Source organism: Microbulbifer sp. THAF38 (assembly GCF_009363535.1).
Classification (GTDB): Bacteria; Pseudomonadota; Gammaproteobacteria; order Pseudomonadales; family Cellvibrionaceae; genus Microbulbifer.
In genome coordinates, this window is the sequence record NZ_CP045369.1 from 632,501 (window position 1) to 747,843 (window position 115,343).

The 115,343-nt window shown below is 51.0% G+C and carries 109 protein-coding genes and 2 rRNA genes (2 of these 111 running past the window's edge); 50 read left to right on the forward strand and 61 right to left on the reverse strand.

Annotated elements, in window-relative coordinates:
* From FIU95_RS02775 to FIU95_RS21065, 3 genes are all read left to right on the forward strand, one after another.
* Positions 1-1,948 (forward strand): 23S ribosomal RNA (locus FIU95_RS02775) (it extends 934 nt beyond the left edge of the window).
* A gap of 204 nt (positions 1,949-2,152) precedes the next feature.
* Positions 2,153-2,268: ribosomal RNA gene (gene rrf, locus FIU95_RS02780) — 5S ribosomal RNA — on the forward strand.
* A 23-nt stretch (positions 2,269-2,291) separates the two neighbouring features.
* Positions 2,292-2,468 carry a hypothetical protein gene (locus FIU95_RS21065; protein WP_172975303.1) on the forward strand — a complete coding sequence of 59 codons (177 nt, stop codon included), beginning with the start codon at positions 2,292-2,294 and terminating at the stop codon, positions 2,466-2,468.
* Positions 2,469-3,085: 617 nt separating this feature from the next.
* On the opposite strand, the gene FIU95_RS02785 is transcribed toward FIU95_RS21065, so the two are convergent.
* The 18 genes from FIU95_RS02785 to FIU95_RS02875 form a co-directional block, all read right to left on the reverse strand.
* Complete coding sequence (locus FIU95_RS02785; protein ID WP_152451272.1) at positions 3,086-4,498, reverse strand: M20/M25/M40 family metallo-hydrolase; 1,413 nt, start codon at positions 4,496-4,498, stop codon at positions 3,086-3,088.
* A 29-nt stretch (positions 4,499-4,527) separates the two neighbouring features.
* The gene (locus tag FIU95_RS02790; RefSeq protein WP_152451274.1) at positions 4,528-4,878 is read right to left on the reverse strand and encodes a hypothetical protein; all 351 of its coding nucleotides are present in this window, start codon (positions 4,876-4,878) and stop codon (positions 4,528-4,530) included.
* Positions 4,879-4,882: 4 nt separating this feature from the next.
* A complete protein-coding gene (locus FIU95_RS02795) occupies positions 4,883-5,650 on the reverse strand; it encodes a TSUP family transporter (RefSeq protein WP_152451276.1) in 768 nt (255 codons plus the stop codon).
* Positions 5,637-6,266, reverse strand: coding sequence for a 1-acyl-sn-glycerol-3-phosphate acyltransferase (locus FIU95_RS02800; RefSeq protein ID WP_152451278.1), 630 nt, complete (start codon positions 6,264-6,266; stop codon positions 5,637-5,639). Before FIU95_RS02800 ends, FIU95_RS02795 begins: the two co-directional genes overlap by 14 nt.
* A gap of 70 nt (positions 6,267-6,336) precedes the next feature.
* Entirely contained in the window at positions 6,337-7,917 is a 1,581-nt protein-coding gene (locus tag FIU95_RS02805; RefSeq protein ID WP_152451280.1) for a peptide chain release factor 3, read from the reverse strand.
* A 302-nt stretch (positions 7,918-8,219) separates the two neighbouring features.
* Entirely contained in the window at positions 8,220-8,417 is a 198-nt protein-coding gene (locus FIU95_RS02810) for an AlpA family transcriptional regulator (RefSeq protein ID WP_152451282.1), read from the reverse strand.
* Positions 8,418-8,456: 39 nt separating this feature from the next.
* The gene (locus FIU95_RS02815) at positions 8,457-9,371 is read right to left on the reverse strand and encodes a hypothetical protein (protein ID WP_152451284.1); all 915 of its coding nucleotides are present in this window, start codon (positions 9,369-9,371) and stop codon (positions 8,457-8,459) included.
* Complete coding sequence (locus FIU95_RS02820) at positions 9,368-9,814, reverse strand: hypothetical protein (protein ID WP_152451286.1); 447 nt, start codon at positions 9,812-9,814, stop codon at positions 9,368-9,370. Before FIU95_RS02820 ends, FIU95_RS02815 begins: the two co-directional genes overlap by 4 nt.
* A 67-nt stretch (positions 9,815-9,881) precedes the next feature.
* The gene (locus tag FIU95_RS02825; protein ID WP_152451288.1) at positions 9,882-10,151 is read right to left on the reverse strand and encodes a hypothetical protein; all 270 of its coding nucleotides are present in this window, start codon (positions 10,149-10,151) and stop codon (positions 9,882-9,884) included.
* A 66-nt stretch (positions 10,152-10,217) separates the two neighbouring features.
* The gene (locus tag FIU95_RS02830) at positions 10,218-11,045 is read right to left on the reverse strand and encodes a DUF2303 family protein (protein WP_216646295.1); all 828 of its coding nucleotides are present in this window, start codon (positions 11,043-11,045) and stop codon (positions 10,218-10,220) included.
* Positions 11,046-11,105: 60 nt separating this feature from the next.
* Positions 11,106-11,459 carry a hypothetical protein gene (locus tag FIU95_RS02835; protein ID WP_152451290.1) on the reverse strand — a complete coding sequence of 118 codons (354 nt, stop codon included), beginning with the start codon at positions 11,457-11,459 and terminating at the stop codon, positions 11,106-11,108.
* Between the two features lie 90 nt (positions 11,460-11,549).
* Positions 11,550-11,837, reverse strand: coding sequence for a phage antirepressor KilAC domain-containing protein (locus tag FIU95_RS02840; protein WP_152451292.1), 288 nt, complete (start codon positions 11,835-11,837; stop codon positions 11,550-11,552).
* Positions 11,834-11,992, reverse strand: coding sequence for a hypothetical protein (locus FIU95_RS02845; protein ID WP_152451294.1), 159 nt, complete (start codon positions 11,990-11,992; stop codon positions 11,834-11,836). The genes FIU95_RS02840 and FIU95_RS02845 overlap by 4 nt, the downstream gene beginning before the upstream one ends.
* Entirely contained in the window at positions 11,992-12,300 is a 309-nt protein-coding gene (locus FIU95_RS02850; RefSeq protein WP_152451296.1) for a DUF6378 domain-containing protein, read from the reverse strand. Before FIU95_RS02850 ends, FIU95_RS02845 begins: the two co-directional genes overlap by 1 nt.
* Positions 12,297-12,599, reverse strand: a complete 303-nt coding sequence (locus FIU95_RS02855; RefSeq protein WP_152451298.1) for a hypothetical protein — start codon at positions 12,597-12,599, stop codon at positions 12,297-12,299. Before FIU95_RS02855 ends, FIU95_RS02850 begins: the two co-directional genes overlap by 4 nt.
* Positions 12,596-12,781 carry a hypothetical protein gene (locus FIU95_RS02860; RefSeq protein ID WP_152451300.1) on the reverse strand — a complete coding sequence of 62 codons (186 nt, stop codon included), beginning with the start codon at positions 12,779-12,781 and terminating at the stop codon, positions 12,596-12,598. The genes FIU95_RS02855 and FIU95_RS02860 overlap by 4 nt, the downstream gene beginning before the upstream one ends.
* Positions 12,778-13,119 (reverse strand): response regulator transcription factor, encoded by a 342-nt coding sequence (locus tag FIU95_RS02865; RefSeq protein ID WP_152451302.1) that lies wholly within the window; start codon positions 13,117-13,119, stop codon positions 12,778-12,780. Before FIU95_RS02865 ends, FIU95_RS02860 begins: the two co-directional genes overlap by 4 nt.
* Positions 13,120-13,909: 790 nt before the next feature.
* Positions 13,910-14,773 (reverse strand): S24 family peptidase, encoded by an 864-nt coding sequence (locus tag FIU95_RS02875; RefSeq protein ID WP_172975304.1) that lies wholly within the window; start codon positions 14,771-14,773, stop codon positions 13,910-13,912.
* A gap of 107 nt (positions 14,774-14,880) precedes the next feature.
* Between FIU95_RS02875 and FIU95_RS02880 the strand changes: the two genes are divergently transcribed.
* The 27 genes from FIU95_RS02880 to FIU95_RS03005 all read left to right on the forward strand — a co-directional run bounded on the left by FIU95_RS02880 (position 14,881) and on the right by FIU95_RS03005 (position 37,933).
* Positions 14,881-15,150, forward strand: a complete 270-nt coding sequence (locus tag FIU95_RS02880; RefSeq protein ID WP_152451306.1) for a YdaS family helix-turn-helix protein — start codon at positions 14,881-14,883, stop codon at positions 15,148-15,150.
* A 272-nt stretch (positions 15,151-15,422) separates the two neighbouring features.
* Positions 15,423-16,463 carry a PriCT-2 domain-containing protein gene (locus FIU95_RS02885; protein WP_216646296.1) on the forward strand — a complete coding sequence of 347 codons (1,041 nt, stop codon included), beginning with the start codon at positions 15,423-15,425 and terminating at the stop codon, positions 16,461-16,463.
* Entirely contained in the window at positions 16,460-18,208 is a 1,749-nt protein-coding gene (locus tag FIU95_RS02890; protein ID WP_152451308.1) for a primase-helicase family protein, read from the forward strand. The genes FIU95_RS02885 and FIU95_RS02890 overlap by 4 nt, the downstream gene beginning before the upstream one ends.
* A 340-nt stretch (positions 18,209-18,548) precedes the next feature.
* Positions 18,549-19,007 carry a hypothetical protein gene (locus FIU95_RS02895; RefSeq protein WP_152451310.1) on the forward strand — a complete coding sequence of 153 codons (459 nt, stop codon included), beginning with the start codon at positions 18,549-18,551 and terminating at the stop codon, positions 19,005-19,007.
* Between the two features lie 207 nt (positions 19,008-19,214).
* Positions 19,215-19,610 (forward strand): DUF5675 family protein, encoded by a 396-nt coding sequence (locus tag FIU95_RS02900; protein ID WP_152451312.1) that lies wholly within the window; start codon positions 19,215-19,217, stop codon positions 19,608-19,610.
* A complete protein-coding gene (locus tag FIU95_RS02905; protein ID WP_152451313.1) occupies positions 19,610-19,966 on the forward strand; it encodes a hypothetical protein in 357 nt (118 codons plus the stop codon). Before FIU95_RS02900 ends, FIU95_RS02905 begins: the two co-directional genes overlap by 1 nt.
* Positions 19,963-20,181, forward strand: coding sequence for a holin (locus FIU95_RS02910; RefSeq protein WP_253868816.1), 219 nt, complete (start codon positions 19,963-19,965; stop codon positions 20,179-20,181). The genes FIU95_RS02905 and FIU95_RS02910 overlap by 4 nt, the downstream gene beginning before the upstream one ends.
* 8 nt (positions 20,182-20,189) lie before the next feature.
* Positions 20,190-20,567, forward strand: coding sequence for an HNH endonuclease (locus FIU95_RS21655; RefSeq protein ID WP_371416959.1), 378 nt, complete (start codon positions 20,190-20,192; stop codon positions 20,565-20,567).
* Positions 20,568-20,658: 91 nt separating this feature from the next.
* On the forward strand, positions 20,659-21,102 hold the full coding sequence (locus FIU95_RS02920) for a phage terminase small subunit P27 family (RefSeq protein WP_152451317.1): 444 nt from the start codon (positions 20,659-20,661) through the stop codon (positions 21,100-21,102).
* A gap of 3 nt (positions 21,103-21,105) precedes the next feature.
* Positions 21,106-22,857: a terminase large subunit gene (locus tag FIU95_RS02925; RefSeq protein ID WP_152451319.1), complete on the forward strand. Its 1,752-nt coding sequence runs from the start codon at positions 21,106-21,108 to the stop codon at positions 22,855-22,857.
* A complete protein-coding gene (locus FIU95_RS02930) occupies positions 22,857-24,095 on the forward strand; it encodes a phage portal protein (protein WP_152451321.1) in 1,239 nt (412 codons plus the stop codon). The genes FIU95_RS02925 and FIU95_RS02930 overlap by 1 nt, the downstream gene beginning before the upstream one ends.
* Complete coding sequence (locus tag FIU95_RS02935; protein ID WP_152451323.1) at positions 24,076-24,744, forward strand: HK97 family phage prohead protease; 669 nt, start codon at positions 24,076-24,078, stop codon at positions 24,742-24,744. The genes FIU95_RS02930 and FIU95_RS02935 overlap by 20 nt, the downstream gene beginning before the upstream one ends.
* Positions 24,745-24,749: 5 nt before the next feature.
* Positions 24,750-25,883 carry a phage major capsid protein gene (locus FIU95_RS02940; protein ID WP_152451325.1) on the forward strand — a complete coding sequence of 378 codons (1,134 nt, stop codon included), beginning with the start codon at positions 24,750-24,752 and terminating at the stop codon, positions 25,881-25,883.
* Between the two features lie 73 nt (positions 25,884-25,956).
* Positions 25,957-26,208, forward strand: a complete 252-nt coding sequence (locus FIU95_RS02945; RefSeq protein ID WP_152451327.1) for a hypothetical protein — start codon at positions 25,957-25,959, stop codon at positions 26,206-26,208.
* Entirely contained in the window at positions 26,205-26,507 is a 303-nt protein-coding gene (locus FIU95_RS02950; protein WP_172975305.1) for a head-tail connector protein, read from the forward strand. Before FIU95_RS02945 ends, FIU95_RS02950 begins: the two co-directional genes overlap by 4 nt.
* Positions 26,492-26,836 carry a phage head closure protein gene (locus tag FIU95_RS02955; RefSeq protein ID WP_152451331.1) on the forward strand — a complete coding sequence of 115 codons (345 nt, stop codon included), beginning with the start codon at positions 26,492-26,494 and terminating at the stop codon, positions 26,834-26,836. The genes FIU95_RS02950 and FIU95_RS02955 overlap by 16 nt, the downstream gene beginning before the upstream one ends.
* A complete protein-coding gene (locus FIU95_RS02960) occupies positions 26,833-27,267 on the forward strand; it encodes an HK97-gp10 family putative phage morphogenesis protein (protein WP_152451333.1) in 435 nt (144 codons plus the stop codon). Before FIU95_RS02955 ends, FIU95_RS02960 begins: the two co-directional genes overlap by 4 nt.
* The gene (locus FIU95_RS02965) at positions 27,260-27,619 is read left to right on the forward strand and encodes a DUF3168 domain-containing protein (RefSeq protein WP_152451335.1); all 360 of its coding nucleotides are present in this window, start codon (positions 27,260-27,262) and stop codon (positions 27,617-27,619) included. Before FIU95_RS02960 ends, FIU95_RS02965 begins: the two co-directional genes overlap by 8 nt.
* A 13-nt stretch (positions 27,620-27,632) precedes the next feature.
* Positions 27,633-28,043 carry a phage tail tube protein gene (locus tag FIU95_RS02970; RefSeq protein WP_152451337.1) on the forward strand — a complete coding sequence of 137 codons (411 nt, stop codon included), beginning with the start codon at positions 27,633-27,635 and terminating at the stop codon, positions 28,041-28,043.
* Between the two features lie 2 nt (positions 28,044-28,045).
* On the forward strand, positions 28,046-28,456 hold the full coding sequence (locus FIU95_RS02975) for a phage minor tail protein domain-containing protein (protein WP_152451339.1): 411 nt from the start codon (positions 28,046-28,048) through the stop codon (positions 28,454-28,456).
* Entirely contained in the window at positions 28,456-28,722 is a 267-nt protein-coding gene (locus FIU95_RS02980; protein ID WP_152451341.1) for a phage tail assembly protein T, read from the forward strand. Before FIU95_RS02975 ends, FIU95_RS02980 begins: the two co-directional genes overlap by 1 nt.
* Positions 28,723-28,731: 9 nt before the next feature.
* Positions 28,732-30,942: a phage tail length tape measure family protein gene (locus tag FIU95_RS02985; RefSeq protein WP_152451343.1), complete on the forward strand. Its 2,211-nt coding sequence runs from the start codon at positions 28,732-28,734 to the stop codon at positions 30,940-30,942.
* A gap of 3 nt (positions 30,943-30,945) precedes the next feature.
* Positions 30,946-31,341: a hypothetical protein gene (locus FIU95_RS02990; RefSeq protein WP_152451345.1), complete on the forward strand. Its 396-nt coding sequence runs from the start codon at positions 30,946-30,948 to the stop codon at positions 31,339-31,341.
* 2 nt (positions 31,342-31,343) lie between these two features.
* Positions 31,344-36,668: a hypothetical protein gene (locus tag FIU95_RS21285; protein ID WP_216646297.1), complete on the forward strand. Its 5,325-nt coding sequence runs from the start codon at positions 31,344-31,346 to the stop codon at positions 36,666-36,668.
* Between the two features lie 11 nt (positions 36,669-36,679).
* Positions 36,680-37,063, forward strand: a complete 384-nt coding sequence (locus tag FIU95_RS03000; protein ID WP_152451347.1) for a hypothetical protein — start codon at positions 36,680-36,682, stop codon at positions 37,061-37,063.
* Between the two features lie 267 nt (positions 37,064-37,330).
* On the forward strand, positions 37,331-37,495 hold the full coding sequence (locus FIU95_RS21070; RefSeq protein ID WP_172975306.1) for a hypothetical protein: 165 nt from the start codon (positions 37,331-37,333) through the stop codon (positions 37,493-37,495).
* A gap of 12 nt (positions 37,496-37,507) precedes the next feature.
* On the forward strand, positions 37,508-37,933 hold the full coding sequence (locus tag FIU95_RS03005; protein WP_152451349.1) for a type II toxin-antitoxin system death-on-curing family toxin: 426 nt from the start codon (positions 37,508-37,510) through the stop codon (positions 37,931-37,933).
* Between the two features lie 170 nt (positions 37,934-38,103).
* Here FIU95_RS03005 and FIU95_RS03010 read toward each other — a convergent pair whose 3' ends face one another.
* Entirely contained in the window at positions 38,104-38,418 is a 315-nt protein-coding gene (locus tag FIU95_RS03010; RefSeq protein ID WP_152451351.1) for a hypothetical protein, read from the reverse strand.
* Positions 38,419-38,599: 181 nt separating this feature from the next.
* On the opposite strand from FIU95_RS03010, the gene FIU95_RS03015 reads away from it, so the two are divergent.
* Positions 38,600-38,824, forward strand: a complete 225-nt coding sequence (locus FIU95_RS03015) for a DUF433 domain-containing protein (RefSeq protein ID WP_152451353.1) — start codon at positions 38,600-38,602, stop codon at positions 38,822-38,824.
* Between the two features lie 5 nt (positions 38,825-38,829).
* Here the strand turns inward: FIU95_RS03015 and FIU95_RS03020 are convergent, their stop codons facing one another.
* On the reverse strand, positions 38,830-39,189 hold the full coding sequence (locus tag FIU95_RS03020; protein ID WP_152451355.1) for a helix-turn-helix domain-containing protein: 360 nt from the start codon (positions 39,187-39,189) through the stop codon (positions 38,830-38,832).
* Between the two features lie 245 nt (positions 39,190-39,434).
* Here FIU95_RS03020 and FIU95_RS03025 point away from each other — a divergent pair, with 245 nt between their 5' ends.
* From FIU95_RS03025 to FIU95_RS03035, 3 genes are all read left to right on the forward strand, one after another.
* Positions 39,435-39,644, forward strand: coding sequence for a hypothetical protein (locus tag FIU95_RS03025; RefSeq protein WP_152451357.1), 210 nt, complete (start codon positions 39,435-39,437; stop codon positions 39,642-39,644).
* Positions 39,645-39,761: 117 nt separating this feature from the next.
* The gene (locus FIU95_RS03030; protein WP_152451359.1) at positions 39,762-40,151 is read left to right on the forward strand and encodes a LexA family transcriptional regulator; all 390 of its coding nucleotides are present in this window, start codon (positions 39,762-39,764) and stop codon (positions 40,149-40,151) included.
* Positions 40,152-41,405, forward strand: coding sequence for a Y-family DNA polymerase (locus FIU95_RS03035; RefSeq protein WP_152451361.1), 1,254 nt, complete (start codon positions 40,152-40,154; stop codon positions 41,403-41,405).
* Positions 41,406-41,439: 34 nt separating this feature from the next.
* Here FIU95_RS03035 and FIU95_RS03040 read toward each other — a convergent pair whose 3' ends face one another.
* The 3 genes from FIU95_RS03040 to FIU95_RS03050 form a co-directional block, all read right to left on the reverse strand.
* On the reverse strand, positions 41,440-41,814 hold the full coding sequence (locus FIU95_RS03040) for a hypothetical protein (protein WP_152451363.1): 375 nt from the start codon (positions 41,812-41,814) through the stop codon (positions 41,440-41,442).
* Positions 41,811-42,242: a hypothetical protein gene (locus FIU95_RS03045; RefSeq protein WP_152451365.1), complete on the reverse strand. Its 432-nt coding sequence runs from the start codon at positions 42,240-42,242 to the stop codon at positions 41,811-41,813. Before FIU95_RS03045 ends, FIU95_RS03040 begins: the two co-directional genes overlap by 4 nt.
* 149 nt (positions 42,243-42,391) lie before the next feature.
* The gene (locus FIU95_RS03050) at positions 42,392-43,606 is read right to left on the reverse strand and encodes a site-specific integrase (protein ID WP_152451367.1); all 1,215 of its coding nucleotides are present in this window, start codon (positions 43,604-43,606) and stop codon (positions 42,392-42,394) included.
* A 548-nt stretch (positions 43,607-44,154) separates the two neighbouring features.
* Here FIU95_RS03050 and FIU95_RS03055 point away from each other — a divergent pair.
* Complete coding sequence (locus FIU95_RS03055) at positions 44,155-45,918, forward strand: aminopeptidase P family protein (RefSeq protein WP_152451369.1); 1,764 nt, start codon at positions 44,155-44,157, stop codon at positions 45,916-45,918.
* Positions 45,919-46,108: 190 nt separating this feature from the next.
* Here the strand turns inward: FIU95_RS03055 and FIU95_RS03060 are convergent, their stop codons facing one another.
* From FIU95_RS03060 to FIU95_RS03115, 12 genes are all read right to left on the reverse strand, one after another.
* Positions 46,109-46,780 (reverse strand): response regulator, encoded by a 672-nt coding sequence (locus tag FIU95_RS03060; RefSeq protein WP_152451371.1) that lies wholly within the window; start codon positions 46,778-46,780, stop codon positions 46,109-46,111.
* A 5-nt stretch (positions 46,781-46,785) separates the two neighbouring features.
* The gene (locus FIU95_RS03065; protein WP_152451373.1) at positions 46,786-48,207 is read right to left on the reverse strand and encodes an ATP-binding protein; all 1,422 of its coding nucleotides are present in this window, start codon (positions 48,205-48,207) and stop codon (positions 46,786-46,788) included.
* A gap of 284 nt (positions 48,208-48,491) precedes the next feature.
* Complete coding sequence (locus FIU95_RS03070) at positions 48,492-49,052, reverse strand: hypothetical protein (protein WP_152451375.1); 561 nt, start codon at positions 49,050-49,052, stop codon at positions 48,492-48,494.
* Positions 49,053-49,081: 29 nt separating this feature from the next.
* Positions 49,082-50,587 (reverse strand): YHYH protein, encoded by a 1,506-nt coding sequence (locus tag FIU95_RS03075; RefSeq protein ID WP_152451377.1) that lies wholly within the window; start codon positions 50,585-50,587, stop codon positions 49,082-49,084.
* Between the two features lie 29 nt (positions 50,588-50,616).
* On the reverse strand, positions 50,617-51,975 hold the full coding sequence (locus tag FIU95_RS03080; protein ID WP_152451379.1) for a YHYH protein: 1,359 nt from the start codon (positions 51,973-51,975) through the stop codon (positions 50,617-50,619).
* Positions 51,976-52,396: 421 nt separating this feature from the next.
* A complete protein-coding gene (locus tag FIU95_RS03085) occupies positions 52,397-53,686 on the reverse strand; it encodes a YHYH protein (protein WP_253868823.1) in 1,290 nt (429 codons plus the stop codon).
* Positions 53,687-53,975: 289 nt separating this feature from the next.
* Entirely contained in the window at positions 53,976-55,358 is a 1,383-nt protein-coding gene (locus tag FIU95_RS03090; RefSeq protein ID WP_152451383.1) for an MATE family efflux transporter, read from the reverse strand.
* Positions 55,359-55,516: 158 nt separating this feature from the next.
* Complete coding sequence (rimI, locus tag FIU95_RS03095; RefSeq protein ID WP_152451385.1) at positions 55,517-55,990, reverse strand: ribosomal protein S18-alanine N-acetyltransferase; 474 nt, start codon at positions 55,988-55,990, stop codon at positions 55,517-55,519.
* Positions 55,987-56,760: a hypothetical protein gene (locus FIU95_RS03100; protein WP_152451387.1), complete on the reverse strand. Its 774-nt coding sequence runs from the start codon at positions 56,758-56,760 to the stop codon at positions 55,987-55,989. The genes rimI and FIU95_RS03100 overlap by 4 nt, the downstream gene beginning before the upstream one ends.
* The gene (locus FIU95_RS03105) at positions 56,761-58,296 is read right to left on the reverse strand and encodes a 2-isopropylmalate synthase (protein ID WP_152451389.1); all 1,536 of its coding nucleotides are present in this window, start codon (positions 58,294-58,296) and stop codon (positions 56,761-56,763) included.
* A gap of 401 nt (positions 58,297-58,697) precedes the next feature.
* Entirely contained in the window at positions 58,698-59,207 is a 510-nt protein-coding gene (locus FIU95_RS03110) for a MarR family winged helix-turn-helix transcriptional regulator (protein WP_253868824.1), read from the reverse strand.
* Between the two features lie 2 nt (positions 59,208-59,209).
* The gene (locus tag FIU95_RS03115; RefSeq protein ID WP_152451391.1) at positions 59,210-59,689 is read right to left on the reverse strand and encodes a glutathione peroxidase; all 480 of its coding nucleotides are present in this window, start codon (positions 59,687-59,689) and stop codon (positions 59,210-59,212) included.
* 180 nt (positions 59,690-59,869) lie between these two features.
* On the opposite strand from FIU95_RS03115, the gene FIU95_RS03120 reads away from it, so the two are divergent.
* On the forward strand, positions 59,870-61,801 hold the full coding sequence (locus FIU95_RS03120) for a cytochrome c/FTR1 family iron permease (protein WP_152451393.1): 1,932 nt from the start codon (positions 59,870-59,872) through the stop codon (positions 61,799-61,801).
* A gap of 161 nt (positions 61,802-61,962) precedes the next feature.
* Here the strand turns inward: FIU95_RS03120 and FIU95_RS03125 are convergent, their stop codons facing one another.
* From FIU95_RS03125 to FIU95_RS03150, 6 genes are all read right to left on the reverse strand, one after another.
* Positions 61,963-63,849: an MFS transporter gene (locus FIU95_RS03125; RefSeq protein ID WP_152451395.1), complete on the reverse strand. Its 1,887-nt coding sequence runs from the start codon at positions 63,847-63,849 to the stop codon at positions 61,963-61,965.
* Between the two features lie 267 nt (positions 63,850-64,116).
* A complete protein-coding gene (locus FIU95_RS03130; RefSeq protein ID WP_152451397.1) occupies positions 64,117-65,949 on the reverse strand; it encodes an MFS transporter in 1,833 nt (610 codons plus the stop codon).
* Between the two features lie 175 nt (positions 65,950-66,124).
* On the reverse strand, positions 66,125-67,978 hold the full coding sequence (locus tag FIU95_RS03135) for an MFS transporter (protein ID WP_172975307.1): 1,854 nt from the start codon (positions 67,976-67,978) through the stop codon (positions 66,125-66,127).
* Positions 67,979-68,287: 309 nt separating this feature from the next.
* Positions 68,288-70,174, reverse strand: a complete 1,887-nt coding sequence (locus tag FIU95_RS03140) for an MFS transporter (protein WP_152451401.1) — start codon at positions 70,172-70,174, stop codon at positions 68,288-68,290.
* Between the two features lie 215 nt (positions 70,175-70,389).
* Positions 70,390-72,459: a M13 family metallopeptidase gene (locus FIU95_RS03145; RefSeq protein ID WP_152451403.1), complete on the reverse strand. Its 2,070-nt coding sequence runs from the start codon at positions 72,457-72,459 to the stop codon at positions 70,390-70,392.
* Between the two features lie 231 nt (positions 72,460-72,690).
* On the reverse strand, positions 72,691-73,959 hold the full coding sequence (locus FIU95_RS03150) for a TonB family protein (RefSeq protein ID WP_152451405.1): 1,269 nt from the start codon (positions 73,957-73,959) through the stop codon (positions 72,691-72,693).
* Positions 73,960-74,301: 342 nt separating this feature from the next.
* Between FIU95_RS03150 and FIU95_RS03155 the strand changes: the two genes are divergently transcribed.
* From FIU95_RS03155 to FIU95_RS03170, 4 genes are all read left to right on the forward strand, one after another.
* Complete coding sequence (locus FIU95_RS03155) at positions 74,302-75,000, forward strand: cyclic nucleotide-binding domain-containing protein (protein ID WP_152451407.1); 699 nt, start codon at positions 74,302-74,304, stop codon at positions 74,998-75,000.
* A 284-nt stretch (positions 75,001-75,284) separates the two neighbouring features.
* Positions 75,285-76,481, forward strand: coding sequence for an efflux RND transporter periplasmic adaptor subunit (locus tag FIU95_RS03160; RefSeq protein WP_152451409.1), 1,197 nt, complete (start codon positions 75,285-75,287; stop codon positions 76,479-76,481).
* 2 nt (positions 76,482-76,483) lie between these two features.
* Positions 76,484-79,636: an efflux RND transporter permease subunit gene (locus tag FIU95_RS03165; RefSeq protein WP_152451410.1), complete on the forward strand. Its 3,153-nt coding sequence runs from the start codon at positions 76,484-76,486 to the stop codon at positions 79,634-79,636.
* A gap of 150 nt (positions 79,637-79,786) precedes the next feature.
* Positions 79,787-80,725, forward strand: coding sequence for a phosphoribulokinase (locus FIU95_RS03170; RefSeq protein WP_216646298.1), 939 nt, complete (start codon positions 79,787-79,789; stop codon positions 80,723-80,725).
* Between the two features lie 70 nt (positions 80,726-80,795).
* Here FIU95_RS03170 and FIU95_RS03175 read toward each other — a convergent pair whose 3' ends face one another.
* Positions 80,796-81,689, reverse strand: coding sequence for a hypothetical protein (locus FIU95_RS03175; RefSeq protein WP_152451412.1), 894 nt, complete (start codon positions 81,687-81,689; stop codon positions 80,796-80,798).
* A gap of 1,685 nt (positions 81,690-83,374) precedes the next feature.
* Positions 83,375-83,779, reverse strand: coding sequence for a hypothetical protein (locus FIU95_RS03180; RefSeq protein ID WP_152451414.1), 405 nt, complete (start codon positions 83,777-83,779; stop codon positions 83,375-83,377).
* Between the two features lie 159 nt (positions 83,780-83,938).
* Between FIU95_RS03180 and FIU95_RS03185 the strand changes: the two genes are divergently transcribed.
* Both FIU95_RS03185 and FIU95_RS03190 read left to right on the forward strand, forming a co-directional pair.
* Positions 83,939-84,391, forward strand: a complete 453-nt coding sequence (locus FIU95_RS03185; RefSeq protein ID WP_152451416.1) for a methylglyoxal synthase — start codon at positions 83,939-83,941, stop codon at positions 84,389-84,391.
* A 185-nt stretch (positions 84,392-84,576) separates the two neighbouring features.
* A complete protein-coding gene (locus tag FIU95_RS03190) occupies positions 84,577-84,999 on the forward strand; it encodes a biopolymer transporter ExbD (RefSeq protein ID WP_152451418.1) in 423 nt (140 codons plus the stop codon).
* A gap of 132 nt (positions 85,000-85,131) precedes the next feature.
* Here FIU95_RS03190 and FIU95_RS03195 read toward each other — a convergent pair whose 3' ends face one another.
* Positions 85,132-85,914, reverse strand: a complete 783-nt coding sequence (locus FIU95_RS03195) for a tryptophan 2,3-dioxygenase (protein ID WP_152451420.1) — start codon at positions 85,912-85,914, stop codon at positions 85,132-85,134.
* A gap of 128 nt (positions 85,915-86,042) precedes the next feature.
* On the opposite strand from FIU95_RS03195, the gene FIU95_RS03200 reads away from it, so the two are divergent.
* The 3 genes from FIU95_RS03200 (at position 86,043) to FIU95_RS03210 (ending at position 89,454) form a co-directional block, all read left to right on the forward strand.
* Positions 86,043-87,290: a Zn-dependent hydrolase gene (locus FIU95_RS03200; RefSeq protein ID WP_152451422.1), complete on the forward strand. Its 1,248-nt coding sequence runs from the start codon at positions 86,043-86,045 to the stop codon at positions 87,288-87,290.
* 85 nt (positions 87,291-87,375) lie between these two features.
* Positions 87,376-88,296, forward strand: a complete 921-nt coding sequence (locus FIU95_RS03205) for a dimethylarginine dimethylaminohydrolase family protein (protein ID WP_152451424.1) — start codon at positions 87,376-87,378, stop codon at positions 88,294-88,296.
* Between the two features lie 378 nt (positions 88,297-88,674).
* On the forward strand, positions 88,675-89,454 hold the full coding sequence (locus FIU95_RS03210) for an enoyl-CoA hydratase (RefSeq protein WP_152451426.1): 780 nt from the start codon (positions 88,675-88,677) through the stop codon (positions 89,452-89,454).
* A gap of 36 nt (positions 89,455-89,490) precedes the next feature.
* On the opposite strand, the gene glpQ is transcribed toward FIU95_RS03210, so the two are convergent.
* From glpQ to FIU95_RS03285, 15 genes are all read right to left on the reverse strand, one after another.
* Positions 89,491-90,588 carry a glycerophosphodiester phosphodiesterase gene (gene glpQ / locus FIU95_RS03215; RefSeq protein ID WP_172975308.1) on the reverse strand — a complete coding sequence of 366 codons (1,098 nt, stop codon included), beginning with the start codon at positions 90,586-90,588 and terminating at the stop codon, positions 89,491-89,493.
* Between the two features lie 193 nt (positions 90,589-90,781).
* On the reverse strand, positions 90,782-92,413 hold the full coding sequence (locus FIU95_RS03220; RefSeq protein ID WP_152451430.1) for a long-chain fatty acid--CoA ligase: 1,632 nt from the start codon (positions 92,411-92,413) through the stop codon (positions 90,782-90,784).
* A 355-nt stretch (positions 92,414-92,768) separates the two neighbouring features.
* Positions 92,769-94,229, reverse strand: coding sequence for a M48 family metalloprotease (locus tag FIU95_RS03225; RefSeq protein WP_152451432.1), 1,461 nt, complete (start codon positions 94,227-94,229; stop codon positions 92,769-92,771).
* A gap of 28 nt (positions 94,230-94,257) precedes the next feature.
* Positions 94,258-94,920 (reverse strand): hypothetical protein, encoded by a 663-nt coding sequence (locus FIU95_RS03230; RefSeq protein WP_152451434.1) that lies wholly within the window; start codon positions 94,918-94,920, stop codon positions 94,258-94,260.
* A gap of 11 nt (positions 94,921-94,931) precedes the next feature.
* A complete protein-coding gene (locus FIU95_RS03235; protein ID WP_152451436.1) occupies positions 94,932-95,600 on the reverse strand; it encodes a hypothetical protein in 669 nt (222 codons plus the stop codon).
* 23 nt (positions 95,601-95,623) lie between these two features.
* Positions 95,624-96,628 (reverse strand): VWA domain-containing protein, encoded by a 1,005-nt coding sequence (locus FIU95_RS03240; protein WP_152451438.1) that lies wholly within the window; start codon positions 96,626-96,628, stop codon positions 95,624-95,626.
* On the reverse strand, positions 96,625-97,707 hold the full coding sequence (locus FIU95_RS03245; RefSeq protein WP_152451440.1) for a vWA domain-containing protein: 1,083 nt from the start codon (positions 97,705-97,707) through the stop codon (positions 96,625-96,627). The genes FIU95_RS03240 and FIU95_RS03245 overlap by 4 nt, the downstream gene beginning before the upstream one ends.
* A complete protein-coding gene (locus FIU95_RS03250) occupies positions 97,697-99,001 on the reverse strand; it encodes a hypothetical protein (RefSeq protein ID WP_152451442.1) in 1,305 nt (434 codons plus the stop codon). Before FIU95_RS03250 ends, FIU95_RS03245 begins: the two co-directional genes overlap by 11 nt.
* Before the next feature lie 47 nt (positions 99,002-99,048).
* The gene (locus tag FIU95_RS03255) at positions 99,049-99,843 is read right to left on the reverse strand and encodes a MotA/TolQ/ExbB proton channel family protein (RefSeq protein ID WP_152451444.1); all 795 of its coding nucleotides are present in this window, start codon (positions 99,841-99,843) and stop codon (positions 99,049-99,051) included.
* 25 nt (positions 99,844-99,868) lie between these two features.
* A complete protein-coding gene (locus FIU95_RS03260) occupies positions 99,869-100,081 on the reverse strand; it encodes a hypothetical protein (RefSeq protein ID WP_152451446.1) in 213 nt (70 codons plus the stop codon).
* A 13-nt stretch (positions 100,082-100,094) separates the two neighbouring features.
* Positions 100,095-102,185 carry an SUMF1/EgtB/PvdO family nonheme iron enzyme gene (locus FIU95_RS03265; RefSeq protein ID WP_152451448.1) on the reverse strand — a complete coding sequence of 697 codons (2,091 nt, stop codon included), beginning with the start codon at positions 102,183-102,185 and terminating at the stop codon, positions 100,095-100,097.
* 274 nt (positions 102,186-102,459) lie between these two features.
* Positions 102,460-104,013, reverse strand: coding sequence for a lipopolysaccharide assembly protein LapB (locus FIU95_RS03270; protein ID WP_152451450.1), 1,554 nt, complete (start codon positions 104,011-104,013; stop codon positions 102,460-102,462).
* A 95-nt stretch (positions 104,014-104,108) separates the two neighbouring features.
* Entirely contained in the window at positions 104,109-105,332 is a 1,224-nt protein-coding gene (locus tag FIU95_RS03275; RefSeq protein WP_253868827.1) for a hypothetical protein, read from the reverse strand.
* A gap of 17 nt (positions 105,333-105,349) precedes the next feature.
* Entirely contained in the window at positions 105,350-106,516 is a 1,167-nt protein-coding gene (locus tag FIU95_RS03280; protein WP_152451452.1) for a hypothetical protein, read from the reverse strand.
* 165 nt (positions 106,517-106,681) lie between these two features.
* On the reverse strand, positions 106,682-107,977 hold the full coding sequence (locus FIU95_RS03285) for a tetratricopeptide repeat protein (protein WP_253868830.1): 1,296 nt from the start codon (positions 107,975-107,977) through the stop codon (positions 106,682-106,684).
* A 589-nt stretch (positions 107,978-108,566) separates the two neighbouring features.
* On the opposite strand from FIU95_RS03285, the gene FIU95_RS03290 reads away from it, so the two are divergent.
* The 3 genes from FIU95_RS03290 to FIU95_RS03300 all read left to right on the forward strand — a co-directional run bounded on the left by FIU95_RS03290 (position 108,567) and on the right by FIU95_RS03300 (position 111,732).
* On the forward strand, positions 108,567-109,634 hold the full coding sequence (locus FIU95_RS03290) for a branched-chain amino acid aminotransferase (protein ID WP_152451456.1): 1,068 nt from the start codon (positions 108,567-108,569) through the stop codon (positions 109,632-109,634).
* A gap of 385 nt (positions 109,635-110,019) precedes the next feature.
* Positions 110,020-110,616, forward strand: a complete 597-nt coding sequence (locus FIU95_RS03295) for a Yip1 family protein (protein WP_152451458.1) — start codon at positions 110,020-110,022, stop codon at positions 110,614-110,616.
* A 180-nt stretch (positions 110,617-110,796) separates the two neighbouring features.
* Entirely contained in the window at positions 110,797-111,732 is a 936-nt protein-coding gene (locus FIU95_RS03300) for an alpha/beta hydrolase (protein ID WP_152451461.1), read from the forward strand.
* Positions 111,733-111,747: 15 nt separating this feature from the next.
* On the opposite strand, the gene FIU95_RS03305 is transcribed toward FIU95_RS03300, so the two are convergent.
* Entirely contained in the window at positions 111,748-112,236 is a 489-nt protein-coding gene (locus FIU95_RS03305; RefSeq protein WP_152451463.1) for a hypothetical protein, read from the reverse strand.
* Positions 112,237-112,497: 261 nt separating this feature from the next.
* On the opposite strand from FIU95_RS03305, the gene FIU95_RS03310 reads away from it, so the two are divergent.
* The gene (locus FIU95_RS03310) at positions 112,498-113,799 is read left to right on the forward strand and encodes a parallel beta-helix domain-containing protein (RefSeq protein WP_152451464.1); all 1,302 of its coding nucleotides are present in this window, start codon (positions 112,498-112,500) and stop codon (positions 113,797-113,799) included.
* Positions 113,792-114,946 carry an SO2930 family diheme c-type cytochrome gene (locus FIU95_RS03315; RefSeq protein WP_152451466.1) on the forward strand — a complete coding sequence of 385 codons (1,155 nt, stop codon included), beginning with the start codon at positions 113,792-113,794 and terminating at the stop codon, positions 114,944-114,946. Before FIU95_RS03310 ends, FIU95_RS03315 begins: the two co-directional genes overlap by 8 nt.
* Positions 114,947-115,037: 91 nt before the next feature.
* Here FIU95_RS03315 and FIU95_RS03320 read toward each other — a convergent pair whose 3' ends face one another.
* Positions 115,038-115,343: the 3' portion of a TetR/AcrR family transcriptional regulator gene (locus tag FIU95_RS03320; protein ID WP_152451468.1), read on the reverse strand. Its footprint extends 405 nt past the window's final position; only the last 306 of its 711 coding nucleotides appear in the window; the start codon falls outside the window, past its right edge; it ends in the stop codon at positions 115,038-115,040.

Here is a 115,343-nt window from a genome sequence, read left to right on the forward strand (position 1 = left end):
GGGTGCTAACGTCCGTCGTGGAAAGGGAAACAACCCAGACCGCCAGCTAAGGTCCCAAATACCAGTTAAGTGGGAAACGATGTGGGAAGGCCCAGACAGCTAGGAGGTTGGCTTAGAAGCAGCCATCCTTTAAAGAAAGCGTAATAGCTCACTAGTCGAGTCGGCCTGCGCGGAAGATATACCGGGGCTAAAACTGGTAACCGAAGCTGCGGATGCTCTTAGGAGCATGGTAGAGGAGCGTTGTGTAAGCCGTTGAAGGTGGATCGGGAGGTCTGCTGGAGGTATCACAAGTGCGAATGCTGACATGAGTAACGACAAGGGAGGTGAAAAACCTCCCCGCCGGAAGACCAAGGGTTCCTGTCCAACGCTAATCGGGACAGGGTTAGTCGACCCCTAAGGCGAGGGCGAAAGCCGTAGTCGATGGGAAACAGGTTAATATTCCTGTACTCGCTATTACTGCGACGGAGTGACGGAGAAGGCTAGGCCAGCATGGCGATTGGTTGTCCATGTTTAAGGTTGTAGGCTGGGGACTTAGGCAAATCCGGGTCCCTAAGGCTGAGAACTGATGACGAAGCCCACTTAGTGGGTGAAGTGGTTGATGCCCTGCTTCCAGGAAAAACTTCTAAGCTTCAGGTAATAGTGAATCGTACTCTAAACCGACACAGGTGGTCAGGTAGAGAATACCAAGGCGCTTGAGAGAACTCTGGTGAAGGAACTAGGCAAAATGGTACCGTAACTTCGGGAGAAGGTACGCCGGTTTTGGTGATGGGACTTGCTCCCTAAGCTGAGGCCGGTCGAAGTGACCAGGTGGCTGCGACTGTTTATTAAAAACATAGCACTGTGCAAACTCGTAAGAGGACGTATACGGTGTGACGCCTGCCCGGTGCCGGAAGGTTAATTGATGGGGTTAGCTTCGGCGAAGCTCTTGATCGAAGCCCCGGTAAACGGCGGCCGTAACTATAACGGTCCTAAGGTAGCGAAATTCCTTGTCGGGTAAGTTCCGACCTGCACGAATGGCGTAACGATGGCCACGCTGTCTCCACCAGAGACTCAGTGAAATTGAAATCGCTGTTAAGATGCAGTGTACCCGCGGCTAGACGGAAAGACCCCGTGAACCTTTACTACAGCTTTGCACTGAACTTTGAGCCTACTTGTGTAGGATAGGTGGGAGGCTTTGAAGCAGTAACGCTAGTTACTGTGGAGCCGTCCTTGAAATACCACCCTGGTATGTTTGAGGTTCTAACTCTGGTCCGTTATCCGGATCGAGGACAGTGTATGGTGGGTAGTTTGACTGGGGCGGTCTCCTCCCAAAGAGTAACGGAGGAGTACGAAGGTGCACTCAGCATGGTCGGAAATCATGCAATGAGCATAATGGTATAAGTGCGCTTGACTGCGAGTCAGACATGACGAGCAGGTACGAAAGTAGGTCATAGTGATCCGGTGGTTCTGTATGGAAGGGCCATCGCTCAACGGATAAAAGGTACTCCGGGGATAACAGGCTGATACCGCCCAAGAGTTCACATCGACGGCGGTGTTTGGCACCTCGATGTCGGCTCATCACATCCTGGGGCTGAAGCCGGTCCCAAGGGTATGGCTGTTCGCCATTTAAAGTGGTACGCGAGCTGGGTTTAGAACGTCGTGAGACAGTTCGGTCCCTATCTGCCGTGGGCGTTGGAGATTTGAGAAGAGTTGCTCCTAGTACGAGAGGACCGGAGTGAACGAACCTCTGGTGTTCCGGTTGTCACGCCAGTGGCATTGCCGGGTAGCTATGTTCGGACGGGATAACCGCTGAAAGCATCTAAGCGGGAAGCCTCCTTCAAGATAAGATCTCCCTGACTCCTTGAGAGTCCTAAAGGGCCGTGGAAGACTACCACGTTGATAGGCTGGGTGTGGAAGCGCTGTGAGGCGTTGAGCTAACCAGTACTAATTGCCCGTGCGGCTTGACCATACAACAGAGATGGTTACTAACGACTAGCTAAGCTAGCGGATTGTGAGCAAGAGACATACAATCGCTTGCGGTGTATTACTACAGATTTTTTCACCGACCTTATTTGGGTTGACTGTTAACTGAGAAAAACTCAGTGGCAAACGGACAGTCAAACGGCAGCGCAGGGCAAACGCCCATAAGACCAAGCCAACCCAAGCCAGTTTGCCTGACGACAATAGAGTTGTGGAACCACCTGATCCCTTGCCGAACTCAGAAGTGAAACGCAACATCGCCGATGGTAGTGTGGGGTCTCCCCATGTGAGAGTAGGTCATCGTCAGGCTTCTAATCCGAAAGGGCCACCCAATGGGTGGCCCTTTTTTTATGTGCGAAAAAAATTTAATGAAAATAATAAAAACAGAAAATAAAAAAGAGCTGGAAGAAAAATGTGCTCTGGAGAAAAATAAAAACTCCGTTCAAACCCCAGTCAAATTTTTACTCGCAACACTTCTACTGAAAAATCCTACTCGATTAAAATCCTAATAAACTAGAAAACTTCCTCAAACCACTGGAAGATTTCTAACTCTTTAAATAAAGTACTTTCTTGATGAATTTCGCAAACATAATAAAAATAAGCAATGCAGAAAAACACGCTGCTTTATTTAATCCGCAGCTCGCCTATCCCCAAAAAATCCTTCGAAATTAAAAATTAATTTCCAGTACAGAAAGTCATTGCGCTGAAAAATTGACACAACAATACCAATAAAAAATTCGGTGATTTTTTGCACGTTTTGGTGAGCCTGAGCAACCACGGGCCCTGGCGCGGATATACCGCAGTTATGCACAAGTCTATCCAGACTTTCTGTTAGTAAAGCCAGCCTGTGGAAAGTGGATAAATGGCTGGTGCTTTTTTACCCGTTGAAAAGGTCCCCACGGAAACAGGGGCCTGAGCGTGGATATCCCGGAGTTATACACAGCTCTGTCCATGGAATCTGTTAGTAACAGCCTGTTAATAGAATTGTCATTATTGGGAAATAGAGATGGGCTGTTAGTTTGTGAATAACTTAGAAGTGGTACAAACATGGCAAAACAGTAAAGGGAATTAAGATATAAAAAAGCCCCACGTAGTGGGGCATTTTCTTCTGCTTCGCGGAGCTAGTTTATTTTTCCGCCTTTACTGGCACTCGCCCGAAGTTGCCTTCCATTTCGGTAGCCAGAAAGGACATCACTACCCAGGCTGCAACATTTTGGCGCAGGTTTTCAGGCTTTACCTTATCCAGAGTATCGTTAGGGGTATGGTGATAATCGAAGTAATCGGTGCCATCCTGGTATAGGCCGAAAGCGGGAACCCCTTCAGCTACAAATACACTGCTGTCTGGTCCGCCATAGGACTGGTTATTGCCGCGTTCAATACCAAGGGGCGCCAATAGTTGCATCATTTGATCGGCAATATCGAACTTGTTCTCCGGCAAACGCGTATCAAAACGCCAGATCTTACCAGCGCCAAAATCAGACTCAGAGATGGCAATAATGTTATCCAGCTCGTGGCGGTGTGCATCTAGGTACTGCTTGGCACCGACCAGGCCTATTTCTTCTGCGCCAAAGAGGACTACGCGCAGCGTGCGGCGCGGACGCACTGGGAGTTCTGCAATCAGACGAGCGGTTTCCATTACAATGGCGACACCGGCGCCATCATCCAGCGCGCCTGTGCCTTCGTCCCAAGAGTCCAAGTGTGCGCCAATAATCATGACCTCTTCAGGGTTCTCGCGACCGGTGATCTCACCGATTACATTAAATGAGGGGCCATTACTGTGACGCTGGTTGTCTATATCGAGCTTCACTTCCACGGGTTTGCCACGACTCAACATGGCCTCTAAGAGATTCGCATCTGGGGCGGACAGCGCCAGTGCGGGTACCGGGTTTTCGATATTGTCGATGGACATCATGCCGGTGTGAGCAAAGCGGTCAGAGTCAGTGCCCACGGAACGTAATAGTAGCGCTGCGGCGCCTTTCTCTGCAGCTGCGCGCATACCTTTACTGCGACCTTGCACAGCGGGGCCGTAGCCCTCTCCCGTACGCGCTTTTGCCATACGCTTATTGATAAAGGCAATTTTTCCCTTCACCTGTTTGGGTGAAGCCTCCAGCAAACTCTCTACATCGGGAAATTCGACGATCTCTGCAGTGAGGCCACCTTCGGGAGTTGCTACGCTGTAGCCCAAGGAAGAAACCACCAGCGGTTGTGGATAGGGGGAGACTACCTGGGCGTGCGCATGTCCTCGTGTCCAGCGGGGGACTTCGATTTGCTCTGTATAGACTCTGTCGAATCCCAGGGATTTCATTTTTTCCTGGGCCCAGGCCACTGCGCGCTCATCACCTTCGGTACCCGCGCGACGGGGTCCCACTTCCACAGTCAATGACTCAACGATGCTATAGGCATTGGAGGAAGCCAGGGCGCGATCGCGCAGCACTTCGGCCACAGACAGGTCTTCCTGAGCCAGTGGCTTTGCTTGGGCGATACCGATCGCTGCGGTTGCAATAAGACCCCCAGTGAGGGACAGCAATGGTTTAAACATACGTTTATCCTTGATTAACACTCGTTGACTCAAGATTTTGATTCTTTGTTAGGTGTATTGATCAGCAGCTTACTGCGAATCTGGCGCAGCTGTTCCAGCCCCTTCTCGGTGAACAAATAGGGCGGGCTATCGCTGGACTCGTGCTCTTCTATTTCCAGGCACATGAGGCGCATCTTTTCCAGTTCTGGATCGTGGCGCATTGGAATTGCTACCAAAGCACGCCACTCACTTTCACTGGCTTGGCCGGTAATGGCATCCTCGAGGCCCTTGATAAAACTAGCTCTGTCCATGCGAAAGCGCGGGGTGCGCAGGTGCATCAAAGTCCAGATGACAATCACAAAGGCACAGAAGGACAGCAGCAAGGTAAGGAATAGGGTCACTTTTCTACGGCTCCAGTAGCAATTTTATCGCGATGGCCAGGGTAACGAAAATAATCACAGGCTTAATTAATCTGGCCCCATGAGCGATAACCAGGTTTGATCCGAGCCTTGCACCGATAATCTGGGCGGCAGCCATTGTGATGCCCAGTATCAGGGAAAAGTGGCCGCCCAGCATAAATATCGCTAGTGACGTGATGTTGGTGGCTAATACTAGCGGTTTGGTCGATGCAGTGGCTTTACGCATGTTGAAACCGAGTAGCCCGGCGAATGCCAGGGCATAGAATGCCCCCATACCGGGACCAAAAAAACCCCCATAAAAACCAATTCCACCACCGATTAGTAGGTTAAAGGGCCCTGAGCCCATTCTCGGCTGGGAGTCGATATCGGAAATTCGCGGTGAAAAAGAGAAATAGAGGGCGATGGCAATAATTAGTATCGGTAGGAGTGTTTCCAGTGTTTCAACTCCGAGTTTGGTGACTGCCCAGGTACCTAGGCAAGAGCCGATCACTGCAGCCACCAAGCCGGGCCACAGAGGCCTGAGTTGTAAGTGCCCTTTTTGGAAGTAGTTAAAACTGGATGAGAGAGTACCGAAGACGGCCTGGAATTTATTGGTGCCTAGGGCATCCAGCGGCGGGAGGCCAGCCCATAAAAGTGCGGGCAGGGTAATCAGGCCGCCGCCACCGGAGATGGCGTTGATAAAGCCCGCGGCGAAAGCCACCGCGGTGAGTATCAGAAGTGTGGTGAATGTTAAATCGTTACTAAGTTCTATCACGGGAGGATTCACTGCCCTCCGAGGTATCGGTTTCCATATTGTGGTGGAAACCCTGGTATTTACTGAAGCGGTGCTGGATTTCTCTCATATCTTCGTCCAGATTCCCGGTGGGCCAATAGAGCGAATCCAAACAAAAACGTTTGCGAGAAAAGTCCCAGGCGATTAGTAAAATAGGTACTTCTGCGGCGTAGGCGATTCGCAGGAAGCCGCTCTTCCACTTGGTGACTTTCTTTCGAGTGCCTTCCGGGGTGATGCCCACCCACATTTTTTCATTTTTCCGATACTGTGTGGCAACCTGCTTGGCGATCCCCCCGGCGGAACCACGGTTGGTGGGCACGCCACCGAGCCACATAAAGAGCCCTTTAAATGGAAAGAAAAAGGCTTCTCTTTTCATCAGCCAGGAAATTTTCACGCGATAAGCCATGATAAAAGGCATGGCCACGATAAAATCCCAATTGGACGTGTGCGGAGCCAGAGCCACCATTACCTTTTTTTCAGCTGGAAAAGTGCCCTCCAGTTTCCAGCCCATCAAGCGTATTATGATCTTGCCAATAGCGGCGGTGATGCTATTGCCGAGACGGGGGATTTCTACAGGTAAATCAATTTGCTGACTCATTATCGGTATCTCAATCTACAGCTCATGCGTTCCGGGAGGAAATACTTCCTCCACGAATAATGCCGGTAAATTAGTGTTCGCGAGTTGCATAGAAGCGAATATCTGGATAACGCTCTTCAGCCAACTGCAAGTTGACCCGGGTGGGCGCCAGGTAGGTTAGGTGTCCGCTGCCATCTATAGCGAGGTTGGTGCTCGCTTTGCGTTTAAAGTTTTCCAATTCTTTGACGCTTTCGCTTTCCACCCAGCGGGCGGTATTCACATTGACATTTTCGTAAATGGCTTCCACCTTATATTCGTCCTTGAGGCGGTAGGCGACCACTTCAAACTGCAGAACACCCACGGCACCAACAATAATGTCGTTGTTGTCCAGTGGGAAAAATACTTGAGTGGAGCCCTCCTCAGAAAGCTGCTGCAAGCCTTTTTGCAGTTGCTTTAATTTCAGTGGGTCTTTTAGGCGAATACGGCGGAATAACTCGGGGGCAAAATTGGGGATGCCGGTAAATTTTAGGGGCTCGCCTTCGGTAAATGTGTCGCCGATCTGGATAGTGCCATGGTTGTGCAGGCCGATAATATCGCCGGCAATAGCCTCTTCCACATGGGTCCGGTCGCCAGCCATAAATGTCACCGCGTCGGCAATTTTTACATCTTTACCGATGCGCACATGCTTCATTTTCATACCGCGGGTATAAGTGCCGGAACAAACGCGCATGAAGGCGATACGGTCGCGGTGCTTGGGGTCCATGTTGGCCTGGATCTTAAACACAAATCCGGAGAATTTTTCTTCGTTCGGTTCTACCTGGCGCTCCTGGGTAGCGCGAGACTGCGGACCTGGCGCCCACTCGACAAATCCATCGAGCATTTCACGCACACCGAAATTTCCGAGGGCGGTGCCGAAAAACACTGGAGTGAGTTCACCAGCCAGATAAGCTTCCAGGTTGAACTCGTGGGTAGCGCCGCGCACCAGTTCAATTTCCTCGCGGATGTCCTCAGCGTATTCACCGAGTAGCTCATCGGCTTCGGCAGAGTCGAGCCCTTTGATCTGAATATCTTCGGGAATGGTGTGACCCTGGCCTGGGGTGAATACATGGATGGTATCGGTGTAGAGGTTATAAACCCCTTTAAAGCTTTTGCCAGAACTGAGAGGCCAGTTGATCGGTGCGGCCTGGATATTCAGGACTTCCTCAATTTCATCCATCACTTCGATGGGGTCGCGAATATCCCGATCCAGTTTGTTGATGAACGAGAGAATCGGTGTGGTGCGCAGTCGGCACACATTCATCAGTTTGATGGTGCGGTCTTCGACACCTTTAGCACCGTCGATCACCATCAATGCCGAGTCCACTGCGGTAAGTACCCGGTAGGTGTCTTCGGAGAAGTCCTCGTGTCCAGGTGTGTCGAGTAGGTTAACAGTGCGCTCTTTGTAGGGAAACTGCATGACCGAAGAAGTAACCGAGATACCTCTCTCCTGCTCCATGGTCATCCAGTCGGAGCGCGCGTGGGGACCTTTTTTACCCTTTACCGAACCCGCCAGCTGAATGGCATTTCCGAATAAAAGTAGCTTTTCGGTCACGGTTGTTTTACCGGCGTCCGGGTGGGAAATGATAGCGAAAGTTCTACGTCGTTGATATTGTTGAGAAAAATCTTTATTCACTTAGATTTAACCTTATCTGTGTACGCCCCTGTGTACACATATTGAAATATACCCCAAGGCCGAATCTGAAAGGCCGCATTATAACAAATTGGCCTTTGGTTTTGCTCTCGGGGGCTGACTGATGGATGGTATCCGGTCAGCTTGGTTGATGCTAATAGAGTCGTTTACAGCGATTGCGCAGAAGCTTAGCTGTGTACACAGGGCGATTGAGGCGGGAGTGTTGAGAAAGGCGAAACGCTGTCGTAAGAGGGGGGATTTAGCGAGGCGGAGAGGTGCCCGCCGTCGCTAGGAGGAAAGAGCTGCTAGGCGGCTTTTGGAAGTGAAACTTGAGCCTCCCATTGCTCCACATCATCAATCGCCCAAAGGTTATGGCTGCCAGAGGCTTTGATGCGTGGCTTTGGGAGTGGGTTGGTTTCACGCTCTACCCATCTAAAAATTGTGCGGCTTGAGCAGCGATAGCGTTCGCTTAAGTCTTTGGTTGACCAATATCCTTTAATCATAAGATTTTCCTTTTCTGTTGTTTCTTAATATCTCTGTGTTTAGCGCTGCACCAGGGCAAACCCCTGGCCGTTGCGTGTGAGTGCGCCTGCCTGTTGCAGGGCGTCGAAAACGGGTTTAACGGTTCTGTATCCGCCGGTGATGCTGTTGCTGATGTTGCGCAACACTGGGCGGTTGCCGAATTCACCGGCGCAGATACGTTGGGCCAGTAGCTGTTGTTCTTTGCTCAGGTTGCTGGTGTGTTCTGGCTGTTGTTCAGCTGTTTCGGGCTGTTGAAACGGTTGTGAAACGCGTTTACCAACCGTTGCAGCGGCGTTAAACGCGAGTAACGCGACCAGTCCCACTATGTCGGTGATGATCGCCAGGGCCAGAAAGCCGATATGCTGAAGCCGCGCGGGGTCTGCGTTTAGGGTGTTGGCGAGGCTGTTGAAGGCGCTGTGTGTGTTGGCGGTTTGGCCGATGGTGGATAACTTCTCGATCAGCTGGGTGCGCTCAGTCTCCAATGTGGATAACTGCGCTGCGGTATTAAGGGCGCGCTGGCGGTAGCCGTTGTTGGCATCGATGTTTATCAAGCCGTTTAGGGTGTTTATCTGTTGTTGCAGGCTGTTGAGCTGCTGTTGCAACGCTCGGTATTCCTGGCTGTTGCGGGCGCTGCGTTGTTGCTGCTCTTCGCTGTGGGTGGCGAGGAATCCAACGGTGGCGACAATGCTGATCACTACCAGTAGGGGCCAGAGGCAGAGCAGGGCATAGCCGTTCTTTTGCCCTTGGCTGCACAACCACAGGCCCAGCGGGGCGAAGCTGAATTTGCACAGCTCCAGGGCCACCGCAGTGGCACCGGCCACCAGCTGCCCGCCTAGGTCTGCAGGCATGGATACCCACAGTTGCACGGTAAAGGCCAAGCTGGTGCCGCAAAAGATTAGAGCGGCGATGCCGGTGAGGGATTGCCAGAGCTTCACGCTGCTCTCCCTTTCTCCTGCTTGCGATTAGGCAGAATCTCCGCCTCCCAGCCGTGGTCTTTGTAGTGGTTGGGGTTGGCTTGGTTTTGGATATTGTCCAGCTCTGGGCGCACCAGTTCGGCCAAGTCGTTTAGGCGGACTCCGCGTGATTCGAACTCGGTGGAGTCGGTATAGAATTCGCCCTTTGGGGTTTTGCACTCAACAAAAACCGTTACCAGCCAGTGGTGTTGCCAATTGAGGATTTCGTGCTGCAGCTTGGCGCGGGCTATATCGCCAACGGCGCCACCTTGGCGTCGATGGCTGATGTCGAGAATGGGGTCGCCATAGGTATCCAGGCCGGTGCTGCTGCGGGCGGTGAGGACCAAACCGGGCAGCCAGCGGTTTACCAGGCGGGCGTGTTGTGCCTGCTTGCTCATGGGTTTGCGGGGTTTACGCTTGGCCATTCTCTATTCCTCAATATCCTCTACCCACTTAGCCCGCACTGGGCGGGCTTAGGTCAGTATTTAATTTTCAGCAGGCCTGATGCTGGGCGGTTTCGAATAACCCTGCAGGGCAAGTCTTATCTTTCCGTTCTTTCAACTTTCCATCCACGACGCTGTAAATCTTTGCGGTGTCTGTTTTCTTGTCGAATATCTGAACCCAGCTGGTGAAAATATCGTTTTTGGCAACTTGTGTTGCCACTTCAAAGGCTTCTTTTTCTGTGTGGTATGACTGCTTAAAATCTATTACGCCACCCATCTCAAGGTTGTAGGCGCCGTAAAATAGGGCGTATGGTTTCATTGGATCTTGGTCCTGTATTAGGGCCCAGTACCTGCGGCCCGGTTGGATATTGTGGGCAGCCCTAAACTACGCGGCGAAATCGCCGATATAAGTTTTCATTTGGGACTGAACCAGCACTGAGCTGAGAGATTGTTGTAGTTCTCGGCCCATGGCTTCCTGTATGGCCTCTAGGCGTTTGATGCGGGCGGTAAGGCGTGGAGCGTCGCCACCAGTGAGGATGGAGAGACGCAGGTCAAAGCTGCGTGATTCAAGGCCGTTGTAAGGGACGCACTCGAATTTGAATCCTGCCGGTAAACCCTCATCACTGCGGGCTTCGATATTTTCCAAGGCGCTGCGGCTAGATTTAAAGTCTTCAACGGAGTGATCCTCTTTGCGTGAGGATTCGATAGTGAGGCGACGCACTGCGGCAATCGCTTTGCTGGTGTTGATCGCCTCACCATCGGCGGTATAGCAAAGAATGTTGTCGGCGTAATCCTCCATAAACTCCGCCATATTTTTTTGCGAGCTTCTATCGCCATTAAGTTGTAACAATGCCTTGAATTCAGCGGTTTTAATTAGGCGCAATTTTGCAGAAAAGTCGGCGTGGCCGGGTTCTTGGGTGGTTCCCAAGTTGAAAATGGTTTGCGCGGTCATGCTTTCGGGGTCAACAAAACACTTGGCACTCTCATTACCAAAGTCCATGCAATATTGCTCGAAATCTTCGAGCGATGTAGTTTCCATTTTCCCGCGATAGCGTGTGCGGCCCTGCTGATATTTTTCCAGATTTAGAATCTGGAAATCTTTTGGAGCTGCCATTGCTGGAGTGGAAAGCTTGGCCTGATCGATTACCTTTGCCAATTCGGCGGTGGTCTGTGATTCCTTGATTTCCTTTACTGCACTTTGATCCATGGTCATTGGTAAATCCTTGTTTCTTTTTTAGGTTTAAATTGGGGTTTAAGAAAAGGGTTTTAAGGCTTAGCCGTTGCTTTTAAGTTTGGCAACGTTGCCGTTACTCTCTTGTTCAAACAGTGGTGGCTGCTTTTCGGGGTAGAAACTCAGGGCGCCTTTGGTGCCGACGTACATTGGGGTAGAAGTGGCGTCGTCTTGGATAATGGAGCCGCGCATGGTCGGCTTTTTGAATTTCAAGGTGTGCTCAATCTGAACCTGATCACTGTTTTGTATTTTGGATAATTTTAGATTGATACTTACCTCACCCTTTTTTTCGTGATCGGTTACGGCGCCGGCAACATCGCTGAGGATGTGGGCTAGTTTTTCTATAAATACTCCGCCGTCCAAATCGGCAAATACCTGGGTTACGTTTGTGCTCATGGGATGCTCCAAGTTTTTTTTAAAATTGGGCCCCGTACCGGCAGCCCTAACGGTTACAGCTGACTGATGCGCCTGGGCGCGGTTAAATTTTTAGCTGGCTTTAGGTGCCGTATTTTGTTCAACGATGTCACGTATCCAGGCCATGCCTTTAGTGGTAACTAGTGCGGTGATGTGCTGCACTTTTACCGGTCCTACGAGATATGCGCCTTCCTTTTGCTTTAAGAGTTTTTGCTCTAGGGCCCACTTTGTGGGTGAATTGCGCATGGGTTCACGGCTATACAAAAAGCCATTGTCACGGAGAAGTTTCAGCAGGTTATTCCTGCCCATTCCCAGCATTCGGGCGGCCTGGGTGACGGTATAGGGTTTTGTCTGGTTCACGCTGCCTCCTGATTTTCTTGTTGTGGGGCTTGACCCTGGATGGTTTCGGAGAGAGTGGCGATTTGTTCGCGCATACTCTCAATTTGAATTTCTTGCAGCTTTACCTTGTTCAGTAGTTCTACGTACAGATCTAAGATTCGGCTGAACTCATTCATTAAATTGCCCTGGCTTTTGCGGCGGCTTCGCCGGCTAGGCCGAAATAGGCTGCGCCGTCTTCATAATCGTCTGCCACAAATAGGCCGCTGCTTGCGCGGGCCTGTTTGAGCAGCACCATAAACATCCAGCCTTCTTCCTCGGTTAGGTGGTGTTCGTAAAGCGCGTTAAAAGCATTTACGGTTTTGGTCATAGAACGCTCGCCGTTTTCACTATCGCGTTGTTCGGCGCGGTCGCGCATGTGATGTACGCCTTTTTCCAGAAAAGCGTGGGCTCTGTAATCCGGTGGGGAAAATTCTTTGTCGTTCACGCTGCTTCCTTCCTCTGTATTTCCAGGTGATTCCATTCGCGGTAGAGGGCATTCAGTTTTTTATCGCCGTCTGCAATAACGTTTTGCGGTTCTCTGCCGTGGTAGCGCAGATTCATCACGTTGAGGGCGTGTTGGTAGTTGTCGCCGTCGAGTAATGAGAGTTCCGCGACAGGGAGCGAGAAATCGTTGCTATTCCAGGCGGATAGCAAAACCAATGCGGCAACTTTGCTGGCACCGGAATTTCCGTTGGCAACCTTGAGTAAGGTTTCGACACTGTGAGTCGAGTTTGGAGTATTCATGCGGCATCACCTCCAAATGGGGGCCAGTTATTGTTTTGTGTTGGCCGTGCAAAAGTGGGTTTTGGCTGCACTAAGCGAATGTTCGCTTTGTGGTCGGTGTTGGCGATATCGATGCGGCGTTTCAGCTGGTCGATATGGTTTTTACTCATGGCCGTTGGATGTACAAACACGGTGGCGGTCATACGATTCCCTCCCGGTTGTTGCGGATGCGAATGGTTCGAACTGTGGGGCGGCGCTGGAAGCGGGTGCGCAATTGGTCTTGTGCATCGGCACCGATGCCGCTGAGTACGCAGGCAAGCAGGACGAATTGAATCAATCCGTGTTTTACCGCTTTGGCCACTGCGTCTGTGCTGTTGCGGGCATGGAGTTTGTAAAAGCACTCGGCCAGCAGGTTGCTTACATTCGTTACTGAGCACTGCATGGCCTGGGCTGTCTCTCGATTGGAGAGTCCACGAGCACGATGGGTTAGCGCTTCGGCCTGGCGTGGGGCCAGTGGTCTGAGGTGCTTGGCGGTGTCCATTTGAGTGCCCTGTCCTTGATATATGCGGAGATAATAAGTTTAGTTATTTTAACAAGTCAATAACTATAGTTATATTTTTTTGGGGGGAGTTGTGAGCAGGTTAGGTTTTGGTATGCTCGGGACGGTCAGAAAGAGGATTTAGAAGACTGGTGCGTTATGGATGATGTCGCGGTGTTTCTTGTTTCCAAGTGGCAAATCATTGCCTTGATATGGTGTGTATGCCTGCTGATGTGTACGCATATCGGGATGCAGAGGGGTTTCCCGGTACTCGGATTTCTTAACGGGTTAGTGCTCGGGCCCCTAGGGTTGCTTAATGTTTTAACCACTAGTGATCAGTCGGTTAAAGTGTGTCCACACTGTGCTGAAAATATTAAGAAAACAGCTTCAGTCTGTCGTTTCTGCAATAGGTCAGTAGGGTCTAAGTGAATAGCCTTCTTGGAGGTGTGCCCATTGTTTTGCTTGGGTTTCCTGTCAATGAGCTGGACTATCAAAAGCCATGGTGCTCATCGCAAGATGGCGTTATCGAGTTTGTATTGCCAGATCGAACCAGAGTTGACTGCTTAACGGCTACTCATGCAGTTGAATTTGATTTTGCCCCTAAATGGGCAGAGTCTATTGGCCAGGCACTTTACTATGCTGGCCAGACTAGGCGCCGGGCTGGAGTAGTGTTAATTCTGCGGGATTCCGGGGATGTACGTTACTTGAGGCGGCTACGTTCTGCCGTTGCTTCGGCAGGGTTGGCTTTAGATATTTGGACTTTGGGTCCAGCAAAGGACCCAGTAAATTCTAATTAGCCAGGGCTAAAAGAGCCTAAAATCACGCCACAAATGGACACATCCTTACCTGTAATCTCCATAGCCGGATAGCTAGGATTGATTGGCCTAAGAAAAATCCTGCCCATATCCTCGGCATAGGTTTTGAATGTCACTTCGCCGTCCAACTTGGCGATTACGCGGCAACCATTTGTTACGGCCACATCGGGGTCAACGTAGATAATAGTGCCCTCTGGGTAAGACTTCTGACCTGGATAAGGGTTGGTCATACTGTCGCCTTTTACACGTAGAGCGTAGGTGCGGTCTGAGTGGTTAACAGGGCAGGGCATCCAATCTTCTGCATCACCCGGCTCGAATAGATCGACCGATTCGCAAAACTCTCCTGCTTGAACCCAGCTTATTAGCGGTACCCTGCCCTGTATTCGGGGGCCAGAGGTCACATTGCTGTCGAAGGTGAACTTTTCCTCTGTGGCATCGTAATCCAGTGATCCCACCGGTATCTCTAGCCCTTTCTCAATTGCCCTAGCAAGCCTGCTGCTGATCGTTCGTTTCTCTACGAAGATCGAGTGTAATCGGCTTTCTAGCCCTGGCAGCTTTTCTTGTAAACCTTCCAGGCCATGCTTTTCTAGCATTGGCTCTAAATTTTTGCGGCGTATTTCTTCCATGGAGGGAGCGCGCATAACCCCTTTGCCGGTAGCTAACCAGATAGGGTTGACGCCGAGATAAAGAGCAATCTCAGTCGTGTAGCGGGTGCCATAAGCCTTACCTCGTTCAAGGTTGGAGTATGCGGGTTGTGAAATGCCCACGGCATCAACGACCTGCTTTTGTGTTTTGCCTGCAGCTTTTCGGGCCTCTATGAGCCTATCTTTCAGGTCTGTCACTTGCGATTTCCAAATGGTAGTTGGGGCAAATGTTATAAGTTGACTCATATAATTAATAATAACTTTGATTATTGACAGCTTGATAACTGTTCTTATATTCTGCTGGCATGAACAGATCAGACAAGGTCGAAGAGGCCGTCAAAAAGCTGATTAAGCACTTTGGAGGGCAGCAAGCTACTGCTGTAGCTCTGGGAGTCAGTCAGCCCGCCATCAGTTACTTGCTGAATGGAAAACAAGCTGCATCAGCTGTATTAGCTCTGCGCGCGGAGCAAGCCGCAGGTGGTCTAGTTCGGGCTGTGGATCTTTGCCCGAAACTGGCTGAGCTTTTTGAAGATGCTGACCAGCAAGGAATTCCAGAATTTCGGGAGGCAAGTTAAGCCCGTGCGGGTTTGTCGGTGAAGCCAAAATAACGATCATTTTCAAATCCCCATTTTATTGTCCTGTCATTCTGCGGTGAGAGAAGGTTGGGATTAATTCATTGCGGTATATGGGGTTTTGTACAGGATTCTATCAAATACCCACAGGATGGGCCGGTGCGGGACCTGAGCCGGCTCGCTTAGAAGACGGCGGGAAAGACCGCTGACAGCCGGGAAAGACCGGCTTTCATGTCTCTGCGCCTTGGGCGCTTCTGTTTTAGGGGGAATTCTCAATGTACGAACAGTGCACTATGGATGATGTGCGCCGTGCGCTCACGTTTGTTCTCGATTATGCCGTGCGTGATACCTGGGTTGAAATAGGTATGGCGATTAAGGCGGAGTTTGGCGATTCGGCCTTTGATATCTGGGATGAATGGAGCCAGCAGGCTGATAATTATTGTCCGCGCTCAGCAAAAAGCACCTGGAAAAGTTTTAAACGGTCTGCCGGTGGTGTTGGTATCGGCTCTTTATTCGCTAAGGCGAAAGAGGGTGGTTACAAGTTTGAAAGCCGGGAATTAACACCAGGGGAAAAGGCGGCCTGGGCTAAGGAGAAAGCAGCGAGGGAAAAGCAGCGGGCCGAGGAAGTCCGCAGGGAGGAAGCTGAGATTGCAGCCTGGCATGAAGTTGTAAGACAGCAGGCACAGGGAATCTGGTCGGAACTAAAACCGACAGGACGTAGTAAATACTTGGGGAGTAAAAAAATCGGTTCTCACGGTGTTCGATTTTTCCGCTCCGCGTTGTTGCTGATTGAACGGAAAGGTCACTTAGAGCGGGTTGAAGGGCAGGAAAAAATATCTAGGTTCTTTGCTCTGCCAAAAGAGGGGCGCCCGAAGTTCCATTATTTCAAAAGTGGCTATTTTGCGATTCCGATGACTGACATTGATGGTGTGATCTGGAATTTACAAATTATCACACCAACCGGTAAGAAATTATTTCTACGCAACGGGAGGAAATCGGGGCTGTATGCTTTGCTGGGGCAGATGGACTCTCGCAAGCCGTTAATATTGGTTGAGGGCTTTTCTACTGGTGCTAGCGCCCATGAAGCCACAAACTGCCCGGTTTTGATCTGCTTCGACTGTGGCAATTTGATGCCGGTAGCCCTGCTAGTCCGCCAACGCTTTCCTGATCAACACTTAGTTTTTGCTGCAGATAATGATTTGCATCTGGAGGTGAATGACGGTGTAGAAAAGGCTAATGCTGCAGCGAGAGCTGTCGGTGGTTCCTCTGTTTGGATTCCCTCTCTGCGGGAAGAAATGGAGGAAGTCGCCGCGTGAGTAAGAGCAAAGTAGAGGGATTTGATTTCAATGATATCCATTGCCGTTACGGTTTAGGGGAAGTGCGGCGGCAGTGGGAAGCTTTTATGGAGAATGTGGTTGTCTTCCCCCGCTCCCCATCGATTGAGGCGCCCGCTTCAATTGTTAATGATTCCTCGGGGCCTGTTGATGCTCCGCCTATTGACGATGTTCCTCCTGAATATTCTGAACCAAATGAGCTTATTGATTCTCCCGTACCCTCTATAACGGCAGAGGCGCGCGAAATTACGCTGGAGGATGCGAAAAAGCGCTTCGCTTTGATTTCTGGCACGACCAAAGTGTGGGATGAGCATCAACACAGGGAATTTAAATCTTCAGCTTTTAAGGCTGAGGTGGGGCCAGAAGTGTTTAAGGCGTTTATGGCTGCCGCGGATAAACGCAAGGTGCTTGAGAGTGATGTGCATAAGTTCCTTTCTGCGCGCCAGGCCGCCAGCAAGGGGGCCGGGGGAGTGGGCGATCTGTTGAAGCGCTTCACCTTGTTGGAGGGTACAGAAGAGGCATGGGATAGTTTGCATTGGGAAAGGATGCCATTAAAGGTGATTAAGCATATTTCGCCTGATGCTTATGATATTTGGTATCGGCACCCAGATCGGAAGATGGTGCCGCATAGGAATGTGGTATTTGATCCTACTCGCAGGGCAGACCCGAAGACGCACATCAATACATTCCAGAAACTGCCTCTGAACCCTGAAAAGAATTGGGAAAAGTGTGCAAACATACGCGCATTATTGAATCATCTTTGCAATGAAGATGAGGCTGTTTGGCGTTGGATGGTTAGCTGGCTTGCATATCCGTTGCAATACGTTGGATCTAAGATGGATACGGCTTTGCTGGTGCACTCTGATGTTCATGGTTCTGGTAAGTCACTGTTCTTTGACGGCGTGATGCGGAAAATCTATGGGGATTACAGCGCTACGTTAGGTCAGCATCAGATAGAAAGTGCCTACACAGACTGGAAGTCTTCGCTTCTGTGGGGCGTGTTCGAGGAGATCTTTTCGCGAGATAAGAAGTATTCCCAAACCGGCAATATCAAGCAGATGATCACCGGTGCCACTACCCGTATTGAGAAAAAATTTGTCTCTGGTTGGGAAGAGGCAAATTACATGAATAGCGTTTTCCTCTCGAATGAGGTCTTACCGTTTCCTGTAGAGCCTATGGATCGCCGTTTCTTGGTGGTGTGGCCTTTAAAGACCTTGCCATTGGATCTGCAGAAAGGTGTAGGCAAAGAGTTAGAAAACGGTGGTGCCGCCGCCTTCTATCAGTTCTTACTGGAGTGGAACCTGAGCGGTTTTGATACTCGCACCAAGCCGCCTATGACTAATGCCAAGGAAAGGTTGATTAGCTTTGGTTTGCCAAGCTGGGAAGTATTTTTTAGGGCTTGGAAGGCGGGAGAGACAGCGGCCCCTTTTCATACTTGCCTGACTGCGGATCTATATTCCGTGTATAGGAAATGGTGCCGTGCGGGTGGGTTTCATCAAATGGATATGAATCGTTTTTCTGAGGCTATGGCTGCAAGAGTGCAGAAGAGAAACAGGGTAGAGTATGATAATCCTGGCGGATTCAATACCAAGCCTAAGAAAGGAGTACAAGGAACCTTTTTCCTGTTACATTCCGTGCCTGCAGGTAAAACTCAAAAGGAGTGGTTGTCTGATTGTGTTAAAGCTTTCCGTGATGAAGTTGGTGCACTTCACGAGGAGGCCGCATGATTCCCGTATACCCCCGTTGGGCTCCCGTACATGATGTTTATACAGTATACGGCTCTGTAGCCCGCGTCATTTCTAGCTTCCTAGCACTTCCCGTATACCTGTATCCCTCTTACGTGCGCGCACGCACGCATGCAATTACTGCGGCAGTATTTATTTTTAATTCGGTATTTATTTTTTCTCTGCGCGTGAGGGGTTTCTGTATTACGGGTATACGGGAGGCGTGAAAACCCTAGTAATTATGCGGCCTGTAGAGCCGTATACCTATTTTGTTTACTGTACGGGATATATACGGATATATACGGGAAGTTAATTTCAGGTATTTTTCCAGAGGAGGGGTGTGATGATTGATCGAGTTGAGAAACGTTTGCTTGATTGGGCAGTTCAGGTGATAGGTGGCATGGCGAGGCAGTATAAGTCGCCGATGGCTGCGATTTTGGAAAGTGGCGTGAAGTCTTCACCTTCTGGCCATTGGACCAATGAGATTCGGGTGAGCCCGGTCACACACCAAGCCCAGAGAATTACAGCCAATATGCGTGCGGGTAGCGGCCAGGGGCAGCGCGGTAAGGGTCCGGTGGTTTTGATTGATGAGGAGCCTATGGAGGTTGAGGGTGCTGTACGCAAGTTGCCAGAGGTTCTTAGGCAGGTAGTGAAAGTGCAGTATTTACGGGAGGGCCTATCTGCTAAGGGTAAAGCAAAGGCAGCGGGTGTTTCAGTTCCTACCTATTATCGCCATCTTGATGCCGCTCATGTTTTATTGGATGTGGAGCTGTTTGGTTCTCAAGGTCCAAGAGTGGCGTAAATATTTTTAAGTTAGGGGTTTACATCCGTGATAATAAATTATTAAATCTAGGCAACCTGCCATAGGTGGGTAAGAAGAAACCCGGCTCCCCCAGCCGGGTTTTTTCGTTTCTGAGGTTTTATTTTCATCTCAATTCATCCTGTACTTGGCGGCGCTCTTGTGGGCGCCGTTTTTTTTTGAATTCTTTAGCTCTGCGAGCGGAACTCCATGAATTGTAATCTGCAACGATTCGCCTATGGGCCTGATGCCACATTGGGGCGGCTGAGAGTGCGCGACAGTGTGTTTTATACGGTAGAGCGCCCGTGGTTGGGGAATCGTCCGTTCGAGAGCTGTATTCCTGAAGGGGTTTATTCCTGTAACCCCTATAACTCACCAAGGTTCTCCAATGTGTGGGAGCTACAGGAAGTCCCTGGTCGTTCAAAAATTTTGATCCATACGGCAAATTATTCTGCGGATGTGCAGGGCTGTATTGGTATTGGTTCTAACCTGGCTCCCGGTGGTTGGTGGGTGACGCAATCCCGCAGGGCAATGCAGCAGCTGCGAGAGCTGTTGCCCCCCGAGTTTGATCTGACAATTACGCACTATGTGCCGGAGTATCCGTGATGGGTATTTGGTCTGGAGTTAAGGGTTTATTTGCTGGCCCAGAGTCTGCGGGCAAAGTGCTGGATGCCACTGTAAATACCGTGGATGCGGTGTGGTTTACCAATGAGGAAAAATCCCGTTGGTATCTCAAATACCTGGAAGCCACGCAACCGCAGAACCGGGCACGACGATTAATTGCCTTTCTGGTCACCTTGGTTTGGTCGCTGCTGGTTTTATTTATTGCAGCGGCCATGGCTTTCAAAGCGCCTTTTGTAGCAGACCTTAAGGGCCTGCTAGTTGATGTGGTTGTGCAGCCTTACAGCATCATCATCGGCTTCTATTTCGTGAAGTCATGGGTGAGTGAGGTTAAGCGGTGAACACTGTAGCTCAAGAGGCAGCGAGGGAAGCCATGGTTCAAAAGATCGCCAGTGCAACCACTACGGTTGCTGCAGGAACAGCGGTAGTCGGTGGATATGCCGCACAAGAGTTATTGGCGGTGGGTGGTTTCTTGATTGCTTTGAGTGGGTTCATTGTGAATTGGTATTACAACCACAAGCGCTTGAAATTGCAGGAAAGACAGCAGGATAAGTAGTAATGCCGATGAAAGCTAAACGGCCATGCCGTAAGTGCAAGCGGGCTCACAGCAATTCAAATGGCTACTGTGATTCCCATCAGGATCTAGTGACCAATTGGGGGGAGTATCAGCGGCGCTTGGGTAGGCAGGCGAATCGCAGGTACAAGAGCAAGGAGTATTTGCGCAACCGTGAGCTGTGCAAGGTGCAGGCTAACGGCTTGTGTGAAAGCTGCACAGCCATGGGTTTAATCACTGAGGGTAATTGCTGTGACCACATTATCCCGAAGTCTCAAGGTGGCACGGATGAATTGCCGAATCTGCAGTGGCTATGCACCCGTTGCCATGCTCGAAAGACAGCGCAGGAAGGTGGCGGCGCTAGGGGGTGGGGTGGGTCCAATCTCTAAAAGGGAAAAGCCCGACACCGCCGCCCTAGACATGTGTTTATTACCGGTAAATTTTTAGGGGGGGGGTATTAAATCCCTGGGGAGTAGCTAAGTGCAAAATGACAATGTGGTTCCATTGAGGCCACCAGAAGAAAAGAAGGATCAAAAGCCTCCAGAGGGTGGAACCCTTTTTCAGGGGATTGCCTGCGAAGCACCACCTTGTCCGGCTTGGTTGAGCAAGGAAGCTAAAAAGCATTACCGCTTCCTTTGTGCGGAGCTTAAGAAGGCCGGACTGATTGCGAAGATCGACCAAGGTGCCTTGGCGATTCTCTGCACCTCTTATGCTCGAATGAAAGAGGCCGAAGAAAAGCTGCAAGAGCGTGGCACCGAATATCAGAAAACCCCTAGCGGTTACATGCAGTTGGCCCCGGAAGCTGTGCAGTGGGAAAGGCATTCAAGCAAATATGAAAAGTTGGCCAAGCAGTTTGGGGTCACAGTTCGTGCGCGACAGAATTTCAAAGTTGATAACCCGGATCAGGGAGAATTGGAGATATAACCTATGCCAGTTTCAAAGCTGGCTGACCCCTCACGAGAATGGCTAGATAGGGCGTACCGATATGCCGAGCAGGTGCGCTCTGGAGATATACCAGCGTGCCGATATGTGCGATTAGCGGTCGATCGCTGGTATCGCGACCTAGAAACGGCTGGCGAGCGCGGGCTGATCTTCGATGAGAATGCAGCCGCAAAAGTTTTTCGATTCACCTACCAGTATTGCAAGCACTATCAAGGCGAGTGGGCTGGAACTCCGATTGTCCTGAGTGATTGGCAATGCTTTATCAATGCCAATGTTTTCGGCTGGCTTAGGAAAGCAGACGGCAGGCGTCGCTTCCGCATGGTCTATGAAGAGATCGCCCGTAAGAATGGCAAGACAACCAAGTTAGCCAGTGTCGGCGGCTATATGGCTGCGGGTGATTCTGAGCCCGGCGCTAAGGTGTATTGCGCTGCAACTAAACGGGATCAAGCAAAAGAGGTTTTCGACTCTATTGGCATGATGGCTGCGCAGGATCGGGTGTTGAGAAAAGCAATGACCACCTTGAGAAATATCATTCGATGCAATACGCGGAACTCACCTAACTCACAGGTGGAACTGCTGGCAGCTGATTACAACAGCATGGATGGCTTCAACGTTCATGCGGGCATTATTGATGAGGTCCACGCTCACCGTGATTCAGGCGTGTGGGATGTACTCGAATCCGGCAGGGGTGCGCGCCGTCAACCTCTTATGTGGGGGATTACCACTGCCGGGAAAAACAAAAATAGTTTCTGCTACGAACTGCGCGGCTATGCCATCAAGGTGCTGGAAGGCACCGTCGAAGATGATGCTTTTTTTGGGATTATTTATACCCTCGACGATGAAGACGACTGGAAAGATCCTTCAGTATGGATAAAAGCAAACCCTAACCTGGGCATCTCAGTATCCCTGGAGGATATGCAGGACCAGTGCCGAAAAGCACAGGAAATGCCCACAGCAAAAATTGAGTTCCAAACTAAGCGCTTAAATATCTGGGTTTATGGTGAATCGACCTGGATGAATATGGAGCGCTGGAACAAGTGCCGAGATGAATCGCTAGACGACGTAGCCTGCTGGACTGAAGGCGAAGAATCCGAGTTTGATGGCATGGCCTGCCATGGCGGATTGGATCTAGCCTCGGTGGAAGACTTAACCGCGCTCACACTTGATTTCAGAGATTCAAATGGAAAGCACACTTTTATATCGCGGGCATATTTGCCGGAAGCGGCTTTCCAAAGTCGAATTGATAAAGGCGGACAGCTTCAGCAGGTCTATCAACGTTTAAAAGACCATGGCTGTCTTGTGATTACACCCGGTGATGCTTGTGATTACAGCTATATCAAGCGAGATATATTGGCCGCGTGTCAGCGCTTTGATGTAAAAGAAATTGCTTTTGACCGCTTTAACAGCTCTCAGCTGGTCAGCGATCTTATTGAAGAAGGCGTTCCCATGGTTCAAGTGGGCCAGGGGACTGGCTCTATTTCCGCCCCAATGAAAGAGCTTTTGCGCCTAGTGCTGACTGACTCAGTTCGTCATAACAATCCGGCGCTGTCCTTCGCAATGTCCAATGTTGTGGCTGTAACCAATGCAGCCGGGGATATCAAATTCGATAAGTCCAAGGTGTCAGAAAAAATAGATCCAGCTGTCGCCGCAATTATGGCGTTAAGTCGGCAAATGGTGCAGGAGCCAGAAACCGACCTGGACGATTTCCTCAACGATCCAATCAATGCGAGCCAGTAATGAGTATATGGAGACGGTTCAGTTTTTGGGGCCGTTCGGCCACAACTCAGCAGGAGGGGCAGCAATCATCTGCTCCAGATACACGGAATGTCGAAAGTGTAAAAACGGTTACAGAAGACACTGCGCTACAAATATCAGCGGTCTGGGCGTGTGTCAGGCTTTTGACGGAAACCCTTGCCAGCATACCGCTGCATATTTATAGGGTGGATGGGGATGGGCGCGAGGAAGACAGCCAGCATAACTTGGCCCGGCTGTTAAAACGCAAGCCCAATGCCAGGATGACCAAGGTTGTCTGGTTTGAAACCATGCAGCTCAACTTGGTTTTACATGGTAATAGCTACGCAGTAATTGATCGGGACTCTAAAGGGCAAGCTATCAGTCTTTGGCCATTGCCAGCTCAACAGGTTGATGTGGAAACACTATCTGATGGCACAGTGGTCTATCACTATTACGAGGGTAATGATGTCGCCGTCTTCGCAGAAGAGAATATTTTGCATGTTCGGTTGTTTGGCAATGGCACTATTGGCCTTTCACCACTTGAATATGCTCGAAACTCAATTGGGCTTGCCACAGGATCAGAAGAATTTAGCAGCAAATTTTTCTGCAACGGCGGCAAGCCGGGTGGTGTCCTGAGTATTGATCAAGTCCTTAAACCTGAACAACGGGAAATGGTGAGGAAGAACTTCAGCGCTCTAACTCAGGGCTCTGAAAACGCCCACCGTCTAATGGTCCTTGAGGCCGGCATGAAGTATCAGCAGGTCCAGCTAAATCCCGAAGATATGCAAATGTTGGAAACACGTCGTTTTCAAATGCGTGATATCGCCCGCTTCTTTGGTGTTCCTTCAATATTGATCAATGACCAAGAAGGGACAACTACTTGGGGAACGGGTGTTGAACAAATAATGCTGGGTTTTTACCAGCTAACGCTGCGGCCTTATTTGTCTCGTTGGGAAGAAGCACTTCGGGAAAGTCTTTTCCCCACCGCTGATCGGCGAAAGTATCAAGTCGAGTTTGCCTTTGAGGGGCTTCTCAGAGCCGATAGCAAAGGCCGTGCGGAATACTCATCACAGATGGTCAATAACGGCCTGATGACTCGAAATGAAGCCAGGAAAAAAGAGAATCTGCGGCCTCTGCCTGGTGGTGACATGCTCACAGCGCAAACAGCCCTATCCCCTTTAGAACAACTTGGCCAGCAATCAAATAACTCTGGAGATTCAGATGGAACGCAAAGCGCTTAGTTTTGATGAGTGTGAAATCAAATTTGCTAACGGCAAGCCAAGTCAGTTCACCGGATACGCCAGTAAATTTGGCAATGTCGATAGCGATGGGGATGTGGTAGTTGCAGGTGCTTTCGATCAGGTGATTAAGAATTCTGCAAAGCCAAAGATGTTCTTCAATCACAATCATTACGCTGTACCGATCGGTAAATATTCGCACCTAGAAACTGACGAAGTCGGTTTGATTGCGCACGGGGAATTTACCAGTGGCATCAGCATGGCAAAGGATGTTCAGGCCGCTATGCAGGACGGCACTGTCGATGGCCTTAGCTGGGGTGGCCTAGTTCACCGCGATGACACCGAATGGCGTGATGACGGCACACGCCTGATTAAGGTCGTCAGCACATTGCCAGAAATTTCAGTGGTCAGTTTCCCCTCAAATGATGAGGCGCGGGTGGATCTGGGGACTTTTAAAAGCGCACTTCATCAGTGCGAAACAATCCGAGATTTTGAGCGCTTTCTGCGGGATGCAGGGAGCTTTTCAAAGAGCTTGGCAGAAGCAACTGCCAAAAGAGCCAAGGTTTTGTTTGCGGGGGAGCCGCAGGGCGAGGCCGGGGTTGATGAAATCAATCAGATGTTAAACCGCATGACAGCAAAACTGGAAGGTTAAAAATTATGACTGAAGCTATTAAGAAATCACTTCAAGACTTTGATAAAAAGCTAGACGAATTTATCAAGTCCTCAAATGAAGAAGCGCAGAGTAACGCAAAGCTAGGCCGAGAAAATAAGTCAAAGCTGGAAAGCTTGAATAGCGAGGCTGAAGACCTGCGCGAAAAAGTCGCTGAGATAGAGCAGAAAATGACCTCCCGATCTAATGATACTCCAGAGCATCAAACGATGGGGCAGGAGCTAACCAAGTCGGCAGACTATGAAGGTTTCGTTGGTGGCAAGGCTAGCAAAATGACCTACGAGGCAAAAAATACTTTGTTAGGAAGCGGTGATACGGTCGCGCCAGATCGTCACTCAGCCATCATTTCTGGTGCTAGTCGGACCTTGCGTGTAACTAACACTATGCCAAATCTGCCGACCTCTAGTAATTCCGTAGAGTACACGAGAGAGAAGGTTGTAACTTTGAATGCTAAAGAGGTTGCCGAAGGTGGCGCTTTGCCGGAAACCTCTATCACCTATGAGTTGGTGAGTACACCGGTGCGCTCAGTGGGCCACTGGATCAAGCTGTCTAAAGAAGTCATTGAGGATGCCCCAGCGCTGGCTGCACATGTGGATAGTCGCTTGATTTATGGGGCGCAATTGCGCTTGGATTCTCAGGTGCTGAATGGAGATGGTACAGGCAATAACTTAAGTGGTTTAGCGCTGTCTGGTCATCATGTGGCCTTTACGCCAGCGGCTAGTGACAAAGCTATTGAAAGTGTTCGTCGTGCTATGGGAGTGGTTGAAGCCTCTGAATATATGCCATCAGCTGTTTTTATGAATAGTTCTGATGTTGTCGCCCTAGACCTGGAAAAAGGTGGTGACGAGCACTTCCTGGCTGGTAACCCTCGTCTGGTGGTATCGGCTTCTGTCTGGGGTCTCCCAGTGGTTAAAACCAACGCTGTAGCAGCGGGCAAGTTCTTTGTAGGTGCTTTTGATTTAGCAACGGCAATCAATATGCGTAAAGGTGTAGCTGTTGAAATGTCAGAGTCTGATGATGACAACTTTACCAACAATCTTGTTACTGTTAAGGCGACTCTACGCGCAGCTTTATCTAATTATCGTCCAGCAGCTGTTGCATATGGATCACTGACGCAATAAGCCAGTGAAGATAAACAGTTAGGGAACGGGGCTTAGTGCCCCGTTTTTTATTGTGGAGGAGAGTGAGTCAAGCGTGGAAAAAATCACTTTAAAAATTACGAAAAGCTTTAGCTCCCCTGTTTTTGGTGAGGTGAATGCTGGTGAGGAACGTGAATTCAGCGAACCCTTTGCCAGTCAGCTGATAGAAATGAATTTAGCTGAACAAATTAAGTTAGCTGATGATGTGATTGACTTTGAGCCGTTAGCAGAAAAGGTCGATCTATCTGACCAATCACAACCTCTTGAATCCGAAGCAGGAGCCAACAATCCGGAGAGTTCCCAGTGATCTTCGATCTCGCCTTGGTAAAAAAGCAACTGATTGTTGATCACAGCGAAGAGGATGAATACATCCAGTCGCTGTGCATAGCTGCAGAGCAAGCATTCAACAACTATTGCAGCCGCACTCTATTCGCGACTGATGCTGATTTATCCGGGGCCCCAGAGAACGCTGTACTGCTCACTGAGTCCATCCAGCTTGGGGCCATGGTTTTAGTCGGGTCCTGGTACGAAAACCGCGAGGGGGGCCGGAAACTGCCGATGCCGACTCGATTACTTTGGGACCCTTACCGATGGCTAAACGTTTGAGAGTTCGCTTGCGGGACAAGGTGACGTTTGAGGGTTCAGTAGAGACTGAAAACGAATACGGCGAGCCGGAAGTCACTTGGAGCGAATACCTTACTTGTTCTGCTGAAGTCATGCCTTTGTCTGCTTCTGAGCGTGTTGTATCCAATCAAGAGCTTAGCGAAGCTCACTACACCATCCGCATTCGTTCTAATTCACTGACTCGTTCCATTGATGGCCAGATGCGAGTGATATTCGACGGTCATGTGCTGGATGTCTCGCCCCCTCAGAAAATGGAAGGCAGGAATCAATACATTGAGTTCAGGGCCGTACACAGGAGTAGTCAACAGTGAGTAAATTCTCAGTCGATGGGTTCGCGGATCTCAACAAAGCACTATTGAGCCTGGGTCCGAAAACAGGCAGTAAGGTTCTGCGCAGAGCCGGGCGCCGAGCCATGGCCCCGGTTGTAGATTCCATGAGGCGGGGAGCCAGAAAGGACTCTGGAGACCTGCAGGACAGTATTGGAATGGCTTTCTCCGCTGCTAAAGGGAAGAGCGCAGGCCGTATTGCCCGCATCAGTGTAGGACCGCTCAAGAAAACCAGCGGGAGGGGTAAGGATAAGCGATCACTGAACAACCTAAATCAGAAAGCACTCGCCCAGGAGTATGGTAACGCGAAGCAAAGCGCTCAGCCGTTTATCCGTCCTGCGTTGGAGAACAATCAGCAGAAGGTGGTTAACGCCTTGATCGATGAATTTGCCAAGGAGCTAGCAAAAAGTGACTGAATCGCATGTTGTGAAATGGCTGCAGTCGCTCAACGCTGAGACTGTTCGACCCCTGTTGCTGCCTCAAGATGCCAGCTTGCCTAGTCTTGTCTATACAACTGTGGCAGACCGCAGTGATCTTGGGATAGATGGCACGAACGAATCAAATTATTTCCAGATTCAAATCGATATCTGGGCAGAAACCTACAAGCAGGCCAAGACCTTGGAGAACCAAATTAAAAGTCTCCATGGGTTTGCTGGCGACTTCTACGGCCTGGAAGTTGGTATGGCCGGAATCTCTAAAAACCTGGAAGAGTATGACGACGATACGAAGCGGTATCGCGTCAGTCTCGACCTCAGTCTTTATTTCTAATTAGGAGGCCACGATGGCTCAAGGCTATAAAACAAAGTTTTACCGCAGTGATAACGGCAGCACTTATACGCAGGTTGCCGGTTTGCTGGATATTGATCCGGGTGAAGAGTCCCGTGGTTCTTCGGATGTCACGCCGATCGATGGAACCAGTGGTTACATGGAGTTTGAACCAGTAGGTCTAAGAGATGCCGGTGAGGTGTCTTTAACCCTGAAGTGGGCCCCCTCTGATGCCGGCCAAACCGCGTTGCGTGCCGACTTCGACGCTGACGAAACTTTCCATTACAAAATCGAATACCCGGAAGGTACTACGGTTGAGATGGAAGGCTTTATTACCGGTTGGGGTCAGGCGGTACCGAAAGACAATCAAATTACCCGGACCGTGAAGTTTAAGATTTCCGGCAAACCAACAGTGACAGAGGCGTAATTTTGAATTTATCTATTCCAATTCAGTTAAAAAGTGAGCCTGTTACCTTCGGTGGTCAAGATTTTCAGCTGTATGAATTAAGCGCCTATCACCGCTGTGAGTATTTAGAAAAAACCTCTGCGGAGATTCCTATCTCCAAAGACGATGAGCCGGAAAAGATCGAGTTTAAGACTTACGGCGACGTGTGGGCGTTTCGCGGTGGAGATGTGAAAACCCGGCTTTTATTGGTGGCTTATTCTCTTTGGACAAACCCTGATTGTGAGAATTCACTAGAAGATATTTACGACAATTTAATCCGGTGTGTTTCGAAAGAAAAAGTCGATTCTTTATATGTGCCCGCGGCGAAATTGTCGGGACTTTATACGGAACCAAAAGAGTCTGAAGAAGAGGAGGAATCAGAAAAAAAAGATTAGTGCCGGGTTTCACCTTTGCTCGGCAACTGGCGTTTGAATTTAATCGCCCTGATTACTTTCAAATGCTCCTTTCAATGAGTTCAACCGAACTCGACCACTGGTACAGCCATTACCAAGATCGACCGCTTCATAAAGACGTTATCGAGTGGCAGCAGGCCCACATAGCGGCCGGCACTCACGGCGGCAAACCCAGTAACTACCTACACCAAAAACGCAAACAGAAAACCGTGGAACAACAGATCTCTATCTGGAAATCGTTGTCCTGAGGAGATCCCATGGCCAAAAGAGCCACCATCGCCACGCTAACGGCAAACTTGGAAATGAACTCGGCCAGCTTCCGCAAGGAGATGGACCAGGCCAGAGCCAGAACCAAAAAGTTCAAGGGCGAGATGAAGCAAGGGACTGCCGCCAATGATGCTTTTGGTCGTTCGATGCGTGGTGCCGCTCAAGGGGTGGCTACTATCGATGGCCCTTTGGGTGGGGTTTCTGGTCGAGTCGGTGCGCTTAATGGCCTGTTGACCAGCGGTGCCAGCAGCTGGGCATTGTTTGGTGCAGGGGTTGCTGGTGTGACTGCGGTGATGTATCAGAGCATTCGCGCCGGTGAGGAAATGGAGCGCCAGCAGCTCAAGATTGAAGCTCTGCTTAAAGCCACAGGAGGTGCCAGTGGTCGTACTGCAGAACAACTGGATGAACAGGCTAGATCAGTTGCCCGCGCCACCCTGGCGAGCGTCAGTGGGATTCGTGAAGCTCAAGGGGTTTTGGTCACCTTTAAGACTGTTCAGGGTCCAGTATTCGATGACGCTATCCGGCTCAGTCAGGATTTGGCCGCCGTCATGGGTGGTGATGCCAAGAGTGCAGCCCTACAACTTGGTAAGGCCCTGGAAGATCCAGCAACCGGTCTCACTGCACTCAAGCGCTCTGGCGTCTCATTTACCGAGCAAGAAAAAGAACAGATCAAAACCATGCAGGAGTCTGGGAGAGTAGCAGAAGCCCAGCGAATGATTCTGTTGAAGCTACAGCAGCAGGTAGGAGGTGCTGGTGCGGCTGAAGCTGGAGGCCTTACGGGTGCTACAGACTCTCTCGGGCAAGCGTGGGAGGAGTTCCTGGAGGGCCTTAGCAAAACCACAGGTTCAACCAGTATCGCCACTGCAGGCATTCAGAAGCTCACAGGAGTAGTCGAGAACCTACGTCGAGGTATCGCGCCAACTGATGAAGAGTTGCAGCGTACACAGTTTGCTGAGCTTCACAGTCAGCTTGTATCGCACCAACACTTGTTGGCCAAGGCGGAAAGGGAAGGCGTCCAGGTACAGGTCGATATTCACAGGTACAAGGTCGAGAAGATACGCGCCCAACTCGACGAGCTGCAGAATGCCCAAATCGCCTCACAGAAGAAGCGACAGGAAGAAGAGAGGATAGCCGAAGAAGCTGCAGAGGCTGCAAGGAAACAAGCGGAGCAAGACCGCTTGGCACAACAGCGTGCGATGGCAGAGGAAGCCGGTGATGCTCAGCTAATCCAGCTGGATCAATTCCTGGCCGACCATCAAGGAAAGATAAGGCTCGACCACGAACAGAAACTGCAGCAGATAGCCGAGCTTCAGGTTTCAGAGGAAGAGCTCAGGAGACGCGGCTTTGAATCTATTGAGGCGTTGCGCGCCGAGTATTCCCAAAGAGAAAACGATCACTTCCAAGAGTCACTGGCCGAACAACAGGCAAAGGATGAAGCCGAGGAAGGAAAGCAAATCGGTGAAGATGGCTTAACCGAGAAAGAGCGCAATCAAATTGCCGCACGCATTGAGACTCTTCAGCTGTCCTGGTTAACCGAATACGAGCAGCTGCAAATGCAGCAAGATGAGGAGATGGCCCTCCTGGATCAAGGGTATGCCAGCAAGCTTTACTCTCATGATGACTATGAACGCAAGCTCACATTGCTTGAAGAGAAGCACGCTAAACAGAGAGAGAAGTTAGAAAAGGCCAGCAGTAAAAACCGTTGGAAGGCGTTCGGCGATGGTATGGATATGATGATAGGCATCTCCAATACCGGCAGTAAAAAGCTTTTCAAGATTCAGAAAGCGCTCAGCTTGGCCAAGGCGGCCGCAACTCTCCCCAGCGCAATCATCGAATCCTATAACAATTCCGGCGGGTATCCATGGGGTATCCCTGCAGCGGTCGCAATGGCTGCAGCTGGTGCCGCTCAGATTGCTCAGATCAACAGCACCTCTTTCGACGGAGGGGGAAGTGCTTCGAGTGTGAGTACGGGGGGTGCGGTAGCAAGTTCCCCATCAGAGAGCTTTGCCGCCTCTAATGATGACGGCTTTGTCGAAGGCGACTCACAGCAACCTGGGACCCTTGTAAACCTCACTATCCAAGGCGATTTGATCGGAGATAACGCACAAACCATCGCCGATAAATTAACCACCATGTTTGCAGAGCAGGATTTAGTGGCAATCCCCGAGGATAGTCGCCAAGCACAAATACTCAGGGGGTAGAAAATGCTAATTCAATACACGCCTACCCGGTTATTGGTGGGTGATGGCAGTGATTATCAGATTGAATCAAAACTAAAACGTTATGACTGTAACGACCGACCGGAGGGCAAAGAACACAAGTCACTTAGCGGTAAAACGGAATACACAATCTACCGCCTCGAAGAGGAATACTCTTGTCAGACTGTACCGCTAAGCCTCACTCATACCGAGTTGGCCCGTTGGCGAGAATTCAAAAGAAGCTGTGCTTTCGGTGAGTTTTTCACCTTCGATGCTTACGGAACTGCAGATACACCTGATTTCCCCCAAGCCGTCCAACTTAAATATAAATCCTTCAAAGAGAAGCGCGAGAAGGACGGCCGTTTCATATTCTCGTTCACAGTAGTCCAGGTAATCGCCTAACCATGCGCAATAACTCAGAAACTTTTGACCTGCACAACCAGGCAGCACAGCGGGAGCTGCGCCTGGTGATTGAGATTGGTTTTGATCTGCCACTGTATATCACCAGTCATAACGATATTCCCAATCTCCCCGCGAATGCCGTGCTTGGTGCGCTGAAAAAATGCAGTGCCACCAGCCAAAAACTAACACCTGAACAGGGGTTGGCGCAGATCGGCGCTATCTCCTTTGAGGTCGTGGACCTCGGTGGACAGCTGTCCTATGTGCTCCGTGATGAACTGGAGCAGGGCAACGGTATCAGGGGCCGTACGGTGCGCCTGTACCAAGGCTTTTCCGGGCTCGACTGGGAGGATTTCCGCTTGGAGCAAACCCAGATTGCCGAGGAATCACTTTCCTATGCTGAGGGTGTTTACCGGGTGCGCTGCCGGGATATTCAGCGGGAAATGCGCAGGGATATCTTCGTACCGAATAGAACGCGCCTGGCGGCCAATTTCGACAAATCGGATACCACCCTGCAGGTATTCGATACTAGTGCTTTTGAGCCTAACCCACACACCTCTGCCTATGGTGATGCGCCCAACCAGTCTGTCTATTACCTGAAAATAAAGTATCAGGACGGCTTTGAGATTGTGCGCTCCACCGGGAAAACAGGGAACAGCTTTACCGGCTGTACTCGTGGATTGTTCGGCACCTTTGCCCGTGACCATACCTTGCCAGATGACAGCGACGATGAGAGCGGCGTAGAGGTTGAAGAATTTATTTACCTGGAGGGACCAGGTCCTCAGCTGGCTTATGCATCGCTAACCGGGAAAATCTTGGGCACCAATAATGTACTGCCCTCCAATTGGCATCTAGGTATCGATCCTGCCTTTGTGGTGCTGGATGAGTTCGAGAATGTTGGGGCAGATTGGTACAAGCCCAGCGATCACAGCAAAGGCAAGATCCTGCGCTTCGACGGCTTGGAAAAGACCGATGGTAAGAAGTTTATCGAGACCGAAATCAATCTATTGCTCGGCGCCTTTATGCCGGTCAATGCCGCCGGCCAGCTAGGATTTCGCCGTATGGCTGGGGTGCTGGCTGAATCCGGCACTGTAGCGACTATCGGGCCCGATGATGTTAGAACCCTGGGCGAACTGGATTACAAATTAGCTGGGGTGAAGAATGCCTTCTCCGTGCAATGGAGTTGGTTTGAGCAGCCGGGATTCGATGGGAAATTCCTGCGCTCCAATAATTTAATTGATGCGGATTCTATTAACGTTCATGGCGAAGCAAAGCAGCACAATTTAAAGTTTCGTGGCCTGCACAACTCACGCCATACCTATACCACCATTAAAAATACCTTTGATGCCCTGCGCGATCGTTTCGCCGGACCTCCCCTTACTCTGCGCCTGGGATTATTGCCCAGCAAGAACGATCTGGAAGTGGGCGATATCGTGCGAGTTAGCCTGCCGCAATTGCGCGACCACAGTATTCGTGGAGATAGGCCACTGCAGTGGAATTTCAGCACCGGGAAAGAGGGGTGGTATGGCGTTAATGAGGGTTCCAAAATAGAGACCAGCGCCGCCGGAGGTGTGCTCTCCGTTACTTGCAAGGCTTTTGACCCGTATTTTGTTCGTAACATTCCTGCCGATGAACAGTTTGCAGGAGTAGATATTCCCTATGTAAAAATTCGCCTACGTAGAACTAGTGTAGAGCCCATTCCTGCCGGGTCTAATTTTTTCTGGCGCGATGCAGCCACTAGCACCTATCGCGCTGTGAATATTGGAGATGAAGTTGATCGGTTGAACGCACTGCCGGTGAATACTTGGTATGAGATTACCCTGGATCTATCTGGTAACCCCGACTGGACCGGCAATACGATCGAATATATTCGTTGGGATATTGGTAGCAATTGGGTAGCCGACTGGGCTTTTGACGTGGACTATATTCGCCTGCTGCCAGCCTTGGGCCTGGATGAATACAGCCTCGACCGCGCCATGGAAGTTCAGAGAATTAGTGTTGATCAGGTTAGCGGTGCGGTATCAGTAGACCTATTCGGCAGTTATCAGCCTGCGGGCATGATTGCCGATCAGGGCGACAGCACCAGCGCAGAACTGCCCGATGCTTGGTACGACAGCGAAGGCACTGCGATGACCGCTGCAGGCCTTAGTATCGATGCCAGCGGCTTCTTAACTGCTGATGGCACCCTTTCCGGCAATAGTGATACTCGCGCGATTTATTATTACCCGGGAGATCTCACTATCCCTGCAGGGCGCACCATATCAGTAGATGGCAATGTTGAATTGCGCGTGCGTGGCGTGCTGCAAATTGATGGTCATTTAAAGGGCATTCCTAACCATAACGGCCCTGGGTTCCTGGGCTCCTGTTATGGCGGCCCAGGGCAGTTAAAAAATGCCCAGGAGATTGTCAGCCGAGGAACAGCCCGCAGTGCCTGGGGCCAAAACGTTAAAGGCCGCAATGAAGTTATGCCGCCTCTCAATATCGAGAATAAAGGCGGAGACCTACAGGGTATCCCTGATGATCTATCCGGTTCTGGTGGGGCGCGCGGTGGCAACTCTTCCATTTATGCCTATAGCGCTGGTTATATCCCTGCCGGCACGGGTGGGGACGGAGGTAGCGGTTCGGCAGGTATTGTTGTAATTGCCCGAGGGATTGCCTTTGGCGTTAGTGGGAAAATAGTTAATTCTGGGGAGGATGGCAGCCCCGGAACTTTGGGCGACATGGGAATAAAAGTACCTGGAGGCAGTGGTGGCGGAGGCGCGCCTGGCGGTATTGTTTTGTTGGTAGACGGTACTCAAAACCCGATTCCGGTGCTGAGTAACAATAAAATAATTGCCTGTTATGGCGTGAGTCCCAGCAGTCCAGGTCATGCAGGGCATGGAAGCGTGTGTCTTGGTGTCAACACCGTTCGCCTGATGTATGTCCCTAAATCCCGCCTTCCCTATAGCGACTATGAAGATCCAGGTGTTGATCCAGACTTACAGGAGGCTTTGGATGCAGCAGCAGAGGCAAAGTCCGACGCCGTAGAAGCATTGGAGGACCTAGCCAATATCTCTGCCGATGGCGTGTTGCACACCAATGAAAAGCTGCAACTGATTCGCGAATATAACCAGTTGGTAAATGATCAAGCCGAACTAGATACGCTGGCCAGTAATTTTGGCACCGCGCTTGATGCGGAGCGTGCGGATTTTACTAATGCATTAACCGCGCTTACGAGTTACCTGCAGGGGTTGATACCGGCATGGAATAGTCGCCAGGAAAATACCCCAATCAGCCGCACCATCTTCGACAGCAATTGGAAGTATGCCTACGATCAAAAAATGGCACTCTTGAAAGCTATTGTCGATGCAAACCGCGAGCGGGCCTTTTACGCTACTCGCAATGTTATTGGGTACGATGAGACCACCGGACAGTTCACCGATAACGGCATAATGATGGGTTCAATGCAGAGTGTTCGCCGGGCTCAGCTGCGAGCGCAACAAGCTTCGGCTTCGGTATTTATTGAAGCGTTTATTGATTCCACGACAAAAGAAGATTGGCCAATTGTTGGGGGTAACAGTGACGACAATATCTACTATGTAAAAACTGAAGATTCTGGGGCGCGTGCTGGTGGTAACGTTTTGCGTATTGGTGGTGATGGTACGGGGACTCTAGCTTCCAATGGAGAAGCATTTATTGAGTATATCGAGCGCTTTCCCTTTGACCCGAACAAACTCTACCGTCTTAAGGCTCGCGCCATTGTTTTAGATGAAGGCGATAGAAATAGAAGCCTATTTATAGGTATTGCCGGTTTTCGTGCTGATGGCGCTCGCTGTAATCGAGATGGGGAGGATTCTGTCGGTTCTCAGCACTATATTGCCTGCGCCGGCGTCGAGGCAGCTGGCGACGGGTGGCAAGAATACACGGGCTATTTTAAAGGTAATGCGAGTAATACAGCAGAAGTAGAAACTCTGCTAGGGCGTAATTCAATCGCCCAACCTGCTCAGCTACACAAAGACGTGCGGTATTTTTCCCCGACTGCAGTGGTCAATTACAGCGATAAAGTTGGTCGCACTCAATTCGACTATATCCGCATCGATGAAGTTGAGCCCACCGGCAATGGCCTTTATCTGAAGATCAATAGCGGGACAAACTTGGAGGATAACGAAACCCCTGGGGAGGCCATGCTTTGCGGGTTTGATGCAAATGGAAACCCAAATTCAGAATTGCCCGGCTGGTTTCAATGGAATGGGAAGATGCTGGTTGTTCCCAATATTCACCTAAACCCTGGGTATACAGGCCTACTTTACATTGTTGTGCGTGCGAGTACTGGCTATTGGAGCAGCATCTACGGGGCTATGTGTGTCAGCATTGAGCGCGGTGAGTATAAATATCACTATTATAGCGGCAGCTCCAAGCACGTTAGCTTTACTCCTAGCGATGATCATGTGGTCATAGGAGAGTTGCACCTTAGTGATTCTGAAAATATTGAGAGTGGTGGAATTTATCAGAATCCGAGACCACTGATTGGATTTGCTCAGTACATGAGCGGCCTGAATGAATCCGGCAAGATAGTTGACCAGCGCAGCCTACAGCAAAATGTAGGCTCTATTGCGAGCTTGCCGACTAGCAGTTCCGTGCTATTAGCATCAGATGACGGATCTACGGCGAAAATTTCAATCTCTGCCCATTCTGTTCAGTACGCAGGTTTCACTGTTGGTTATAACAGCGGCTCTATAGCGGGGCTGAATTTTTCTACCACTTATTACATTTATGTCGACGATCCAAACTATCTCGGCGGAGCGGTCACTTACTACGCAACCACATTAGTGTGGAAATTGGCCGCTGGTCTTGGGCGGCGCGCCGTAGGGACAATCACAACCCCTGACAATGGTGGTGGGTCAACTGTACCGATTGACCCATGGTGCGTGGCTGAGGGGTCGTGGCTGCGTGAAGGCTTACTGGTTGATGACTGCGAGCCTGGGGACCTGGTGGACTGTTGGGAAACCGGAGATGCCGACACTCACCAAGCGAAAGTTGTTCGTGTAGAAGAGGAACCGAGCGTTCTTTGCGTACTGCTCACCATGGAAAGTGGGGCGCAGGTTATTTGCAGTAGAGAAACCCCGGTCACCGACAGAGCCGGTCGCGTGTATTGGGCTCAGGACTGCCAGGGTGTTGAGTTGGGAGTTTTGCACGAGGAACAGCCCATGACCTGGGAGGTTGTCGAGCGGGTGGAGTGTGCAGGGTTGCGTACTGTTCACAAGCTGTCTGTCGGCGGCAAGAGTTACGCTGCGGGGTTGGACCCACAGCATCGAGTGATTACCCATAACGGGGTTTACAAATCTGATTGATAGGAGAGGCAATGCCCAGTTTTTCACCCATAACCGTACCCAATTTAGAGGCCTGGCAGTTCGCCTACACGATTGACGATGGCCACAGTGCTGGAACGATTGTGCGCGCAACGGTTACACAGACCAGAGAACCCACTAGCAGCGACGCTCAGGCGGCCGCAGTGCTCAAGTGTACGATTGCCGTCATCGACGATCAGGGAACCGTACAGACCGATGCTGCTGGTGACGAAATGACTAGCGTGTATGTAACAACGAAGACCTTACAGACCGATGGAGGACAGCCAATCAATGTGGCAGACCATGCTGCGGATCTTGTAGCGGATTGTGTGGTGGAGGTGGCGAATCGCCTGGCAGTCCATAGTTCGATTGCGGCTATGGCTATACCGAGTGGATGAGGATTTTATGGGCTGTCAACCACCCCGCTTCGCTGCTGTAGAAGCTAGCGGCGATTTGACTGGGGTGGTTACGTGGATGTTGGGCGCGATGTATGAGGTTTATTGGGATAATCAGACGGCCTAAATTATTGTCTCCTACCTATGGCGGCTTGACGCTGAGAGTGGGGTAGTTACCTTTCTCTCGCGGTCAGTGATAGACTCTTTTCAGACCGCGCAGATATGCGCAAACCGTGCTTAACTGCGCGGATAGAGAAAGGGAGGGATATCATGTCTATTCAAAAGATTCAGAACCCTGCGGCCAAAGTCGAGACCCATACCCGGATCATTGATGGGCGCCAAGTCAAGGTTGTCGATAGGAATCAGGTTAAAGCGATCAGCCAGCGCCTGATCACTAAGCACGCCCGTGCAATGGAGATCCTAAAGGACCGTTAAAGAGGCTTTCCAATGGTCAATGTGGACGACCTATCGCACCTGGATGCCTCGGATATTGAGGCAATACACGACTCTATTTTAGAGCAGTACCCTGGCCTTCCTGGCAACAAGCCCGGCATGTCCGCGGAAGCGGTTGTCGGGCGTATCTTTGCGAATATTTACTACAGGCAGTTTAGTGGTATAGAACAGGTTGCAGCCATCTATGCCGAGGCGATTGCCCGTGGCCATGTTTTTAACGATGGCAACAAAAGGACGGCTCTGGTATCCACCTTCACGTTTCTTGAGGGGAACGGTTTCACGATAGTGGCTCCAGATGATGTACTAGCAGACTGGATTGTGGATCTTGCTGAGGGCAAAAGAAACAACAGCGAATTTGCGATGTGGCTAAAGGGTAAGCTCCGGAGGTTGCGTACTACTCCTGAAGTGGAGCTGCTTTAAGGTCGAGCATTGTTTTAGAGTCGTCCGCTGAGTAACACTAAAAAAACTGCCAGTTAATACTGGTGGGTTTTTTTATTGTCAGTTTGGTGGGCTGAATCTCAGTGGTTGCCAGATTTGCAGTTTTGGGTGTCACCCATTCACGTTTGAAACGCGAGTGGGTGGGGCTTTTATTACATAAAAGTGGGGCCTGAGCTTGGTGGTTCCTGTTCCTGTTCCTGTTCCTGTTCCTGTTCTTGCTTTTGCTTTTGCTTCTGTATCTGTTCCAGCTCCAGTTCCTGCTTTTGCTTCATCTCTTGTTTATGATCAGCTACCAGGTTTTCAAAAGCAGCCTGTGCAGAAGCTTCGGTTACATAGGCTGTAGCGGCCCCTTCAGGAGTGCGAACCACGTAGGTTGTGGCAATTGTCTTACCATCTTTGTCTACTTCGTCCACCTTTACTATGGAGTGGCCGTGCTCACTTTTTCTGAGAATAGTTTCTCTAAACATTCCAACTTATCCTTTTTTGTGTTTTTTAAAATGCCGGCGCTTAAATACTGGCATCGTTCTGTAAGCCAAGAACATGAAATAGTTCTCTTTTATTGAGTTTTTGCTTAAGAATAAGGGCGAAAGCAAACAAAAAGCAGTCAGAAATCACGCGGCGCCGTGCACCTACTGGGGAGGCGGGACAATGCTAGATAACAGCCAGATTTGGATCGAATGTGATCCCGAAGTGATGCTTGGTAAGCCTTGTGTTAAGGGGACTAGGATTACCGTTGAGAGCATTCTACAGATGTTGAGTGCGGGCATGACTGTCCCTGAAATTGTTAACGACTTCCCGGCTCTAGATGATGAAAAAGTAAGAGCAGCAATCGGGTATGCCGATAACCATTTGGGCAAGGGGTTTGCCAGCTAACCCTGCTAATCCCCCTCAGTAGGATCTTTCCCTTTCTTCTGCGCCAGGTAGGTGCTTTCTATAGACCTTTGGATATGTAGCTGCCACTCCTTGGGCAGTTGTGCATAGAGGCGTGCTGTTAGTGGCGGAAAGGGTATCTGTGCAAAATGGTGCAGGTTCTCGGCCCCGTACACTTCCGGCAGGGTGATTGACACCGCCTCACACCAGGCTGGTAGCAGTTCCGCTGGCACCTTCTGGCGGCCTGATTCCATTTTAGAAACCTGTGAAGGTGCTAGCCCCAGCCTCTTACCTAGCTGCGCCCCCGTCATCCTCTCTCTTATCCTTGCTTCGCGCAGGCGCCTGCCTAGTGTGCCTGGCTCTAACATCCAGCCGTTGCCGTACCCTCATGTAATAACAATATTTCGATTATCGAAATTCAGCCGCATTTTGCATTGCTAGATTGGAAATAATCCAGAATATTCATTTATAAACTGTGATTTTGTTAGTAGTGTTTCGGCGTCTGTCGCCAAAAGCCCGAATAAATCACTGAAGGGATTCACGGCGACAAGCCGCCGTCGCTCGGAGGCTCCTGCGGCGGTGAGGGTTTTGAAGTTCCTACAGGAGGTAGACCATGCCAATGACTGCTCACATTCAACAACTTCACCACGTCAATAACCTATGTGCCGGCCTGGAATGGGTGGCGAGTTGCCCCAATCAGAACGCGCGTACTGCCTTGCTGCAGCTGATTGGTGAGGAGGTGGGGGAAACCCTGCAGGGCGTTATTTTTGCTGTTGAGGCTAAGGCCGCAGGTAAAAGCCTGCCGATAGAAGAGGCGGCCTAGCCGGCTAGTGAGGCCGCTGCTGAGAGTGGTACCGGCCTCATAGTCATCCATTCCCCTTGCCGATTACAGCTCTCTGGCAATAAACTGTATGAATATACAGTATTTAGGGTTTCCAGAATGAAGCTTTCCCCACTCTATGGCCACGGCATTGCCTGTGGCTTTCCCTCTCCCGCCGATGACCACAAGGAGGCGGCCCTCAGCCTGGATGAGCATCTGATCTCCAAGCCGGCGGCGACTTTTATGGCGCGGGCGAATGGGGATTCCATGATGGGGTTGGGCATCTTCGACAAGGATCTATTGATTGTCGATCGCTCGCTAAAGCCCACCCATGGCGATGTGGTGGTGGTGGCCCTGGATGGACAGCTCACCTGCAAAGTGCTGGATCAGCAGCAGGGGCGGCTGCTCTCTGCCAATGATGACTATGCCCCAATCCCCATTTGGGAAGGGCAGGAATTAATTGTGGAGGGGGTGGTAAAGGCTTCGGTGCGTTACCACCGGCCGCGCTGAATGCTGGTACTGGTGGATTGCAATAGCTGCTATGCCAGCTGTGAGCAGATATTCCGGCCGGATCTGCGCGGACGCCCGGTGGTGGTGCTCTCCAATAACGATGGCTTTGTGGTGGCGCGCTCCAAGGAAGCGAAGCTACTGGGTATCGGCGACTTGGAGCCCTTTTTCAAGGTTCAGCACCTGCTGCGCGCGCACCGGGTGGCGATCTTCTCCAGCAACTACCCACTGTATGGCGATATTTCTCACCGGGTAATGACTACTCTGCGCGAGTTCGGCCCCAATGTGGAGGTCTACAGCATCGATGAGATGTTTTTGGACCTGCACGGGCTGCAGGAGGATTGGCAGGACTACGGCCGCAAGATCCGCAATACCCTCTGGCGCAATATCCGTATGCCTGTCGGTGTGGGTATCGCCCCCAGTAAAACCCTGGCCAAGCTCGCCAACCGCGCGGCCAAGAAAATCCCCAAGTGTGATGGTGTCTGTGCGTTGGATACGCCCGAGAAATGGCAATGGATGCAGCGTCGCACCGCCGTCAATGATGTGTGGGGCATAGGTCGTCGCCTTACCAAGCGCCTGGCGGATTTCGGCATAGAGACCGCCTATGACCTGGCGCAGGCCAACCCGAAAATCTTGCGCCGTCGCATCAATGTGAATATTGAGCGAACAATCGAAGAGCTAAACGGAATCCCTTGTCTGGGTTTGGAGGAGGAACCCCCGGCGAAGAAGCAGATCTATTGCACCCGCTCCTTTGGTGAAAAGCTCACCGAGCTAGCGCCCATACTGCAAGCCGCCACCCTCTACGCCAGCAGGGCAGCCGAGAAACTGCGCGCACAGAAATCGCTGGTTAAGTCGATCCATCTTTTCCTGCACACCTCACCCCATGAGCCCAACTACTACAGCCGCAGCGCCGTAGTGCAGACCCCATACCCCACCGACGACACGCGGGTGATCGTGCGGCTGGTAAGAGAAGCCATTGCGGACTTGTACCGCCCCGGCTGCCGTTTTATGAAAGCAGGCGTCGGGCTTATCGAGATAATTCCTCGCGCACTGGGGCAGGGGGATCTGTTCACTCCAGGGCAATCACTCAGGGCAGGGCAGACCATGCAGGCGATGGACCGGATCAATAAAAAGTTTGGCCGTGGGACTTTGTTCCTGGGGGCTGAGGGTATCCAGAAAAAATGGAAGATGCGGCAGGCGTTTACATCGCCTGCCTATACCACTCGGTGGGGGGATTTGCCGAAGGTGGTGACTTGAATTTGAGATATGAGGTGCCCTAAACAGCAGCTAATTAAGGTTTTTCTCCTGGTTCGCTGGGCTCGACAAAGTCCCAAGAATCTACTTCCATTAGGACCGGGGTTCTCGATTTTCCGCCCCACATAGCCTCAGGTTTATGCCAATAGAAAAAGAGAGCGTTAGATCCACTTTTTTGAACTTTCTCTTTATAGTTTCCAGCCTTGGTATAAAGAACGACCCAATCATTTTTTTCAATCACTTGGTCTGGAAACCAATAGGAGCTTCTGACATCATTGTTGACTCCGTCATCAGAATAGCCTGCATCCAAAATTACAAACTGACCGATATCAATCCTGCTAAGTGCCCTCATTACGATACGTTCACTAGCTTTGTTGCCTCTATCACGTATTCCTTTTAATTCAAGCTTCATCCTTTTACCGCCTTAGCCGTTATCCCGCCAATGATCAGCACAACTCCACCAACAAGAAATATGCCTGCTGTCATATGACTTTCCGCCAATGCTTTAGGTGCATAGCCCATTGCAAGTGAGCCCATGGCCAGAGCTGCTGAAGATAAAATTTCTAGGGCGGTATGCCCTTTTAATTTTTCCTCAAGGAGAGAGGCTTTTTTGTCTGCTTCGTGATACTTACTTTGAATGCCTTTAAGAAAGTTATTCTCTTCCTCAAGCCTATCTATCTCGTCAAGTATTAGTCGTTGAGCTCCAGTAGTAGATAGTTCTTCTTCCGTTAGCTCACGACGCACCTTTTTGAAGGATTGGCGCTCTTTAGGGACCACAGAGCTCTCAGGCTTGCCTCTAATTTCGGGCTCCTCTAGTACATCCTGCTCTTCTTCTATCATTCTCTATTGATGCCTGTTTAATGTTGTTTGAGCATACAGCCCTTAATGCCTAAAGCGGAAGCGCTGACTTGGAGTGTTTGATATATAAACTGTCTTTGCTTGCGTGAGTATTTTATATAATTTTCTGATCATAGAACTTTTTTTAGTTATTAGAGAGAAAGGGCAGTGAACTCGGTAAGCCTTTCCCACCATTTTGTATAGGCTTCCCTCTGCTCTTTCAGGTAGTCATAGTGGTCATAGACTTGCCACTGACCTGGCAATTTATGCCCCAGCATAATTTCGGCGATATGGGGCTCTGTCAGTTCGGAAAAGTTTGTCCTGGCTGTCTTGCGCAAGTCGTGCACCGACCAGTGTTTCATCTCGTAGTCTCTGTGCCGGCGTAGCCACTGCATCAGGTTGTAGGGCAGTGCCAGCGGCGCCCCCTGGCCCATGGGCTTATCGCTGCCGCTATTGTTGAACAGGTGCTTGCTTTCACCGCTCAGCAGAAAGGCCTCTTTCAGTAGGGGTTCAATCTCGGGGGTGATGGGGCGCAGCAGGGGTTTCTTGGTCGACTTGCCCATCTTGTGGTTGGCGGGTGGCACTGTCCAAATGCGCTTCTCGAAATCGAAGTGCTGTTTCTCACTTACACGCAACTCGCCATTGCGGCAGCCATAGAACAGGCACAACTTGAGGAAGATCTTATTCTTTGGCGCCATGCGCGAGTGCTCCAGGGCCTGCCACATCATGCTGATTTCGTCCGGGCTCAGGGAGCGGGTGCCTGTGCCTTTCTTAATGCGCAGATCTTCCGTTGCGTTGATATTGGCAATCGGGTTGCTAGTGATCAGCCTGCGACGCACACCCCACTTCAGCATTTGCTTGGCATTGGTCAGGATGCGGTCGGCAATACCGGGGGTGGCCTGTGCCCGCTTCTCCAGCAGGGCCAGCCACTCGTGCAGGGTGACTTCTTCGGCGGGTAGGTGGCCAACGGCCGGGAACACATACAACTGAAAAGAGCGCAGGATTTCATGGTGGCCCTTTTTGTTCTCCTTGCAGTAGGAGTGATACCACTGTAGGAAAAGCTCCTCTAAAGAATCCGCATTTAGGATCGCCTGCTTTTCTAGCTGCTTTACCACCCTGGGGTCATAGCCCTGTTCCAGCTTTCCTTTTAGTCGCTGGCCTTCACTTCGGGCGTTCTTCAGGGTTGTTAAAGGGTAGGAGCCGAGATCCACACGGGCCGCCTTGCCGTCGTAGCGGTAGCGGAGCTGGAAAGTGATTTTCCCCTGGGGCGTAACGCGCACACTGAGACCATCCCGATCAGCCTTTTCAAAGCGCTTCTCTATCTTCTTTCCTGAATTAGCCTTCAGCCAGGCATCCGACAACGCCATAACAACCTCCATGTGTACATATTTTTTAAGGCTAACAAAAAGGCGATTTGTGTACACGTCTATGTACACATTTTTTGCGGCTGGGGTTGGTTTTGAGTGACTTAGGCTGTCGCGGGTCTAAGGCAGAAAAATAAGGTTTTTTGCGGGATTTACTAATTTTTTGTCGTAGGTTGTCAGGCTGTGACAGTGGGGGATTTATAGGGGTGGGAAATAATTGCGAAGGTGCGGCGGCCGGCAAAGCCCGCCAGGGAAGAACTCTGGCCCATATTTTAAGGTTCGATCACTCGATATTCGGAAGAAAAACAGGTCTGCATTATACACGCCGGCACTGCTACAAGGGTGGGGTATACTGCGAAATTGGTCTCTAAAACTGGGCATATAAACCATTTCGGTGGTGTCAATGGGCGGAGCTGCCAGCGCGGCTGGCACTCCAGAACATCTTTTTGAATCAATTCGACTTTTCAGTCGAGTCAAGGTCATCACAAAGAGCAGCAGCTGGTTATTCGGCTGCATAGGTGGCTTGGGTGCTGGAAAACCATGGGGGAAGTATGAGTCAGGAACAATTACAGCTATTGCGGGAAGAGTTGCGGCGACAGGGCGTGGAGGCTTTTCTGGTTCCCCGGGCCGATGAGTATCAAAACGAGTATGTGCCTGCGGCAGATGAGCGTCTGGCCTGGATCACGGGCTTTACCGGATCAGCGGGTATGGCGGTGATTGGACTGGATAAAGCAGCCCTATTTGTGGATGGTCGCTATACCCTGCAAGGGCAGCAGCAATTGGGGGATTTGCCGATCGCTCTGGAGGACCTGAATAATCAGGTCATCGCCAAGTGGGTGGGTGATCAGTTGAGCGCGGGGCAGTCGCTGGGTTTTGACCCTCGTCTACACACCGAGCCGGGGTTGGTACTGTTGAGAGAATATCTGGCTGAACGGGATATCGCCCTGAAGCCCCTGGAGCAGAACCCAATTGATACGATTTGGCGGGATCGGCCGGCCTCTCCCAGCGGTCAAGCCTGCCCTCACCCCTATGTGTTTACCGGGGAGCACTCCAATGACAAGCGCCAGCGCATCGCGACGCTTTTGGCGGAAAAACGTGTAGACGCCTTGTGGCTACCAAACCCCGAGAGCTGCGCCTGGCTGTTTAATATCCGAGGTGACGATATTCCCCACTTGCCTGTGGCGCTTTCCAGCGGGGTGCTTTTTAGGGACGGCAGCGCAATTTTGTATCTGGCCGAGCAGGCGGTCGGCGAAGGGCTTTTGGAGCATCTAGAGCGGGAAGTGATGGTGGTGACTGAGAAGGGCCAACTGTTTGAAGGTTTGCGCCGCCGTCATGTAAATAGAATCTGGGTAGACCCTGCGATCAGTAATTGCTGGACCCTGCAGCAGCTGCGCGCCCTGGATTTACAGTTGCTGTTGGAGCGAGACCCGGTGACACAGGCCAAGGCGTGCAAAAATGCCGTGGAGTTGGCAGGTTCCAGGGCGGCGCACGAGCGCGATGGTGCAGCACTGTGTGAGTTCCTGGCTGAGTTGCCCACTGCGGTGGAAAACGGGTTGGATGAACTTGCGGCGGTGAAGTTGCTGTATAGCAAGCGCGAGGAGCGAGAAGGCTTCCGCGGCAACAGCTTTGAGACAATTTCCGGTTACGGCCCCAATGGCGCCATAGTGCACTACCGGGTGAGCCCGGAGTCGAGCTTAAAAATGTCGGCAGAGGGGATTTACCTGTGTGATTCCGGTGCTCAATATCCCGATGGCACCACCGATGTCACCCGCACGGTGGCCTTGGGCGAAATTCCCGCGCTTGCACGAGAGCACTTTACTCGAGTGCTGAAGGGACATATTGCTATCGCCACTCTACGCTTTCCTCAGGGGACCTGTGGAGAACAGATTGATGCGATTGCGCGCAGATCCCTTTGGGATGTGGGTTTGGACTATGCCCATGGGACAGGCCACGGTGTCGGCAGTTTTCTCAGTGTGCATGAGGGGCCGCAGCGCATCGGTAAAGCGATCACCAATACCCCGCTGCAACCGGGCATGATCCTCTCCAATGAGCCTGGTTTTTATCTCACCGGTCAATACGGTATCCGTATTGAAAATCTGGTGTTTGTAAAAGAGAGTGCGGATTATCCTGGGTTTTTACAGTTTGAGGAGTTAACCCTGGTGCCGATTGACCGGGAGCTGATCGATATAGCACTCCTTTCCTCCCAGGAGCGGGATTGGTTGAATCGCTATCACCAACGTGTTCGGGAGGTCGTTACACCGCTGGTAAGTGAAAAAACCGCTTCCTGGTTACAGGCGGCCACCGAGGCTTTGTAGTGCTATCGCTGGGAGCCTGGCTCCCAGCTTTTTTCAAAGTAAAGTGAGACGGTAATACTACTGGGTCAGAAGGAAAGAATACATTGCGCTCAAGACGCGCTGTGAATACATCCCTGTAAGCTCGTAATCGGCATCCATGCCTCATACGGTCCCGAGCGCAGTGTATTCTTTCCTTCCCCCTTTTTAGTAATTACTGCACTTCAAATTTATACCCGGCTCCATAGACAGAGTGAATTAATTCCTTATCCGGTAGCAAGGCCGCAATTTTCTTACGCACTTTTTTAATGTGGCTGTCGATGGTTCGATCGCTGATTACCCGGTAGTCCGAATAAATACGGTCCATAATTTGGTCGCGTGAAAAAATACGGCCGGGCTCACTATAGAGAAGCTCGAAAAGGTGAAACTCCAGTGCAGTTAAGCCTACATCCTGCCCTCCGATCAGCAGCTGGCCGGTGCTACATCTCAGTTGGATTTCCCCGTATCTCTGCTGCTCGGAACTGTGAGTGCGACGCAAAACGGCTTTGACTCGGGCCACAATTTCCCTGGGGCTATAGGGTTTGCACACATAATCGTCCGCCCCAACTTCTAAACCGCGCAAGCGGTCCACCTCTTCAATTCTGGCGGTCAGCATAATGATCGGCACGTTGCTGTAGCGGCGGATTGCCGTGCAAATCTCCAGGCCGCTTTTCCCTGGTAACATCAGGTCCAGCAAAATCAGGTCTGGGGGTTGGGCGTCAACATGGGGGATGACTTCATTGCCATTGGTGAGTATGTCAGCCTGGTAACCGGCAGCTTCAAGATAATCCAGCAGCAGGTTGGCCAGTTCTGTTTCATCTTCGACAATTAAAATCCTTGCAGCCATTATTCCTACCATTTAATCCTCTCGGTGAGAGGGAGAAAAATACTAATTTCCAGACCTCCCAGGCGGGATGGGCCGGCGGAAATACTACCCTCGTGGGCTTTAACAATATTCTGGCAAATCGACAGCCCCAGACCCGCACCTCCGGTTTCCCGACTGCGTGAGGCGTCGGTGCGGTAGAGGCGGTCAAAAAGGTGGGGGATGTCCGCACTGGTGACCCCGGGGGAGGAGTCGGCAAAGGTGATAATAGCTGTTTGCGCTTCCGCGCGGGCACTGATTTTTAACTGACCGCCACTATCGGTATAGCGCAAGCTATTGGTGAGGAGGTTGCCAAACAGCTGTTGCAGACGCGCCTCATCGGCGTAAATGAATTTATTTTCAGCCAGCTCACATTGTAATTGTAGGTCGATATTTTTCTGGGCAAACGCACTTTGAAAATCCTCTACCACCCTGGTCAGCAGTGGTCCAAGGGGGAGGTCGGATTTGCAATAGTTCAAGGCGCCGGCATCAGAGAGAGACAGTTCATAGAGATCATTGATCAAACGGCTGAGCTGGCGAATCTTATCGTGCAAAATATTGAGGTTTTCCGGTGTGGCTGTGCGTACACCATCCTGCAACGCTTCAATTTGCCCTTTGAGTACTGCCAGTGGTGTTCGTAACTCATGGGAAATATCGGCCATCCAGCGATTGCGCGCGTGTTCATTGGCTTCCAGAGTTGCTGCCAAACGGTTGAAGTCTGCACTCAGCTGGCCCAGTTCATCACGTCTCTCGATATCGATTCGGGTTTTGTAGTCTCCCGAAGTGAGACGGTGGGTTGCTTCGGCCAAGCGGCGGATAGGGCGTACCAACTGCCAGGCCAGGGGCAGGGCGATGGCCAGGGCAAGAACAAAAGTGGCGATGGAAATCAGCGCAAAAGTGCGGGACAGCTCCCGAATAAAGCCCTGTTCGTAATTATTGGAAAGGGCGGGAGGGGGGTTGATCGTGAGATAGCCGACGGTTTTACCTTCCACTTGAATGGGCTGAAAAAGTAATTCCTTCGCTGGGGCTGGACGCCCAATGACCAGCTGTTTTTCACTATCGAACAGACTTAGGCGGGGGCCCAGTTGGTTACCCATGGGGGGGCGATGCCTTGGACCTGCCCCCGGTGGTGGGGGTGGAGGGCGGCGCCCCAGTTGTTTAAAAATGGTTTGTCGGTGCAGGTCCACCCATTCCGAGCCATTGGCTTCCAGTGATTGCCAGCTGCCCTTGCGACTATAAAAGCGCTCCAGTGCCTGCACCAGCCCCTCTACATCACGCAGCTCCTGTGCACGCATATAAGCCTGGAAGCCGTGGCTGAAACTCCACTGGAAGAATACAAACATACCGCCGACCGTAATTGCTGTAGTCAGTAAAAAGGCCAGGCTGAGTTTGTTGCGAATATTTAATGACATCTTTTATGTAGTCCTTCCTGCGGACAGTCAGTACAGCGGACTCTCCCGTTCCGCCACTTCGGGCATTGCCCATGCGGGTGATTACCCAAGCGTACACCTACAGTAAATAGGTGGGCAATCTAAGTTCCTGCCTACTACCAGCGCAGAAGCAAAAGGTAAGCGGCTTTCGAAATTCATAGTCAATATATCTTTGCGTCTGCTTCCAACAGTTATTCTGAGAAGCGGCTGTGCCGAATTATCTCCGCGCAAGTTTGGTGAAAAACAGCGGGGTAATCACCAGCTGCTCACCGGCCATTATGGGCTACACCGAGCGAGGCGTTCCCCTTTTCACCGCCCTCTCCTGAGGCAATAGGTGAAGTGGAAAAGCGGTGCAGAACAAAGTTGTCCTTATCGCGTTGGATAAACAGGGTTGCCAAAACCCGCTTGCCGCCGCGACTCCAGGTGCTGTGGTCGTGGGCATTAAGAGTCACGGTGATTTGGTTGAAGCCGGGTTTCAGTAGTTTTTCCGGCAAATGTACGTCGGCGGCGTAAAGCCGCTGTATTTTTTCACCGTTGATATAGAGATGTGCGTGCCCCTCCAGGAAGTGTTGGGGCTTATCGCTGGCATAGCGGGGCGACTCCAGTTCAAAGCGGTCATAGGCAATATGTAAATTAAAACCGGACATGCGATCCCTGCTGATATCCAGTTCAATTCTCGGTGCGGCCATATGCACGGGGATTTCTATCACAGGGTGTTGATCGCCGTTGTGACCCGCATGAGGGTTGGGCTGGGCCGACAGTGTGGGACTGCTCGCCGCTATCAACCAGGCCAGGGACCCGGCAGTAAAATACCTGTGCATTTTCATAAGCTGCTCTCTCCTGGGTTACGCATCAATTATCGGCCAACGGTGGTTGAGCACCGGTTGACGATGGTCTGGTCATCCAGCCTTCCATAGAAGCGGGGACCAAAGGTAAATGGGAAGGCCGGAATTAGTTTTCCACTGTTGTCTTCGCTCACGGTCAAGTGATAGTGGTAGCCGCGCTCACTGTCGCTATGCCCGTTGTACTGGTCCAGGTAAGCGCCGCCACGGGCGGTCAGGTTGGCATCCCAATAGTAATCCTCGTAAAAGAAGCCGGCGCTGGTGGTAAATTCATTACCGGATAGGGAAGAGTAGCTTCCGTCGGTGGAGGGGCCGCTGCTGTTGGTGCTGACTACTCCAAGGTCGATATTGTACTCATCGACCAGCAGGCAGGTACGTGCACCGGCCTCGCCACAGCCACTGGCGGAATTGGGATTGTCATAGTCACGAATGGCCCAGCTGCTTTGCGCCAGCACGCCAGCGTCTTCCCATGGGCCATAAATGGCGTAACCGTCGGCGGTGTATCCGTAAACCGGCGAGTGGCCGCTGCCATCATCGCCCACCAGTTCCGCCAGGCAGCTGCTGTAGAAATGGTGGTGGTAATCGCCATTGGCTGCGTGACCACCACAGATATCCACATCATAGACTTCGGCGAAGGGTGCCAAGGTATGCCAGGTGTTGTTGACGGACTGGCCATCGCTCCACTGATAAATAGAAGTGCCGTTAACCCAGTAGCCCTGTACACCGAGCCCGGTTTCACAGTCTTCCGTAGCGGCTTCCGGGGAGTTGGGGATATAGCCCTCATGGGCAACATTTTCCGGACATACCGGGCCCGGCGGCCAGAACCCATAACCAGCATCGGCGCCACAGGATGAGTTACTGCGGTAGCCAATATTCTCACCAAAGCTGATGACATCGCCCACCTGTACCATGGGGCTGCCGCTGAGAAAGTCGCTGTAGGCTTTCGGGCGATTGAGCAGACTGTCGAGAATTTCCTGGGTGATTTCAATTTTATAGTTGGGGATACCGGTGGCGGTGATACGGGAATATTCCCTACCATTCAGGCTAACGGACTCTACGCTCTGCACATTCACCAACACTTGCTCGTTGCTGTTACTTTCGTAAATAAAGGGAGCGCGCTCGCCGCTGGAATTTAAAATCCAGGCCGATTCGCTATCGGCTGAGTCCTGGGTATTTCCCTCTGAGTTCTCGTTGTCCGTAGGGGTATCGCTCGAATCTTCCGGCTCCTCGCCAGTTTCAGTATTGTTTTCATTAGAACTGTTTGTTGTTTCTTCCAGTGTTTCCGTTGAGTCATCACCACTCTCAGTGGAGGAATTATTACTGGTATCTGTATCACTGGTTTCTGTGTTATCGCTATCAGCATTGTTCTGGGGCCCTCTGGAGACAGGGCCGCGAACAGGTATTTCCCTTACCGAGCGTTGGTCGTTATTGCGGCCCGAATTTGGGCTGGGTTGGGCAGCAACCTCAGCCGCAACGGTCCAGGCCAGGAATCCGGCAAGAAAATACCCGATTATTTTCATAGGAAATTCACCTCAAATGATGCTCGGTGTCAGCGCCCAATGGTCGAAGAACACCGGTTTACAATGGTTTGGTCATCCAGTTTTCCGTAAAAGCGTGGTCCAAAAGTGAAAGGGAAAGCGGGCACCAATTGGGCGTCATCGCTGAGGGTGACCGTCAAGTGATAGTGGTAGCCGCGCTCTTCATCGGTGTGGCCGTTGTATTGGTCCAGGTAGGCACCGCCTTGGGCGGTCAGCTCGGAGTCCCAGTAATAGTCCTCGTAAAAGAAGCCGGCGCTAGTGTCGAACTCGTTACCGGATAGGGAGGTGTAACTGCCGCTGGTGGATGGACCGGCATTGTTAGTGCTCGTAGTGCCCTTACTGGTGTCGTATTCATCGACCAACAGGCACGAACGCTCACCGGCGGTGCCACAGCCGGTTTCGGAGCTGGGATCGTCGTAGTCGCGCACCGCCCAACTGCTTATTGCCAATTGGCCGTCGCCTTCCCAGGGCCCGTGAATCGCGAAGCCGTCGGCGGTATAACCATAAATTGGCGAGTGGGCATCACCCACATCCCCCACCAGGTTTGCCAAACAGTCGCTGTAGAAATGGTGGTGGTAGTCGCCGTTGGCGGCGTGGCCACCACAGACATCCACATCGTAGACCTCGGCCAGGGGAGCGAGCGTATGCCAGGTATTGTTGACAGACTGGCCATCGCTCCACTGATAAATTGAGGTGCCATTTACCCAGTAGCCCTGCACGCCGAGGCTGGTTTCGCAGTCCTCTGTCGCGGCTTCCGGGGATTTGGGGATATAGCCCTGGTGTGAGACATTCTCCGGGCAGACAGGGCCCGGGGGCCAGAAGCCATAGCCGGCTTCTGCACCACAAGAGGCGTTGCTTCGATAGCCGATATCCTGGCCAAAACTAATAAAGTCTCCCTCTTGAATATTGGGGCTGCCATTGAGGAAATCGCTATTAATTTTGGGGCGGGTCAACAGGGCGTTGAGGATATTTTCGGTGATCAGAATTTCGTAATCGGGGATTCCACTTGCGGATACACGGGTGTATTCCTTGCCGCCTACCGTTACGGATTCGACACTCTGCACATTGACCAGGACCTGCTCATTGCTGTTGTTCTCGTAGATAAAGGGAGCGCGTTCGCCAGTGGTATTGACGATCCAGACGCCGGTATCCTCTGAGCTGCCGCTGTCCTCGCCAGTTTCCTCGTTCTCGTCGTTATCCCCGCTATCAGTGTCAGTCGAAGTGTCGCTGCTCTCGCTACCGGTTTCTGTGTCGGAAGAGGAACTCCCTCCACCACCGCAGCCCTGCAGAACGCCGGTGAGTAGTGTGAGAGCGAGGGCATAAGATAAAAGCGAGCGTCCGTCTGGATGGAGTGTTTCTATTATTTTCATGGGAAACCCTGGCATCAAAGGAGAAGTCACCTGAAAGTACTGAAGAAAAGAGGACAAAATATGGACAATTAAGGAGCTTGCAGAGCTGGTTTACCCGATAAAAAACGTTATTCACAATTGCCTTTAAACGGGCCTTTGCGTGAAAACGGCTATGCCTGAAAAACCGTTTCTCCCCAATGGGCCTTGGGAAGTCATTCATTTTCACTATGCCAATCTTTCAGTGCGTTGAAAAAAATTTGGTGCGGCTCTCTGGCACAGGTTTGGCACTGTTAAATTTTGCAAAGTTTGCCGCTGGGACGAGCCGTGAGAGGGAATTACAGCTGTGGGGGTGAGCTTGCCAACCGCACCGCAGGGAAATCCCACAGCACGGTTCAACCGCATCAGTGCTTAAAGATAAATGCAAATCTTTAAAGGCTCAGGCTTACCTTGGTGGCGGCCCTGGCGGTACACCGCCGCCGACTTCATCGGAGCAGACACTGACAATGGTCTGGCTATCCAGTTTGCCGTAGAAGCGCGGTCCGAAGGTGTAGGGGAAGGCTGGAGTAAGCTGCCCGTCCTCGCCCTGGGTCACGGTGAGGTGATAGTGGTAACCGCGTTCACTATCGCTGTGGCCGTTGTATTGATCCAGGTAGGCACCGCCCAGGGCGGTCAGGTCACTATCCCAGTAATAATCCTCATAGAAAAAACCGGACTCGGTAATAAAGATATTTCCCGATAAAGAGGTGAAAGTATCACTGGTGCTGGGGCCACTGTTATCCAGTGCTTCAGTACCCTTGGTAAGATCGTACTCGTCGACTAATAGGCAGCTGCGTTCCCCGGCAATGCCACAACCACTGGGTGCGCCAGGGTCGTCGTAATTGCGAATGGCCCAGCTGCTTATAGCCAGTTCTCCATCAGCTTCCCAGGGGCCATGGATGGGGTAGCCATCGGCAGTGAAGCCGTAAATGGGGGAATGGCCATCGCCTGAATCCTCAACTAAATCCGCCAAGCAGTCGCTGTAGAAGTGGTGGTGATAATCGCCACGGGCCGCATGGCCGCCACAGATATCCACGTCGTACACTTCTGCCACAGGCGCCAAGGTGTGCCAGGTACCATCCAAAACCTGGCCATCGCTCCACTGGTAGATGGAAGTGCCGTTGACCCAGTAGCCTTGTGCGCCAAGCCCGCTTTCACAACTTTCATCGGACTCCTCCGGTGCCAGGGGAAAATAGCCTTGATGAGAGACATTCTCCGGGCACATGGGGCCGGGGGGCCAGTAGCCGTATCCAGCACCCGTGGCACAACTCTGAGAGTTGCTGCGGTAACCGATGTCCTGGCCAAAGCTGACAATATCGCCGATTTGTACAATGGGGCTGCCGCTGACAAAGTCCGTGGCAGACTTGGGCCGGTTGATCAGCCAATCGTATAGGTTGTCGGTGATTTCTGTTTCGTAATCCGGGATGCCGGTCGCGCTCACCAGGGTGTAATCCTTGCCATCCACCGTGACCGATTCAGCAGTCTGAACGTTCACCAAAACCTGTTCGTTGCTGTTGCTTTCGTAGATATAGGGAGCGCGGGCACCGGTGGTGTTCAGAATCCAGGGGCCGCTGTCACCACCATTTCCGCCATCATCGCCGCCGCCATCTCCGGAATCGTCTCCCGGGGGAGGATCTGGATCGTCCTGGTCACAACCCACCAGGCTTGTTGAGACTAGGATCGAGAGAAGGGCCAACAGGATTGCATCGCGCTACAGTTGCCGCCGAAATAATAGGCTTTCCTCTTCTTGCATAAGTCACCATCCTTGATTGGGAATTAGTAAGCTTCACCAGACGCTGGGCCCAGCTCCGGCTGAAACTAACGTGCAAAGAGGGAAGCAATATGCAAGTTGGTGGTTGCGGCGGATGTTTCCTTATATCGCGCCGTAGCGTGAGATAGCGCACTGCAAAATGAGGGAATGGCAGTCCTGTTCCATATAGAGGGACACAGTAGGACTGCCGATCGAGATTCTTGAGAAGTTGAATTTAACTGGCGGACAGGGACTCTGTCGGGCTGACTTCCGCACCGCGTTGGCGTGTATCGTGACGCAGCCACCACCAGGATAAGGCACCGAGTAGCAGGTTGGATGCGGCGGTTGCGGCAAACAGCCCGGCCATACCCCAGAAATAATTGCCGATCCAGGCCAACGGCAGGTAGACACCGAGTACCCGCAGGAACGAGATCATGGTCGCGGGCAGCGGCCGACCCAAGCCGTTGAAGGCGGCATTGGCCGACATCACAAAACCGTAGCCGGCATAGCTAAATGGCACCAGGCTTAAATAGGCTACAGCCACGGCGATAACTTCCGGGGAGTCACTGAACAGGCGCACCACAGGTTCGCCGATAAAATACAGCAGTACCGCCAGGCCAGCCCCCAGCACCAGGCAAAAGCGTGCCAGCACACTGACGGTCTCCCGCAACCGGTCTATGTTGCCGGCCCCGGCGTTTTGCCCCATGAAGGGCCCCACCACGGCAGACAGTGCATAAAAAACAATCAGAGCTACAGGCTCGATCCTCAGGGCTACACCGAGTCCGGCCACGGCCTCGTCGCCGTGTACGGCTACCAGTGCCACCACCACGCCACCAGCCATGGGAATAATCACATTGGTGAGAACTGCGGGCAGCCCCACGGCGAGGACTTTGCGCCAGGATTCGATCAGAGTGCCGAGGTGCCACTGGGGCGCGGCCACCAGGTTTTCCCTGCGAATTAGGTAATAGAAGGCGATAAAGAAACTGAGGGCGCGCACGACCACCGTAGCGATGGCCGCTCCCTGTAATTCCAGCCGGGGAAAACCCAGTAACCCGAAGATCAGAATGGGGTCGAGAATCAGGTTGAACAGGGCTACGCCCACCATGATTCGCCCGGTCAGTGCGCTGTTGCCGATAGCGCGCAGAGCCGAGAGGGCAATGGTGGGTACGATCACGAAAATAGTGCCGAGATACCAGGGCACCATATAGTCCTCAATCAGCGGCATCAGCTCTTCGCTGGCGCCGAGCAGTGAAAAAAGGGGGCGAATAGTCAGCAGGCCGACGACGGTAATGACTAGAGAGATGAGCAACGCCAGTACCGAGGCGTCTGTTACCAGCCGGCGTACATTGCTGACTTCCCTTGCGCCATAGGCGCGGGCCACTGCAGAGGAGGTGCCGGCGCCGAGGCCAATGGAGAAACTGTTGATAACCATCACCACTGGGAAAGTGAAGCTCATCGCTGCCAGGGGCGCATTACCCAGCTGTGAGACAAAGTAGGTGTCCACGATATTGAAAGACATTACCGCGAGGATACCCCACACCATGGGCAGAGCCAGTCTCTGCAGGTGGTCGGAAACGGAGCCTTCTAGGAGTGAGGGACTGCTTTTTGATAGCGACATTCGATAACTCTTTCCAACAAATCGGTTGAGTGGGCAGATTTACTCATACTGCCCTGGAGTGGCCTGACAATATAAAAACGGCTCGGCAGTATCGCCTGCGGAAAACTGCGCTGGGATGCGCAGCAAGAAAAAAGGCTAAAAACGTCCGCCGTATGATTCTACGGTTGCGGTTCTGCCAGGGCGAGGCTCATGAGTACAGCATTTTCGCGTTCGCCGTTATCCGCGGGATAGTAATTCTTGCGCAAGCCATCCTCGGAAAAACCCAGTTTGCGGTAGAGTGACTGCGCGGCGAGATTGGAGGCCCGCACTTCCAACAGCAATCGCCGGATATCTTCCTGCAGCTCACCGATAAGACGTTTCAGCAGCATTTCTGCCAAGCCGCGCCGGCGCCACTGCGGCGCCACAGCCACATCGAGAATTTCTGCCTCGTCAAACAGCTTGCTGACGACACAGCAGGCGACAGTCTCAGAGCCGCTGCAAAGCAGCCAGCACTGGTGTCCGGCTTTCAGGCTTTGCAGATATTGTGTCTCACTCCAGGGGTGGCTGTGGGCACTGAACGCCAGAGTTGCCAGGGCGGCACAGTCCGCCTCTTCGGCGAGTCGTAAATTCAGTCCGTTACTCAAAGATATCATTGAGCGCGGGTCTCAGCGGGGTAGGCCTTGCGTAGAAGCTGCCAGAGCTCGCGCTTGCGTAGCGGTTGTTGCAATAACTGGGACAGGCTCGGCATGGGTAGGATACGTACGCTGCCCCAGTGATTGATATCACTCTCGAGGGTTTGTGGGGTACAGAATTCCTGTGCCTCTCGCCCCATCAGCCAGATAGATTGCACCGGGTAGCGCGAGCAGGAGGCCTCCAGCCAACTGGAAAAGGTATCGCGGGCCTCTGAGGCATCTGCTGCCGGGCCGAAACGGTTTTCCGCCATGGGCCAGTGCAGACGCTCCTGCTGGCGAGGTAACTCGTGCCAGTTGAGAGCGCGCACAATGTTGCCGAACAGGGCATCGAGCGGTAGTGCGGCACCGGGTTCGTGGCTGTCCACCGCGAGCAGGGTTTCGCCGAGACGCCAGCAGTTGAGCACGAAAGGCTTCACTTGCTGGCTCGGTGCCGCCACGGGGGTAGCAATGGCCGGCTTTGCCGGAGCCTGTACCTTTGTTGCGCCGGTGAGTGCACTGATCTCTGCCGCGACAGTATCGCGCTTTTGGATTACCGGGACATCGACAATCTGTGCCACAGACTGCGGCAGGGGGTTGTTAGCTTGCTGCAGCGGCTGGCCTGCGGCGCTATCCGGCTCCGCCGGCGGCAACTCCGCCTGGCGGGGCTCGGGAGCGAGTGGCAATACAAAGCGCGGCACATAGCTGGCTATGCCCAGTACCGACAGATATTCCGCTCGCTGCAGCTCGTTCACTTACACGCCCTGTTTCTTACTCTCACTAATGGCGAGCAAGTTTAACGCATCCATGTAGGCTTGTGCCGAGGCAATCAAAATATCGGTATCGGCGCCAACACCATTCACCAGGCGACCGTCTTTTTCCAACCGCACGGTAACTGAGCCCTGGGAATCTGTTCCCTGGGTGACGGCGTTGACGGAATACAGTTTTAAGTCGGCGCCACTGCTAACGATCTGTTCGATGGCCTTAAAAGTGGCATCCACCGGGCCGCCGCCCTGGGCCTCGGTTTGGAGGGACTCACCATTAATAGATAGCTCGATAAAGGCCTGGGGCGCGCTGCCGATTTTAGTGCGCACATCCAGGTCGAGCAGCTTGAAGCGCTCCGCCGGTTCCTCGCGCAGGGCCACAAGGGAGTGGAGGTCCTCGTCAAAAATTTCGTGCTTTTTATCGGCCAGTTCCTTAAAGCGTTGGAACACTAATTGGAATTCATCGCCGTCGGTGAAGGCGATGCCCAGCTCCTCATAGCGGGCGCGCACGGCGGCCCTGCCAGAATGCTTGCCCAGCACCAGGCGGTTTTGTCCCCAGCCCACATCCTCGGCACGCATGATTTCGTAGGTTTCGCGGTGTTTGAGTACCCCATCCTGGTGAATGCCGGACTCGTGGGCAAAGGCGTTGGCACCGACAATGGCCTTGTTCGGTTGTACTGGGAAGCCGGTTACCGACGAGACCATGCGTGAGGTGGGCACAATATGGTTGGTGTCGATGCCGGTTTGCACTGGGTAGAGGTCCTGGCGGGTCTGTACCGCCATCACGATTTCTTCCAGGGAGGCGTTACCGGCACGCTCGCCCAGGCCATTGATGGTGCATTCCACCTGGCGTACACCGTTCATAACGGCGGACAGGGAGTTGGCCACCGCCAGGCCCAGGTCGTTGTGGCAGTGGGTGGAAAAGATGGCTTTGTCGGAGTTGGGAACACTCTCGATGACCCGGCGGAACATGGCGCCGTACTCGCCCGGTTCACCATAGCCGACAGTGTCGGGGATATTGATAGTACCGGCGCCAGCGGCAATCACCGCCTCGATGATTCGGTACATAAACTCCGGCTCGGAGCGACTGCCGTCCTCCAGGGAGAACTCCACATCATCGGTAAACTGGCGCGCGGTCTTCACCGCTTTGACCGCCTGTTGCAGTACATCCTCAGGGTCCATCTGCAGCTTATATTGCATATGGATCGGGGAGGTGGCGATAAATGTGTGGATGCGGGAGGCATTGGCTTTTTTCAGGGCTTCACCGGCACGCACTATGTCGGCGTTGACGGCGCGGGCGAGGCTGCAGATGCGGGCTTCGGTCACGGCTTCGGCGACCGCCTGCACCGCTTCAAAATCTCCGGGGCTGGCGATGGCGAAGCCCGCCTCAATCACGTCTACACGCATACGTTCCAGCATGCGGGCAATACGCACCTTCTCCTCTTTGGTCATAGAGGCGCCGGGGCTCTGCTCTCCATCGCGCAGAGTGGTATCAAAAATGACTAATTTTTCTTTTGTAGTGCTCATTTCTGTCTTTTCTCCTTATTTGTTTCGAGGCTAAACAAGGGGCTTCGCCGCTGTCTACGCGCCGTCCAAATAAAGTTGGGAATTCTGTTCAGGGTGGGGGGAGAAAAATTATATGCCGCCTAGGGGCAGTCGCAGCGAGAAAGCTAGGGCGAAATGGCAGTGGCTGTAGGTGCGGTTGTCAGTCTTCATATGTGGAGATACCGGCTTCGGACTGGATTTCGCACATTATGGATGTTATTTGATCTGCAGGTCAATACATGTCCTAATAATACGTTTAAATAATCTTTTTGGGGTGAGATTGTCCTATTTTGCTCCTTATTTGTTGAGCGTATTTCTACATTTGGCGGTATTTGCCCCCAGGCTAGTCGAGTCATGGGGGCTGGGGAGGCCATTGCGGAGGGCTATTTAGCGGGCACTTTGAAATTGTTATCTTCCAGCTTGTGTAGAAACTGCCAAAGGTCACTGTGGAGTTGCTCCACCTCGGCACGGGTAATGTTGGAGCCTTGCAAGTTTTGCTGTACCCACTGCTTGGCCCGGGGTTTTAACGCCAGCCCAGCACTGGTGGCGGCAACTAAGGTGACGCGCTCATCCCATGGTGCGCGGCTTCTCTCGACCAGGCCATGCTGCTGCATGCGCTTTAACAGTGGGGTGAGAGTGCCGGAATCGAGCATCAGCCGCTGCCCCAGAGCGCCGACACTTCTGTCCGCATTACTACCCGCGTCTTCGTCTGCGCCTTTTTCATTTTCACTGGCCCACTCCCACAGCACCATCAAAACCAGGTACTGGGGGTAGGTGATGCCCAGATCCTGCAGCATGGGCTGGTAGGCTTTTGTCATGGCCCTGGAGGCGGCGTAGAGAGCAAAGCAGAGCTGGCGGTTTAGGGCCAGCTCGGAATCGTCATCACAAATCACGCTTACAACATCCGTTCGATTTCTTCCTGCAGGGACTCTGGGGTGTCCTTTGGCGCGTAGCGCTTAACTTCCTTGCCGTCCTTACTGATCAGGAATTTAGTGAAGTTCCACTTGATGCCCTCGGTACCGAGGAGTCCCGGTGCACGTTTCTTCAACTCTACAAATAGTGGGTGGGCGGTGGGACCATTGACATCCAGCTTGGCGTAAACGGGAAAGCTGACGCCAAAATTCAGTTCGCAGAACTCTTGAATCTCATCATCGCTGCCGGGTTCCTGCTTGCCGAACTGGTTGCAGGGGAAGCCGAGTACGGCCAGGCCGCGGTCTTTATATTGATCGTAGAGCGCCTCAAGCCCTTTGTATTGCTTGGTGAATCCGCACTTACTGGCGGTGTTGACCACAAGGATCAGCTTGCCCTTGTAGTCTTCCAGGGATGTAGTTTCGCCACTAGCAGTCTTAACGGGAATTGAGTAGAGGTTGGACATAGTGTGCTCCATCTATTTAAGTTGTTTACAATTTAATTGCGCGCAATTCAAAATGCAAGGCTTTCAGTTTACAGAAGAGGTATCAGTAAGTTTCAGGCGGGCCTTATTGTGAGAATAATTATCAATTATATTATGCGTCCCATAACCGATATTGTTTGCTGCAACTGAAAAGGACTCTCCATGCGCCTTTCCCATTATCTGGTCCGCTTGTTTATAGTCTTGTTGGCCATTTCGATAATTCCTGCCCAGGCCCAAAAATCGGGGCTCTCCGAGCAGGAGCTGCGCCAGTTGATGCAAATGGCGGAATATATTGGCGTCGATTACCCGGAGGCAGTCGCCGGGGGTGAAATTATCAATGCCGATGAATACGCGGAAATGGAAGAGTTCGCCGAACTGTTGATCGACCGCGGGCAGCAGCTGGAAGACTCTACCGAGGCCAGCGCAATCCGCTCCGAGGCCCAGGCCTTGCAGGCGGCTATCCAGCGCAAAGCCGATGTCGGTGATGTTCAGGTTCACACGGCCAGGTTGCGCCAGGGACTGCTCTCTATTGCTCCGGCACTCTCCTTGCCGAGTGATCTCCTCAGCATTGAGGAGAGCCGTGTGATCTACCAGGCCCAGTGCATTGCCTGTCACGGTGTTGAGGGTCGAGGCGACGGCCCCCTGGCAGCGGGGCTGGAGCCGGCACCCACCAACTTCCACGAGCGTGAGCGCGCAGAGAATCGTTCCCTGCTGGGGCTTTACGATGCCATCAGCAACGGAATCGATGGCACCGCTATGACTCCCTTTGCAAATCTCACGGAACAGCAGCGCTGGTCCCTGGCATTTTACGTTGGAGGTCTGGCATTTGTTGGAGAGAGCGCCGCGGCCGCGGATTCAAAGCCGAGCTTGCAGGATCTGGTGATGTACAGCCCCCAGGTACTGCGCAATGATCGCCCAGAAATCTCCCCGCAAGCGGTGGCGGCTCTGCGGGCAGATCCGAGCGCCCTGTTTTCCTCAGAGGGTCCAGAGGAAAGCACTCCCATCGATGTGGCGCGCACTCAACTACAGGCATCACTGGTTGCCTACCAACAGGGCGACTTCGCCAATGCCCGCACCTTGGCTATAAGCGCCTACCTCGATGGTTTCGAAATGGCGGAAAACTCACTGGACTCCCTGGATGAGGGGCTGCGTCTAGCAACCGAACGCGAGCTGCTGGGATTGCGCGCTCAGCTCAATGCTGACAGTGATCCCCAACTGGTTCGGGCACAGGTCGAGACAATTTTGCAACAGCTGGCCCAGGCTGAGTCACTGATGAAGGAGAGTAATCTGTCAGGCGCCGCGCTATTTATTGCGAGCCTGGTGATCCTTCTGCGTGAGGGGTTGGAAGCGCTGTTGGTGGTGATCGCACTGACCACCATTCTGGTCAAAACCGGTCGTCGTGACGCCCTCAAGTTTGTGCATGTCGGCTGGATCGGCGCCTTTATTGCCGGCTTTGCCACCTGGATTGCAGCGCAGACCTTGATCACTATCAGCGGTGCCGGTCGCGAGGTGATGGAGGGCGTGGCCGCCTTACTGGCTGCCGTAGTGCTTTTCTATGTGGGCTTCTGGATGCACAGCAAGACTCAGGCGGACGAGTGGCAGAAGTATATTCGTGAAAGCATTAATCGCAGCTTGAGTAGCGGTGCGCTCTGGGGGATTGCGGGGCTGGCATTTATCGCGGTTTACCGTGAGATTTTCGAGACCATCCTGTTCTATCAATCCCTGTTGGCGCAGACCTCTGCCGGCCACTACGGCACTCTGTGGGCTGGGGTTGGCGCAGCTGTCGCTTTCCTTGCGGTGCTGGGCTTCGTTTTGGTGCGCTACTCCGTGAGCCTGCCTATAGGCAAGTTCTTCAGCGTAACCACTTATGTGTTGCTGGCACTGTCATTTGTGCTGGCAGGTAAGGCGGTTGCAGCGCTGCAGGAGGCGGCCTGGATTGGAATTTCACCACTGCCGGTACAGTTCAGCTTCGATTGGCTGGGCATCTACTCCACTTGGCAGGGTATCGGTTTGCAGGCCTTGGTATTGGTCGGCGCCTTCTGGCTGATGAAAAAAGGTGGTAGTGCGACCGAAGCTTCAGCTAAGAAAGCATAAATCGGCGGCAGAAATCTTGTGAGGCACCCGCTCACCGCAGCGGGTGCGCTCAACTTTGAAGTAGCATTTCTCCTATCCCCTCCACCCATCTCGTTTGCCTGGTCCGTTTAGCTCACTAAGCCGCTTTGCGCCGACACCTATCTATCCTTTCTTTTTTTCCATTAGTTGTTCTCTTTGTTTTTCTTGAGATCTCGCATTCGTTTTTGCAAGCTCTCCGAATCTGTATTGATACTCTCTACCGGCTGCCCTGCGATAACGAGAACTTCGGGAAATAAGCGTCGTTTCCTTTTCTTCTTTGGCTGCTGCGCTGTGTTTTCGGCCTGGGCGTCGGCGCCATGTAAGGCAATGGGGATAACCGGCACAGACTTGCGTCGTAAAATCTCCTCAATGTCTTTCAGAAACGGCTGTAGCTCACCGTCTTCGCTGATTTTCCCCTCGGGAAAAATACAGAGTAATTCTCCGTTTTCCAGGCTCTCCTCTATGGCTTTGTAAGTGCGCTCACGGCTGTTTGGATCATCGAGGTCCAAGCCTATGGGAATGGCATCGCTCATATGCAAAATACAGCGCAGCAGGCGGGACTTAAAAATAGCTGGATGGGCGACAAAGCGTACATAGCGTTCAACAATATCTGCCAATATCACTGGGTCCAAAAAGCTGATGTGGTTGCTGACAATGAGGGCGGGCCCTTCATTAGGGATTTGATCCAGTCCCTTGAAGTTGACCTTATAGAGGGTTCTCGCGGGCAGTAACAGTAATACACGCATAATGAACTCTGGCAATTTGGCAAAAATCAGGCTGACCACTACCAGATTCAGTAAAGCGATAATCACAAAGTACTTTGGGATAGAGATCTGGAGGATATCCAGGAAAGTAATGCTCAAGAGGGTTGCTGCGACGATAAAGAGTGAATTGAGCATATTGCTGATGGCAATAATTTGTGCGCGGATCTCTGCACTGGAGCGATCCTGGATCATTGCATACAGCGGCACGGTAAAAATACCGCCAAAAACGCCGAAGAGAGCGATGTAGAGAAGAATTAAGAAAGAGCCCTGGCTATTAAAAAACTGTGTCAGGTCTGCATTGGTCAAAGTATGAAAATGACTGGAGTGAAAACCCAGCGCCATGCCGGTGCAGGTGATGCCAATAGCCCCCAATGGTATCAATCCCGGTTCAATGCGCCCTCGGGATAACCAATTGCACAGTAGTGATCCAAGCGCCGTGCCCACGGTGAGGCTGCATAAAAGCAGGGTGATTACCTCTTCACTTCCCCCGAGGACAGCGCGGGTAAAATTAGGTATTTGGGCCAGGTAAGCCGTAGTAATCAGCCAGAACCAGGCAATGGCAAGAATTGAATAAAATACCGAGGGTATTTGCCATGCCGAGTACATGACCCGTATGGCGTGTACGACCGGATTCCAATTGATGTGCAGTTTGGGGGACGGAGCTGGTGCCTTGGGGATGGCGCAACTTGCTAGATAGCCGCTGAGGGCCACACATATCAATATAATGGCGATATATGTCAATCCATGTTGGCCGGGATGCGTGAATCCAACCAGTAGAGTACCGACGATCGTTCCAGCTAATGTGCCAATAAAAGATCCCATCTGGATCAGTGCATTGCCCCCAAGCAACTCGATTCTATTTAACTGTTGTGGAATCAGGGAAAATTTAGCGGCACTAAAAAGTGCTGCGTAGGTGCCATAGCAGAAAATAACCGCCAGGCTCAGGGCATAATGCCGTGTAAATAGCGCAACAATACCCACGAGTCCTATGCCAATTTCGGCCATCTTGTAAATTCTGATGAGCTTGCTTTTATCTATTTTGTCGGCGAGTTGTCCTGCGGATGCGGAGAAGAGGAAATACGGCAGAATATACAAGCTGGTGGCAATATTGATCAGTGTATTGGCTTCTTCCTCCGTCATACGGAATACGAGCAATACAATTAACGCATTCTTATACAGATTGTCACTGAAAACTGCTAGAACCTGAGTGATAAACAGCGGCAGGAAACGCCGTGTACCGAGCAGCTTAAACTGGTTTTGAGCCATTTTTTATCGCTTAAAAGGGCTGCCCTCTGAATGGCGGTTGCTAATTGACTGCGATGGAACTCTCGATCGAAATCTGATGCTGTATCTGAATATAGCGAATATCATCTTTATGACATGCAATATTGGCATCGATACTTGTATTTGCTGCTGCCTGATTAGATTGAGAGTATTTTGCTTTGAAGTTGATAGGTTTTTACAAAGTATAAAGTGGTAGGTGTGGTGCAATTACTCAGGGTGAAGTGGTGTTGTAGCTATCAATTTGTGGGGTTACCTAGTAAGGATTGAGTCGTTTGTATTCTCCACAGCGATAGGCTGTCCGATGCTGATATGAACTTTGGGGATAAGATTAAATCTTTTGGCGTTGCGGTTGCCTCGAGCCTTGTAGTTCAAGCCTTGTAAGACAAGAGGGATTAGCGGGGCGCTTGTATCGATCAAGGCTGTTCTTAGGGGTTTCTCAATGTCAGTCAATAGACTGTCCAACTGGTCTTGCGTGTAAAAAAGACACATTAATTCACCATTCTCTAGTGCCTGGCGTATTTCAGTAGACAATTGAGTTTTGTCTCCTGATGACCCATAAACAATGGGGGCAATATTGTAGTTCTTAAAAATAAAGTGCATTAGTGGAGACTGGTAGAACCATTGGGGCAGAATGAAACGAATAGGCCTTTGTAAAGTGTCCATCAATAGTAAGGGCGCCAGTTTCACAGTAGCGTTGCAGGTCAATAAGGCGGCGCTTTTTTTGGGAATTTTTTTCAGCTTTCCATAGGCGGTGCGGGCTAAGAGGTGTGAGGAGAGCCAGATCAGCAGGTGCACAATAAATTCTGGAAGCCTGTAAAACAATAAGGCCATTACAGCAAAATTGATCAGAGCCATCAGAATAAACAGCTGCGGAATGGTAATTTTTACCACATCCAGAATAAATATATTGATCAGTGTAATGATCGTAGTAAAAAGGGCGTTCATTACATTGTTCAGTGAGAGCACCTGCGCGCGTACTGCGCGATCTGTCCTGTCCTGCATAATGGTGTAAAGGGGTACAATAAAAACACCACCGGAAATGCCCAGTAACGCTGTGTATATCAATACGGCATAAGCGCCGTCACTACGCAGGTATTCGCCAACGGATGCCCCGGACAGTGTTTCAAACTGGGCGGTGGTAATACCGAGGCCCAGTCCTGCCAGTGTCATACCCAGAGCGCCAATGGGCACTATGCCAAAGGTAATACGTCCTCTAGACAGGGTTTCACACATCAGAGAGCCCGCCGCCACACCAATAGATAAACAGCACAGGATAATGGTGATGACCGGTTCGCTGGCTCCCAGTACATTCTTGGTAAGGCTGGGTACCTGAACCAGGTAGGCGGCACTGACTAGCCAGAACCAGGAGCAGGCGAGAATTGCGTAGAAAACCGATGGATTCTTTGTGGTCAGCCGCAGTATGCGCCAGGCTTGCGAGACAGGGTTCCAATCGATGCGCAAATCTGGGGCCGGTGCTGGTGCTTGGGGAACTCGGCGACTAGCGATATAGCCCAAGACTGCTATCACTGCCATAGTCGCGCTCAATTCATTGAGTCCAGATTGACCGGGGTTGGTATATCCGGCTAATAGAGTGCCGGCAATAGTGCCGCTCAACACACCGGCAAAAGAGCCCATCTGGGCAAGGCCATTGCCTCCCATCAATTCTCTACGCTTTAGGTGTTGGGGCAAAATCGCATATCGCACCGGGCTGAATATGGCTGTATGGCTTGCCAGTAGGAAGAGCACAATAAAGTTAATAGTTTGATTGTTATAAATCAGGCCATAGGCTCCAAGTAAAACGATGAAGATTTCCGCTAACTTCAAAATCCTGATTATTTGGCTTTTGTCATATTTATCCGCCAACTGGCCGGCAGTAACGGAAAAAAGGAAATATGGCAATATATAAAAGCCCGTTGCCAGATTGATTAAGGCGTCGGCTTTTGCTTCGGAGAGACGAAACGCCAGCATCACCAGGAGCGCATTTTTAAAAATATTGTCATTGAAAGTGGCACTTGTCAGTGAGAGAAATAGAGGCAAAAAGCGGCGCTTGAAAAGAAGCGTGAACTGATTGTGTTGGGCCATTGGCACCTGTCCATGGTTGGTCTGCTTCTAGTAAACGGGTGCAGTAATTAAATGATCACTCTGTAAAAGTATAAATAGTAAAAAGCATAGGCCAGGAATGGGGTTTTGAATGCTGGGATGTCAGCAGAAATTTCCGCCAACAATAAGAGTATCTACAGTCTAATGCTATTGCTGTTTAGAATTTGGTTTTGATAGACGTTGATTTGGCTTGATAGAGGGTTTGATAGAGGCCCTGATGAGTAATGTTGTCGCCACTTAAAGGCTCTTCAGCAGCCAAAAATACTTTCCCGCTCAATTTACTCGCTGCTTTTTTGCTTTGAATAATTAGTGGAATAATAGGAATAGCTAGGTGTCGTAAGAATTCATCCAGCGGCATTTTTAATCTATTGGAGGGTTGAGAGGGTACGATTTGATCAAGCATCAAACACAAGAGTTCCCCGCTCTGTGCGGATTTCTCTATCTCAGCAAGCGCTAGATTGTCCTCCGTCATCTCCTTCGTAGCATAAATAATTGGGGGCGTACCCCCTTTGTTAAGTGAAAAGCGTAACACTTTGTTTTTATACAAAGATTGGGAGAGTATAAATCGAACTGGGCGGGGCAGGGTGTCGTAGATAAGTAGAGGAGCGCGGTAATCTGTAGAGTCACAGATAAGCAATGCGGCCTCTTTTGAAGGTACCTGCTCCAGGCTTTTACTCCGTACTCGGGTCAATAAATTTGAGTAGATCCAAGTGATCTGATGAACCAATAATTCGGGCAGCTTGAGGCAGATAAAAGCAAGAGTAAGAAAATTCAGAATGGATGTGAATATAAAGAGCTGTGGAATGGTTATTTTCACGATGTCTAGTAAGTATATATTTAATAAACAGACGAGCATGACAAACAAGGCAAAAAACATATTGCTGAGTGCGAGGATTTGTCCGCGTAGCTGTTTCTCTGCTCGGTCTTGAATAATGGTGTAAAGTGGTACGATATAAATCCCACCACAGAAACCCACTAGAACAGTGTAAAGCAGAATTGGAAAAGAGCCATCGCTCCTAAGAAATTCAGTGATACCGGCTCCAGACAGCGTATGAAATTCCATTGCACTAAAACCCAATCCCAGTCCTCCCAGAGTGATACCAATACCACCAATAGGCACAATCCCAAAAGTAATGCGGCCTTTGGACAGGCCTTCACATATCAGTGAGCCTAGTGCCACACCAACTGTCAGGCAGCAGATCATCAGGGTGACCACCATCTCGCTGGCACCCAGGGTATTCTTTGTAAAACTGGGAAGTTGTGCCGAAAAGGTGGTGCTTATTAGCCAGAACCAAGAAGAGGCAATGATCGAATAAAAAATGGCAGGGTTCTTCATTGATTGATGTAGGATTTGAAGGGTCTGCTTGGCAGGATTCCAGTTAATCTTTAAGTGAGGCGTAACTGGCGGCGCTAATGGAATTGCCCGGCTGCTTAAGTAGCCAAATATTGCGATAAGTAACATGATGAGGGTGAGATATAACACCCCATGTTGACCAGGTTTCATAAAGTCTGCGATTAATGTTCCTGCAATTGCACCGCCTAGAGCACCAGCAAACATTCCCATTTGTGTCACCCCATTGCCACCCATGAGTTCCTGGCGCTTCAGGTGTTGGGGCATAATCGCATAACGCACAGGGCTGTAGAAGGCTTCATGGCTTGCCAATAGAAACAGAACAAAAAAGCTTAAGGGCGTATTGCTGATGTAAATTGCAAAGGCGCCGAGGAGTACAATGGGTATCTCCAATAATTTAATGAGCTTAAGTAATTTGCTTTTATCATACCTGTCCGCCAATTGACCCGCAGTAATTGAAAATAGGAAAAAAGGTAAAAGATAAAGGCCTGTAGCGAGGTTAATTAGGGCGTTAGCTTCAGCTTTTGCTAAATGAAAAGCAAAAATGACTAATAATGCGTTTCTGAAGAGGTTACTGTTGAAGTAGATGCTAATAAGTGTGAGGAATAAAGGTAGGAATCGGCGTTTTCTCAGTAGTTGGAACTGATTTTGTCGAGCCATTACCATTTCCTTGCATGGGGCTGCCCGCTGACTAGTGCTTGTTCGTCACCAGGTGCCTTCGGCAATTTATAAAACTGATGCTTAGCTCCTAGTGATTCTCATCTTATGACTGTGAGCTTACTTTTGATGGGGTTACATTTGATGGAGCTTAGATAAGCATAGGTTAGCCGTACGGCGACAATAACCACCGCTTTATTGTAGGGCTTGGCGTAGTAAGGATTGATAATTGGCGTTAGATTACTGGGCTGGTATTGATCCAGCCCAGTAAGGCAACTCCAGTAAGGCAACTTTATTAAGGTGACTAAAGCCTTACCTTTTTTCTCCGCGAAGCTCTAGAACCTCATCGCGCAAAGCCTGGGCCTTGGCTTCCGGTGCCTCAATCGGTGAGCCCGCCACTACGCAGACCTTGGACCAGAAACGCTTTGGCAATGTGGTGAAAGCATGTCCGCCCTTATGGCTGAAGAAGCTACCCCAAAGTCCACGCAGGGCCATGGGTATAACCGGAACTGGTGTGCGTGCCAGAATCTTTTCTATGCCGGCTTTAAAGGGTTGTAATTCCCCATCTTTGGTGAGTTGCCCCTCGGGGAAAATGCACAGCAGGTCGCCACTTTTTAGGCCTTGCTCAATATCCCTGAATGCCTGCTCATAGCCTGCTGGATCCTGGGTTTTGGAGCAGATGGGAATGGCGCGCCCGGTGCGAAAGATAAAGTGCAGCACTGGGATTTCGTAAATCGGCTTGTACATAATAAAGCGAATTGGCCGGCGTACGGCGCCCGCCAGTAACAGGGCATCTACATAGCTCACATGATTGCATACAATCAGAGCCGGTCCCTCTGCGGGAATTTTCTCCAGTCCTTGGTGTTTGACCCGGTACATGGTGTGCGAGAGCATCCAGATAAGAAGGCGCATGGCGAACTCTGGCACCTTGGTGAATACAAAGATTGCTACCGCAGCATTCATCAGCGCGATAATCAGGAAAAACTCTGGAATCGAGGCCTGCAGTATATTCAGGAACAAAATACCCATCAGCGCCGAGATCACCATAAATAAGGCGTTGAGGATATTGTTGACCGAGATAATCTGAGCGCGAATCTCTGCTGCCGAGCGGTCTTGCATCATGGCGTAGAGGGGCACTATGTAGAGACCGCCGAAAATACCCAGCAATACGATACAGGTAAGAATCGCGAGGGCGCCATCGCTGTTGAAGAATGCGGTCAGCGTGGGCTGCTGTAATTCCTGGAAACTATTCCCGGCGAAGGATAGGGCAATGCCGGCAATAGTGAGACCGGCTGCACCCAGCGGCACCAGGCCCAGCTCGATATGACCGTCGGATAGGCGCTCGCAAAGCATGGAGCCCAGCGCAATGCCGATAGTGAATGCGCATAGCAGCAAGGTAACGAGAGATTCATCTCCTCCCAGCACGTTTTTAGTAAAGCTGGGTATCTGAGTCAGATAGGCCGCGCCCAGCAACCAAAACCAAGAGATGCCGATGATGGCATAGAAAATCGACGGGGTTTTGGCGGTGGTACTTAAGATGTTACGGGTTTGTGTGACGGGGTTCGGGTTGATACGCAGGTTTGGAGCGGGCGCGGGACTTTTGGGAATCCAGCGGCTCGCTAGGTAACCAAATATCGCAGCGCCCATAATAATTAGGCTTAGATAAAAGAGACCGTGCTCCCCCTGTCCAGTCAGGCCTGCGAGCAGGCCGCCGACAATGGTACCGGCGAGGATACCGACAAAAGTGCCCATCTCCACCAGAGCGTTGCCCCCGACCAGCTCGGAGCGCTTTAGGGACTGGGGCAGGATGGCGTATTTGACCGGCCCAAAGAATGCAGATTGCACCCCGAGCAAGAAAAGCACAGCGAGACAGAACACGTGGTTGCCGCTGTAAAGGGCACCAATACCAAGGGCGCCAATCACGATCTCCCCCAGTTTGATCAGCCTGATTAAGCGGCTCTTATCGAATTTGTCCGCAATCTGGCCAGCGGATGCAGAAAACAAGAAAAAGGGCAGGATAAACAGGCCGGCGGCAATGTTGATCAGCGCATTGGCTTCGCTCTCCACCAGGCGGAAGGCGATCATCACGATCAGGGCGTTTTTATAGACATTATCGTTAAAAGCGCCTAAAAACTGGGTGATAAAGAAAGGCAGAAAACGGCGACTGGCAAGCAGCTGAAACTGGGTGCGATGGGCCATTGGTGATATCTCTTATAAAAGCACGCTGTCCATCTTAAGCCATTGGGGCAAGGGGTTGTCCAGCTTGTAGTGGCGACGAAATAAATGGTACGAAAGTGAGGGGGGATGAGGGGAGCCGGGAAGTCTGGCTAGCGGAACATTAAGGCGGGAAACCGGCCGCCGGAGCGGCCGGTGGTGTTCAAAACCGGTCATTCTTAGTCGGATTTTTCCAACGATTACCAGATCTTCACACGCTCCTCTTTTGGCAGGTACATGCCGTCACCCTCTTTCACATCGAAGGCTTCGTAGAAGGCTTCGATATTGGGCAGAACACCTTTCACCCGGTACTCGGCGGGGGAGTGGGTATCCACCTTCATACGGCCACTCAGAGCTTCATCGCGAATCTTGCTGCGCCATACCTGGGCCCAGCCGAGGAATACACGCTGATCGCCGGTAAAGCCATCGATTACCGGGGCTTCTTTGCCATTCAGGGACATTTTGTAGGCTTTGTAGGCGATGCCCAGGCCGGATAGGTCACCGATGTTTTCCCCCAGAGTCAGGTTGCCGTTAATGTGCTCGCCTTCTAGAGGTTCGAATGCATCGTACTGGGAAACCAGTTTTCCGGTGAGGTTCTCGAAGTTACTGCGGTCGGAGTCGGTCCACCAGTTGTTCAAGTAGCCCCTGCCATCAAACTTACTACCCTTGTCGTCGAAGCCGTGACCGATTTCATGGCCGATAACGCCACCGATGCCACCGTAGTTCACCGCGTCGTCGGCATTCAGATCAAAGAAAGGCGGTTGCAGAATGGCCGCTGGGAAAACGATCTCGTTCATCGCCGGGTTGTAGTAGGCGTTCACAGTCTGTGGGCTCATGCCCCACTCACCGCGATCGATGGGCTTACCCAATTTGTTGCGATCGTAGCTGGCTTCAAACAGATTGGCTGCAAGCACGTTGTTCACGAGATTGTCGGCGTCCACTTTGAGGGCGGAGTAGTCGCGCCACTTGTCGGGGTAGCCGATCTTGGTCGTAAAGTTCTCCAGCTTGAACAGCGCCTGCTTGCGGGTGTCCTCGCCCATCCACTCTAAAGACTCGATGGATTCACGGTAGGCAGCTTTCAGGTTGTCCACCAAGACTGTCATGCGTGCCTTGGCTTCCGGTGGGAAGTACTTCTCCACGTAGCGCTTGCCGACCAGCTCACCGACTGCGCCATTCACAAACTCTACGCCGCGCTTCCAGCGGGGTTCCATCTGTTCTACACCGTGCAGCTTGGTGTTGTAAAAGTCGAAATGCGCCTGGGCAATGTCACTATGCATATAGGGCGCCATGGCAGAAAGTACCTTGACCTTCAGGTAGCGCTTCCAGGTGGCTATGTCGGTATCGACGATGATCTGGTTGGCGGCTTCCAGGTACTCGGGCTGACCCACAATAAAGTTGTCGGCCTTGGCCAGCTTGGCGGTTTTCAGGTAGCTGTCCCAGTCCACTGCGGGCATCAGTTCTTTCAGCTCGGCAACGGATTTCTTGTTGTAATATTTTTCGGGATCGCGGTTATCCAGGCGGGTGCGGTGGTGTTTGGCCAGGCTCTCTTCCAGTTTGAAGATTTTGCCGGAGAACGCCTCGGCATTATCGAGCTCAGCCAGCTCCTGGATTTGTACCAGGTACTCTTTATAAGCTTTGCGTAGGCCTTTGCTCTTCTCGGTATCTTCGAAGTAGTAGTCGCGGTCTGGCAGGCCCAGGCCCGCTTGCCACAGGAAGGTGATGTAGTCCTCGACCTGCTTCAGGTCCTGGTAAATGCCGCCACCGAAGGGGACGTCATAGCCGGCGATGTCGGCATAGGCGAAGAAGTCGGTCAGATCCTTGCGGGTTTTAATAGCATCGATCTTGGCGAGTTCGGAGGAAACGGCGGCAATGCCTTTTTTCTCGATCAGCTTTTCATTCATAAAGCTGTTGTAAAGATCGCCAATCTGCTTGGCGTCGGCACTGCTGGCGCCTTTACCGGCCTCCATAATCAGTGTTTTAACCTGTTCGGTACTCTTGTCACGCAGGATTGAGAAGCCGCCCCAACGGGACTTGTCTGCGGGAATCTCGGTGTTTTTCAGCCAGGTACCATTCACATATGCGAAGAAGTCATCCTGTGGGCGCACGCTGGTATCCATGGCGCTGAGGTCGATACCGGACGAGAGTTGCGTCTGCTCAGCTGCGGCCTTGTGATGACCTGAACCGCTGTGGTCGTGGGCCTGGGCCGTTAGGGATAGTTGGGTGCCGGCGAGGATGCCTGCAATCGCGACAGGTAATAGTAGTTTTTTCATTTTGGCTAATTTTTGCTCAGCTGAATCAAGGGTACATGGTAAAAGGGGACACTGAGGTTGGGCAAGAGGGCTGCGTCTAGCGGCAGATGGGCTGCGGCAGATGGTGGCTTCTTTCAAGCCGGGACCGCGCTAGCAAGGAGGGGAAATCTGGAGAAATACTAACAGTGTTTTTTCAGCAAAAGCCCCACTGGGTGGGGCTTTTAGGAGAGCAATTTAGTCTAGGAGAGCAATTTAGTCAGGCAAGTTAAAGGTAATTGGCAGCGAGAAGCTGAAGGATTCCTCTCCCAGCTGTGCGGGTACTGCAGGGTAGGGGGCCGCTCTCTCGACGGCTGCGCGGGCTTCTCGGTTAAGCGTGCCGAATCGAGACTCCTGGATTGCCTGAATATCAATCACCTCTCCGCGGGGATTGATCACTACATTCAGGCGCACACTGCCTTCCTGGCCACGCTCCTGGGCGCGTTTGGGATAGCGAATATGACGGAAGGTGTGGCGCAGCAAATTAGAGGTGTAAATTTGGCGAGCGAGTATCATGCCGGCGGTCAGAGGCGCCTCATCTTCCTCTTCAAATTCGTCATCCATATCGACAGCGGCCATATTTTCAGGGCTGCTTGCCGCTAGTTGCGTTGGCTCGCTGTTATTCTCCCCCTCCAATTCCAGCGGCTCTCCCTCCACCTGGGTAAGAGAATCTGCAGCCTCAGCCACTTGCTCTGTGACTTCCTCGGCCACTTCAAGTGCTTCTGAAGTAAGTGTTTCTGAAGCTTGCGGTGCAGAGGCTGCGGGAGTTGCCGGAGTCAGAGTCATGGTGGGGGGGGCGAGATCCACCTCAACCATTGTGGGCTTGGCTAACTCCTCTTCTTTCTGAGGGGCCTGTGCCGCGGCGAGAGCCTCCTCCTGGCCAATCTGCTTCAGCTGCAGCTCAGCAATACGCTCGCTGCTGGGCTCCAAACTCTCGAAAGTGGAGCGAAGGGAAGCGGGGACATCACCAGCGGAGAGCAGGCCATCGCGGAAATCCGTAGAAGGGGGCACTGGGCCGATCCAAGCGCGCAACAGGGTATTGAAGAAATCCGGGTTGGCTATCTCACCGAGAGTGATGCCATTGAGGGAAACCGTGGTGATACCGCTGTCGGCAGCGAAGTCTACGGCTAACTGGTCCCCGCGGTGCAGGCGGCCTCTAAATAGGTTGGCGAAGGTCACCATATCTTCAGCTTGGCTGCTCAGTGTGTCACCGCGGTTATTGATGGCGATACTCTCCATCCACTGATTGCGGAAGCGGCGCGCGGGCAGGCTCTTGGCCAACACCCGTACTTCCAGGCGCCGGGGTATCTCTGTGTTGTAGAGGTTGGCGGAGTCAGTGGAGAGACTCTCTGAGTAGATGGCGGCGATATAGAGCTCTTTGTTGAATTGTTGTTCGAGCGCAAGGCCATTTAAGAGCGGTGCAGCTGAGGCAGTTACAGCAAAAGTTAACACCCAAAGTGAGAAGACAATTTTTATCGATTTCATTGTTCTATGGTGTCTGCAAGTCCGGAAGCGTGGCTCCGGTTATTAAAATTGAGGTATCCCTCCCCGGTGCACACAAATCCTATGAATGAGTGCGCATTGAAAGTGTGAGAGAGCACACTGTGCTCAACACTTCGCCTAACTCTACTGCAACTGCAATGGAGTTCAAGCCTAGTGAGGTTAGAATGCCCTCCCGCGCGGCATCGCGGGTCTAAGCCGGGAAACGATTGTCATAGCCATCGACGGGTGTGGCAGACCGATATCGTTTAGAATCCGGCCTCGCCAAGTGGCATCCGCCACACTTCGGGAAAAAATGGAAAAGTTTTCACTAATTTTGCGGTATCTATGGAAATTAAGCCTCTTATTGACTATCCGCGGGAAGCTGTCGATAAGCTCCTAAACGTTATTCATTTGTTTCGTGATATTCGTGCGGCCAGTGAGTGGCAGTACGACGTACTGTTAAAGCGCTCCAGGCTTTTGAGTTTGCAGCCGGGGGAGCAGTTACTGCGCGCTGGCGATGTCGATCAGTGGGTTTTTTTCCTGCTGCGTGGTGAATTGCAGGTCCAGGTGGAAGCTAGCGGTCATGGAGGGGAGCGGACTCTCGCGGTTATCCGCCCAGGAGAACTATTCGGCGATCTCTCCATGCTGTTGGCGGAGCCCCGCAGCGCTAATGTTTTTGCCGCACACAATAGCCGTGAGACCCAGGTACTCGGGCTCGATTGCACCCTGTTTGGTGATTTGGAAGATTTTTCCCTGTTGCAGCTGCCGACAAAGTTGACCTTTTACCGCAACATGGTGCACTCGCTGCGCTGGAAGCTGGAGGTGTACCGCTCCAAGTATCCGAGCCACCAGTTGGCCGATAGCCACCGCAAATTAAAACTCTATACCGGGCCGAAGAATTGCCGCGAGGAGTTGGTTGCTTTGGCAGATCAGGCCAGGGCTCTGGCGAGAATACTTCTCGACTGGAATGCAGAATTTGGTTCTGGTGAATTGATTGATGATGAGTCCGATATGCTCGGTTTTCTGGAATCGATGCTGTCTTAATTTCTTTTAAAATGATGCGGCCAGTGTCTCCTGTGGATTTGTCTGGCCGGTCTCTCTCTGCTGCTTAGTACATATTTTTCCGGCGCTGCCCGCGAAGTGTTCCCCCCTTCTTATACTCATTGTGCTCAGACATCTGCTGATGTCGCCGGCCCCGCAGCTATGTCACCTGATCTATTTCTCTGAGATTTCAATTTAGGAATATGGCTGGGCTGTGTAAAATTTGGTCTACTCAAATCACTGCGCCAGCGGCGGCAGTTTTATTTGTGCCTGACAGGTTTCTATTTATGAGTGCACTGGTATCCATCTGGTCTAACCGAAATTATCGAATCGCCCTGCTCGTTACCCTGCTGGCCCTTGCCTGGCTGTTCAGTGGAGTTTTATTGCCTGAGAAGGAGGGCGACGACGTTAGCCCTGCTGAAGAGGTTGGAGTTGTGCCCGAGATGGCCATACGGGTTCAGGCTCAGCGAATTGAGGCTCAGTCCTACGCTACACGGGTGTTGGTCAATGGTCATACCGAAGCGAATCGCAGCGTGCGCCTGCGGGCAGAGCTAGATGGCGTTATTTCCCGACTGCCTGTAGCTGAGGGAAGCCAAGTGCGGCAAGGCGAGGTGATTTGTGAAATTGAAGCGGAAGATCGCCTGGAAAAACTGGCCCTGGCCGAAGCCGCGTTAAATAAAGCGCGGCTGGATTATGCCGGCGCCGAGCGCTTGAAAAATAAGGGCCTGCAGTCTGATACGGCTATGGCTCAACAGAGCGTTGCCCTGGCACAGGCGCAGGCGGATTTCACTTCGGCCAAGGTGATGGTGGATAACCTGAAAGTTCGCGCGCCTTTTGCTGGTGTGGTCAATAAGCGCGCGGTAGAGCTGGGGGATTTTATTCGCCGGGGAGAGGAGTGTGCGACTCTGCTGGATTTGGATCCGATTCTGGTGGTTGGCGAGGTCTCCGAGAATCAAGTGGGCAATCTGGTTCCCGCGGGCCCGGCTAGCGCAGAATTACAGCGCGGTATCCCGGTTAAGGGCAAGTTGCGTTATATCAGCCAGCAGGCCCAAGAGGTGACCCGCGCTTACCGGGTTGAGGTGGCGGTGAATAATCCCGGTAACCTGCTGCGCGGAGGTTTGAGTGGTCGCCTGGCTCTGCCCACCGGTGAAATTCTGGCACACCATATTAATTCCTCGCTACTGACACTGGATGACAGCGGCACATTGGGCGTGCGTGTTCTCGATGAAAACAATCGGGTAGATTTTATCAACGTTACCTTGGTGGGCGATGGGGATGGGGGTGTTTGGGTCAGCGGTTTGCCGGACCCGGTTACTCTGATTACCGTCGGTCAGGAGTATGTGAGCCAGGGCGATATTGTTCGGGTCGATATGCACCCGGCAGAACCCGCACTGAATGCGCAATCCCCATCTGTGGATATTGATCCTGAAGTGATGCCCGCCTCAAAGGGGCTGCCCGCACAGGAAGATCAGGAAGGTAACTAGCGATGAAATTATTAGAGAGCGCGATTGAGCGTAATCGCAGCGCTATTTGCCTGATGCTGTTGATTGTCCTTGTGGGGCTGGTGGCCCGCGGCGCTATGACAATTGAGTCTAGCCCTGAAGTAAACCCTCCATTTGTGGTAGTGCAGGTGACCCATGAGGGGATTTCTCCCGAAGATGGTGTGCGTCTGCTAGTCCGCCCCCTGGAGCAGGAAATTCGTGCTGTCGAAGGCGTTGTCGAGGTGATTGCGGTCGCCCGCGAGTCTCTGGCCTATATCGTGGTGGAATTCGACTCCGCAATTGATGTGGATGATGCAGTGGATGATATCCGCAATGCGGTGGAGCGTGCTCGTGCAAAACTGCCCAGGGATGCGGAGGAACCCACCGTCGAGGAGGCATCGGCACAACCCTTCCCCACAATTGTGGTTACCCTCTCCGGGGAAAAAGTCAGTGAGCGGGTACTGCTCAGCAGTGCCCAGCTGCTCAAGCGCAAAATAGAAAATATCAGCGATGTCTTGAGTGCAGATCTACACGGCAATCGCGAAGAGGTGGTCGAGGCAACAATCGACCCGGTGCGTCTGGAACACTACCAAGTGACCAGCGCGGAACTGATTAATGCGGTACTGGGTAATAACCTGCTGATTCCCGCAGGGGAACTGGATACGGATCGCGGACGTTTTTCTGTCAAGGTTCCTGGCCTTATTGAGAGCGCACAGGATGTCTATGAAATCCCACTAAAGAACTCTGCGGATGGTGTGGTTACCCTCGGTGATGTCACCGATATTCGTCGCACCTTTAAGGACGCTGTGAGTTATACCAGTATCAATGGTCGGCCAGGACTCGCTATTAATGTAGAGAAACGCAACGACGCCAGCTCCGTTAATGTGGCCGACCGGGTCAGATCGGTGGTGCAAGAGGAGTTGGGAGCATTGCCCCAGGGCGTAAAAGTCGAGTTTGTTTTTGACCAGTCCAACTTTGCGCGGGATATGGTCAGCGAGATGCAGGGCAATATTCTTACCGCGATGCTGCTGGTGATGATTATTGTGGTGGCCGCCTTGGGGTTCCGCTCAGGCATTTTGGTGGGCCTGGGGGTGCCGTTCTCTTTACTGTTTGGCTCTATCGTCACATGGTATCTGGGTTATTCCTTTAATTTTATGGTGATGTTCGGCATGTTGCTGGCTCTCGGCATGCTGATCGATGGCTCCATTGTTATTACCGAGTTTGCCGATCGCAAAATGGCTGAAGGTATGAGCGCACGAAACGCTTATATCGCTTCGGTCAGCCGTATGTTTTGGCCGGTAGTGGCCTCCACCGCAACCACGCTCGCCGCTTTCCTACCGATTATGCTTTGGCCGGGGGTAGTCGGAGAGTTCATGCGCTACCTGCCGGTCACCGTCTTTGCGGTATTAGCAGGGTCGCTGCTCTACGCACTGTTTTTTGCTCCGGTGCTGGGTGCTTTGTTTGGCAAAAGTAATTTGGCCAGTTCCACGCGCAATTATTTAAAGCAGCTAGAAGAGGGACAGCCCGCGCATTTGCCGGGAATTACTGGTTTCTATGCCCGCTTCTTGGCTTTTGTTCTGCGCCGCCCGGCAATGGCCTTCGCCACTACGATTGTTCTCTTGGTTTCTATTTTTATCGCTTTTGGCCGTTTCGGCGCCGGGGTCGAATTTTTCACCGAGACCGAGGAGCAGTACGGCAACGTTGAGATCCGGGCTCAGGGCAACCTCTCCATGGCGGAGAAGAAAGTATTGGTTGCCCAGGTGGAAAAAGCAGTGCTTAGCATTCCCGAAGTACGGATTGCACATACGACGATCGGCTCCGGTGGGATTTCAGGCAACTCCGATCGCGCACCGGACCAGATTGCCAATATGTTGGTGGAACTATTGCCTGCCGAAGAACGCGAGCGGCGCAGCCGGGATATTTTCGAAGATATCCGTGTGCGTACAGCGGATTTTGCCGGGATCAAAGTTACGGCCAATGTAATGGAAGGGGGCCCGCCAGTCGGCAAGGATATTGTGCTGGAGTTACGTGGGCAGGATTACGAAAAATTGTTAGCGGAAACCTGGCGTTTGCACCGGGCGATGGAGGATGACTTCGGTGGTTTACGGGATATTGTGAATACCGCACCACTGCCGGGTATCCAGTGGGAGGTGCGGGTAGACCGTGCCAAGGCTTCCCTGTATGGAGCTGATTTAACTGAGGTGGGGCGAGCGGTTCAGTTGGTGACCAACGGTGTACGCGTGGCGGAGTACCGCCCCGATGACACCGATGAAGAAGTAGATATCCGCATTCGTTATCCACAGAGTGCTCGCGGTATTGCCGCCCTGGATCAACTAAAAGTAAATACTCCGCGCGGTACAGTGCCAATCAGCAGTTTTGTACAGACGGTGGCCATGCCGAAGGTGGACAAGATTGAAAGGATTGATGGTATTACCCGCATGCAGGTAAAAGCCGATGCCCAGGAGGGCGTATTACCGGATGACAAGGTGAAAGAAATCCGGGCCTGGCTTGAGCAGAATCCTGTAGATCCCAGTGTGGAGTTACTCTTTCGCGGTGCGGATGAAGAGCAGAATGAGTCATTCCAGTTTTTAGGTGTGGCTTTTCTGCTTTCACTGTTTTTGATGTTTATCCTGCTAGTAACCCAGTTCAACAGCTTTTATCAGTCGTTGTTGATTTTGTCTTCAGTGATTATGTCGACGTTAGGGGTGATGTTGGGATTGTTACTTAGCCAGAGCACCTTCAGTGTCATCATGACTGGGGTAGGGATCGTTGCTCTCGCAGGGATTGTGGTTAACAACAATATTGTATTGATCGATACCTATAACTTTGTGCGTAAGAGTGAGCCTGGACTTAGCCCCGCAGAAGCGGCTCTCAAGGCTTCCACACAAAGGTTGCGTCCGGTATTTCTCACTACTGCGACTACGATTCTCGGTTTGTTGCCGTTAGCGCTTGGGGTGAGCGTCGATATGGTGGGAAGAAACGTTGTGGTGGATGGTGTTATTGCTTCCTTTTGGGTCAAGTTGGCTAGTGCCATCGTCTATGGACTGTCTTTCTCCACACTGCTGACGTTACTGGTGACTCCGGTGTTGCTGGTTTTGCCAGGGCATTTACGTGATAAATTTTCCAGGAAAAAGGTCGCTAGTCCTCAGTTGAGCTAGGCTAGCTCTTGGTTAGACTATTTTTGTGATCACGACTTACGGGGGCTAATGCCCCCGTTTCTTTATTGTGATTAAAGGTTTTGACTGATAGTTGGGGCAAAAGCCGGAGAAAATATTGGGAAACAGTTAGAGCAGAAGTTAGGAACAGAAATGCTTACACACTGGCCGGAAGAGCTTACCAAGCTTAGCCGCAAGTTAGCCGGGGAAAGCTTGAGAGAAGAAATTGACAGTTTTATTCAGCAGCATCGGCTTCCCTCGGATTTCTTCCGGGAGATTGAGGCCTATTACCTACCATTGGCATTGTGGCTGGTTCAGCGACACCGTGAAGGGCAAACCTTGGTTGTGGGGATCAGTGGTGGCCAGGGCACTGGTAAGTCAACGTTGTCGGATTTTATTTGCCAGGTTCTAACGAGGCTGGGACTCAACAGCTGTACTTTCTCGATGGATGATATTTACCTGACCCGCTCACAGCGTTATCAGCTCTCACAAGAGGTTCACCCGCTCCTGTGCACCCGCGGTGTACCGGGTACTCACGATGTTCAATTGGGAATAGAAACTCTGGATGCCCTTCGTAGCGCTCAGGAGCAATCCAAAATACCCCTGCCGCGTTTTGATAAATCCAAAGATGATAGGGTTCCTCGCTCTGGGTGGCCGGTACATAAGGGTAGGGTGGATATTGTCTTATTTGAGGGTTGGTGCCTTGGCGCTAGGGCATCGGAAACCCCACCGCAGCCTATTAACGCACTGGAAAGGACCGATGATGCTTCCGGCCTCTGGAGAAACTTTATCAATCAGCAGCTGCAAGGGTCTTATATGGAGCTGTTTAAGCGCGTAGACACTATGGTGATGCTGTGTGCGCCGGGAATGGAGTCAATAGCTGTGTGGCGTAAACTGCAGGAACAAAGATTGCGTGAGCGCACTGGCGTGGGTATGCAAGATTCTGAGTTGGATCGCTTTATTGAGCACTACGAGCGGATAACAAGAAATCTTATTAGTGACATGCCCAACTGGGCTGATTGTGTTTTGTTTTTGGGAGAGGACCACTGTATACGAGAGGTCAGGCTTGCTACTGAGAACGAAAAGAGCTGAAGTGCAGACCCCGGAATTGCCGGGGTCTATTCAGTTGGAGCCGTAGCCCCAACTGAATCGGCTAAGTGACTTACTTAGCCTTGGGTGGGCGACCGCGACCACGCTTTACAGGAGCAGCTTCAGTTGCAGCTGGGGTTGCGGCGTCAACTTTTTTGGGGCGCCCTGGCTTTTTCTTGGCTGCTTCGCTTTTGGCCGGGCGACCGGGCTTCTTTTTCGCAGTTTCTGCCTTTGGCGGGCGGCCGCGACCGCGTTTTACAGGAGCAGCTTCAGTTGTTGCTGCTTCGGTTTCAGTTTTCTTTGGACGGCCAGGCTTTTTCTTGGCGGCTTCGCTTTTGGCTGGACGACCGGGCTTTTTAGCTTCTTCGGTTTTCTTGGGGCGACCTGGCTTTTTCTTCGGCTCTTCAGTGCTAGCGGCCTTGGGCGGACGGCCAGGCTTTTTCTTAGCGGCATCAGCTTTGGCTGGGCGGCCGGGCTTTTTCTTTGCAGCAGTTGTTTTCTTGGCAGCAGCTGCAGCTTTTTTGGCTTCTGCAGCGGCCTTCTTCTTCTCTTCAGCAGCCAGCTTCTTGGCAATCGCGGCTTCTTCTTTAGCGACAACTTTGGCTACTTTAGCGGCAAGCTTGTTTGCCGCTTTGATGCTGGCCAGTTCTTCTTTCGCATTTGCAGCAGCAGTTTTGGCCTCTGCAGCGGCTGTTTTAGCTGCTGCGGCAGCATCGCGAGCTTTCTTCAGCTGGTTTTGTTGTGCTGGAGTTTTCTTCTTGGCGCGAACAGCGGCAACTTTTTCTTGAGTAGCTTTCGCTTTCTCTGCGGCTTTCTTGGCACTGTTTGCCAACTTTTCCACTTGAGCAGTCAGGTCCTTCTCTTGTTTGAGACGGGCGCTTTCCAGTTTGGTGGTAAGAGAGCGCAGTTCTGCTTCCAATTGTGCAATATCGCCAGTGGCGACTGCGGGTGCTTTTTTAGTAGCCATTTAAATTTCCCTGCAAAAGTATTGTTTTGTTAAATGGGGGCATTCCTATCAATTATTCTCAGCCATCTTCACAGTGATTTGCACTGCCGAAGACGTCTGTTTTCGGCAGAAAACAATTGATAGTGAGTCCCCCCAAGAGAGCGGCGCTAATTGCAGCTTATTTGTATACCTAAATGCAAGTGTTTTATAAGGAATTTTGCTATTTCCTATAAAAAAATTGGATTTTTTTTATATATTTTCAACTTCAGGGCCTAAAAGGAGAGTTTTCAGAGGTGAATGAGTAAAATTTACATAGCCGGGGATGGTTTTGTTTTTCTTTCAAAGCATTAAGCAAAATGAGTAACCGCAAGTGAATAGTTGAGTAATTTCCTATGGATTGTCGGCGGCTTCCGTTTTTTGCTAAGGAGATAAAACCTATATGTATTTGGAGGTCTGACGCGACTCAAACTCTGGCTAGAGAAGTTGTGTATAGGTGGAGTATCTGGTTAACAAAACTTAACGGACTGTAATCGGTGAATTCTTAGTATCTGCTGTCTGTAACAGAGGATCTTTACCGGCTTGTTCAGGGTGGAGAGTTCCCATCCTAGAGTTGTTGAATAAAAACGCTCGATACTCGGTTTGCTAATTGGCCCTGCAGTTAAAGAAACACTGAGTCATCTCATGAAACTTGTGCTTCCCTGATTAGGTCACAGGCCATGTGTGGCTTAGTAGAGGTATCCAGTTCCTGTAAGAAACCCTATGAAGGGGCATGGCTCCCTGTGGAAACTTGCATAGATGGGCCTTGAGAGTAGCTGTGATTACAGTACTGCTTTCGCCGGCGGCTAATATATACAGTGATCCACACTTTACCTTTAAAGCCTAAAAGCTCACTAGAAGAGGGGAATCGCTATTTAGGTATCAGGAAAGAATGCACTGCACTCGAGGCGCGCTGTGAATATATCCTTGTGAGCTCGTAATCGGTATCCATGCCTCATAGGGTGCCGAGCGCAATGTGTTCCTTCCCCTTTTTAGTTTTAGGCGCTTTCCTGAATGTACACACCCACCTTTGATTATTGATATAGCCTTTGTGTTGATAGGGATATTGCCTGGATTGAGTTCGATATCTACGAAGAATTTTCCCATTGGTGTCAGCAGTCGATTTGCTTTTGCCAGAGATTCGAGGAGGGATTTTTGTGAAATAAGCGCGACCAGTATCACCTTTTCATGGCTGGAGTTAACTGGGCCACGAATGCAATAGCAAAAAGTTAGTGGGTATTCGCTGAGCTATAAGATTTCAAAGATTTTGAAATTTGTAACTTGCTGAATAGGCATATTGAAAGGGAATTCTTTGTTATCTAGTGACAGTTTATCTCCTTCTTAACCCTGTCTTGCCCGTTAAAGACCCTTGACTTAATAATGGTAAAGGCGGGCTCCCCAATTGGGCTTCGCAATGTTCTTTCCTGAAAACAACTTTAACCTTGCCCAGGCAATACTTAGTTAGCCTGTTATTGTCTTGAAATGGACTTTGTCAGTGACAGGGATCACGGGATAAAGGCTGGAATGTTTAAAGGTTTCTGAACTGTATTAGAGAGGCCGGGTGATTCTTTTTTAAGGCGTCGATCACTATGTAGAGAGGACTAGGTGATAGAGGATAGCTTAGTGGCTCTATCACCGTGTCAGAAAGAATGGCTATTGTCTTAAATCGGTTATAGCGGTCCGTAGGGTAGGTAGCGGTTATTGGAGTGTTGGCGAATCCAGAGCAGTTGCTCTTTTTGCAGTGGAGCTTTGCGTTTGCGTAACTCTTTTGCCAGAGGAATCACAGCGGACTCTGCTCCCGCATCCCATCCAGTCAATTCCATTTCTGCGAGAGTAAAGAAGCGTATGAGCTGCCACAGCTGCTCGTTATTCCAATGTTGGCTTTCCTCTAACCATTGTTGAGCAGGCAGGCGAATAAGCTGTGATGCTCTTAGGTCTTCCTCATTTAGTTTATCGCTCAGGCTGTTATCAGAGATGGCAACACTGATAAGCCTCTGCAATTGATCCCGGTCGAATTCCCAATGGTTTTCTTCTTGCTGGCCACTCACCTGTGGCTCCCAGGCTCCTACGCTCATATTCTCTCCTTATTTAGGTACGAGGTTTTGAATATTATACCGGGGTGAACCTATTTCTGTTGAAAGCAATTCCCTAATACACCGTTGGATCGGGCAGGAAGAGAACAACTTCCGTGTGGTTGGGATAATATAGAAGCGTTATATTTTGTTGAGGTCCTCATGGAATTTATCTCTAAGGCGCTACCTGCCAGTAAACGCATTGCTCTGGTTGCCCATGACAATCGCAAGGGGGCTATGATTCAGTGGTGCCTTCGACACCGCTCTCTACTGGAAAGGCACAGCCTTCTGGCTACTGGCACAACGGGCGGAAAGATAGAGGAAGCTACTGGCCTTGAAGTGGAGAAGCTCCTGAGCGGCCCCTTGGGTGGCGATCAGCAATTGGGAGCCCGCATCAGTGAGGGGGTAGTAGACCTGCTGGTCTTCTTCTGGGACCCCTTTGAGCCCATGCCCCATGATCCAGACGTAAAGGCACTGCTGCGGATTGCGGCGGCCTGGAATATTCCTGTGGCCTGTAACTCGAGTAGTGCCGATATGATCATCCAATCGGCCCTGATGGACTGTGAATTTGACCGCGAAGTACCCGATTACCAGCGTTATCTGGAGCAGCGCTAGTCGGATTTTTCGATCAAAAATTGACCTTATCGCTTGGGTGTTCTCTGTAACTCATTGATTTGTAATAGTTATTTCCTTGGGTTATAGGTTGTACTTGCAATGCCAGGCGATTCGCGGCAATCTTGCCCACCAGATGAGACCGGTTAAACCGGCACCCTTGGTATTTGATAACAGCACGGTGTTTTATGAGTAGACGACGCGGAAAGGCCGTAGAAGAAGAAAAGGCGGATATCGACCTGACGCCCATGCTGGACGTAGTGTTCATCATGCTGATCTTCTTTATCGTAACGGCGTCCTTTGTAAAAGAGAAAGCGTTGGACGTAAATGTGCCTGATCCGAATCAGACCCAGGACAATCCGCCTGATCCAGACAAGCAAAATATCCTGCTGGTTGTGAACGCCAACGATGAAATCACTTTAGGTGGTAGCCGCATCGATAGCCGCGCTGTTCGCGCTCGTATCGCGCAGCTGTATGCCGAGAATCCTCAAGCCATTGTGATTGTACGTGCGCACAACAAATCCAGTGCTGACACCTATGTACAGATCGCAGATGCTGCCAAGGAAGTGAGCCCGGGAATCCAGGTATCTCTGGTGCCCTTCGAGAAGTAATTCAGCGAGAAGTCAGTCTGCTTCTGCAGAAGAGTAAAAAGCCAGCAAGTTGCTGGCTTTTTTTATGCCCGTCTCTATTTGTTGAAAGTCAAAAAACGAGTCTTTCAACAGGGAATGTGTAGCCTTTGACCGTTAGAGTTCAGCGCGAATGGCCCAGAGATCGGGAAATACCACTTTGAACAGAGTGTTCTTCAGGTACCCAACACCGCTGGATCCCCCCGTGCCCATCTTACTGCCAATGGTCCGTTCTACCATCTTTACATGTCGGTAGCGCCATTGTTGTAAAGATGAGTCGATATCGACCAGGGCCTCGCAGATTTCACTCAGTAGGGGGTCACTGCGATAGATATCGATGAGAACTTTTTGTATTGCGGGAGACGGTTCGGCAACTTGGCGAAAGTCCCGGTTTAATTCTTGTGCAGGTACCGGGAGACCCTCGTGAACCAGGAATCTCAGGAATGCATCCCATAAGGTCGGAGCTTCCAACCGCTTCATCAGGCGCTGGTAGTGGTCCGAGCCGGGCTCATAATTCTCCAGTTTTTTTGGATCTTTGGACCCGTAGAGGAATTCCAGCTCGCGGAACTGAAACGACTGAAAACCACTGGCGGTTGATAGGCGGTCGCGGAATGATAAGAACTCCAATGGTGTCAGGGTCTCGAGGATATCCACCTGTTGGATCAGCGTGCGATAGATCTTATCTACACGTTTTAGGGTGTGTAGCGCGCGGTTGCGTTCGCCGTTATTGAAGAGCCGTACCAGAAAGTCCAGTTCATGTAACATCTGCTTAAACCACAGCTCGTAGCTCTGGTGTATCACAATAAATAGAAGTTCATCGTGTTCAGGGCCATCGGAAAGAGGCTTCTGGCACTCAAGCAGCTCGTCAATTTTCAGGTATGAGCTATAGGTGAGAGTCATTTGGGCGTATTCCTGGTCGAGTTTTGATCAGCGGCGAAATAATGCTCTCTTTAATCTGCCCGTATCAAAACATAAGTTTTGGCAAAGCGATTAGTATGATCCTCAATATTAGGCCCGGAGTTCATTGAATGGAAAACCCCGCACAACAAATGCGTATCGACGGCGCGCGTCTATGGCAAAGCCTTATGCAAATGGCTGAAATCGGTGCAACCCCAGCTGGTGGTTGTAACCGGCAGGCACTGACCGATGAGGATCGCAAAGGACGCGACCTGTTCGTACGCTGGTGCCGGGAAATCGGCTGTGAAATTCGTGTGGATCGCATGGGTAATATCTTTGCCCGGCGCCTTGGCACCGACAACAACCTGCCCGCGGTCATTACAGGGTCACACCTGGATACCCAGCCCACCGGTGGAAAGTTTGATGGTGTGTACGGTGTATTGGCCGGTCTCGAAGTGTTGCGCACCCTTGAGGAGCGCGGGGTTCGAACCAAGGCTCCCCTCGAGGTGGTGGTCTGGACTAATGAAGAAGGGGCTCGTTTCTCCCCCGCTATGGTGGGATCTGGAGTTTGGGCTGGAGAATTCAGCCTCGATTATGGCCACAGCCGCATGGATAAGTCCGGGGTTACAATTGGCCAGGAACTGGAGCGCATCGGATACCTGGGACCTGAACCTGCCCAACCGACACCGATTAAGGCCGCCTTTGAGGCACATATTGAGCAAGGGCCAATTTTAGAAAAGCAGGATCAGGTGATTGGTGTCGTCACCGGGGTGCAGGGGATTCGTTGGTACGATGTCACCTTCTTTGGAACTCCCTGTCACGCGGGACCCACCCCAATGGAAGATCGCCGCGATCCTGTGCAGGCCATGGCATGGCTGTGTGAGAAGCTTTATGGAGAAGTGAGGGCTTACTCTATAGATGCCAGAATTACCTGTGGCGATTTGCGTGCAGCGCCAGGCAGCCGCAACACAGTGCCGGAAAAAGTCGTCCTTGCACTGGATTTACGTCATCCGACACCGGAAGGGTTAGAGCACTTGCACCGTACCCTCTATCGGGTAGCTGAGCAGGCTCAGGAAGCCAGTGGTGTCGCCATTGATGTACGCGACGAGTGGTACTCACCGCCTGTGGCATTCGACAAAGGCTGCGTCGAGGCGGTAGATAGTGCAGTGCAGAACTTGGGTTACAGTCATCGCAAGATGGTTTCTGGAGCTGGGCACGACTCGGTCTACGTTTCCCGGGTTGCACCCGTGTCAATGATTTTCGTGCCCTGTGCCGGGGGGCTTTCACACAATGAGGCGGAGTCGGCTGAACCGGGACACCTAGAAGCCGGCTGTAACGTCCTGTTACATGCCATGTTAAACAGCGCCGAAGTGGGCTGATAATCCCTGCTAATCAATATGAAATAAGTATGCCTGGCGAGTCTGCAGGACTGGCTGTGGTCCTATAAACCGATTTGGATTGATCATGAGTGAATTTACCTTGAAGTACCGCAAGGACAACGGCGGTACAGCTCCACTGACTAACTGGGGAATGGACTCCGAGTACGGTGTATTGCGTGATGTATTAATCGGTCCCGTGGATAATTTCAGTTGGCGCACAGGAAATGCCAGTGCCCGTCGCGCCGAGCGCTTGGGAATGCAGTTCGACCACAAAGTGGCTGAGGCGCAACACAGAGAAATGCTGGATGCCTACCGCCATGCGGGAGTGACTACCCACCTGATTCCGGCAGACAGCAGCCTGCCTTACCAGATCTATGGGCGTGATTCTTCAGTAATGACCCCCTGGGGGCCAATTGTTACGCAAATGTTTAGCCCTTGGCGCCGGGGGGAGTGGGCTCCCATCGTCAAGAAGTATGCTGAACTGGAAATTCCCATTTACGATGTCATCACCGCCGGCTCTTTGGAAGGTGGTGATTTTATGGTGCTGGAGCCGGGAGTTATTCTGTGTGGTTATTCCGGTGAGCGCACCAGTCCCCAGGGCTTTGCACAGATGAAGAGCTGGGTAGAGAAGGAGGGCTGGGAAGTGAAAGGCTACCAGTTTGATCCTTTCTTCCTACATATCGATGTTTTGGTGGCGATGTTGGCGGAAAAGCTTGCGGCTATCTGTGTCGATGCCGTAGAACCTGAGTTGGTGCAGTGGTTCAAGAGCCGCAATATCGAGATTATCGATATTCCCTTCCCGCAAGTGCTGGAGCTGGGAGTCAATGTGGTGGCCCTGGGGAATGATCGAGTGATGCTGCCCAAAGCCAATACCGGCCTTGCCGAGAAGTGCAGGGCCCACGGTCTGGAGGTCATTGATCCAGATATTTCCATGATTACTCCCGGAGGAGGCGGCGTTCACTGTATGTGCCAGCCTCTACGCAGAGATTCCGCACTAAAGCCTTAATCGGCAATCTGAACGAATAGCCCGGTGTCAATGTTCTACCGGGCTATTCCCGTCAACGAATGTGGTTGTTTATGAACTCGCCTCTGAGGGTGCAACGGTTAATATGAATCGCCTGCCAAAGGCGGCTCGCGGCTATTTACCTGGATATCAAGCCTTTTGTGCTAACTAATAAGATGAAAGTTGCTACCCTTTGTGGGCCGCAACACAATTTTACGCCTATTAACTGTAATTAGCTGTTTTCGCGGTTGCACGCTTAGGTATCAATCCTATTAGTATCCCGGAAAAACGAGTAAGAGCTCTGTGTTTACTCGCGGCTCTGTTTTTTTAGCCACTAACGGCTGTCTATCAGTCTCAAATGATTCGAACCCGGAGAACATTATGCAAAGCGCATGCGCGGAAATTCAGGCCCAGGTCAACGAGCGTATCCTGGAAATAACTATCAATCGCCCTGAGCGCAAAAATGCACTGACCATGGTGATGTACACCGCCATGGCGGAGCTCCTCAATAGTGCTGTCAATAATAGTGATATCCGCGTAGTTATCCTTACTGGTGCTGAAGGTATTTTTACCAGTGGTAACGATTTGGCAGATTTTCTCGGTGGCTCTGCAGAGGGAGAGGAGTCTCCTGTCTTCCAGTTTATGAGTGCGCTCTACAACTTCCCGAAGCCAGTGGTTGCGGCCGTGAATGGTCCGGCAGTGGGGATCGGCACCACCATGCTGCTGCACTGTGACCTGTCATTTGCCGGTCATGATGCCATGTTCCAGATGCCATTTGTGAACTTGGGGCTTTGTCCTGAGTATGGTTCCAGTTATCTGCTGCCCCGTATTGCCGGTCACGCAAAGGCATCGGAGTTGCTGCTGTTGGGCAAAAAGTTCAGCGCTCAAGAAGCGGTCAATATTGGTATTTGTAATGAGGCAGTTGATCCAGAACAGGCAATTGTACGTGCTCGCGAAGTGGCTGTTGAGCTAGCAGCTAAGGCACCGGCTGCCGTGCGCCTGTCTAAGCAGTTACTGCGCCGCGCAACTCAAGAAAAGGGGTTGGAGTTTATTCAGGAGGAGGGCCGCCATTTCCAGGATCGTCTCACTTCTGAGGAATTTAAAGAAGCGGCAACCGCCTTTATGGAGAAGCGTCCTGCAGACTTCTCTAAGTTTGATTAGGAAAATGGCCGCTTATGCGGCCATTTTTTTAGTTGCTCAGTATCCGCGTCTTCTATGGTGTGGACGGGAAAGGTAATTGACAGCTTGATCGGGCTGGTCCGTGAAAATACCATCCACTCGCAGTTGATAGGCGGCAAAGTGGAGAAATTGGTTAAAGCTTTCGAATTCCTCTGGCAGCTTTTCCGGGTCGGCGCGGAAAGTGTAGGGGTGAACCTGAAGGTCCCTGCGATGGGCCCGGCGAACCACATTATTTGCCCTTGGCTGGCCATTCTCAACTTCCATCAACATGGGGTACCAGGGGCCGATGCCATCGGCATAACTGGCAATTTTACGTAAGCCGCCACGCTCCAGCATCCAGTCGTAATCGTAGTTTTGGATGGTGCCGTTAATTTCAATCAGTTTTTCTCCCCAACTCGTTGCCGCAATAAGCTGGACTAGGGGGAGATCCATATCCATTACGGGCATTAATTCAAACTTAATGCGTTGTAATTCCTCGGCATCGAAGCTCTGTAAGAAAACCTTTTGTTGCTTGTCGCTGTAACCGTATTCCTTGAGTTTTTGTAGGGCAATTGCAGCGATATCTTTGCCTTCCCAGTGGTGAAAATAGGGTTTTTTAATTTCAGGATAAATACCGATATCGTAGCCAAGGGATTTATTTAAGCCCTGTATTAGTTCCAACTCTTCTTCGAAAGTGGATAGTTGGAAGCTGGACTTCCAAAGAGGAAAACGATGTGGATATTTTGCCTGAGGGCCGTCTTCGCCTATAGAGAAGACTTCGCTAACCTGGAGTTTTTTTAGCTCTTCTAAAGTGAAATCGATCGTGTAGTAGTGCCCATCGTCACGGGCGCGCCCAGGAAATACATCCGCCACATTGGTTGTACTATCGAGATAAATATCATGCATCACAATCAAGTGATCATCTTTGCTAAGCACCAAATCCTGCTCGATATAGTCCGGTCGCATGGCATAGGCCATGGCTTTCGCTTCGAGAGTATGCTCTGGTAAATAAGCCGATGCACCTCGATGTGCGATGACCATAGTGGTCTTCGCAGCACCGACGTTGTTGTCGGCACAAGTGATGTTCGCAGTGGCTGAACCGATGATCAATAAAGTAGACAAAATTCTTTTGAACATTTGCAAGAGATCCCAGATAAGTGTGGGAAGCTTTCTAGCAAAAGAATATGACAGAGATATATCAGCGCGAAGGAAGCTCAATAGAGTGTGAACCACAGGGCATTTAGCTATTGCCATAGGCTTTAAGAAGTTAACCGGGCTGACTGCCCGGTTAGTCGGGGGGGGCGAAAATACTGAGCTTTATGCCGAGGCTTTATACTGATACCTCCTGGGACCATAGGTGTTGGGAAAATTGTTTTCGCAAGTCTTTTTTGCTGATTTTTCCCGTAGCGGTATGAGGAAGTTCTGCGGTGATGATGCAATCATCGGGAATCCACCACTTCGCAAAACGTCCATGATAGGCGCTGAGAATTTTCTCGGTTTCGGGTTTCTTGCCCGTCTCTGGCACAACGATCAATAGAGGTCGCTCGGCCCATTTTTCATGAGGTACCCCTATAACAGCTGCCTCGGCGACACCATCGAGGGTCATGGCAAAATTTTCCAGCTCTATGGAAGAAATCCATTCCCCACCAGATTTGATCACGTCCTTGGTGCGGTCAGTAATGGTCAGGTATCCAGCAGGGTCTATAGTGGCTACGTCTCCGGTATCAAACCAGCCATCGGCGGTAAGGGCTGACTCCTCTGCTTTATAGTAGCGCTCGCAAACCCAGGGACCCCGCACCTGCAGTGCGCCAAATGCAGTACCGTCGTGAGGTAGGGGGCTACCTAGGGGATCGACAATACGCATTTCCACGCCAAAGCCAGCGCGCCCCTGTTTTAGGCGCAAAGCTTTGGCTTCACCGGCCGACAATTTGTTGTCCACTCGAGCATTGTAGGTGCCTAGAGGGCTCATCTCTGTCATACCCCATGCATGGTGTGTGTAGACACCATGCTTTTCCTCAAATTCTTCCATAATGCTCCAGGGGCAGGCAGAACCGCCGACGACCACGCGGTTAAGGCTGGGGATGGTTGCCTCGGTTTCGCGCAGGTATTTGAGTAGCGCCAACCAAACCGTAGGCACGCCTGCAGCAATAGTGACAGACTCCTGCTGCATAAGCCGACTGAGTGTCTCGCCGCAACCCATTTTGGGGCCGGGTAGTACCAGCTTGGCACCTACGGCTGGTGCCGCATAGGGAATAGACCAGGCATTGACATGAAACATGGGAACAACGGGAAGGATGGCTTCATTTTGCCGAATGGCGAACACGTCCGGCATTAGTACCCCGTAGGTGTGTAGTGTCATCGCGCGGTGGGAGTATAGTACGCCTTTAGGATTGCCCGTTGTGCCTGAGGTATAGCAAAGTGCCGCAGCACTCTGCTCATTCAGTTCCGGCCATTGGAAATTGCCGGAATGATTATCGAGAAGTTCCTCATAGCAAAAGTAATTTTCCAGAGTGCTCTGGGGCATATGGGCTTTATCGGTCAAGATTATAAAGCCCTCTACACTGGTGAGCCTATCGGCAAGTTTCTCAATGAGTGGAACAAAAATAGGATCAATAAACAGCCAGCGGTCCTCGGCGTGTTCGATAATGTAGTGAATTTGTTCAGGGAATAAACGTGGATTGATGGTGTGGCAAACAAGCCCGCTACATGATGTTGCGTAGTAAAGTTCAAAGTGGCGATGATCATTCCAGGCTAGAGTACCAATACGATCGCCGCGTTTGGCGCCCAGTCGGGATAGTGCCTGGGCAAGCTGGGCGGAGCGTTTAAAAGCTTCTTTGTAGGTGTAACGGAATTGTGGATTATCTGCAGTAACAGAGACTATTTCACTATTGGGTGAATTGCTTAAGGCGTGTTGCATGATACCGATGAGGGTAAGTTGAGACTGCATCATCATGCCGTTCATTTAAAGCTCCTATTATTATGGTTATGCCTACTTTCAATACTTAATCTATGGAATATAGAAAAAGGGATAATCTCAGGTTTATCTATTCTTTTGGGCTTCTAACTAAATAACATTCTGCCTTGGATATAAGAGGTCACTTACCTTTTATGCTCAATAATGGTATTTCTTTCTCAAAGAGCTTGGAGCACAGAATGCTCTACACCCACCCTTATTATTAAGTTACCTCAACAAAGGGATAGTAGATCCGTTATAGACCTCTCGCACATTGTTATCTAATTCTTTGTGCAATTTGAACTAGATATACAGAATATCGACATGATTGCCAAGGGCAATTGTAAGAATTGAGCTGTATTTCTTATTGTATTATTTTAATCCACTCACCGGGTTCCGGTTCGCCGCGAGGATAATAGCCATTGAGTAGTCGCAGCTGCTCCTCTGCATACTCTCCAATTTCCATATGCCGGGCCAAAGAGGAAAAAGTGGTTTTTTCTGTGGCTTTAACGTAGCGCAGTCGTCTAATATCCTTCTCCACAATATCCGTTTCTCGCAAGGGCCTAAAGCTGCGAATACTGGTTAAAAACATGGTGTCATATTGTTCCAGATCATCCTTTTTATGGGATGATGAATCGGTAATTTTACCCTCCAGCATGAATTGCCGGCTTCCATAATAGATAATCGCAACCCTATCCGGATCAACATTTTCTTTTTCCACTGAGGGGACTTTTCCTGTATAGCCCTCTAGTCGATATTGATTCAGTTTTTCACTTTGTTCCAGCTTGCGTATATCATACTCTTCCCTTAAGGCCATATCTGCGGGTTGATTTCCTTCGCGTTTAGCGACCTTAATAGTAATAGTTGCTGACTTGTCTGGGGCTGTGCCTACAATGGAGGAGCGCTGATTATCCACTGTCCAGCCATCGGGAAATAGTAACGAGAACCCCAGGCGCTTGTGATTAAAACGGTTTTTATTGGACTGCCTGGCATTATCGCCATAAATTAGGCCATCGGTTTTCTCGCGATAGTAGGCTACTTTTACATCTTTGCTTTCTTCGGGCAGAGTGCCCGCTGCCTTAACCACTTCCTGTAGGCGAATATCGTTCCTGGGGTGAGTGGAGAATACGCCATGATACGTCTGCGGCTTCTTTCCCTCGATACGAGCGCGTCTACGGGCAAAGGTTTCCTGGTCTTTTAATATGCCCAGCACACTGATCATAGCTGTGGGGTCATAGCCGGCCTTGAACATATACTGAGCACCGAAGCGGTCAGCCTCTAATTCCATCTCCCTGCCATAACCTTTTACCGCGGCGGTACTCCAGAGGTTGGCGGCGTCGCCAACAACCCGACTACCGGTAACCAGCACAGATAAAACTGATGCGGCACTGGCACCGGTGGCTGCAGTCTTCTGCCGTACGGCATGACGCGCAGTAATGTGCCCAATCTCATGGGCAAGAACGGCTGCCATTTCCGCTTCCGAGTGGAGGTAGGTGAGTAGACCGCGATTGATATAGACATAGCCTCCAGGCAAGGCAAAGGCATTGATATCCTGGCTGTCGATAATGGTGAAGTGATACTTGAGATCGGGTCTGTCACTGGCTGCTGCCACCTTTTGCCCTACATGATTAACATAGGCCGTGAGTACAGGGTCCTGGTAAATGGGAGTGTTTTCTATCAGCTCTTCATGCATTTCCTTACCAATAGAAATCTCCTTGTCCTCAGACATCAACACCAGGTCAGGGCGATTGGTGGCTGGATTGAATGCACAGGCTGTACATGCAGCAACCAGTATCGATACACACAGTCGAAAAACATTCAGCATTACCTCAGCCTCCCTGCTTATAGTTTGATTATGAACTTGTTCTTACTGCGGGTATTAAGAACTGCTGTAGTTGAACGGCCATTCCTTTGCAGGCATTGTTCTGTACTCGAGCGATCAAGGGGATGGGAATCACGATAGCGGGCATATAGGATGTACCTTTGGCGTCTGCGCTAAGTTTTCCAGAGAGCTCCCGGTCGCGAAAATCCCACACGGCGGCTTCATAATCGGATTCCTTGTCCCAGGTGCCGAAGCCAAAACAGCCAGCCCCGCCGGTACTGATGGTGCAGCTGATAGAACCAGCACTGGCAGTGGTTTCTGTGGAACCGTCTATCCAGACTATGTATTTAACCCCATAGGACTCCATGCGCTCCCGAACCTCTTTATTCTCCATCAGACGATCGAGTGAACGGACATGCATTGGTGCGGTTCTGGGCTCGAACCAAGGGTACATAATATCGACAAACTCTTTTTCGGGGATAATGTTAACCCCCATTTCCGGGTTGTGAAGCTCCCTGCCGACACAGGCGATAAGGTTAGGTTCTGTTTCATAATCACTGGAATGACGACGTCCTAGTATCACTACGGAATCCCCAGCTGCGAGCTCACCATCGCTACGTCTGTACTCATCAATAACTACGGTGGTACAGCCGCTGAGGATTACCAGGGTTAAAACAATAAATGGCTTGAACACAATAAAATCCTCTATTCAGCCTGTGGGGACTTCACTTTAAATTCCTGTAAAGAGGCAGATCTGACCTTGCCAGAAAGAAATGCCTGTAGCTCTGGTACCTTCTCAAAACCTGTATACAAAGTTGCCCCAGCATCCCGCAGGGCGATATTGATAGCCTGAGTTAAAGCTTGCTCCTGAGACTGCAGAAAGGCTGTCGGTGTCTTGCCGTAAGCGGTAATCACCCAGCTGGCCACCTGGTTGCCCTGGGAGTCATAGGCGTTCATGTCATACTTGATCCAGACCTCAAAAATATTGACCCTGGTCTCTCTAGGCATGGTGAACTGGAGTTCACGGACCTCCGGAACTATGACTAGTTCTACATTGGCGGGCACATCCTTAGGGTATTCAGATAGAGAAATAGTGTTAATAAACATGGAGCCGAGAACCGTTTCAAATAAATTTTCCTGGGCTCTGCCAGTGTTTATCTTCCACTCTTCACGGTCTTCACTATCTTCTTGGTAGGTGTAATTTTTGAAATCCTCGCTGAGGTAGATTCCTACAGAGAGAGGAAATTGATGGCCTACAGGGGCTGGATAATTTCCTTCAACCTGAACTGTATGTGAGCAGGCTGTGACAATGAGAGAGAGAAGAACCACAATCGCCAGATGAAATGTGGAATCCTCCTTTATCCTGTACTTCATGAATGACTCCTGGTATCAATCAGCTAGCGAAAATCATTAAGTCCAACAAAAGTACCACCATTGCGATAAGTCAATTCCCGCATCAAAGCGGCAAAGCGAAGCCCGGTAGTTTGTAAATGTGGTGGTCTGGAAAATTGTATGGGAAATCCCACGGCGTGAATGCGAATATTGCGCTTGCCTTCTCCATGCTGGGCATTGACCCGGTCCACTGCCAACATGACATTGCGTATGGATTTCCCGGTAAACTCATCCCCGAGCACATAAATACTGATTTTTTTGCTGGGATCGTAAAAACTGCGAACGGCTTTTTGTATGCCTTCGACGGGGCTGGAGTTACTAAAAGGGTTCCAGGTTTTTAATCGTTGAAGAATTGCCTGGCGGCGCCCAGGGGTATCGGGGATCCATTTATTTCGGTAATTAAAGAACATGTAGTCACCCATGTCATTCATTACCTGGATGCCTTTGACATTAGGGTAGAGATCAAGAGTATTAACCATTTCCGCCATCATGCGGTCCCAGCCGTAATTAAACATACTGCCGGAGGTATCGATAATAAAAAGAATGTACTCACTATCGACCGGTATACCGCCGATGACATTGTTTTTGCGCTGGTAGTTTTCACCGAGTAAACGGCGCATTTCTTCCGTCATTGATTGCAAAGCGATGGTCAACTCACCCTTTAACTTACCCTCTTCACTTTGGCCTTCGGTTTTACTGGCGTAGACTGCTTGCAGGGCTTCCAGCTCTCCACGAAGGTTGGCTATGCGTTTGCGTTCAATATCAATTTGTTCGCGCTTGGCATTGAGATCCCGATTGAGAACGGTCGTTTCTCCGCGAATCTCTGCGATTTGTTGTTGAAGCTCCATAACTTGGGCTTCCAGATCTATCTCTGCCTCTTCAAGAACAATGGGCTCGGCGGTTTTGGCAATCATCAATAACAGCACAATGGCGCCAAACCCACAACAAATTACATCGAGAAAGGAAATGCTAAATTCTTCCTGACGTCTTTTCTTGGATGAACTAATCATGGCCAGTCTCTCGAGGGTGCGAGAAAAGATCCCTGTGTTAGCATGGCCAGCTTCCAGAATTCACTGGCAGCAAAAGGGTCGCCCTCCATGGGAGTGAGAATAATGTTGACTGGGACATTTGCGGGAAGCACTTTCACCGCTTTTTTAAACAAGTTACGCCGCTCCCTGCCAGAGATGGTGGCACTTCTGGGCGGTTTCATACCTTGGGTAGGCAGACCATCGGTGATCAGAATAATATTATCGGGTAAAGGCGTCATGGCGTGAATGGCATTGAATACCCTTTCCAAGCTTGTGCCCTTTTCTGGCACGATTTCATCCAATTGTTTGATCGCTTTATCCAACTGGTCGCGATCATCCACATTTAGCCAGCGGTCCTCTGTTCCCGCAATTGCGGCGCGAAATGATGTATTGAAAGTATAGATCTGGTACTGGCTGTCTGGTGGTAGCTGGGCGGTAAGCCAGGAAACAGTATTAATAGCCCGTCGCCATTTTTCTGTTTGGCGTTTAACCCTTGAGGACATATTTCGGGCGCGAATGACTTTGATTAACTCATCACCAAGCATTGATGCTGAGGCATCAAGTAGGATCAAGATGCGGTTGCCGCCAAGGCGAAGCCCGGTGAGATACTGTCGGTCGCCATCGCCGGTATATTTGCGAACATTATTGCCGAGTTTCTTGTTCTCATCTTCCAGGTCTTTTTTTGCCTGTTCCAATTTCTTGAGCTTGTCTTGTAATCTTTTTATGTCTTCCTTTTCATCAATACTATCCACTTCGGCAATATTGCCTTTTACTTCTTCAATTTGTTCGAGAATACGGCGTGCCAGCCCCTGGGCCTCAACCAGCTCATCGCTGACGATATCCAGGGTGTTGCGTGCCAATACAAGGTGTTCTTCGCCGAGCTCAACTTCTTCCTGTAGCAGGTTTACCTCAGCACTCAGATCCTCAGTTTCCACCTCGATTTCGTGATCGGAACCATGCTTGATGATGAGGAAAATTAAAGCAACTGCACCGAATCCACAGGACATGATGTCCAGAAAAGACAGACTGAATGTGGAAAAACGCCGCTGTTTACGTCTCATAGCGTTCTACGCTGATTGCGGTTATAACGTCATGCCGGTCTGCAATGCCGATTTTATCGCCGGCGTTGAGATTAACCGGTGCAGCAATTTCTTCTCCATTGAGCATAAGGCGAATTCCCGCATCCACTCTTAATGCCAAGCGTCCCGCATGGTTGGTAACGGTTGCCGCAGGATGTTCTGGGGGGGTAGGTGTTACTTGGAACTTATCCTCATGCCAAAAAACAAACAGCGGTTGTTGTGCCGCAAGAGCGCGATGACCATATAGCAGGTGCGTCGCCGCAGCTTCCGAAGGTGCTTCCAGGTGCAAGCTGATTTCACTTTCTGGAGCCGCGCTGACACTATTAACCAGCCGCAATGCAGAATCTTGACTGCGAATCTCTTTCCATCGATTTTTAATGGATTGGGCTGTACTGTCTCTGGCGAGAAGATGCATACGTTGAGCTAATTGCATACCTCCGGGAATTTCTGACCAGCGGTGGGAAATAAAGCTCACACTGTTGCTGTCGGCAAGATTTTCGATCATTGCCCGCACACGGGAAAGAATGGGGGCTGTGGCATCTTGAAGTTGGCGCAAGGATATTTTTGCCGTTCGATCATCCAACTCAGCAAGAACCTCTCCCTGGCTCATAGCACGGCCGACCCATTGGGGCATCAAGTCGTATAGTTGTTGTTCAGATTCAGCGGAGTGCAGTGGGTCAAAACGGCACTGCATTATGAAGGCATCGGTAAACACCCTTGCCCAAGCTTCATGAAAATGGCATAGGCCTGCATCGGCAACGCTCTCTGCCGATTTTACGGTGGCGAGTTGATCTACCGAAATGCGGGAAATCAGAGTTTGATGTAGTTGTAATTCCACATGGATATGCAGTCCGGCTGGGGCTAGGTCGCCAACAGCTGCACTAGCCGAATCAACGAGTCCGACCACATTCATGTTACTTTCTTTGATGATTCCGAGCAGTAGAGCCAGTTGCTCACGGGTAAAGTTTCCGGGCACCGCTAGTACTAATTCTTCAGGGAGGTCGCAGTGTTCGGAGATCTCCTGTAAGTGGCAGTAAGCCAGGTCGGCGTGGTGGCGGCAGCGCTGGTTGGCGGATTTTAGTGATTCCAAGCTGAGTCTCCGCCAAAACTGGTTATTAACCTGAGTGGGGTGACTGCGTGCACGCATTTGTGCCGCGGTGCCGATATGGATTCGACCCGGCTCAATTACCGCGATGCCAGGGCTTTCCAGAACTTCCGTAGTGCCGATAAAAACTCTTAAACCACAGTCATTGATTTCAAGGACGCCTTGTCCCATGAGGAATTCCTCGCGGCCAATATCCGAAATGATGGTTTTGATGGTAGTTAGCTGATTTTAAGGAACCTCAGCAGGCGGTTGTCACAATAATTCTGCGTGTCCAGCACCAGTCTCTCTTGCATAAGCTGTAACTGATGGGTGAAAAACATAATGACGATACTGATTACTAGGGCAATAAAAGTGGAGTTAAAGGCGACACCAAGGCTCACGGTAACACCGGCAATATCACCTTCCACTGCCTTGTGGGCCTGAGATAGTGCTTCGCCAATACCGCGTACAGTTCCAATAAATCCAATAGAGGGGATTGCCCAGGTGATATAGCGAACCATAGCCAGTTCCGAATCGAGTCGATCCCCCTCTGTTTCGCACACCTCTTTTACCGAATTGGAAACGGCAGCCACATTTCGGGTCGATCCGAATCGTTGCAGGGCGGTGAGCAATGCTCTGGGCACGAGATAACTTCGCTCCTCTTCGGGTAGGGCCTGTATGGGGCGGGATAGGTCTCGGGTGTCTTCCGGTAATATGGGTGTGCCCTCACTGATATTGAGCAGGGCTTTATCGAGTAATTTACGCTCGCGCATACTACGGCGCGCCTTTAGGCCCATAATCGCCATGGCCCAAAGCATCAATACAAAACAGGCTTCCTGTTCATAATCCCTCATTACGATGTACATAGAGCGCTGCTGTATATAGGTTTCCCCTGCGGCCTCCCGAGCGAGTTGCTCTTCTATAAGCGCGTCTGCATTGGGACGGATGATGGCAACATAAATGGCATGCACCAGGATAATGGATCCCAGAAGTGCAAATATCTGGAAAATAAAGTCTGAGGATTTGAATTTCATGACGGTGCCCTTGGCGGCTTCTCTTCTAAATATCCACAGGATAGGAAACGGATAAATCTTCAGAAATTTCCTCTGAGGATTTGTAGTCATCAGAGCGGTTGCTCTTGCGTTTTCCTTTGTTTTTCTCTGGCTTTTCCTTGTTGGCTTGAGCAATGGTTATCTCATCCGTATCTTCTTTCTCTTGGGCAAGTAAATAAGAGGGTAAAAGAATGATGAGTACTAAGATGATTCTGAACATCTTCTCTCCTTCCTTAATTAATCCAGCGAGCCACTCTGAATCCAATATCGTTTCGGGGGGCTTCACCATAATCGCGGTAAGATAAGCGCAGCTCGGTTAACCCTGAGTGACGCCAGCTGGAGCCTCGAATTACATGGTAGTCACCATCTTGTGGCCCAATCGGGTTTTCTTCCACGCGAGATGTGAGTCCGGTACCAATGGTATATAGGTCGTGAATCCATTCAGATACATTGCCTCCCAGATCGTAAATACCGAGAGGATTTGGGCTGTAGCTGGCGACGGGTGCGGTAGCCGCATAGCGATCACTATAGGTGCGCAAGACCGCCGGTATGAGTTTTGCGGCGTGGCTGTCGGCGTAGTTGCCGGAGTTGGCACCGATGGGCAGTTCATTGCCCCAAGGGAATTTTCGCATAGTGCCTTTGTCATAGCGGGCCAACCAGGCCCACTCGGCTTCTGTGGGCAGACGGTAGCCGTCTGCCGCTGAGTCAAACCCAACTATTTTTCCACGTTCAGTCAGATAGACGGGGTTTAGACCGTCGCGCTCACTGAGCCAGTTACAGAACAGGGCGGCATCAGCCCAGCTGACATTGACGACGGGAAGGTTGTCATTATCCAAACTAACCCCGTTGACATGCCTTGAGGTGTGCATGCGTTTAAAGCGGCGGAATTCTCCATTGGTTACTTCCGTGGCTCCAATATAAAAAGGACGGTTGAGAGAAACCTGTCGCATTACCTCATTGGCACGGCGTCCCTGTTCTCGACGTGAAGAACCCATGGTGAATACGGCATTGGGGCGCATTAACTTCATCGTGCCGCCGGCAGCATGACGGTAGGACGATGGAACTTGCTGCCAGCGAGCCTGTTCTTTGGTTAACAATACAGCGCGTACTGTTTGCTCTAACTTGTCACTGGGGATTACGCGGGTATCAAATGCTTGATAACCATTTTTCCTGACTTCAATACTGTGACTCTTGGTGGGAAGATTAAATGCCTGGCCGCTTCTCCCCGCGTACTGCCCATCGATATACACTTCTGCATCGGAGGGAACGCTTGTTACAAACACTCTTCCGTAGACGGCATTTAAATTAATATTGAGGTCACGTTCCATTCCGGCGGAAAGGTCTATTGTGTGCTCAACAGAAGCATAACCATCTTTAAAAAATCTCAGTCGATGGGTTTGCCCCGATGCTAGCTCGAGTTCCAAGGGCGCGTGACCGCGAAATTCGCCATCTACGGTAACGCCGGCACCCTCGGGAGTTGTAACTACTCGCAGTAGTCCATCGGCTGGGCCGAGATTGACTGTGGGAAGTGTTTGATCCACACCGGCAGTGACGGCTATTGGGACATCGACCGTTTTATGATCCGGTAGGGAAATGGAAATAACTCTATCGCCCTGTACCAATTCTGTATTGAGTGGTGTGGTACCGAGAACTTTTCCATCGGCTGTAACAGTGGCGCCAGGTGGGTTACTACCAATACGTATATTGGCCCAACCCGGTCGCAGTTTGGCCTCCAGCCTGTGAATATTATCTAGCCCTTCAATTTTAATCTCCCGAGTAAAAGGCAGATAGCGGTCGGAGAGAACGGTCACCCGCAATGATCCTGGGCGGATATTCTCTACCAGCCCATTTTTATTGGGGACCTCATTGCCATTGATCAAAACTTTGACTGGAACTGGAGGATCGGTTTCTACTTGCAGATGGCCGGGAAGTTTATCCAACGTTACCGAGTGGCGACTGTGCCCCTCGCTAGCTACTTCCACTTCGCCAGTCTCGGGTAAATATCCTTCTGCGCTGATGGTGTAATTGTAACTGCCTGGAAGCACCAGGTGCCCATCTCCTAATGGCAAGGCAAAGCCTTCAATACTGACATTGGCGTTTTTGGGCACGGTTTCAAATATCAAAGAGCGGGCGGCGACTAAATATATCAGTGCCAAGAGGCTCAGTAGCAAACAGGCCACCACAATCATTGCGCGCTTGGAGAAAAACAGGCGAACACGGGTAGAGCTGATCTGAACAGGTGTAAAACCTATGGGTTCGATGAGTGGGGAATCATCGACAGTAGGTTTCTCATCACGGACAGGGATTGCCTCTTTCACTGCCATTTATGCTTCCCTATTGCTGTGTCGTTATGGATTTATCGCAATATCCTGGCACCGATGAGATAGACTCCATCGTACTAACGCCACCAAGGCTGGGGTGGATGTTTTTTGTGTGAAACAAAGCTTAGCTCGCTGCTACCAAAGGGATGGAAGTCAGCGAGACGTTTGTCACAGAACACCTCTTGTCCTGTGAATGAATCCAGTGATTCAATTCAGCTGTCGCCCCTTGCGAATATCCGATTTATTAGATTTTCTTAACTCTCAGGGGTTCTTGTATTCAGCTATTATTAGCGCCATTTACTTTTTCAGCGCACTGAATGACTACTTCGGTGACAGGCTTTCCGGGCTTAACAATAAACTCACGCCTGACATCCCGATATCCGTCGCGTGTGCCAACAGCGGTATATCGACCCGGTTTTAAAGCAATTTCACGCTGATCGAAATTGCCCAGCCGTCCCACATGGTAAATAGTGACACTAGTGCTACGGTCTGATTTGAAGCGAACAGGGAGAGGGATTAATGCCTGGGTAAGCGCATTTTCCAGATCTTCTATTTGCTGGACTAGACGCGGCGTTTGCGTGTTTACTTTGCGGGCATCAGCGAGCACTTTACGGGCAAAGTGGTTGCGCTTGCCCTCACTGAGAGTGAGAGGGTCTTTGAGCAGCTCTTGTAATTGGTCATCTAGCTTCGCCCTGGCAGAAGATCGCGCTTTACCTGTGACCGCAGTGACCAGGCTGCTGTCTTTCTTCAGTAAAGCGGTATAACTGCTTAGCGCTTCGTGCCAATCTTCTTTTTGTTCCTGTGAACGAGCTACGTTTAATAGCTTGTTGATCTTCTCCCGCTCTACGCCATTTTTAGCTTGTTTTAGACCGATGGCGGGTGCTTTGGCACTGGGTTTTAATGCTTGGGCTTGATTAAAAAACTGCTTTGCAGATGAATAATTCTTATCGGCGATGGCTGCATAGCCTGCGGACATAGCCTTTTGATAATCCCTATCGGTAATTTCTATTTCTACCTTCGCTAATAAGGCCTGAGCTTGAGCAGTTTCGGGGTCTATCGCGAGTGATTTTTTCAGGGAAGACTTGGCTTGGTCCAGGTCGGAGGCTGAGTAGGCCTCTTTAGCCTGAATGAGCCTCCACCAGGCAATGGGTAGTTTATCGGTCCGTTCTCGACCCCTTAGACCTCTCGGGTGATCTTTAGAGATTGTGAGCACGAGTTCAAACGCCGTCATTGCGGAATCCCTTTCCCCAGCGTTCAGTGCGCGATTGCCTTCGGCAAGGTGCGCCTCAATACGCTCGGGAATACTGTCACGCAATGTTTCCAGTGCCTGTAGAGACTCCTGATATTTTTCCAGGGCCTGCTTAAATTGCCTTTTCCGATAAATACTATCGGCTTTTAATGCCAAGTCTTCAGCTGCATAAAATTCTTCGAAGGCCCATAGTTCTACTTGGCGTTCTTTTAATTCCTCTTTGACTGCGAGAATATCTTGCAGGATCTTTTGCACATCCCTGCGTTGCTGCATGATCTCGGCATCGGAATAGGGTGATGCTTGAGCCGGGCTCTCATCAGGGGCGGTTGTTGTTTTGGCAACCGCGGTTTTATCGGGCTGTAATTTCGGAGTCTGCACAACCTGGGGAAGTCCCCAGAAAACACCCACCAGGCCACTGAGCATGACGGCCCCTAACACAAAGGGCCAGTAAGAGCTTTCCTTGCCCGGGATATCCTTTTGATGGCTGGAATTCTTTGTTACTCGAGCTTCCTCGCCGCCAAAGCTAAACTCTGCGGGCTCGATTGGGGTTGAATCTTCCTTGGCGTTATTGCGGTGCTGCATAGTGGTTCCGCCGTTTTATTCAGTTACCCTGCGAAGATCTTGGGTGCTTACTAAAGTTTAAAATCTGACCGGTTTACCTCGGTAGCATTTCTATTTCATATGCTGGTTTCGGAAGAAGCAGTTTCCGCTTCATAAATCTCTTTTAAGATTTCCCGCCACTGCCGATACTGGTTTTCTACCGTGCCGCTCAGGGTCACGGTGCGGTCTTCCAGCTCGACAATTTGTGGTTCCACCTCAGCTTCCATCGAATCTCCCAGTTCCTGTAAAGCTTCGACGTGCATCTTGGCATCGGCGCGACGATCAAAACCGCTCTTGATCAAGTAGCCGCCGGCACCAATGCCAACCTGACCCGCCGCCTGGGCGCTGCCGCCACCCGCACCAGCTGCGGCGATACCGCCAATAATCGCTGCGGCCCCCATAATTGTGTGATTGCGGGCTTTGCGTTTGAGCTCGCGCATTTGTCGGACCTCTTCATAGCTGCGCGCGCGCCACTCCTGATAGGGAACCTCCATTGTTTTGGCGAAGGTTCCGTAGTATTCCTGAAGCGTGTCCACAAACAGGTAATCGCGTTCGCGGATTTTTCGCACCCGCTGGAGCATAGGATCATTTTCTGCGGGCAGGGCACTCAGATAATAAATACCCTCCTGGCTTTGCTGCAGATAGCGGGTAAAGGCCTCGGGAGAAAAGCTTCTGGCGAAACGCATTTCAGAAATAGTGCGGATTTCGGCAATCTGTTGGTTGGACAGCCCCTGCCGATAATTCAACATGTCATTGGAAACCTGGTTGTAGATTCCCTGAAAGGCATCCCCTTCGGTTGGGTGCTTCCGATCATAGGCGTAGTGGGAGGCGTATTCGGAATACTCCTTGGTAAACCAGCGTTGGCCGCGCGAATCGGTAACCGTTACTTCCATGGTGAGAGTTTCACCGTCGGATTGAATAATCCTTCCTGAAACCGTCACGTCAATATTGGTGCGGGCAGAGGGAATCACTCTTACTGCACCCCACCCCAAACTGGATTGCAAAGAGTTTGCCAGGGTAACTGCCATAAAACGGGATTCAGCTTGGCGTAACTCGGGAAATATCAAAGTGTCTTCGTCAACTTCAACCGTATCAATGCCTGGATCAAATTGGATAACGCCGACGTCCAGCAGGCGCTCTTCCGCAATATTTTTGTCCTCAATAGTGAGGGGGGTAAAAGCGGTGGTTCGCACTTCGGTTGTGGTACATCCGCTAAGCAGTGTGAGTAGCAGCCCAGTTGTCATGACGGCGAGCCGTACAGTCTGCAAACAGCGGTAGTTGTTTCGAGCTAAAAGTGCCATCTATGCGTCCTCTGTAACTACTTCGTCGCATTTTTATATTTTCGATATTCTTCCCAGAGCTTTTCCCGTAATTCTGGATCGGTTTCCCTGGTAGCCGCTTCACGGATTTGCCGCGCTACTACGTCGTCATCGGTACCGTTTGGAATGTCTGCGGGAACCACTGGCTGAGAGCCCGTATGGTTGTACTCTCCCTGGCGACCTTTTGTGGGTAGGCCGGGGCCTGTTACTTGGCCGCTGGAATTGTTTTGCTGGGGGCCGCCGCCACTGGGCGCTCCGCTTCCTGGGGGGGCGGGGATTTCGGCTTCGGCAGATTCAATTAGGTCTTCCAGCGATTCTCCCGGTGGTGCCTCGTCCATAGCCTCCTCTTCAGACTCTTTGCCTGCAGAACCGGGTCTGTTGCGAACGTAATCACGTTCGCGAAGGATCATGCCATCGTAGCTCACCATGGTGGATTCAAAGCGACCTTCCAGTTCCGCGACTCTCTCTGCGGCGGTGCTGGGCGCTTCGTTAGGAGCGCTGCCAGTGCGGGCGGAACTGTTACTGGGCTGTCCACCTGTGGAAGCACTGCTGCTTGCGGACGAGCTATTGGACGCGGAGCTGCTGCTACTGCTACTCGTTGAGGCGCTGGAAGCCGATGCGGTTTGCTCCTCCTCGGAGAAGTCGATCTCGTCTGGCGGGGTGCCATCCTGTCCAGAGGAGGGGTCAGGAGGCATACGGCGTTCATCCGGGGATTCCTGTGAGTCGCTATAGACTGGGGAAGAGGGAGAGCCGCTGCGGGAATCTGCTGTTGGCATACTTTCTCCCGGTGAGCGCTCGCGGGATGAGCGCTCATTGTCACTGGAAGCCGCTCCCGAATTTTGCTGAGACTCCCTCTGTGCCGTTGGCATATTTGCGCTGGGTTGACTCTTAGAGTGGCTACCGGGTTGCCCACTACTGCTACTGGCAGATTGTGATTGGCTGGAGCTCTGAGAGCTGCTGCTGGATGATGAGGAGCTGCTCTGAGACTGGGATTGTGACTGTGACTGGGAGCTGGAAGAGGGCATCGACGGCATTGCCGGCGGTTGCGACTGGGTTTGCTGGCTTTTACATCCAGCAATCGCTGTGGCCAGCAAAGCAGCAGAGAACAGAGTGTGCCAGCTAATGCCCTGGCGGTGACTTTTTCGTACCGCTTTCCGAGTTGTCATCTCTTTTCTCCTAAAGGGCTTGGCGTTATGCCGGAGGCTGCGGAAAAATTTTTACGGCTCCCTGGCTGCCCAGAAAATGGCTGGTGTGGAAATTTAAAAGTAGTTGTTATTTGATTATTTGCGCGCTCTCCACAACCATCGGCCAGTAGCGGTAAAGAAAAATACTCAATCAAAGACAAAGCGTTGAACGATGCCGCGAGTTTCTACCGCTTCGCCATCTTCGAAGCGTGGCCTGAATTTCGCACGCTTAAGAATTTTTCGTACCTTGGATCGAATTTGCACTTTATCGGATGGGTAGGCTCTGAGAATTTTAATATTGCGTGCTTTGCCAAAGGCTGTGACATCGTAGGAAACGGTGATATGAGAGTTGGCTAAGGCCTTGCTCTCCGATTCCAATATCGGGAGGGCCGGAAGCGCGATGGGACGACCAAAAATGTCATCGATTTCATCGCTGGAGGCACCGTTATCCCAGAGTGATTTATAAGCCTCTCCATAAGTGCGACGTGCGGAATGCCATTTGTTGAACATCATATACCAGTCGCCCAATTCAACTTTTGCTTTTGCCGATGCGGCCGGAGGTGATTGGGGGTTTCGCTGGTAGACATCGACGATTCGGGTAATCGCCTTTTTACCGGTGTTGAAACTCTTCATCCGGTAATGATCAACCATACTGCGCTGGTTGATATCCGGGCCACCACCAAAGCTAGTATTGACGACGAGCGGTGCCTGGGGCTCTCCTTTGTAATTGGCCAGATAGTAATTCGTGGCTTTTAATCCGCGCAGTGCGTCTACCAGGCGCAGATCATTGGAGCCAAAATTTTTGGTGATGATATCCACCGCCAGGGTATAGAGCTTGGTGGCACTGATTAGGTGCTCGACGAGGGTCTCGCCTTTTTTCTCAACATAGGATTGTAGGTGCCAGCGACTCAGGTTATTGATGACAGGCAGCATTCTTGGATCTTTCTTGCCGTAATTTTTTTCGTACAGCCAGTAGAGATACTGTTGGTTGTCGTTGGCCTCTTCCCATTGATTTAAGGCTATCTGGCTTTCAATCAGGCGCTCAATCATCGGAATTTGACTGAGGGAATAGAGCCCCTCATTCACTCTGTTGACCAGCATTGCGCGGCGGAACTCAGTCGCGGCTTCCTCGTGCGCTCCGGCTTTTTGCAGCGCGGTGGCCAGGCCTAACAGCTGTTCATCAATGCCAACACCATAGGCGCCGTACTCGGCTTCCAAGTCTTCAATACGTTCGCGGTAATAGTCGACAGCCTCTGAGGGACGCAGCTGCCTTCGGGTTTTTTTCAGGGGTTTGGAGGCGGCTTCAATAAAGGCCTGGGGAGGAGCTTTGGAGTCCTGACTCACAGTGGCGTCATCTGCCGCAATGGCGCCGTTACACAGCAGTGCTGTGGCTGTAAACATCAAGCCGATAGCAAGGCGATTGCAGGTATCTATCTGTGTCACGATTGAACCACTTCCATTCCGGTTTACTTTGCCCACAGCTGTGCAATAGGCCTTAGCCATCACGCAGGGGGTGTGGATCTCGTCTCCGCCCGACCGCCGAAATACCGACAGATACGGTGGAAGCTCTCTCCTGAAATGTGGTTCTGTTACAACTCTGGGAGCCGTGTCATTTTTTACTCATAGGCCCATCAGAGAAGGCGCATCCGGAGGCTTATATTGCGCTCCTGGCTGCGTATTAAACAGTATAGCCAGCACCATCTGTCATCAGAGGGTTTGTGACGGAGACTTCGACCAACCGGTGAATTGGTTACCGGGATGCCTGCGAGCACCCTTTTGGTTTAGCAGCTGGGGAGAAATAGCAGTGCCGAAGGTCGGCAAGTAAGTGCCAAAAATTTTTAGAGTAAATTTATGTGACCACCTGTTGAGTTATGCGATGGAGGACGGAGGCGGCAATATCTGGATTATCATCCTATTAGGTGGGGTTTGATTAGGTGAAAAAGGCTAAATCGGTGGGGGCTGTGGTCAACACATTTGGATTGCTGAGCGACAGGCGCCATAATCAGCCGATTCGAATGAGAGGAGAGTGCCGGTGAGCATCTATATCGACCCCGAAGTGGCCGTGAGCCTGCGTGGATATGAAATGCCAGAGAGGTTGGGTTTCGGGACGGCAATGGCCCCTGTGATGTTTCGCGCCGTCTGCCAGGATGGCTGCTGGAGCCAGGGTGAACTGATTCCCTATGCTCCCCTGTCTTTAGATCCTGCAGCAAAGGTGTTGCACTACGCTCAATCGTGTTTTGAGGGCATGAAAGCCTATCGCACACAGGCAGGTGGTATCGCCCTGTTCCGTCCTGAAAAAAATGCTGAGCGTATGGCCTATTCCGCCAAGCGCTTGTGTATGCCCCCGGTGCCAGAGTCCCTGTTTCTTGATGCTGTGCGTACTGTCGCTGCCTACTGTGCCAACCTGATACCCGGTAATAGCGGTGAGTCGCTTTACTTGCGGCCTTTTCTGATCGGTACACAGGCGGACCTGACCGTGTCTGCCAGCACCTCTTATGAGTTCTATGTGATCGCGAGCCCTTCAGAGGCCTATCACTCTGGAAGTATGCGCCTCTGGGTAGAGCGTGAAGATGCACGCGCCGCTGTGGGGGGCACGGGGGATGCCAAGGTTGGAGGTAACTATGCCGCCTCCTTATTGAGCGTTGGGCGGCTCAAGGAGCGTGGTTACGATCAATCCCTGTGGCTCAACCCGGCTGATCGCAATCATATCGACGAGCTCTCCGGCATGAACTTCTTTGCGGTGATCGAGGGAAAACTGCATACGCCCGCATTGACCGGCTCAATCCTAGAGGGCATTACGCGCTATTCATTATTAGAGCTCGCCAAAAGTTTGGACTACCAAGTCGTAGAGGAATCCATCCCTATTGATAGGTTACTCAGCCAAATTGCCTCTGGTAGTTGCACCGAGGCTTTTGCCTGTGGCACCGCTGCTATTATCAGCCCAATTAGTGTTATTGGTGATGAAGAGCATTGTTACGAGCTGTACCAGGCTCCGGGGCCTGTAGCTGAAACCTTGCGTCAGGCGCTTTTGGATATTCAGGAAGGGCGGGCGGAAGACCAATTTAACTGGATGCAGTCTGTTGAACCCGCGTGCTTCTGAGCCAAGTTAAATAATAAAAAATAGCCAGCTGCGAATCGGCGGCTGGTTATTTCTCGGTAGGCAAATACTAGGTAAAAAACAAACGATATTGCCCCGCCTTTTTTCTTTCACTTTACGTAACCTGTTAGTGTCTGGGGTTGTTTGGTATCACCCTATGCATAAAAAATGTTTCTGCGAGAAACGTGCATGTAAGCATTCCCGCCAATTCCTTTTCTGCGGTTGACTTGAACGACTGTTGCTCCTACAAATAAATCGATACAAGAAGAAACACACTGGAGCTTTGTAGGTGGCCTTTTGGTGGTACCTTCATATTGACCAGCAGTTCCAAGATCAATTTGACTAGATAGGCCGCACTCAGAGTTTCAAAGAACCTGAGGAAAACAGAATGTTGACCCATATGTTCGGCCTTATGCTGCAACCTCGCAAGCAGTGGGAGCTGATCGGAAGCCTTCCTGAGAATAAACTACGCCGACAAATTCCCTACGTTGTTATTTTGGCGCTATTTCCTGCAGTCGCCTGGTATTTTGGTACTACCCAGGTTGGCTGGAGTATTGGTACTGGAAATCCGGTAAAAATAACCGGGCAGAGCGCCTTGGAGTTGGTGGCGGTTTTCTACTTTACGATGGTATTGGCGGTAGTCTCCATAGGGTATTTTATCCACTGGATGGCCAGGACCTATGGTGCAGAGACGCATCCAATGAAAGGTATTGTTGTGGCAGGGTTTACCGCTACCCCAATATTTTTAGCGGGTATAGCCGGTATCTATCCGGTGTTATGGTTGGATATTTTGCTGGCTACAGTGGCGGTTGCTTATGCGGTATATCTACTGTACCTAGGCATTCCTATTGTTATGGGGGTTTCTGAGGAGCGCGGATTTTTATTTGCCAGCGCGATCATCACAGTCTCCCTGGTTATCGCCGTAATGATTATGGTAGGTACGGTGTTGTTTTGGAGTTATGTGTCCGCTCCTGTTTTCCATTGAATTTACCTTCAACAGATTAATTTCTATGTTCTGCTACTGTTGCATGCCAGCCGGTCTTGCCTAGATCGTCTGGCATTCCTCTCTTAGTTTTTTCCTTTACTCAATATTGCCATAAGAAAGCTGTGCTATTTCTGAGGTGTGCACAATTAAAGAGAGACTGTTGCTCTTTGGAGGTTCTAATTGGGAAAGATAAATCCGAAACTCTCTGAATTTCTCAGAGAATACAATGAGTTGCTATTAGAGCAGAAAGCCAGAGATTGCCCTTTTAGTGTTATTGCTTCTCGAGATAGTTCGGAGAGGATGATTCGGGAGTACGTTACGGATATACCAGAGATTGAATGGGTCGTAGATGATGAGGTTTTTTCGTCGGGTTACACTGTGCCTGTGAGGATATTCCATCCTAATCCAGGTCTGGCATTGCCGGTGCTTTTATATCTTCACGGTGGTGGCCATATGGTTGATAGTGTAAAAGCCTACGATCCTATTTGTCGAAAAATGGCTATTGCATCGCAGCACATAGTGGTGGCCCCAGAGTACCGTCTCGCACCAGAAAACCCTTACCCGGCCAATGTTGAAGATACTTGTGCTGTAGCTCGTGGAATTTGGTCGACCCTGGCTCGGAGAAAAATTCACTGCCGTAAGGTTTTGTCTGTAGCGGGAGATTCTGCCGGCGGTTCCCTCTCAGCCACTTTATCTCACCTGGCACAGTTTGATAAAGGCATTGTGATCGAGAAGCAGGTGCTTATTTATCCATGTGTTGATTACACCGCGGAATGCCCATCCTATCAGAAATATGGTACTGGCTATTTCCTGGAGGCGGATAAATGTATCTGGTTTTTTGACAAGTACTTTAGGGAGGGGCAGTGTAGAAAAGTAGCCTCTCCATTGTATATGGATTTCACTGAGAGATTACCTAGGACCTTGGTGATTACCGCGGAGTTTTGTCCTTTATCTGATGAGGGAAAAATTTACTGTGAAAAAGTAATATCTGCAGGTGGATTTGCAAAAAATCTAAATTTTGAGGGTGTAATACACGGTTTTTTAAATGTTGAGGACTTGCTTAAAGAAGTGTGTGCAGAAGCATACCGCAGTGCAGGTGAGTTTCTTAATGGTTAATAAAATATAAATAATTTAGCTAGGTTTATAGTGATATTCAAGGGTGTAGCCATTGTTGAGCTCTACCTTCTCAATGGTTTCTTTATCGATAGTTAATTCAATTTCTGTAATTGCGTTAATGATTTGAGTGGGTTGGGTATCAATGCACTGTATGCCCATTGATTCAATAGACCTGTCTTTGCTGTCAACAGAATATTCTAGCACTTGCAGATAAAGCGCATTCTCTCCATATAGAATTTTTATTCCCGGTCCACTGGACAATGAGATGGTATATTTTACCGCTCCCCAGGGGCCGTCACAGCGGATTGCCTGGTATTCAGCGGGGGGCGTTTGCGCCGAAATAGACTTGGACTGACTTTTTAAGGATGCTTCTTCTAGTATTTGCTGGGTATGGAATTGCGATCCCTCGGGAGTTTCTATTTTAATCTGAAGGGTGGCTTGAGCAAGAACCTGACTGCTCATGAAGAGAGAAGACGTCAATAGCAGCTTGCGAAATTCCATCATTAATAATGATTCCTCGAAAGGGCAAGGGATGTAGATAACACCTTTAAAAAGATTACGTATTTGGTTGTATTAAGTGTCAAATCATAAAACCTATCGTGTAATCCGGTCTTGTAATTAATAATAGTGTCTTGATGGGTGTCTAGGGGTCGGATAGTATGCAGAAGCTTGCTTAGCAAGTTTTTTTGCGCGACTTAATTGGTACATTCGTACCTATCGCTATCGAAAGTAGCTACTAACAACAATTCAAATAAAGGGTGAACCATGAAGATCTTGTCCTACATGGGGGTAGCCATCACATTATTGCTAGCCTCCGCTTGTGGCCAGGAAAGCGCCTCGCAATCAAATCCATCTACTGCGGATATCAGCTTCCAGAAACAATTGTTGAGGCAGCTGATTGCCGCCAAACCTGGCGATACCATTGTTATTCCCGAGGGGGAATTTCAAATTGATCGCAGCCTTTCACTCAATATTGATGATGTCACTATTCGTGGTATGGGGATGGATAAATCTATCCTCTCATTTAAGAGTCAAATCCAGGGGGCTGAAGGATTGTTGGTTAATGCTAACAACTTCACGATTGAAGGCTTGGCAATAGAGGACACGGTTGGTGATGCTTTAAAAGTCAACGAGGGGGAAAATATTGTCATTCGTAATATTCGCGTTGAGTGGACGAATGGCCCGGCTACGGAAAATGGTGCCTACGGAATTTATCCAGTACAGACACAAAATACTTTGGTTGAGGGTTCTGTAGCCATTGGTGCCTCTGATGCTGGAATTTATGTAGGGCAATCCCGCAATGTAATCGTGCGTAATAATCGGGCCGAGTTTAATGTGGCTGGTATAGAAATAGAAAATACTATTGGTGCCGATGTTTATGGCAATGTGGCAACTAATAATACTGGTGGCATTTTGGTCTTTAATATGCCGAATTTACCTCAGCCAGGGCATAGCACCCGAATCTATAACAACGAAATATTTAAAAATAATGTGGAAAATTTTGGGCATGAGGGAACTCCTGTAGCTGCAGTTCCTGCGGGTTCCGGTATTGTGATTAATTCCAATGATCAGGTTGAGATATTCGATAATACAATCGCCGATAATGATACCGCGAACATCGTGGTGAGCAGCTATTTCACTGCGGGTTATTACAGTGATAAATCAACTCAGGCGGACTTTGACCCCTACCCGGAAGGTATTTATATCTACAATAATCACTTTGTTGGTGGGGGTTCATCACCGGATCATCTCGAGCTGAAAGCGCTAAAAATTGCACGCTTTGGATTGGGGGGCAGTCTGCCCGATATTCTCTGGGATGGCGTAGTAGATGCTAAAAAAATGTCAGAGGGTGTTTTGCCAACACACCTGAAACTTTGTATCGATAATGCCGATACAGGCATCTTAAACATAGACTTCCTGAATAATTTTAAGAATATTTCCACCGATATTTCTGCACATCAGTGTCACCTGGAGAAGTTGCCGGAGATTGTTCTAGATTTTGAGCAGCCAGATGAAGAGACGAGCGCGGGTGACCATTTGGCAATCTTGGAGGAGAAGGATGAATAAGTGGAAATATTGGGCCGGTGCTTTTCTTCTCCATGTAACCACGGTGATAGTTGCTCTAAGTGGCTGTGAAAAGCCTCGTTCCCCCGTTAATTTATTTGCCGAGGATGCTATCCCAGAGAGGCTTAGTGACTGGAATCTGATCAATATTATCGATGGAGGACTGATACCCAATGCGGGAGTACTCCCTTACGATTTAAATACTGGGCTTTTTACCGACTATGCCCATAAACTGCGAACCGTGTGGATGCCCACCGGCACTTCGGCAGAGTATGGTGAGGAGCATTTTAACTACCCGGTAGGCACGGTACTCACCAAGACTTTTTACTACCCCAGGGGGGAGGGAGATACCGTCCTGCGCACGGAAAGTTTTGCTCGTGACTACTTGGAGGGGCGCAGGGGGGAAGCCCTGGATATGCAGGCTGTGCGCTTGGTTGAGACTCGACTGCTGGTAAAGCGTCGGGGCGGTTGGCAGGCTATCCCCTATATTTGGAATGCGGCACAAACTGAAGCGGTCTATGAAATTGCTGGCGACACGACTCCTTTTCAATTGGTGAATAGCTCTGGCGATGTTTCTGAATTTACCTATGTGGTGCCCGATGCCAATCAGTGTGCTGGCTGCCATGCCGATAACTTTACCGGAAAGAAGATTTCGCCACTCGGCCCGAGAGCACGCCATCTGAACAGAAATATTTCCTACCGTGGTGGCGCAGAAAACCAATTATTGTATTGGCAGAAAGTGGGATATCTTCGCGGCCTCCCGGCGATGGCATCACTGCCCAGCCAACCCAGTTATGCAGATACTTCAAAACCGCTGGAGGACAGGGCGCGCGCCTACCTCGATATCAACTGTGGTCACTGCCACAACCCGGCCGGTGCAGCGGATACATCGGGGCTGATGCTTCATTACGGTGAAACAGATTGGCGTAGGATGGGGCTGTGTAAACCCCCCGTTGCAGCGGGTACTGGCAGTGGTGGACGGGTTTTTGCCATAGTGCCGGGAGAGCCGGATCATTCCATCTTGAATTTTCGCGTGGAGTCCGTTGATCCCGGTGCGATGATGCCGGAGCTGGGACGAAGCTTGGTACATGAAGAGGGAGTGAATCTACTGCGCCAGTGGGTGACGGCTATGTCAGGGAGTTGCTCATAGCATCATGAGCTATATCAGGTAAGTTTTGAAAGGAAAAGGCGGCAAAGTGTTTTGGCACCGTGCCGCTAACCTGTGAGATAGTCTTTATATTTCAGCCGTAGGCTGCGGTCTCGGCAACTTGAGTGGCTGTTGCGGGAATCAGGCCGCGAACCATCATGGTCACTGTGCGCTCAAGCAATGGGGAATCCAGTGCAATGGAGCCGTTTAAAATTTCATATTCCAGTTTGAGAATAGTGCCGTGAGCGATTTGCGCGGCGGCTTCTGGATCAACTACTCCCAGCAAATGGAAGAATTCCTGAATCAGGGACTCTCTCGCATGGTTTGACATGCGTACCGCCCTCGTCAGCTGTTCGTTGCGCAGTGCCTCATTGCGGAAGGCCAATTCGACCAAACGGCG

Coding starts and splice junctions, on each gene's coding strand:
- FIU95_RS21065 (WP_172975303.1), top strand. CDS start 2,292: ATGGGTGGCCCTTTTTTTATGTGCGAAAAAAATTTAATGAAAATAATA.
- FIU95_RS02785 (WP_152451272.1), bottom strand. CDS start 4,498: ATGTTTAAACCATTGCTGTCCCTCACTGGGGGTCTTATTGCAACCGCA.
- FIU95_RS02800 (WP_152451278.1), bottom strand. CDS start 6,266: ATGAGTCAGCAAATTGATTTACCTGTAGAAATCCCCCGTCTCGGCAAT.
- FIU95_RS02810 (WP_152451282.1), bottom strand. CDS start 8,417: ATGATTAAAGGATATTGGTCAACCAAAGACTTAAGCGAACGCTATCGC.
- FIU95_RS02820 (WP_152451286.1), bottom strand. CDS start 9,814: ATGGCCAAGCGTAAACCCCGCAAACCCATGAGCAAGCAGGCACAACAC.
- FIU95_RS02825 (WP_152451288.1), bottom strand. CDS start 10,151: ATGAAACCATACGCCCTATTTTACGGCGCCTACAACCTTGAGATGGGT.
- FIU95_RS02830 (WP_216646295.1), bottom strand. CDS start 11,045: ATGACCATGGATCAAAGTGCAGTAAAGGAAATCAAGGAATCACAGACC.
- FIU95_RS02835 (WP_152451290.1), bottom strand. CDS start 11,459: ATGAGCACAAACGTAACCCAGGTATTTGCCGATTTGGACGGCGGAGTA.
- FIU95_RS02845 (WP_152451294.1), bottom strand. CDS start 11,992: ATGAATGAGTTCAGCCGAATCTTAGATCTGTACGTAGAACTACTGAAC.
- FIU95_RS02855 (WP_152451298.1), bottom strand. CDS start 12,599: ATGAATACTCCAAACTCGACTCACAGTGTCGAAACCTTACTCAAGGTT.
- FIU95_RS02860 (WP_152451300.1), bottom strand. CDS start 12,781: ATGACCGCCACCGTGTTTGTACATCCAACGGCCATGAGTAAAAACCAT.
- FIU95_RS02865 (WP_152451302.1), bottom strand. CDS start 13,119: ATGGACACCGCCAAGCACCTCAGACCACTGGCCCCACGCCAGGCCGAA.
- FIU95_RS02880 (WP_152451306.1), top strand. CDS start 14,881: ATGAACAGATCAGACAAGGTCGAAGAGGCCGTCAAAAAGCTGATTAAG.
- FIU95_RS02885 (WP_216646296.1), top strand. CDS start 15,423: ATGTACGAACAGTGCACTATGGATGATGTGCGCCGTGCGCTCACGTTT.
- FIU95_RS02895 (WP_152451310.1), top strand. CDS start 18,549: ATGATTGATCGAGTTGAGAAACGTTTGCTTGATTGGGCAGTTCAGGTG.
- FIU95_RS02900 (WP_152451312.1), top strand. CDS start 19,215: ATGAATTGTAATCTGCAACGATTCGCCTATGGGCCTGATGCCACATTG.
- FIU95_RS02905 (WP_152451313.1), top strand. CDS start 19,610: ATGGGTATTTGGTCTGGAGTTAAGGGTTTATTTGCTGGCCCAGAGTCT.
- FIU95_RS21655 (WP_371416959.1), top strand. CDS start 20,190: ATGAAAGCTAAACGGCCATGCCGTAAGTGCAAGCGGGCTCACAGCAAT.
- FIU95_RS02925 (WP_152451319.1), top strand. CDS start 21,106: ATGCCAGTTTCAAAGCTGGCTGACCCCTCACGAGAATGGCTAGATAGG.
- FIU95_RS02930 (WP_152451321.1), top strand. CDS start 22,857: ATGAGTATATGGAGACGGTTCAGTTTTTGGGGCCGTTCGGCCACAACT.
- FIU95_RS02935 (WP_152451323.1), top strand. CDS start 24,076: ATGGAACGCAAAGCGCTTAGTTTTGATGAGTGTGAAATCAAATTTGCT.
- FIU95_RS02940 (WP_152451325.1), top strand. CDS start 24,750: ATGACTGAAGCTATTAAGAAATCACTTCAAGACTTTGATAAAAAGCTA.
- FIU95_RS02955 (WP_152451331.1), top strand. CDS start 26,492: ATGGCTAAACGTTTGAGAGTTCGCTTGCGGGACAAGGTGACGTTTGAG.
- FIU95_RS02970 (WP_152451337.1), top strand. CDS start 27,633: ATGGCTCAAGGCTATAAAACAAAGTTTTACCGCAGTGATAACGGCAGC.
- FIU95_RS02985 (WP_152451343.1), top strand. CDS start 28,732: ATGGCCAAAAGAGCCACCATCGCCACGCTAACGGCAAACTTGGAAATG.
- FIU95_RS02990 (WP_152451345.1), top strand. CDS start 30,946: ATGCTAATTCAATACACGCCTACCCGGTTATTGGTGGGTGATGGCAGT.
- FIU95_RS21285 (WP_216646297.1), top strand. CDS start 31,344: ATGCGCAATAACTCAGAAACTTTTGACCTGCACAACCAGGCAGCACAG.
- FIU95_RS03000 (WP_152451347.1), top strand. CDS start 36,680: ATGCCCAGTTTTTCACCCATAACCGTACCCAATTTAGAGGCCTGGCAG.
- FIU95_RS21070 (WP_172975306.1), top strand. CDS start 37,331: ATGTCTATTCAAAAGATTCAGAACCCTGCGGCCAAAGTCGAGACCCAT.
- FIU95_RS03005 (WP_152451349.1), top strand. CDS start 37,508: ATGGTCAATGTGGACGACCTATCGCACCTGGATGCCTCGGATATTGAG.
- FIU95_RS03010 (WP_152451351.1), bottom strand. CDS start 38,418: ATGTTTAGAGAAACTATTCTCAGAAAAAGTGAGCACGGCCACTCCATA.
- FIU95_RS03015 (WP_152451353.1), top strand. CDS start 38,600: ATGCTAGATAACAGCCAGATTTGGATCGAATGTGATCCCGAAGTGATG.
- FIU95_RS03020 (WP_152451355.1), bottom strand. CDS start 39,189: ATGTTAGAGCCAGGCACACTAGGCAGGCGCCTGCGCGAAGCAAGGATA.
- FIU95_RS03025 (WP_152451357.1), top strand. CDS start 39,435: ATGCCAATGACTGCTCACATTCAACAACTTCACCACGTCAATAACCTA.
- FIU95_RS03030 (WP_152451359.1), top strand. CDS start 39,762: ATGAAGCTTTCCCCACTCTATGGCCACGGCATTGCCTGTGGCTTTCCC.
- FIU95_RS03035 (WP_152451361.1), top strand. CDS start 40,152: ATGCTGGTACTGGTGGATTGCAATAGCTGCTATGCCAGCTGTGAGCAG.
- FIU95_RS03040 (WP_152451363.1), bottom strand. CDS start 41,814: ATGAAGCTTGAATTAAAAGGAATACGTGATAGAGGCAACAAAGCTAGT.
- FIU95_RS03045 (WP_152451365.1), bottom strand. CDS start 42,242: ATGATAGAAGAAGAGCAGGATGTACTAGAGGAGCCCGAAATTAGAGGC.
- FIU95_RS03050 (WP_152451367.1), bottom strand. CDS start 43,606: ATGGCGTTGTCGGATGCCTGGCTGAAGGCTAATTCAGGAAAGAAGATA.
- FIU95_RS03055 (WP_152451369.1), top strand. CDS start 44,155: ATGAGTCAGGAACAATTACAGCTATTGCGGGAAGAGTTGCGGCGACAG.
- FIU95_RS03060 (WP_152451371.1), bottom strand. CDS start 46,780: ATGGCTGCAAGGATTTTAATTGTCGAAGATGAAACAGAACTGGCCAAC.
- FIU95_RS03065 (WP_152451373.1), bottom strand. CDS start 48,207: ATGTCATTAAATATTCGCAACAAACTCAGCCTGGCCTTTTTACTGACT.
- FIU95_RS03070 (WP_152451375.1), bottom strand. CDS start 49,052: ATGAAAATGCACAGGTATTTTACTGCCGGGTCCCTGGCCTGGTTGATA.
- FIU95_RS03075 (WP_152451377.1), bottom strand. CDS start 50,587: ATGAAAATAATCGGGTATTTTCTTGCCGGATTCCTGGCCTGGACCGTT.
- FIU95_RS03080 (WP_152451379.1), bottom strand. CDS start 51,975: ATGAAAATAATAGAAACACTCCATCCAGACGGACGCTCGCTTTTATCT.
- FIU95_RS03090 (WP_152451383.1), bottom strand. CDS start 55,358: ATGTCGCTATCAAAAAGCAGTCCCTCACTCCTAGAAGGCTCCGTTTCC.
- rimI (WP_152451385.1), bottom strand. CDS start 55,990: ATGATATCTTTGAGTAACGGACTGAATTTACGACTCGCCGAAGAGGCG.
- FIU95_RS03105 (WP_152451389.1), bottom strand. CDS start 58,296: ATGAGCACTACAAAAGAAAAATTAGTCATTTTTGATACCACTCTGCGC.
- FIU95_RS03115 (WP_152451391.1), bottom strand. CDS start 59,689: ATGTCCAACCTCTACTCAATTCCCGTTAAGACTGCTAGTGGCGAAACT.
- FIU95_RS03120 (WP_152451393.1), top strand. CDS start 59,870: ATGCGCCTTTCCCATTATCTGGTCCGCTTGTTTATAGTCTTGTTGGCC.
- FIU95_RS03125 (WP_152451395.1), bottom strand. CDS start 63,849: ATGGCTCAAAACCAGTTTAAGCTGCTCGGTACACGGCGTTTCCTGCCG.
- FIU95_RS03130 (WP_152451397.1), bottom strand. CDS start 65,949: ATGGCCCAACACAATCAGTTCACGCTTCTTTTCAAGCGCCGCTTTTTG.
- FIU95_RS03135 (WP_172975307.1), bottom strand. CDS start 67,978: ATGGCTCGACAAAATCAGTTCCAACTACTGAGAAAACGCCGATTCCTA.
- FIU95_RS03140 (WP_152451401.1), bottom strand. CDS start 70,174: ATGGCCCATCGCACCCAGTTTCAGCTGCTTGCCAGTCGCCGTTTTCTG.
- FIU95_RS03145 (WP_152451403.1), bottom strand. CDS start 72,459: ATGAAAAAACTACTATTACCTGTCGCGATTGCAGGCATCCTCGCCGGC.
- FIU95_RS03150 (WP_152451405.1), bottom strand. CDS start 73,959: ATGAAATCGATAAAAATTGTCTTCTCACTTTGGGTGTTAACTTTTGCT.
- FIU95_RS03155 (WP_152451407.1), top strand. CDS start 74,302: ATGGAAATTAAGCCTCTTATTGACTATCCGCGGGAAGCTGTCGATAAG.
- FIU95_RS03160 (WP_152451409.1), top strand. CDS start 75,285: ATGAGTGCACTGGTATCCATCTGGTCTAACCGAAATTATCGAATCGCC.
- FIU95_RS03165 (WP_152451410.1), top strand. CDS start 76,484: ATGAAATTATTAGAGAGCGCGATTGAGCGTAATCGCAGCGCTATTTGC.
- FIU95_RS03170 (WP_216646298.1), top strand. CDS start 79,787: ATGCTTACACACTGGCCGGAAGAGCTTACCAAGCTTAGCCGCAAGTTA.
- FIU95_RS03175 (WP_152451412.1), bottom strand. CDS start 81,689: ATGGCTACTAAAAAAGCACCCGCAGTCGCCACTGGCGATATTGCACAA.
- FIU95_RS03180 (WP_152451414.1), bottom strand. CDS start 83,779: ATGAGCGTAGGAGCCTGGGAGCCACAGGTGAGTGGCCAGCAAGAAGAA.
- FIU95_RS03185 (WP_152451416.1), top strand. CDS start 83,939: ATGGAATTTATCTCTAAGGCGCTACCTGCCAGTAAACGCATTGCTCTG.
- FIU95_RS03190 (WP_152451418.1), top strand. CDS start 84,577: ATGAGTAGACGACGCGGAAAGGCCGTAGAAGAAGAAAAGGCGGATATC.
- FIU95_RS03195 (WP_152451420.1), bottom strand. CDS start 85,914: ATGACTCTCACCTATAGCTCATACCTGAAAATTGACGAGCTGCTTGAG.
- FIU95_RS03200 (WP_152451422.1), top strand. CDS start 86,043: ATGGAAAACCCCGCACAACAAATGCGTATCGACGGCGCGCGTCTATGG.
- FIU95_RS03205 (WP_152451424.1), top strand. CDS start 87,376: ATGAGTGAATTTACCTTGAAGTACCGCAAGGACAACGGCGGTACAGCT.
- FIU95_RS03210 (WP_152451426.1), top strand. CDS start 88,675: ATGCAAAGCGCATGCGCGGAAATTCAGGCCCAGGTCAACGAGCGTATC.
- glpQ (WP_172975308.1), bottom strand. CDS start 90,588: ATGTTCAAAAGAATTTTGTCTACTTTATTGATCATCGGTTCAGCCACT.
- FIU95_RS03220 (WP_152451430.1), bottom strand. CDS start 92,413: ATGAACGGCATGATGATGCAGTCTCAACTTACCCTCATCGGTATCATG.
- FIU95_RS03225 (WP_152451432.1), bottom strand. CDS start 94,229: ATGCTGAATGTTTTTCGACTGTGTGTATCGATACTGGTTGCTGCATGT.
- FIU95_RS03235 (WP_152451436.1), bottom strand. CDS start 95,600: ATGAAGTACAGGATAAAGGAGGATTCCACATTTCATCTGGCGATTGTG.
- FIU95_RS03240 (WP_152451438.1), bottom strand. CDS start 96,628: ATGATTAGTTCATCCAAGAAAAGACGTCAGGAAGAATTTAGCATTTCC.
- FIU95_RS03245 (WP_152451440.1), bottom strand. CDS start 97,707: ATGAGACGTAAACAGCGGCGTTTTTCCACATTCAGTCTGTCTTTTCTG.
- FIU95_RS03250 (WP_152451442.1), bottom strand. CDS start 99,001: ATGGGACAAGGCGTCCTTGAAATCAATGACTGTGGTTTAAGAGTTTTT.
- FIU95_RS03255 (WP_152451444.1), bottom strand. CDS start 99,843: ATGAAATTCAAATCCTCAGACTTTATTTTCCAGATATTTGCACTTCTG.
- FIU95_RS03260 (WP_152451446.1), bottom strand. CDS start 100,081: ATGTTCAGAATCATCTTAGTACTCATCATTCTTTTACCCTCTTATTTA.
- FIU95_RS03265 (WP_152451448.1), bottom strand. CDS start 102,185: ATGGCAGTGAAAGAGGCAATCCCTGTCCGTGATGAGAAACCTACTGTC.
- FIU95_RS03270 (WP_152451450.1), bottom strand. CDS start 104,013: ATGCAGCACCGCAATAACGCCAAGGAAGATTCAACCCCAATCGAGCCC.
- FIU95_RS03275 (WP_253868827.1), bottom strand. CDS start 105,332: ATGGCACTTTTAGCTCGAAACAACTACCGCTGTTTGCAGACTGTACGG.
- FIU95_RS03280 (WP_152451452.1), bottom strand. CDS start 106,516: ATGACAACTCGGAAAGCGGTACGAAAAAGTCACCGCCAGGGCATTAGC.
- FIU95_RS03295 (WP_152451458.1), top strand. CDS start 110,020: ATGTTGACCCATATGTTCGGCCTTATGCTGCAACCTCGCAAGCAGTGG.
- FIU95_RS03305 (WP_152451463.1), bottom strand. CDS start 112,236: ATGATGGAATTTCGCAAGCTGCTATTGACGTCTTCTCTCTTCATGAGC.
- FIU95_RS03310 (WP_152451464.1), top strand. CDS start 112,498: ATGAAGATCTTGTCCTACATGGGGGTAGCCATCACATTATTGCTAGCC.
- FIU95_RS03315 (WP_152451466.1), top strand. CDS start 113,792: ATGAATAAGTGGAAATATTGGGCCGGTGCTTTTCTTCTCCATGTAACC.